At 56.9% G+C, this 115,343-nt stretch carries 91 protein-coding genes and 6 tRNA genes (1 of these 97 running past the window's edge); 72 read left to right on the top strand and 25 right to left on the bottom strand.

What is annotated here, in order from left to right; translation table 11 throughout:
* On the top strand, positions 1–738 hold the 3' portion of the coding sequence (locus tag R84865_RS05465; protein WP_435639048.1) for an aspartate aminotransferase family protein. Its footprint begins 609 nt before the window's first position; the window shows 738 of its 1,347 coding nt (coding positions 610–1,347); the start codon falls outside the window, past its left edge; it ends in the stop codon at positions 736–738.
* 613 nt (positions 739–1,351) lie between these two features.
* A complete protein-coding gene (ilvD, locus tag R84865_RS05460) occupies positions 1,352–3,202 on the top strand; it encodes a dihydroxy-acid dehydratase (protein WP_435631012.1) in 1,851 nt (616 codons plus the stop codon).
* Between the two features lie 129 nt (positions 3,203–3,331).
* Here the strand turns inward: ilvD and R84865_RS05455 are convergent, their stop codons facing one another.
* Both R84865_RS05455 and R84865_RS05450 read right to left on the bottom strand, forming a co-directional pair.
* Positions 3,332–4,306 (bottom strand): alpha/beta fold hydrolase, encoded by a 975-nt coding sequence (locus tag R84865_RS05455; RefSeq protein ID WP_435639047.1) that lies wholly within the window; start codon positions 4,304–4,306, stop codon positions 3,332–3,334.
* Positions 4,307–4,535: 229 nt separating this feature from the next.
* A complete protein-coding gene (locus R84865_RS05450; RefSeq protein ID WP_435639046.1) occupies positions 4,536–5,510 on the bottom strand; it encodes an alpha/beta fold hydrolase in 975 nt (324 codons plus the stop codon).
* A 339-nt stretch (positions 5,511–5,849) separates the two neighbouring features.
* Here R84865_RS05450 and R84865_RS05445 point away from each other — a divergent pair, with 339 nt between their 5' ends.
* The 8 genes from R84865_RS05445 (at position 5,850) to R84865_RS05410 (ending at position 19,839) form a co-directional block, all read left to right on the top strand.
* Positions 5,850–8,330: a membrane-bound PQQ-dependent dehydrogenase, glucose/quinate/shikimate family gene (locus R84865_RS05445; RefSeq protein WP_435639045.1), complete on the top strand. Its 2,481-nt coding sequence runs from the start codon at positions 5,850–5,852 to the stop codon at positions 8,328–8,330.
* A gap of 317 nt (positions 8,331–8,647) precedes the next feature.
* The gene (locus tag R84865_RS05440; RefSeq protein WP_435631008.1) at positions 8,648–9,601 is read left to right on the top strand and encodes a 3-hydroxyacyl-CoA dehydrogenase NAD-binding domain-containing protein; all 954 of its coding nucleotides are present in this window, start codon (positions 8,648–8,650) and stop codon (positions 9,599–9,601) included.
* Positions 9,602–9,759: 158 nt separating this feature from the next.
* Positions 9,760–11,289 carry a CoA transferase gene (locus R84865_RS05435; protein WP_435639044.1) on the top strand — a complete coding sequence of 510 codons (1,530 nt, stop codon included), beginning with the start codon at positions 9,760–9,762 and terminating at the stop codon, positions 11,287–11,289.
* 842 nt (positions 11,290–12,131) lie between these two features.
* Positions 12,132–13,226, top strand: coding sequence for an HlyD family secretion protein (locus R84865_RS05430; protein ID WP_435636547.1), 1,095 nt, complete (start codon positions 12,132–12,134; stop codon positions 13,224–13,226).
* A complete protein-coding gene (locus R84865_RS05425) occupies positions 13,219–15,558 on the top strand; it encodes an ABC transporter permease (protein ID WP_435631005.1) in 2,340 nt (779 codons plus the stop codon). Before R84865_RS05430 ends, R84865_RS05425 begins: the two co-directional genes overlap by 8 nt.
* Positions 15,559–15,950: 392 nt before the next feature.
* A complete protein-coding gene (aldA, locus tag R84865_RS05420; protein ID WP_435631004.1) occupies positions 15,951–17,396 on the top strand; it encodes an aldehyde dehydrogenase in 1,446 nt (481 codons plus the stop codon).
* A 111-nt stretch (positions 17,397–17,507) separates the two neighbouring features.
* Entirely contained in the window at positions 17,508–18,773 is a 1,266-nt protein-coding gene (locus R84865_RS05415) for an MFS transporter (RefSeq protein WP_435639043.1), read from the top strand.
* 247 nt (positions 18,774–19,020) lie between these two features.
* On the top strand, positions 19,021–19,839 hold the full coding sequence (locus R84865_RS05410; RefSeq protein ID WP_435639042.1) for an SDR family oxidoreductase: 819 nt from the start codon (positions 19,021–19,023) through the stop codon (positions 19,837–19,839).
* 233 nt (positions 19,840–20,072) lie between these two features.
* Here R84865_RS05410 and R84865_RS05405 read toward each other — a convergent pair whose 3' ends face one another.
* Together R84865_RS05405 and nudE are read right to left on the bottom strand one after the other, a co-directional pair.
* Positions 20,073–21,239, bottom strand: coding sequence for a M24 family metallopeptidase (locus R84865_RS05405; RefSeq protein ID WP_435636550.1), 1,167 nt, complete (start codon positions 21,237–21,239; stop codon positions 20,073–20,075).
* Positions 21,240–21,515: 276 nt separating this feature from the next.
* Positions 21,516–22,076, bottom strand: coding sequence for an ADP compounds hydrolase NudE (gene nudE / locus R84865_RS05400; protein WP_435631000.1), 561 nt, complete (start codon positions 22,074–22,076; stop codon positions 21,516–21,518).
* A 149-nt stretch (positions 22,077–22,225) separates the two neighbouring features.
* Between nudE and R84865_RS05395 the strand changes: the two genes are divergently transcribed.
* The 9 genes from R84865_RS05395 (at position 22,226) to R84865_RS05355 (ending at position 34,725) form a co-directional block, all read left to right on the top strand.
* Complete coding sequence (locus R84865_RS05395; protein WP_435639041.1) at positions 22,226–22,615, top strand: RNA-binding S4 domain-containing protein; 390 nt, start codon at positions 22,226–22,228, stop codon at positions 22,613–22,615.
* A gap of 64 nt (positions 22,616–22,679) precedes the next feature.
* Positions 22,680–23,582 (top strand): Hsp33 family molecular chaperone HslO, encoded by a 903-nt coding sequence (gene hslO / locus R84865_RS05390; RefSeq protein WP_435639040.1) that lies wholly within the window; start codon positions 22,680–22,682, stop codon positions 23,580–23,582.
* Positions 23,583–24,090: 508 nt separating this feature from the next.
* Positions 24,091–26,367 carry a class 1a ribonucleoside-diphosphate reductase subunit alpha gene (gene nrdA, locus R84865_RS05385; RefSeq protein ID WP_435639039.1) on the top strand — a complete coding sequence of 759 codons (2,277 nt, stop codon included), beginning with the start codon at positions 24,091–24,093 and terminating at the stop codon, positions 26,365–26,367.
* Positions 26,368–26,416: 49 nt separating this feature from the next.
* Positions 26,417–27,547, top strand: a complete 1,131-nt coding sequence (gene nrdB / locus R84865_RS05380; protein WP_435630996.1) for a class Ia ribonucleoside-diphosphate reductase subunit beta — start codon at positions 26,417–26,419, stop codon at positions 27,545–27,547.
* A 2-nt stretch (positions 27,548–27,549) separates the two neighbouring features.
* Positions 27,550–27,828: a class I ribonucleotide reductase maintenance protein YfaE gene (yfaE, locus tag R84865_RS05375; protein ID WP_435630995.1), complete on the top strand. Its 279-nt coding sequence runs from the start codon at positions 27,550–27,552 to the stop codon at positions 27,826–27,828.
* Between the two features lie 300 nt (positions 27,829–28,128).
* Positions 28,129–29,721, top strand: a complete 1,593-nt coding sequence (locus R84865_RS05370; protein WP_435630994.1) for a phosphoenolpyruvate carboxykinase — start codon at positions 28,129–28,131, stop codon at positions 29,719–29,721.
* A gap of 171 nt (positions 29,722–29,892) precedes the next feature.
* The gene (locus R84865_RS05365; RefSeq protein ID WP_435630993.1) at positions 29,893–32,271 is read left to right on the top strand and encodes a Tex family protein; all 2,379 of its coding nucleotides are present in this window, start codon (positions 29,893–29,895) and stop codon (positions 32,269–32,271) included.
* A gap of 226 nt (positions 32,272–32,497) precedes the next feature.
* Complete coding sequence (gshA, locus tag R84865_RS05360; protein ID WP_435639038.1) at positions 32,498–34,093, top strand: glutamate--cysteine ligase; 1,596 nt, start codon at positions 32,498–32,500, stop codon at positions 34,091–34,093.
* A 92-nt stretch (positions 34,094–34,185) separates the two neighbouring features.
* Entirely contained in the window at positions 34,186–34,725 is a 540-nt protein-coding gene (locus tag R84865_RS05355; RefSeq protein ID WP_435630991.1) for a disulfide bond formation protein B, read from the top strand.
* Positions 34,726–34,971: 246 nt separating this feature from the next.
* On the opposite strand, the gene R84865_RS05350 is transcribed toward R84865_RS05355, so the two are convergent.
* Positions 34,972–35,628 (bottom strand): histidinol-phosphatase, encoded by a 657-nt coding sequence (locus R84865_RS05350; RefSeq protein ID WP_435636555.1) that lies wholly within the window; start codon positions 35,626–35,628, stop codon positions 34,972–34,974.
* A 292-nt stretch (positions 35,629–35,920) separates the two neighbouring features.
* Here R84865_RS05350 and R84865_RS05345 point away from each other — a divergent pair, with 292 nt between their 5' ends.
* The 8 genes from R84865_RS05345 to R84865_RS05310 all read left to right on the top strand — a co-directional run bounded on the left by R84865_RS05345 (position 35,921) and on the right by R84865_RS05310 (position 43,452).
* Complete coding sequence (locus R84865_RS05345) at positions 35,921–36,430, top strand: RNA pyrophosphohydrolase (protein WP_435630989.1); 510 nt, start codon at positions 35,921–35,923, stop codon at positions 36,428–36,430.
* A gap of 168 nt (positions 36,431–36,598) precedes the next feature.
* Positions 36,599–37,432, top strand: coding sequence for a prolipoprotein diacylglyceryl transferase (lgt, locus tag R84865_RS05340; RefSeq protein ID WP_435630988.1), 834 nt, complete (start codon positions 36,599–36,601; stop codon positions 37,430–37,432).
* Entirely contained in the window at positions 37,432–38,226 is a 795-nt protein-coding gene (locus R84865_RS05335; RefSeq protein WP_435630987.1) for a thymidylate synthase, read from the top strand. Before lgt ends, R84865_RS05335 begins: the two co-directional genes overlap by 1 nt.
* Positions 38,223–38,744, top strand: coding sequence for a dihydrofolate reductase (locus R84865_RS05330; RefSeq protein WP_435639037.1), 522 nt, complete (start codon positions 38,223–38,225; stop codon positions 38,742–38,744). The genes R84865_RS05335 and R84865_RS05330 overlap by 4 nt, the downstream gene beginning before the upstream one ends.
* 131 nt (positions 38,745–38,875) lie before the next feature.
* Entirely contained in the window at positions 38,876–39,844 is a 969-nt protein-coding gene (locus R84865_RS05325) for a ProQ/FINO family protein (protein WP_435639036.1), read from the top strand.
* A 97-nt stretch (positions 39,845–39,941) separates the two neighbouring features.
* Entirely contained in the window at positions 39,942–40,160 is a 219-nt protein-coding gene (locus R84865_RS05320; RefSeq protein WP_435630984.1) for a DUF1656 domain-containing protein, read from the top strand.
* 19 nt (positions 40,161–40,179) lie between these two features.
* Positions 40,180–41,112, top strand: coding sequence for an efflux RND transporter periplasmic adaptor subunit (locus R84865_RS05315; protein WP_435630983.1), 933 nt, complete (start codon positions 40,180–40,182; stop codon positions 41,110–41,112).
* 6 nt (positions 41,113–41,118) lie between these two features.
* On the top strand, positions 41,119–43,452 hold the full coding sequence (locus R84865_RS05310) for an FUSC family protein (protein WP_435639035.1): 2,334 nt from the start codon (positions 41,119–41,121) through the stop codon (positions 43,450–43,452).
* 86 nt (positions 43,453–43,538) lie between these two features.
* On the opposite strand, the gene R84865_RS05305 is transcribed toward R84865_RS05310, so the two are convergent.
* The gene (locus R84865_RS05305) at positions 43,539–43,676 is read right to left on the bottom strand and encodes a hypothetical protein (protein ID WP_435630981.1); all 138 of its coding nucleotides are present in this window, start codon (positions 43,674–43,676) and stop codon (positions 43,539–43,541) included.
* 182 nt (positions 43,677–43,858) lie between these two features.
* Here R84865_RS05305 and R84865_RS05300 point away from each other — a divergent pair, with 182 nt between their 5' ends.
* The 3 genes from R84865_RS05300 to hemB all read left to right on the top strand — a co-directional run bounded on the left by R84865_RS05300 (position 43,859) and on the right by hemB (position 46,092).
* Positions 43,859–44,422: a hypothetical protein gene (locus tag R84865_RS05300; protein ID WP_435639034.1), complete on the top strand. Its 564-nt coding sequence runs from the start codon at positions 43,859–43,861 to the stop codon at positions 44,420–44,422.
* A gap of 281 nt (positions 44,423–44,703) precedes the next feature.
* Positions 44,704–44,973, top strand: a complete 270-nt coding sequence (locus R84865_RS05295) for a DksA/TraR family C4-type zinc finger protein (RefSeq protein WP_435630979.1) — start codon at positions 44,704–44,706, stop codon at positions 44,971–44,973.
* 144 nt (positions 44,974–45,117) lie between these two features.
* Positions 45,118–46,092 (top strand): porphobilinogen synthase, encoded by a 975-nt coding sequence (hemB, locus tag R84865_RS05290; RefSeq protein ID WP_435639033.1) that lies wholly within the window; start codon positions 45,118–45,120, stop codon positions 46,090–46,092.
* Between the two features lie 108 nt (positions 46,093–46,200).
* Here the strand turns inward: hemB and R84865_RS05285 are convergent, their stop codons facing one another.
* The gene (locus R84865_RS05285; protein WP_435639032.1) at positions 46,201–46,737 is read right to left on the bottom strand and encodes a GNAT family N-acetyltransferase; all 537 of its coding nucleotides are present in this window, start codon (positions 46,735–46,737) and stop codon (positions 46,201–46,203) included.
* 327 nt (positions 46,738–47,064) lie between these two features.
* Here R84865_RS05285 and R84865_RS05280 point away from each other — a divergent pair, with 327 nt between their 5' ends.
* Positions 47,065–48,021 (top strand): aldo/keto reductase, encoded by a 957-nt coding sequence (locus R84865_RS05280; protein WP_435639031.1) that lies wholly within the window; start codon positions 47,065–47,067, stop codon positions 48,019–48,021.
* A gap of 124 nt (positions 48,022–48,145) precedes the next feature.
* On the opposite strand, the gene R84865_RS05275 is transcribed toward R84865_RS05280, so the two are convergent.
* The 5 genes from R84865_RS05275 to mvk form a co-directional block, all read right to left on the bottom strand.
* Positions 48,146–48,565: an acyl-CoA thioesterase gene (locus tag R84865_RS05275; protein WP_435636561.1), complete on the bottom strand. Its 420-nt coding sequence runs from the start codon at positions 48,563–48,565 to the stop codon at positions 48,146–48,148.
* A 93-nt stretch (positions 48,566–48,658) separates the two neighbouring features.
* Positions 48,659–49,720 (bottom strand): type 2 isopentenyl-diphosphate Delta-isomerase, encoded by a 1,062-nt coding sequence (gene fni, locus R84865_RS05270; RefSeq protein WP_435630974.1) that lies wholly within the window; start codon positions 49,718–49,720, stop codon positions 48,659–48,661.
* Positions 49,717–50,808 carry a phosphomevalonate kinase gene (locus R84865_RS05265; protein ID WP_435639030.1) on the bottom strand — a complete coding sequence of 364 codons (1,092 nt, stop codon included), beginning with the start codon at positions 50,806–50,808 and terminating at the stop codon, positions 49,717–49,719. The genes fni and R84865_RS05265 overlap by 4 nt, the downstream gene beginning before the upstream one ends.
* 94 nt (positions 50,809–50,902) lie before the next feature.
* Positions 50,903–51,883, bottom strand: coding sequence for a diphosphomevalonate decarboxylase (mvaD, locus tag R84865_RS05260; RefSeq protein WP_435636563.1), 981 nt, complete (start codon positions 51,881–51,883; stop codon positions 50,903–50,905).
* Positions 51,883–52,881: a mevalonate kinase gene (gene mvk, locus R84865_RS05255; RefSeq protein ID WP_435639029.1), complete on the bottom strand. Its 999-nt coding sequence runs from the start codon at positions 52,879–52,881 to the stop codon at positions 51,883–51,885. Before mvk ends, mvaD begins: the two co-directional genes overlap by 1 nt.
* Before the next feature lie 420 nt (positions 52,882–53,301).
* Between mvk and trhO the strand changes: the two genes are divergently transcribed.
* The 6 genes from trhO to R84865_RS05225 all read left to right on the top strand — a co-directional run bounded on the left by trhO (position 53,302) and on the right by R84865_RS05225 (position 66,961).
* Complete coding sequence (gene trhO / locus R84865_RS05250) at positions 53,302–54,249, top strand: oxygen-dependent tRNA uridine(34) hydroxylase TrhO (protein ID WP_435639028.1); 948 nt, start codon at positions 53,302–53,304, stop codon at positions 54,247–54,249.
* Positions 54,250–54,953: 704 nt separating this feature from the next.
* Positions 54,954–56,621: a ShlB/FhaC/HecB family hemolysin secretion/activation protein gene (locus R84865_RS05245; protein WP_435639027.1), complete on the top strand. Its 1,668-nt coding sequence runs from the start codon at positions 54,954–54,956 to the stop codon at positions 56,619–56,621.
* A 247-nt stretch (positions 56,622–56,868) separates the two neighbouring features.
* The gene (locus tag R84865_RS05240; protein WP_435639026.1) at positions 56,869–62,001 is read left to right on the top strand and encodes a two-partner secretion domain-containing protein; all 5,133 of its coding nucleotides are present in this window, start codon (positions 56,869–56,871) and stop codon (positions 61,999–62,001) included.
* The gene (locus R84865_RS05235) at positions 61,998–62,285 is read left to right on the top strand and encodes a hypothetical protein (RefSeq protein ID WP_435630967.1); all 288 of its coding nucleotides are present in this window, start codon (positions 61,998–62,000) and stop codon (positions 62,283–62,285) included. Before R84865_RS05240 ends, R84865_RS05235 begins: the two co-directional genes overlap by 4 nt.
* Positions 62,286–63,179: 894 nt before the next feature.
* Complete coding sequence (gene cls / locus R84865_RS05230; protein WP_435639025.1) at positions 63,180–64,595, top strand: cardiolipin synthase; 1,416 nt, start codon at positions 63,180–63,182, stop codon at positions 64,593–64,595.
* Between the two features lie 287 nt (positions 64,596–64,882).
* Entirely contained in the window at positions 64,883–66,961 is a 2,079-nt protein-coding gene (locus R84865_RS05225; protein ID WP_435639024.1) for a prolyl oligopeptidase family serine peptidase, read from the top strand.
* A 138-nt stretch (positions 66,962–67,099) separates the two neighbouring features.
* Here the strand turns inward: R84865_RS05225 and mqo are convergent, their stop codons facing one another.
* Both mqo and R84865_RS05215 read right to left on the bottom strand, forming a co-directional pair.
* The gene (mqo, locus tag R84865_RS05220) at positions 67,100–68,602 is read right to left on the bottom strand and encodes a malate dehydrogenase (quinone) (RefSeq protein ID WP_435630964.1); all 1,503 of its coding nucleotides are present in this window, start codon (positions 68,600–68,602) and stop codon (positions 67,100–67,102) included.
* Between the two features lie 254 nt (positions 68,603–68,856).
* Positions 68,857–70,308 (bottom strand): anion permease, encoded by a 1,452-nt coding sequence (locus R84865_RS05215; RefSeq protein WP_435639023.1) that lies wholly within the window; start codon positions 70,306–70,308, stop codon positions 68,857–68,859.
* A gap of 448 nt (positions 70,309–70,756) precedes the next feature.
* Between R84865_RS05215 and nadE the strand changes: the two genes are divergently transcribed.
* Both nadE and tadA read left to right on the top strand, forming a co-directional pair.
* Positions 70,757–71,605 carry an NAD(+) synthase gene (nadE, locus tag R84865_RS05210; RefSeq protein WP_435630962.1) on the top strand — a complete coding sequence of 283 codons (849 nt, stop codon included), beginning with the start codon at positions 70,757–70,759 and terminating at the stop codon, positions 71,603–71,605.
* A gap of 16 nt (positions 71,606–71,621) precedes the next feature.
* Positions 71,622–72,086 (top strand): tRNA adenosine(34) deaminase TadA, encoded by a 465-nt coding sequence (gene tadA, locus R84865_RS05205; protein WP_435631196.1) that lies wholly within the window; start codon positions 71,622–71,624, stop codon positions 72,084–72,086.
* 196 nt (positions 72,087–72,282) lie between these two features.
* Here tadA and R84865_RS05200 read toward each other — a convergent pair whose 3' ends face one another.
* Positions 72,283–72,834, bottom strand: coding sequence for a chorismate--pyruvate lyase family protein (locus R84865_RS05200; RefSeq protein WP_435639022.1), 552 nt, complete (start codon positions 72,832–72,834; stop codon positions 72,283–72,285).
* 382 nt (positions 72,835–73,216) lie between these two features.
* Between R84865_RS05200 and purL the strand changes: the two genes are divergently transcribed.
* Positions 73,217–77,143 carry a phosphoribosylformylglycinamidine synthase gene (gene purL, locus R84865_RS05195; protein ID WP_435639021.1) on the top strand — a complete coding sequence of 1,309 codons (3,927 nt, stop codon included), beginning with the start codon at positions 73,217–73,219 and terminating at the stop codon, positions 77,141–77,143.
* Positions 77,144–77,417: 274 nt separating this feature from the next.
* On the opposite strand, the gene R84865_RS05190 is transcribed toward purL, so the two are convergent.
* Positions 77,418–77,903 (bottom strand): DUF2938 family protein, encoded by a 486-nt coding sequence (locus tag R84865_RS05190; protein WP_435630959.1) that lies wholly within the window; start codon positions 77,901–77,903, stop codon positions 77,418–77,420.
* A gap of 143 nt (positions 77,904–78,046) precedes the next feature.
* Between R84865_RS05190 and radD the strand changes: the two genes are divergently transcribed.
* The 14 genes from radD to R84865_RS05120 all read left to right on the top strand — a co-directional run bounded on the left by radD (position 78,047) and on the right by R84865_RS05120 (position 88,347).
* Positions 78,047–79,870: a DNA repair helicase RadD gene (radD, locus tag R84865_RS05185; RefSeq protein ID WP_435639020.1), complete on the top strand. Its 1,824-nt coding sequence runs from the start codon at positions 78,047–78,049 to the stop codon at positions 79,868–79,870.
* Positions 79,871–80,005: 135 nt separating this feature from the next.
* Positions 80,006–80,083, top strand: a complete 78-nt coding sequence (gene pqqA / locus R84865_RS05180; protein WP_084055412.1) for a pyrroloquinoline quinone precursor peptide PqqA — start codon at positions 80,006–80,008, stop codon at positions 80,081–80,083.
* Between the two features lie 6 nt (positions 80,084–80,089).
* A complete protein-coding gene (gene pqqB / locus R84865_RS05175) occupies positions 80,090–81,022 on the top strand; it encodes a pyrroloquinoline quinone biosynthesis protein PqqB (protein ID WP_435639019.1) in 933 nt (310 codons plus the stop codon).
* A gap of 88 nt (positions 81,023–81,110) precedes the next feature.
* The gene (pqqC, locus tag R84865_RS05170) at positions 81,111–81,854 is read left to right on the top strand and encodes a pyrroloquinoline-quinone synthase PqqC (protein WP_435630956.1); all 744 of its coding nucleotides are present in this window, start codon (positions 81,111–81,113) and stop codon (positions 81,852–81,854) included.
* Positions 81,851–82,132 carry a pyrroloquinoline quinone biosynthesis peptide chaperone PqqD gene (gene pqqD, locus R84865_RS05165; RefSeq protein WP_435630955.1) on the top strand — a complete coding sequence of 94 codons (282 nt, stop codon included), beginning with the start codon at positions 81,851–81,853 and terminating at the stop codon, positions 82,130–82,132. The genes pqqC and pqqD overlap by 4 nt, the downstream gene beginning before the upstream one ends.
* On the top strand, positions 82,132–83,268 hold the full coding sequence (gene pqqE / locus R84865_RS05160; RefSeq protein WP_435639018.1) for a pyrroloquinoline quinone biosynthesis protein PqqE: 1,137 nt from the start codon (positions 82,132–82,134) through the stop codon (positions 83,266–83,268). Before pqqD ends, pqqE begins: the two co-directional genes overlap by 1 nt.
* 185 nt (positions 83,269–83,453) lie before the next feature.
* On the top strand, positions 83,454–84,365 hold the full coding sequence (locus R84865_RS05155; RefSeq protein WP_435639017.1) for a segregation and condensation protein A: 912 nt from the start codon (positions 83,454–83,456) through the stop codon (positions 84,363–84,365).
* On the top strand, positions 84,362–85,225 hold the full coding sequence (gene scpB, locus R84865_RS05150; RefSeq protein ID WP_435636576.1) for an SMC-Scp complex subunit ScpB: 864 nt from the start codon (positions 84,362–84,364) through the stop codon (positions 85,223–85,225). Before R84865_RS05155 ends, scpB begins: the two co-directional genes overlap by 4 nt.
* The gene (gene rluB, locus R84865_RS05145; RefSeq protein WP_435636577.1) at positions 85,212–86,180 is read left to right on the top strand and encodes a 23S rRNA pseudouridine(2605) synthase RluB; all 969 of its coding nucleotides are present in this window, start codon (positions 85,212–85,214) and stop codon (positions 86,178–86,180) included. The genes scpB and rluB overlap by 14 nt, the downstream gene beginning before the upstream one ends.
* 201 nt (positions 86,181–86,381) lie before the next feature.
* On the top strand, positions 86,382–87,350 hold the full coding sequence (locus R84865_RS05140; RefSeq protein ID WP_435639016.1) for an Rpn family recombination-promoting nuclease/putative transposase: 969 nt from the start codon (positions 86,382–86,384) through the stop codon (positions 87,348–87,350).
* A 114-nt stretch (positions 87,351–87,464) separates the two neighbouring features.
* Positions 87,465–87,540 (top strand) — tRNA-Lys (locus R84865_RS05135).
* A 31-nt stretch (positions 87,541–87,571) separates the two neighbouring features.
* Positions 87,572–87,647 (top strand) — tRNA-Lys (locus R84865_RS05130).
* Positions 87,648–87,688: 41 nt separating this feature from the next.
* Positions 87,689–87,764 (top strand) — tRNA-Lys (locus R84865_RS05125).
* A 121-nt stretch (positions 87,765–87,885) separates the two neighbouring features.
* Positions 87,886–88,347, top strand: a complete 462-nt coding sequence (locus R84865_RS05120; protein WP_435639015.1) for a GNAT family N-acetyltransferase — start codon at positions 87,886–87,888, stop codon at positions 88,345–88,347.
* Positions 88,348–88,375: 28 nt separating this feature from the next.
* Here the strand turns inward: R84865_RS05120 and R84865_RS05115 are convergent, their stop codons facing one another.
* Both R84865_RS05115 and R84865_RS05110 read right to left on the bottom strand, forming a co-directional pair.
* The gene (locus R84865_RS05115; RefSeq protein ID WP_435630948.1) at positions 88,376–88,924 is read right to left on the bottom strand and encodes a BUD32 family EKC/KEOPS complex subunit; all 549 of its coding nucleotides are present in this window, start codon (positions 88,922–88,924) and stop codon (positions 88,376–88,378) included.
* Positions 88,921–90,024 (bottom strand): oxidoreductase, encoded by a 1,104-nt coding sequence (locus tag R84865_RS05110; protein WP_435639014.1) that lies wholly within the window; start codon positions 90,022–90,024, stop codon positions 88,921–88,923. The genes R84865_RS05115 and R84865_RS05110 overlap by 4 nt, the downstream gene beginning before the upstream one ends.
* 242 nt (positions 90,025–90,266) lie before the next feature.
* On the opposite strand from R84865_RS05110, the gene R84865_RS05105 reads away from it, so the two are divergent.
* A complete protein-coding gene (locus R84865_RS05105; RefSeq protein WP_435630946.1) occupies positions 90,267–90,518 on the top strand; it encodes a sulfurtransferase TusA family protein in 252 nt (83 codons plus the stop codon).
* Between the two features lie 7 nt (positions 90,519–90,525).
* On the opposite strand, the gene R84865_RS05100 is transcribed toward R84865_RS05105, so the two are convergent.
* Complete coding sequence (locus R84865_RS05100) at positions 90,526–91,017, bottom strand: peroxiredoxin (protein WP_435630945.1); 492 nt, start codon at positions 91,015–91,017, stop codon at positions 90,526–90,528.
* Between the two features lie 232 nt (positions 91,018–91,249).
* On the opposite strand from R84865_RS05100, the gene dapA reads away from it, so the two are divergent.
* The 5 genes from dapA to R84865_RS05075 all read left to right on the top strand — a co-directional run bounded on the left by dapA (position 91,250) and on the right by R84865_RS05075 (position 95,504).
* Positions 91,250–92,128, top strand: a complete 879-nt coding sequence (gene dapA / locus R84865_RS05095) for a 4-hydroxy-tetrahydrodipicolinate synthase (RefSeq protein WP_435636583.1) — start codon at positions 91,250–91,252, stop codon at positions 92,126–92,128.
* Positions 92,128–92,688: a hypothetical protein gene (locus R84865_RS05090; protein WP_435630943.1), complete on the top strand. Its 561-nt coding sequence runs from the start codon at positions 92,128–92,130 to the stop codon at positions 92,686–92,688. The genes dapA and R84865_RS05090 overlap by 1 nt, the downstream gene beginning before the upstream one ends.
* The gene (locus R84865_RS05085) at positions 92,688–93,470 is read left to right on the top strand and encodes an MBL fold metallo-hydrolase (protein ID WP_435636584.1); all 783 of its coding nucleotides are present in this window, start codon (positions 92,688–92,690) and stop codon (positions 93,468–93,470) included. Before R84865_RS05090 ends, R84865_RS05085 begins: the two co-directional genes overlap by 1 nt.
* 62 nt (positions 93,471–93,532) lie before the next feature.
* Positions 93,533–94,246 (top strand): phosphoribosylaminoimidazolesuccinocarboxamide synthase, encoded by a 714-nt coding sequence (purC, locus tag R84865_RS05080; RefSeq protein ID WP_435639013.1) that lies wholly within the window; start codon positions 93,533–93,535, stop codon positions 94,244–94,246.
* A 346-nt stretch (positions 94,247–94,592) separates the two neighbouring features.
* On the top strand, positions 94,593–95,504 hold the full coding sequence (locus tag R84865_RS05075; RefSeq protein WP_435636585.1) for a VirK/YbjX family protein: 912 nt from the start codon (positions 94,593–94,595) through the stop codon (positions 95,502–95,504).
* A 37-nt stretch (positions 95,505–95,541) separates the two neighbouring features.
* Here R84865_RS05075 and tsaA read toward each other — a convergent pair whose 3' ends face one another.
* A complete protein-coding gene (gene tsaA, locus R84865_RS05070; protein WP_435639012.1) occupies positions 95,542–96,276 on the bottom strand; it encodes a tRNA (N6-threonylcarbamoyladenosine(37)-N6)-methyltransferase TrmO in 735 nt (244 codons plus the stop codon).
* A 130-nt stretch (positions 96,277–96,406) separates the two neighbouring features.
* Between tsaA and R84865_RS05065 the strand changes: the two genes are divergently transcribed.
* On the top strand, positions 96,407–96,925 hold the full coding sequence (locus tag R84865_RS05065) for a hypothetical protein (protein WP_435630938.1): 519 nt from the start codon (positions 96,407–96,409) through the stop codon (positions 96,923–96,925).
* A 125-nt stretch (positions 96,926–97,050) separates the two neighbouring features.
* On the opposite strand, the gene ddlA is transcribed toward R84865_RS05065, so the two are convergent.
* The 3 genes from ddlA to R84865_RS05050 all read right to left on the bottom strand — a co-directional run bounded on the left by ddlA (position 97,051) and on the right by R84865_RS05050 (position 99,349).
* Positions 97,051–98,169 carry a D-alanine--D-alanine ligase gene (gene ddlA / locus R84865_RS05060; protein WP_435639011.1) on the bottom strand — a complete coding sequence of 373 codons (1,119 nt, stop codon included), beginning with the start codon at positions 98,167–98,169 and terminating at the stop codon, positions 97,051–97,053.
* A gap of 178 nt (positions 98,170–98,347) precedes the next feature.
* Positions 98,348–98,974, bottom strand: coding sequence for a glutathione S-transferase family protein (locus R84865_RS05055; RefSeq protein ID WP_435639010.1), 627 nt, complete (start codon positions 98,972–98,974; stop codon positions 98,348–98,350).
* A 216-nt stretch (positions 98,975–99,190) separates the two neighbouring features.
* Positions 99,191–99,349, bottom strand: coding sequence for a hypothetical protein (locus tag R84865_RS05050; protein WP_435639009.1), 159 nt, complete (start codon positions 99,347–99,349; stop codon positions 99,191–99,193).
* Positions 99,350–99,593: 244 nt separating this feature from the next.
* On the opposite strand from R84865_RS05050, the gene aceE reads away from it, so the two are divergent.
* From aceE to R84865_RS05025, 5 genes are all read left to right on the top strand, one after another.
* The gene (gene aceE / locus R84865_RS05045) at positions 99,594–102,269 is read left to right on the top strand and encodes a pyruvate dehydrogenase (acetyl-transferring), homodimeric type (protein WP_435639008.1); all 2,676 of its coding nucleotides are present in this window, start codon (positions 99,594–99,596) and stop codon (positions 102,267–102,269) included.
* Positions 102,270–102,355: 86 nt separating this feature from the next.
* Positions 102,356–104,449, top strand: coding sequence for a dihydrolipoyllysine-residue acetyltransferase (gene aceF, locus R84865_RS05040; protein WP_435639007.1), 2,094 nt, complete (start codon positions 102,356–102,358; stop codon positions 104,447–104,449).
* 389 nt (positions 104,450–104,838) lie between these two features.
* Entirely contained in the window at positions 104,839–105,495 is a 657-nt protein-coding gene (gene adk, locus R84865_RS05035; protein ID WP_435636589.1) for an adenylate kinase, read from the top strand.
* Positions 105,496–106,224: a tRNA (adenosine(37)-N6)-threonylcarbamoyltransferase complex dimerization subunit type 1 TsaB gene (gene tsaB / locus R84865_RS05030; protein WP_435639006.1), complete on the top strand. Its 729-nt coding sequence runs from the start codon at positions 105,496–105,498 to the stop codon at positions 106,222–106,224. It abuts the gene before it with no gap.
* 3 nt (positions 106,225–106,227) lie between these two features.
* Positions 106,228–106,920 (top strand): class I SAM-dependent methyltransferase, encoded by a 693-nt coding sequence (locus R84865_RS05025; RefSeq protein WP_435639005.1) that lies wholly within the window; start codon positions 106,228–106,230, stop codon positions 106,918–106,920.
* Here R84865_RS05025 and R84865_RS05020 read toward each other — a convergent pair.
* Entirely contained in the window at positions 106,917–107,597 is a 681-nt protein-coding gene (locus R84865_RS05020; RefSeq protein ID WP_435630930.1) for a YecA/YgfB family protein, read from the bottom strand. The two genes, R84865_RS05025 and R84865_RS05020, sit on opposite strands and share 4 nt — an antisense overlap.
* A 204-nt stretch (positions 107,598–107,801) precedes the next feature.
* Here R84865_RS05020 and R84865_RS05015 point away from each other — a divergent pair, with 204 nt between their 5' ends.
* Positions 107,802–108,413 (top strand): SprT family zinc-dependent metalloprotease, encoded by a 612-nt coding sequence (locus tag R84865_RS05015; RefSeq protein WP_435630929.1) that lies wholly within the window; start codon positions 107,802–107,804, stop codon positions 108,411–108,413.
* Between the two features lie 317 nt (positions 108,414–108,730).
* A complete protein-coding gene (locus tag R84865_RS05010; RefSeq protein WP_435630928.1) occupies positions 108,731–109,393 on the top strand; it encodes a response regulator in 663 nt (220 codons plus the stop codon).
* A 305-nt stretch (positions 109,394–109,698) separates the two neighbouring features.
* On the opposite strand, the gene R84865_RS05005 is transcribed toward R84865_RS05010, so the two are convergent.
* The gene (locus R84865_RS05005) at positions 109,699–113,661 is read right to left on the bottom strand and encodes a hybrid sensor histidine kinase/response regulator (protein WP_435639004.1); all 3,963 of its coding nucleotides are present in this window, start codon (positions 113,659–113,661) and stop codon (positions 109,699–109,701) included.
* Between the two features lie 130 nt (positions 113,662–113,791).
* Between R84865_RS05005 and ttcA the strand changes: the two genes are divergently transcribed.
* The 4 genes from ttcA to R84865_RS04985 all read left to right on the top strand — a co-directional run bounded on the left by ttcA (position 113,792) and on the right by R84865_RS04985 (position 115,310).
* On the top strand, positions 113,792–114,808 hold the full coding sequence (ttcA, locus tag R84865_RS05000) for a tRNA 2-thiocytidine(32) synthetase TtcA (RefSeq protein WP_435639003.1): 1,017 nt from the start codon (positions 113,792–113,794) through the stop codon (positions 114,806–114,808).
* A 155-nt stretch (positions 114,809–114,963) separates the two neighbouring features.
* Positions 114,964–115,039 (top strand) — tRNA-Val (locus tag R84865_RS04995).
* A gap of 66 nt (positions 115,040–115,105) precedes the next feature.
* A tRNA-Asp gene (locus R84865_RS04990) sits at positions 115,106–115,182 on the top strand.
* A gap of 51 nt (positions 115,183–115,233) precedes the next feature.
* A tRNA-Asp gene (locus tag R84865_RS04985) sits at positions 115,234–115,310 on the top strand.
* Positions 115,311–115,343: the final 33 nt, after the last annotated feature.

Here is a 115,343-nt window from a genome sequence, read left to right as displayed (position 1 = left end):
CTGCGTCGTGTGATCGAGAGCGAAGGCCCTGGCTCGATAGCCGCGCTGTTGCTGGAGAGCATTCCAGGCACCGCAGGCGTGCTGGTACCGCCGGCAGGGTACTTGAAAGGGGTGAGAGCGCTGGCCGACGAATTCGGCATCGTACTGATTCTCGACGAGGTGATGGCTGGTTTTGGCCGCACCGGGCGTTGGCTGGCACTCGATCATTTTGATGTCAAACCGGACCTGATTACCTTCGCTAAGGGCGTTAATTCGGGGTACGTGCCAGCGGGCGGTGTCATCATCGCTGACGCGCTTAGCGACTATTTCGATGAACATTTCTTTTACGGTGGTTTGACCTATTCCGGACATCCCCTTGCCATGGCGGCAATTGTTGCCACGCTGGATGTGATGGAGCGCGACGGTATCGTTGCCAACGCGGCTGCTATTGGGGAAGAAGTGCTAACGCCCGGGCTGGCGGCGCTGGCCGAACGTCACGCGGTAATAGGGGAAACGCGTGGACTAGGCGTCTTTCATGCGGTGGAACTGGTGGCTCACCGTGATACGCGTGAACCGCTGTCCAACGCCAGAATGGCCGCCTTCAAGAGTGCGCTGATCAAGCGCGGCCTGCTGCCCTTTATTGTCGAAAACCGCCTGCATGTGGTGCCGCCCTGCGTGGTTACGCGAGAAGAAGCTCAGCGGGGGCTGACGATTATCGATGAGGCGCTTTCCGAGCTCGGCGAAACCTCGGTTCGATAAGTGTCACGGGCTCGCCATAGCAAGCCTCTCGTCCACTCACGTGCCAGCGTTGCTCACCCAGCGCTGGCGTTCTTTCTGTCTGGTATGGAAAGCGGGGCAGACTGCAATAATTACTGCTGAAAGGGCCAATGGTCGGCAGCGATCGCCCACAAGGCAATGGCTCTTTGGCTTGTTTGTTCAACTATGCGCGCAAATGTGAAATAAGATGCTGTTTATTAGCCTCATAGCGAATGATTTATGGCGCTAACCTGTGCTAATGTGGCATTATGTGTTCGACCGTTTGTTGGCAGGTTAGAGAGTATTCCGCACTCGCCGTCGCCTTGTCGAAAAGACACCGAAAAGAGCGAGTCATAGCGGGCTGCACGGCGCTTATCTACTGCTAGCCCCCGTGCTGACGCTCCCGCTGAACGTTGGCAAGGTTATCCGCTTGCTTGCTGGGCGTATATTGCTGCACCACCCCCGCAGTTGTTTGCTGGCCCCATGCACTTTGTTATCAACAAAGCATTTGCAGGGCTTCCCCCGCTTGCCTATTGGCGTTGCACGCTGCCGCTATGCCAACAAGAGACCTCTAATTGAATTTCATCGCGCCAACTTTGCCTGATGAGGAAGCTTCATGCCCCAATATCGTTCCAAAACCTCTACCGGCGGCCGCAATATGGCGGGCGCTCGCGCGCTGTGGCGAGCTACCGGTATGCAGGACGGCGATTTCGATAAACCGATCATCGCCGTCGCCAATTCGTTCACCCAGTTTGTGCCGGGCCACGTTCATCTGAAGGACATGGGCCAGCTAGTGGCGCGCGAAATTGAAAAAGCGGGTGGTGTGGCCAAGGAGTTCAACACCATCGCAGTGGATGACGGCATCGCCATGGGTCACGACGGCATGCTTTATTCGCTGCCGTCGCGCGACATCATTGCTGATTCTGTCGAATACATGGTGAACGCCCACTGCGCCGATGCGCTGGTGTGTATTTCCAACTGCGACAAGATCACTCCCGGAATGCTGATGGCCGCCATGCGCCTGAATATTCCGGTAGTGTTCGTTTCCGGCGGCCCCATGGAAGCCGGCAAGGTCAAATTGATTGATCACGGGCTCGACCTGGTGGATGCCATGGTGATGGCCGCCGACGACTCGGTCAGTGACGAAGAGCTCGCCGAAGTCGAGCGCAGCGCTTGCCCCACCTGCGGCAGCTGTTCCGGCATGTTCACCGCTAACTCGATGAACTGCCTGACCGAAGCGCTGGGTTTCTCGCTGCCGGGTAACGGCACCACGCTGGCAACCCACGCCGACCGTCGGCGGTTGTTCGAAGAAGCGGGCCATACCGTTGTCGAAATCGCACGTCGCTACTACGAGCAGGGCGATGAATCGGTGCTGCCGCGCAGCATCGCGTCCAAGGCCGCATTCGAAAATGCCATGACCCTTGATATCGCGATGGGTGGCTCTACCAACACCATCCTGCACCTGTTGGCGGCGGCGCAAGAGGGCGAAGTCGATTTCGACCTCAACGACATCGATGCGCTGTCGCGCAAGGTGCCGCAGCTGTGCAAGCTGGCGCCCAATACCCAGAAATATCACATTGAGGATTGCCATCGCGCTGGCGGCATCATGGGTATTCTGGGAGAGCTCGATCGAGCCGGTGTCATCGACACCTCGCTGCCCACGATCCATAGCCCGACCATGAAGGACGCGCTGGATCGCTTCGATATCATGCGCAACCCTGCGCCCGAAATCGTCGAATTCTACAAAGCAGGTCCTGGTGGTATTCGTACCCAGCAAGCGTTCTCTCAGAGTGCGCGCTGGCCCAGCCTCGACGGTGATCGCGCGCAGGGCTGTATTCGCAGTGCCGAACACGCTTTCTCGCAGGAAGGTGGCCTGGCGATTCTATTCGGTAACATCGCGGAAAGCGGCTGCGTAGTGAAAACCGCTGGTGTCGACGATTCCAATTTGTTCTTCGAAGGCCCCGCGCATGTGGTCGAATCGCAGGATCAGGCGGTCGAGCACGTGCTGAACGGTAAGGTCAAGGAAGGCGAAGTCGTCGTGATTCGCTATGAAGGCCCCAAAGGTGGTCCCGGCATGCAGGAAATGCTGTACCCCACCTCGTACCTGAAATCGAAAGGGTTGGGCAAGAAGTGCGCGTTGATGACCGACGGTCGCTTCTCCGGCGGCACCTCCGGGCTCTCGATTGGTCACGTCTCTCCCGAGGCTGCTTCGGGCGGCGCGATCGGGCTGGTTGAAAACGGCGACATCATTCGTATCGATATTCCTGCGCGGCGTATCGATGTGGTGCTGTCAGATGAAGAACTGGCGTCACGTCGTGAGCAAATGGAAGCACGCGGCGATCAGGCGTGGAAGCCGTCGATCAAACGCGACCGACGCGTCAGTGCGGCGCTGAAGGCCTACGCCATGCTGGCGACTTCCGCCGATCGTGGTGCGGTGCGTGATCTCGACAAGCTGGAATCACGCTAACGCGCTCGCGGCCGAGAAGTGTCACCGAAGAAATAACAACGCCCTGCATCATGCAGGGCGTTGTTGTGTTGGGGCCAAGGTGTTTGCCTGATTCAGCAAGCGGCCCAGTGAGCAGATTGCCAGTGATCTTTACTGAGTCTTCTCGATGGCATCGAAAATGCCCGCAGTAATGATCTTGCCGCTTTCTCCTGACATGAAATTCAGGTGGTTGCCTGATACGTGAGTCACCTCCAACTGAGGTGTCTGATTTTCCAGCCCGTCCAGCAAAATTTCCGTTTCAATGAAGTCGCCGTCGAGCTGGAACACCTTCAGTAGCGGCACATTAATATAGTCGTACTTCGGATGCGGGAAGCGGTTGTAGATAAACCAACGGTACTTATTGATACCGTAGATGGTGTCGTGAACGTTGGTAGGTTGATCGATAACCGATAGCGGATCCTTGATCAGCGCGTCGAGCGCATCGGCCGCCGCCATTGTCACCAGATTGACAATCACGGTGGGAATACCGGTGGCGAACAGCAGCTCCGGCAGTACCGGAATCGAGATGGCGAACTGATACGAAAGCGCCGCCCACTGCTTAGCCACGGGTTCGATCAGCGAATGGTCGTTGACAGCTTCTTTGGTAAGACGAATCAGCGTACCGAAACCAACGTCCAGGCTAGGGCCGCCAATCGAGATGATCGACGCAATGCGATCGGGGTTGATGTTGGTGTATTCGCAGCCAATGAAGGGGCCCCAGGCTTCACCGAAGATATAGACTTTCTTGTCCTTGGGGGTGGTGGCATCAAGCACAGCCCCCAAATCTTCAGCGAGGGTTGGCATCGAATAGGCATCAACGCCGTGCGGATGCGAGCTAGCGCCCGAGCCACGTTGGTCGTAGCGCACCACGTGAAGCCCCATCTCGGCCAACAGACGGGAACGATTATCGAAACCGCTGCTGTCCCAAGGCCAGCCGCCAGTAATGACCACCGTAGGTGCCTCTTCTGCACTTGGGCCATACTCGAAGTAGGAAATCTTCTGCTTACCGTTTTTAGCGAAATTGTGGCGCCCGGCCAGGGTATCGTTACGCTCGATGCGTTGTTGATCAAAGTGATATTTGCTCATGGTGAACGTCTCTCTCTATTGTGTAGATTCGCTATACGCTGCATAGCGATCATCAGTATCGGTGGTATCGTGAAAAAAATTTACCGTCACTCGACGTAAATGACGCCTCCCACACGCTTGTGCTTGAAAAGTGCTGCTGAAGGAAAAAGGACGCCCTGCGTGATGCAGGGCGTCGTAAGGTATTGGCCTGATGTGGCAAACGGCCCAGTGAGAAGATTGCCAGTGATGCTTACTGAGTCTTCTCGATGGCATCGAAGATGCCTTCAACCATCTTGTCGCCGGTTTCCCCCAGCAGATAGTTCAGGTGGTTACCTGTTACGTAGCTGACTTCCAGGTTCGGCGTCTGGTTTTCCAGTCCATCCAGCAGAATTTCCGTTTCAATGAAGTCGCCATCAAGCTGGAACACCTTCAGCAGCGGCACATTGATGTAGTCGTACTTCGGGTGCGGGAAGCGGTTGTAGATAAACCAGCGGTACTTATTGATACCGTAGATGGTGTCGTGAACGTTGGTAGGTTGGTCGATGATCGACAGCGGATCCTTGATCAGCTCATCGAGCGCATCGGTGGCCGCTAGCGTAACCAGATTGACAATCACGGTGGGAATACCGGTAGCGAACAGCAATTCCGGCAGCACTGGGATCGAGATGGCAAACTGATACGAAAGCGCCGCCCACTGCTTAGCCACGGGCTCGATCAGGGAATGATCGTCCGCTGCTTCTTTGGTAAGGCGAACCAACGTACCGAAGCCAACGTCAAGACTGGGGCCACCCACCGAGATGATCGACGCAATGCGATCGGGGTTGATGTTGGTGTATTCACAGCCAATGAAGGGGCCCCAGGCTTCACCGAAGATATAGACTTTCTTGTCCTTGGGAGTGGCAGCATCAAGGACAGCACCCAGATCTTCTGCAAGGTTTGGCATCGAGTAGGCATCCACGCCATGTGGGTGCGAACTCGCGCCCGAGCCACGCTGATCGTAGCGAATCACGTGCAGGCCCAGATCAGCCAGACGCAGGGCAAAGTGCACGTGGCGGCTGCTGTTCCATGGCCAGCCACCAGTGATTACCACCGTGGGGGCCTCATCGGCGGAGGGGCCGTATTCGAAATAGGCGATCTTCTGCTGACCGTTGGTGGCAAAGTTAGGCCGTTCTTCTTGCTGACGGCTATCTTTAAGGCGTTGTGCATCTAGTGGATAAGTGCTCATGGCGTATCTCTCTCTATTATAGGATTGATGTCACTGCTATTACGTCGAATAGCGATTATTAGTATCGGTCGCATCGTGGAAAAAATTTATATCCATTCGACGTAAATGCTGATTCCCACACTCCATCGCGCTACAACCCCCACCACAGCGGCACTTATTCCAACATGATTCTTAGCATTGGCTACACTTGATGATGTAACGCTGGTCCGACATGCAGGCGTTGATAGGTAACGCTCGCAATAAGGTGCTTCTGAGTCGCGCATCTACAGGTCTTCGCGTGTGCGGCGACTAAAAAAAGCGTCAAATCATGTTGCAAGGGAATCGTAACGGTGGAAAAAAATGAAGGAACAAAAGCGTTCATGGGGGCTGAAACTGGTCGTCGCAGTTATCTGCCTGCTGTTAATACTGAAGGTCGCCGCGTTCTTATGGTGGGGAAGCGAACTAGCGGCAGAAGGTGGAAGTTACTACTACCTGATCTCCGGTGTGGTCATCCTCATTGCAGGGGTGCTGTTTGCGCTGGGGCGTAAAACAGGATCGCTGATCTATTTAGCCTGGGTGATCGCTACCCTTATCTGGGCATTCTGGGAGGTGGGCGCACACTTCTGGATGCTGTTCCCTCGTATTTTCGAACCGCTCGTCAGCGGCGTCGTCATCGCGCTGGCAACGCCTTTCCAGACCGAAGATAAACATGGCGGCCGTCGCGCTGCGTGGCGGTTATGGGGAAGTGTGGCAGTCATCTTTACAGTGGTCGCTATCATTGTCTTCGCGCAACTCTTTGTTGAGCACAAGATCAGCGATGCAAATGAGGCGTTCAAGAAGCCGCTCAACGCATCTGATCGCGTCGAAGAGGGGCAGCGTGCTGATAGCGCCGATCACATGAAAGATTGGACGGGCTATGGCGGCACGGACGATCGAAATTCGTATGTTCCCTACGATCAGATCAACATCGATAACGTAAGCAAGCTGAAGGTCGCGTGGAAGTTTCGCACCGGCGATATCGCAACGGAAGGTGCAGAAGATCAGAATACGCCGCTGCAAGTGGGTGATACGGTGTTTACCTGTTCACCGCATGACCGCGTTTTCGCGTTGGACGCCGATAGTGGAAAACAGCGTTGGACCTTCGACTCGAAGGCAGAAGCGCCGCCAATCTGGTATCGCTGCCGCTCGCTGGGCTACGCCGATCTGTCGAAAAATACCTATCAGTCACGCAATGCCGGCAGCTCATCTGCGTCGTCGGAAAGCGCCGCTCAAACGCCTTCTCACTCACAGCCGAATGCTCAAGGCGATGACTCCGCCATGTGTCGGCGCCGTATCTACATGGGCACCATGGACGCCCGCATCATTGCCTTGGACGCTGGCAACGGCAAGCGCTGCGACGCATTTGGCAACAACGGTGAAGTCGATCTCAAAGAGAACATGGGCGAAATAACCCCAGGGTTCTATATGCAAACCTCTGGTCCTACGGTGGTCGAAAATGGGCTGGTGATCATTTCTGGCTGGGTACTGGACAACCATTCTGTTGGCGAGCCGTCTGGAGTCGTTAGAGCCTACGACGCTGATACCGGTAAGCTGGTGTGGGCATGGGACCTGGGCAATCCGGATATTCATACCACCCCGCCGAAGGGGGAAACCTACACCCGTGGCACGCCGAACGTATGGGCGTTCCCCACCGTTGATGCAAGACTGGGGCTGGTTTACCTGCCGCTTGGCAATGCCACGCCAGATTATTGGGGCGGCGAGCGCAGCGAGGCGAGCGACAAGTACAATTCCTCGGTTGTGGCGGTGGATATTCACACTGGCCGTGAACGCTGGAAGTTCCAGACGGTTCACCACGACCTGTGGGACTACGACGTTCCGGTTCACCCTGTGCTTTACGATATTCCTAACGGCAAGGGCGAGCGAGTACCGGCACTGTTGCAGGCAACCAAGCGCGGTGAAATCTTCGTGCTAGATCGCCGCAACGGTAAACCGATTGGACCGGTGGAAGAGCGCAAGGTACCCACCGATCACTTGCCAGAGGGTGAGCGCGCTAGCCCCACCCAACCCTATTCGACTGGCATGCCAGCGATTCGTGACCCCGAGCTCACTGAGCGCAGCATGTGGGGTATCTCGCCGATCGATCAGCTGATGTGCCGCGTGGCCTTCCGCAAGATGCGCTATGAGGGGGATTTCACGCCGCAATCCGAGCAAGGATCGCTGATCTACCCATCCAATGCCGGCGGCATGAACTGGGGCGGAATGTCCGTCGATCACAAGAATGATTACTTGATCATCAACGACACTCGCATCGCGATGAGCAACACGCTGATTCCTCGTAAATACGTCGACAGCTCTGTTGGTGGCGACGGCCATGTAGGCCTGTCGGCGCAGCTTGGCACTCCATATGGCGCTTACATCAGCTATTTCTTCTCGGTGCTTGGGGTGCCGTGTAATGCGCCGCCCTATGGCACCATCTCTGCAATTGATTTGAAAACACGCAAGATAGTGTGGCAGAAGCCAGCGGGCACCGTCGAAGATACCGTTCCGCTGCCGCTGCACGTTCCCCTTGGCATGCCTAGTATGGGTGGGCCGTTGTCTACTGGCGGAGGTCTGGTCTTCTACAGTGGCACTCAAGACCATTACCTGCGCGCTTACAATGTAGAAACAGGCAAGGAAGTATGGAAAGCTCGCCTACCCGTGGGAGGACAGTCGACACCGATGTCCTATGTGTCGCCGAACACTCACCGGCAGTACGTGGTGGTCACTGCCAGCGGCTCGCGTGGTCAGCCTGCACGAGGTGATTATGTCATTGCCTATTCCTTGGATGATGACAACGATTAGAAACGATCGTTAACTGCCAATTAAGACGGCCCCTATTAAGGGGCCGTTTTTTATAGTTTTTAATTATTACTTAATTTACGAAATAAATAACATCGCGCGTGTGCCGGTCTTGCTATGTCCGGCGGCCAGCGCTGCCACGCGTTTTTAGCGCGTTTTTCCCTTCAGCACGGGCGTTATAAGGCACTCAATATGATGGTTTTATGACACCTGTGTCGTACTGGCAACACTGTTGTTCAAGCAATATTCATGACAGCACTACACTGAGTGGCTAGGCTAATTAGTTAGCATATTAATTAATGGCATCGAGAGGGAAGGTGATGAGCGATAATATATTAAAAGATAAACACGTGACGGTGATTGGTGGTGGGGTGATTGGTTCTTCGTGGGCATCGCTATTCCTCGCCAACGGCATGCAGGTGGTGATAAGCGACCCTGCCGATGATATCGAAAAGGTGGCGATAGGCCACATTAAGCAAAACGAACCAACGCTGATCGACATGGGCTTCCCGGCATTCAACTATGATCATCTAAGCTTCGAGGCGGATACTGAGAAGGCGGTCGCTGACAGTCATTTCATACAAGAGAACGGTCCTGAGCGTCTCGATTTCAAAGCGGGTTTGTGGAAGCGTATTGAGAAGGCTGCCCCTGAGAGTGCGCTGTTGCTCTCCTCAAGCTCGGGCATTGTGGCGACCAAGCAGTCCAAGGAGATGAGCCAGCCAGAACGTTTGATCATCGGCCATCCGTTTAACCCGCCCCATCTGTTACCTCTAGTGGAAGTGGTGCCTGGTGAAAAAACCTCCCGCGAGGTTATTGATAAAGCAATGGCGTTTTATTCCGCATTGGGCAAATCTCCGCTCGAACTTAAACGGGAAGTATCGGGTTTTGTCGCTAATCGTCTGCAAGCCGCTATTTTCAGAGAATGTGTATCGCTTGTGGCGCGTGGCGTCGTATCCGTCAAAGACCTTGATCAGGTCGTCACCCAGTCACTGGGTATTCGCTGGGCAACCGGCGGTCCTTTCCTTTCCTTCCACTTGGGCGGTGGCGACGGCGGTTTCGCCCATTTTCTTGATCAGTTGGGCCCAGGTCTTGAAGTGCGTTGGAAAGAGTTCGGGAAACACGACGTTAGCTTCGACGAAAGCACCAAAGAGACGCTGCTGAAGCAAATCGAGGAAGGCTACGGCGATCGCTCAATCAAGCAGCTCGCCGATGAGCGTGATGTCGAGGAAATTAGCATCATCAATGCGCTTAAGTCGCTGAAAGCGTCGAAATAGCCGCTGGATTACCTAAGGGCATGGAAGCTGCGCCGGTGATGGGCTGCTGTTATGACAAGCGTGGCGCGAGGCTAGGGGGGGCACTGCGCGTTTACAGCCGAAGCCCGCTATGGTGTCGCGTTTAGGTCCGATTCACTCAGAATTAAGGGGAAAGTTACATGGCTACTACCGAAGATCTTGAGAAGGCGATCAGAAGGGGCTTTGAAAATAGAATCGCCAGTGATGGCGATAATAATTTCGATTTGCACGCTGAAACGGAAAAGGTGCTCAACGCGGTGGGTGCCTCGCTGTCGGAGTTCGGTGGCAAGTTGACCTTTTATGGCAAGGATCCCGTTATTCCCAGCGTGTTTAGGTTTGCATCCTTTTCAGCAGTCGGGCTAGCGGCAAAAGCATCGCAGATTGCGGCCATCTGGAAATTGAAAACCGGTCAGTCGCAAGATATTCATGTTGACGTTCGCAAGGCGCTACGCCGTTTTGCCACCTTCTTTGAAGGCTATCTTGAGACCGTCAATGGTCAGCCTGGCGCGATGGATTCCGAGATCGAATCGGAAGTGCGCAAAGGATTCTTCAAATGTAAGGACGGTCGTTACATCTACCTCTCCTGCAACTATCCGCGCCTGCGCAACGCGGCGTTAACGCTTCTGAAATGTACCCCTGATCTCGAGAGCGTGACCGCGGCCATCGCCCAGTGGGACTCGTTTGAGCTCGAGAAGGCCGCCGCCGACGGCGCTGGCATTCCGATGTACGTACTGCGCAGTCCTGAAGAGTTTCTTGAGCTTGATGTCTTTCAGGATGTGCTGAAAAAAGCGCCGCTGATTACGGTAGAGAAGGTGGCCGATAGCGATCCGGTCCCCTTCGCGGCGGGCGGCGACGTGCTAAGCGGTATTCGTGCATTGGGGCTAGGGCATGTGATCGCGGGAGCCGGCATTGGTCGCGCGCTGGCGCTGCACGGTGCTGACGCACTGAACATCTTCAGGCCCCAGGATTACGAGCATTCGCTGTTCCACTATACCTCTTATGTGGGTTTGCGCTCCTCGGTACTCGACTTCACTGGCAATGATGAACATCGCCGCACCTTCGATCAATTGCTGGCGGGGTCCGATGTCTTCTTCTCCAACCGCCGTAATGGCTTCCTTGATAAGCACGGCCTCGATGCCAACACCCTCGGCCACAAGCACCCCGGCCTAATTCATGCAGCGGTGTACTTCACCGGTGAAGAAGGGCCCTGGTCGCAGCGCGCTGGTTTCGACGTTTCAACGGGTGCCTTCGCTGGTCCTTATTGGTCTGACAGTGTGGGTGGCAACACAGATCCCTCCAGCGAACCGCACATGACGCCAAAAATCGGCATCATCAGCGACTTTGTCGCCGCTTGGCTAGCCTCCGTAGGTATTCTTGAGGCACTCAAGCGCCGTGCGGTAGAGGGGGGTAGCTACAAGGTAACGGTATCGCTGGCGCGCACCGTCACGTGGCTGATGTCGTTAGGCATCTATGATCAGCAGTACGCTCGCGATACCGCTGACTCCGACGACGAGCACGCTTACGTTGATCCTGATCCGATTCTCGCAGAAACCGAAATGGGCTTTTACAAGGGCGTCGCCGAGCAGGTTGAGATGACGCGCACTCCGGGCTACTACAAGCATTTGCTGAAGCCGCTGCGCTCCAGCAAGCCCGAGTGGGAACATCGCTAACACGCCATCATTTATCCAGCTTGGCCTAACGCAGGGCGTCCAGTATGGGCGCCCTGTTGCTGTATGGGAACGGCGGGGGAGAGCCCCATAGATGCGCCTGCCATTATTGCCATGCACCATATAAGGGCGAATTTAGGTGATTAACTGTAATGGCACCTCTTTGGTGCATTTAAGGGTGGGTAACTCTTATTACCCATAAGCTCGACAGGCGGACCGTGTGTTAATAAATGTAACTCCTTCTCTCGGCGTGATACTTCTGTTTTATTTGCATATTTACTAAAACGTCTAAAATCCGGTATTTCTCGGGTGTTAATTTCTAATCCTTTGGTCTAACGCAGGCCGCATGGCTGGGTTTCATGGTTTCTTTAACTGCAACCGTTACCATTGCCATGGTTTCAGGATTCATATTGTCACGTGCATTCGCTGGACGATTAGGCTGTTAATTACTATGGTGTCTTAAGGCGGAAATTATGGAATACAACCGCAGTAGGTGCTTAATTGTTGGCACGTTTATTGCTCTATAGGTAGATGTTGAAGCCGATTGTCCCTCTGGTGGCGTGGGGTAATGCGCTGAAAAATGCGAAGAATGTCCCGAGCCAAGTGGCCGATGGCCATTTGTAAGGGTAGCAGGGGGTGGGCTGACAAATTTGCCTGTGCTGGAAACGGTGAACAGGCAGTCTGCGAGAAAACCTTCTGCTTCAGCAACGTTGGAGCGAAGCGTGTCAGTTTCCACCAAAACGTCGATTTGCACCTCATGAGTGCATCTTTATTAGCCGTGAGCGATGTGCGCCTCCTCTGGAAGCCGCATTTGTGACTAAAAACTTGTACAAGAACTCCAAGAGATGCCTGAATCAGACCCAAACTACACTTCACCCTCCAACGAACCGCAGTCGGGCGACGATGCTGCTGTCGAAAATCGCGACGAAGGCGATCAGAAAGGCGGCGGTAACGGCAAGAAGAAACGCATCAGGCTGCTCATTCTCATCGTATTGATTGTGGCGATCATTGCCGGACTGATCCTTGCACATAGTGCTGATAACGCACCGCTGGAAGGGATTGTCGATACTGATGAGATCAACGTCACCAGTAAGGTAACCAGTAGGGTCAGCGAACTGCTGGTGCACGAGGGCGACAGTGTCACCGAAGGTCAGATGATGGCCTTTATGACCGATCCTCAAACATCGGCTAATCAGCTTCAGGCAACGCATCAGTTGGAGCGTGCCCAGGCCGCTAAGGACCGTTCCGATAATGGACAGCGTGAAGAAGATATCCGCTCGCTGAAATCCCAGTGGTTGAGTGCCCAGTCCGATGAGCGGTTGGCCAATATTTCCGCGGATCGTGCGATAGAGCTTCATCGCCGCGGGGCGGTATCCACCCAGAATCGCGACGATGCAGTGGCAAGGCGTGACGCGGCGCGTCAGCAAACTCAATCGACCCACCAGCAGTATTTGGAAGCAGTGCGCGGTGACCGTGAAGAAGACCGTCGCATCGCAGCCTCCGACGAGGGCGTTGCCCAGGCGTCGCTTGAATCGGCTACTTCGCTGGTGAAAGAGATGAACGTGGCGGCTCCGGTTGACGGTGAGGTTGCCAAGCGTTTTGCCAACCAAGGTGAGCTGATCGGTGCCGGTACGCCGCTGTTCAGCATGATCGATCTCAACAACCTGTGGGTGACGGTGAATCTGCGCGAGGACCGTTTCAACTCGCTGAAAATGGGCGACAAGGTGACTGGACATATTCCTGCGTTGGGAGATAAGCAGGTCGAATTCAAGGTGACCTTCATTAACCCGAAAGCCAGCTTTGCTACCTGGCGCGCAACGCGGCAGGCCAGCGGTTACGATGTGCGTACGTTTGAGGTGCGGCTGCGCTCGCTCGAAGCGGTTGACGGTATGCGTCCCGGCATGACGGTCCTATATGACTGGCCGCCGCATCATGACTAAGCGTCGTTCCCTCGGCTTTGAGACGGCGCTGGGGCAGGAGGTTGACTTCCTGCGCAGTGATCGCATCACTCAGACGCTGCTGTTTGGAGTGCTGCCACTGGTCATTGTGCTAATGGCTGCGTTGTTCAGCCGTGGGGTAACGCAGGATGTCCCCGTGGCGGTGGTAGATCACGACCATTCCGCGATGAGCCGCCAGATCATCAGTAACATCAATGCCTCGCGTGATATTGCATTGCTGGCAAGCGTAACGAGCAACGAAGAAGCGCAGCATCTGATGCGTACCAATAAGGTATTTGCTTCGATCGAAATTCCGCGAGGGGCAGAAGGCGCGCTGTTTCGCGGCGATGATCGCAACGTGGCTATTCGCTACAACACCCAATGGCGCAGTGTCGGCAGTATTGCTTACCTCGGGCTCCAGAATGCGGCGGCGGATGCCATGCAGTCAGCGGTCAATTCGGCCATGCGTGGCCGCTCCGGCGCCAGCGCGCCGGCTCCCTTCACTCCGCAAATTACCGCAATAAGCAATGCGCAGAACAGCTTTGAACGTTTTCTGGTGCCTATTGCGATCTCCGTGGTGTCGTTCATTGCGCTGGGTGGTTCGGTTGTTCGGGCCTATGGACGAGTGCTCTTTACCCCTGAATCCCGAGCCTATCTGCGTAAGCTGACGACGGGGCAGTGGTTTATGGATGCCTTCGGGCGTATCACTCCCTATGCCTTGATAACGCTGATTTTGCTGCTGTGTTTCTGGGTGTGGTTTGTACAGATTCGCGGCTGGCCATTCGCAGGAAGCGCCTGGTTGTTCATCGCGGCACTGGTGGTCATGTGCTATGCCACCGGGTGTATCTCCATTATGATGCTGATCCTGACGCGCGCTACTCAGTCGGCGCTTGGGATATCTACGCTATATGCCAGTGCTGCGCTTAGCTATGGCAGCGCGACGCTATCGCTGATTCATGCGGGCTGGTGGGCGAAGTTTTGGAGCGGGCTGCAACCGTTTACGCACTACTTCAAAATTCAAATGGAACAGGTGAATCTTGGCAGTGATATTTCGGTAAGCCTGCATAACCTTGGCATCTTGTCGCTTTATATCGTGATCCCGCTGCTGCTCGGTCGGATGCTGTTTAACGCAACCTATGCCAAGCCAATTCCCGGCTACGAGTTAGGAACGGTCGGCTTCACTGGCTTCAAGGACGGGTACGGAGCAACGATCAAAGATATTTTTGCCTCCAAGAGCCTCAAGTCCACGGCGGTAAGCTCGCTGGTGCTGTTCAGCTTGTTTTATCCCGCCGCTTATTCATCGCAGGTCAACGATTTCATTCCAGTAGCGGTGGTGGATCTCGATCACTCCTCGCTGTCTCAAGAATTCATTAAAAACCTGAAATCCACTCGCGTGGTGGACGTTACTGAAGAACCGCAGCGCACCAATGAAGCCATGCAAATGCTGCGCAACCGTCAGGTATACGCTGCTATTACCATCGACACTGATTTCAAGCACGACATTGAGCGCGGTGGACAAGGCGGCGTGCTGGTGCAGATGAACGGTGGCTACATGTCGATAGCGGGCAATCTGCAAAGTACGATTGTCAGTGCCCTGACGGCTACCCGCGATGTTGATTCGCCACCGGGCCGTGCGAGCGGAGGCATTGCAGGGCTGCCGCTTTATAACCATACCAACGGGTACGAAACCTTCGTAATGCCGCTGGTGTTTGTGCTGATCTTGCAGCAAACCACGGTGTTTGGCGCTTCTATGCTGACCGCAATGAGACGTGGGCAGGGGCTCTGGTCGCTCAACTCGGCGCAGTTCTTCGGCACCCTGTGCGGCTGGACAACGGTCAGTTTTCTGGGAGCGTGTTTCGTCTTTGGCCTGGTGTACTGGTGGTTGGCATATCCTCTGCTCGGTAATCTGTTTGTGCTGGTGGGGCTAGCGCTGATGTTCTCGGTAGCAAGTTCGGCTTTGGGCATGCTGATTGGAAGCTTCCTTGATCGTATTTACCAAACGAGCATGTTACTTGGGCCGACCTCGATGTTGACGTTCTATGCAACCGGCGGCGCATACGCCACCTTCAACATTCCCGATATCATTAACGACGTGTTCATGATCTTCCCCTCTACGCTCATGACCGACGGCTTCTCGATGCTGAATTCGCAAGGCGCTACACCACACGAGATGCTGCCCATTGCCGGAAAGCTGTGCGTGTTGATGGCTGTTTTAGTGGCGTTGGCGTGGTGGCGTCTGGTGATTTGCAAGCCTAAAGGCAGCCCCGAAGGGCCGTTTGAAGTGCCCGAGGAGCAGCGCATAGAGGGAGTCAACGTACTTTCACCTGCGTCGTAGCGCTGCTGCGTTAGATAACGTTACTGATTGGTTTGCTTAACCTGCTTCCCTGTGAAGCAGGTTTTTTTGTGGTATCGGTTGAATGAACGCCGCTGCGCCCGCAGACCTTGTAGGGGTAGCAATAGCGAAGGTTATAAAAATGGTAAGGCGCCTCAGCAGGTCAGAGGCTGTTGGGAGAAAAGCATCCGAGGAATATCTTTCATAAATATGAAATGTTTTGTTTTGAACTTTCAATTTAATGAAATCGAAAATCTCCGCTATAGTACCTGTGAGTCGAATGAAGGAGGGGTTCTCGAGAGGAACGCTAACCTTCTCCCTATTCTTCCCGCTGATCAAACGAGCGGCGGGTGGTCTTAGCAACAATTCATGTTCTGCCTACGAGGAGTATGCAAATGGCTACGGAACGTTTTCAGCACTATATAAATGGCGCTTGGGTTGATCCGGTCACTAAAGAGTGGATTGACGTTACCAACCCAGCCACCGGTGAAGTGATCGGTGAAGCGGCCAAAGGTGGTAAAGAAGACCTCGAAAGCGCTGTTGATGCTGCTCGAGCGGCCTTCCCCGAGTGGAGCCACAAAAGTGCAGAAGAACGCGCTGACTATCTCTATGCACTGAACGAGCTGGTCAAACGTGATGCCGAGAAACTGGCAGCGACCATTACCTCTGAAATGGGTAAACCGCTGAAAGAAGCTCGCATCGAAGTGGGCTTTGCCCAGGGTCTGTTCCGCTTCGCCGCTGAAAACACGCGTCGCATTCAGGGTGAAATCATTCCTGGCAGCACCCCCGATGAGAAAATCCTGATCGACCGTGTGCCGCATGGCGTTATCGGTGGCATCGCCGCCTGGAACTTCCCGCTGGCACTGTGCGCAAGGAAGATCGGTCCGGCTATCGCGGCGGGCAATACCATTGTGATCAAGCCGCACGAACTGTCGCCTCTGGTGGCGCTGCGTCTTGGCAAGCTGATCGATGAAGCAGGCATCCCTGCGGGCGTAGTTAACATCGTGACTGGCGATGGCCCCGGCGTTGGTGTGCCGCTGGTCGATCACCCCGACGTACCCCTGATCACCATGACGGGCTCTACTCCGGCAGGGCGCAAAATCATGGAAGCGGCGGCTAAAAACCTCAAAGAGGTTCGCCTCGAGTTGGGTGGTAAAGCTCCGTTCCTGGTCATGGAAGATGCCGATCTTGAACGTGCCGCCGACGCAGCCGTTTCTGCTCGCTTCATGAACAACGGTCAGGTCTGCACCAGTAACGAACGTACCTACGTGCACGCTGATGTATACGACGAGTTCCTGGCGAAGGTGACCGAGAAGGTCAAAGCGCTCAAAGTGGGCGACCCCACTGATGAAAGCGTCGATGTAGGACCGAAGGTAAGCCTCGACGAGCTTGAAAAAGTGCACGCGATGGTTGAGAAAGCGGTCGAGCAGGGCGCCAAACTCGAACTGGGTGGCAAGCGCCTGACCGGTGGTGACTACGACAAGGGCTACTTCTATGCACCTACGCTTCTGACCGGTGTTGCACAGGATCAGGATCTGGTGAAAAACGAAGTGTTCGGCCCGGTCATGTCGATCATCAAAGTGAAGGACTTTGACGAAGCGCTGGCCTTCGCCAACGATAGCCAGTACGGCCTGTCGTCTTACCTCTTCACTGAAAGCCTCGACAAGATCATGCGCATGACGCGTGAACTGAACTTTGGCGAAGTGTATGTCAACCGTGGCGGCGGCGAAGCACCGCAAGGCTTCCACCATGGCTACAACCAGAGTGGTCTGGGTGGTGAAGATGGTCAGCACGGCCTCGAAGCTTACGTCGAGACCAAAACCATCTATCTCAACAGCTAATCCTGTCGAGAGGGCATCGGGCATGGCCATCCGGTCATGCCCTACCTTCTCACGCAGGACCCAACGTCGTGACGATTGCCTTTATTAGTCGTTACGCCGTTGGGCCCCGCCATGTCTCTCCCCATACTGGAAGGACTTCCCATCATGTCCCGTCGTGGCTCGTCGTCTGTTGCTCAGGCGTCTTCATCGCTGTTTGCGCTCACGCTTGTGGTTGCATTCGTGCTGTTCTCGCTCAATTTGAGGGGCGCTATTACCGCCATACCGCCGCTGGTGGGGCAGATTCATCAGGCGCTTGATATCAATCTGGTGGAAGCAGGCTTGTTCACCAGTATTCCCATCGTTTGCTTTGGGGTGCTGAGTCCGCTGGCGTCGTGGGTGATCGCGCGGCTGGGTATTTCCACCAGTATTCTGGCGATGCTCGTGGTGGTGGCGCTCGGCACGCTGCTGCGCCCCTTCACTGGTCTGACCGGCATGATGGTCGGCACCTTCGTGATCGGGGCCGCACTGGCGATGGGCAATATTTTGGGGCTGCTGATTATCGGCCGCTACTTCCCAACCCGCACCAGTCTGATGACTGGCGTATTCACTTCGTCGTTTAACGTCGGGGCGATGCTGGCCGGCGCGCTGACCGTACCGATTGCCTCTTGGGTAGGCTGGCAGTGGGCACTGGCGAGCTGGGTGTGGCTGCCGCTGATCACCCTGGCGGTGTGGCTAGTGGTGCTGCGCTGGGACAAAGCGGCTGCTAATAGCACTGCGAGCGAACCCGACGTACAGGCCGCGACCAGCGCCGAGCCGACGCCGGCCTTGTTCAGGAACACTTCGGCGTGGGTGCTGTCGATCGCGATGGCGGGGCATCTGTTCGTTTATTTCTCCCTGACGGCGTGGATCTCCAATTACATGGTCGATGTCGAAGGTGTCAGCGAGCAGACGGCTGGCGTCATTGCCGGTGTTTATCAGGCATCGTCAGTGATAGGAGCGCTGCTGTTTCCGCTGTTGGAGCGGCGTTTCGCTCTACAGAAGCTGCTGGTGGCGGTGGGGCTGCTATGGTTCGCAGTGCCGTTGCTGATGCTGGTGATTCCCAGTGCATGGGAAGTGTGGAGCGTGCTGGGCGGCACCACCAACGGGATGGCGTTTGTCACTATTCTGATGCTGGCGGTCAACCAGTCCCGCTCGCTGGATGAGCGTCGTCGGTTAACCGCGATGGTGCAGGGGATCGGCTTTGCATTCGCTTCGCTGGGACCGATTGTGCTGGGCTTTATTAAACACCAGTTCGGTAGCTGGACCTTCGCCTGCCTACTGCTGATGGCAGTGGCTTTGGTGGTGGCCGCGATGGGCCTGATTCAGTGTCGTTTCAAGCAGCGCGGTGATGCCGCGTGATGTCACCGACTCACCCGAAAACCCAGCGCAGGGCTTGAATTAACGCTTAATAGAACGCATAACCTTATAAGAAACGCCAAGAATCAAGCAGCGTGCCGCTATGCGCTGGCAGCTGCCAACACTTGGCTGCCTGCAAGAGACGGGTAGTACCTGTGCCTGTTGGATGGTTGCCATCGCGACACCCGCGTCGGGCCATCCACATACGTCGAAAGTCACTCTGTTCTCGTCATATTCGAGGAGTTTATCTATGAGTCGTTTGGAAAATCGCATCGCCATTGTTACTGGCGCAGCCACGGGTATTGGTCACGCCACTGCCAAGCTGTTCGCACAGGAAGGTGCGCACGTCATCTGTGCCGATATCAACATGGATGAACTCAACAGCACGGTTGCCGCGATCAAGGAAGCAGGCGGACAGGCTGAGGCACATGAGCTTAACGTCGCCGACGAGGAGGCTGTTAAAGGCTTCGCCGAGTCGCTGAAGAAAGAGCACGGTCGTATCGACGTGCTGTTTAACAATGCCGGCATCGATCAGGAAGGCGGTAAGCTGCACGAGTACCCCACTGAACTGTTTGATCGCATCATGAGCGTTGACCTGCGCGGCACCTTCCTGGTCAGCAAATACATCATTCCGCTGATGCTCGATAACGGTGGTTCGATCGTCAACGTGGCGTCGATGTCCGGGCTTGCTGCCGACCTCGACCGCTCTGGCTACAACGCTGCCAAAGGCGGCATCGTTAATATGACTAAAGCGATCGCCATCGATTACGGCCGCTATGGTATTCGCTCCAACGCGATCTGCCCCGGCACCATCGAAACACCGTTGGTTGATAACCTTGCCGGTAACAGCAAGGAAGAGAGCGGCAAGAACTTCCGTGACGCTCAGGTGTGGGTGACTCCCATGGGCCGTCTTGGCAAGCCGGACGAAATGGCCAAGGTAACGTTGTTCCTCGCGTCTGATGACAGCTCCTTCGTTACCGGCGAAACCATCCTCGCGGATGGCGGCCTGATGGCTTACACCTGGCCCGGCAAAATGCTGTTCCAGCCGGGTTGGAAAGTAGAGCAGTAATTCGTAAACCAACGCGCTGCCCATGTGGCAGCGCCAGGCGATCGACCATGCCCCGTACGTAATGCCTGCTAGTGCAGCGCATTGTGTACGGGGCATGGTTGTTTTTGGGATAGCGTATTTTTATCCGACGGAACCCGTGCTGGCACGATCCATTGCAGGCTGCCGGCCAATTCATGGACGAAAAAAACCACCTGCTCAGTAAAGAGCAGGTGGTCGTAAACCGCCTCGATATCTTACTTGATCGGCAAGATCAGGCTGTCCAGATCGTCGGGCGTTTCGGTCAGGTTGATGGGACCATCCTTGCCGACCACGATGGTGTCGGAATGCCTGAATCCACCGAATTTCTCGGAGTAGATGCCGGGCTCAATGGTGAAGGTCATGTTTTCCTGAAGCTCCTGCTCGCAACCTTCGGCAAGGAACGGTGATTCGTGAGCGGTAATGCCCATGCCGTGACCGGTTCTGTGCAGCAGCAAATCGCCAACGCCCTTGCTCTTGAACAGGTCGTTAACGGCGCGATCGACGTCGCTCATCAGGGTGCCGGGCTTGGCCAGCTCGTACGCCAGATTGCGGCCTTCCATCATGATGTCGAAGTATTTCTTCTCTTCGTCGGTGGCACTGCCCAGGAAGAACGTACGCTCAACCTCTGCGCCATAACCGCTCAGCTCCGAGTTGATGATCGTCAGGTGGGGGCCGCCGTTAGCCTCCATGGCGATGTTGATGGTGCTGAAGTTATGGGGATCGAAGGTGGTTCTACCGTTCTGGAAGACGGCGCCCACACGGGTGCAGAAAGGGTTGTAGGACGGATCGTCGTGCAGCAGCTGACCGATAATCGACTGCTGGGCAGCGGTAGCGGTTTCGATAACGGTTCGACCAGGCGCTGCTGCGGCCATGAATTCGTCGTGCGCCTTGGTGATCAGCTCACAGGAGTAGGCGATACGGTTGATTTCAAACGGCGATTTGATAGCACGTGCATCGTCGATAAGGTTGACCTCAACGGCTTCACCTTCGATGGCGGCGTAGATCTGATGAGGGCAGACGGACTCGATGCCCACTTTGCTGCCAGCAGGGACGGCCTGCTTGAACACATCGCTCCATTCCTTGCCTTTAGGCGCAGGGAATTCAAAGTAGGGGAGAATTTCGATATCGCCGACGGAACGTGCGTGGACGTGTTTCGCTTCGAGCAGCGGCGAGATGAACTGCAGCGGCCCTTTCGGCGTAACAACCAGGATGAACGGGCGCTCGTGCACCATGTTCTTGAAGTTGGTCAGGTAGAAAATATTGTCGGGAGAGAAGGAGACGTAGTAGTCGAGCCCCAATCGCGACATTTGGCCCCGGATTTTATCAATCCTGGCATTGATTTCGTGAGTGTCAGGATTTTTAAAGGTAGGGGTTATTTCCATGCTGGAGTGTCCTCACTATTGGGATATGGTGCTCGTCAATGGATAGTGTAGCTGACTTAAGTAGCACGCTAATTGATGCTGAACTTAAAGGGTAGACAAGAACGAGTGAAATTTCAGCAAACGATAGGTTTCATTTTATGAAACTTTCAGCTCCACCAATCTTTCCAATCAGGCAATCGAATGGTCTCGCCAATACGGCAGCGCATTGCCGTCGCCGGCGCGTGCTGATTGCGCGCTAACGCGTATTTTCGTGCCGACGTACGTAACATGGCTCGCTTAGCTTGATGCATGTCGCTGCAAGTAATCGCGTGCCATATAGAGCGCCGCGATGCTGCGCGCTTCATGGAAATCATCGCGGGCGAGTAGCTGCGGCAGCTCGCTTAGTGCCCAAGGCACTACTTCCAAGGGCTCAGGTTCGTCGCCCGGCAGTTGGGCAGGGTACAAGTCCTCGGCCACGAGCAAAGTAATCTGGTGCGACATGTAGTTGGGCGCCACGCTGACATTGGTAAGCCGCGTAATACGTCGTGCGCCAACCCCGCACTCTTCCTGAAGCTCACGGTTGGCAGCTTGTTCGAGGGTCTCCCCAGGGTCGGCCGAGCCTTTCGGCAATCCAAGCAAATAGCGTTCAAATCCAGCGGCGTATTCGCGCACCAGCAAAAAGTGCTCGCTATCTTGCATCGCCACCATCATTACTGCGCCGTTGGTATCGGTACTTTTCAGGCGCTCGAAGGTGCGCTGCGTGCCGTTACTGAATTCCAGCTCCAGCGACTCGACGCAAAATAGCCGCGAGCGGGTCAGTTCGTTGCACTCAAGGATGACAGGGGGTGTGGTAGGCATAGGACAGATACCGGCACTTAATGAAAGAAGAATACCAACGGTATCATTGTGTTTACGATAATGCGCAAATAGCGTGAGCAGGTGCGGGGAGGCCTTGGTTATCGTCGGATCATCCCCATCTCTTGGGAATCATTCGGCAAGGAGCGACCATGCAGCAGGTACGTCTCGACAAGTGGTTGTGGGCCGCGCGTTTTTTCAAAACCCGGGCGTTAGCCAAGAAGGCAATTGAAGGCGGTAAGGTGCATTACAACGGTGAACGCACCCGTACCAGCAAACAGGTTGAGGTGGGCGCATTACTGCGTGTGCCGCAAGGCTTTAACACGCTAGAGGTCGAAGTGGCGGCGCTTAGTGACCAACGTCGCGGTGCTCCCGAGGCCCAAACGCTTTATGCCGAAACCGCCGCCAGCCGCGAGCGACGTGAGCGTGAGACCCAGCTACGCCGCGATGCCGGCAAGGCGGTTCAGGCACCGCCCAAACGCCCCGACAAAAAAGCGCGTCGCGACATTCAGCGTTTTCAACGCCACGGCTTCGAAGAATAACGCCCGCGCTGCGCTGCTTATTTTTACTGGCGCGACACGCCGCCAGCGACTCAGGACATTCGACATGCAATTATCCCAACTCGACCGTTTGCAGCGGTTTATGTTCGACGACACTCGTGTGCGTGGTGAGCTCATCCAGCTGCACGATGCCTATCGTGAAGTGCTGAACCGCCACGACTATCCCGCGCCAGTGGCGCGCCTGCTGGGCGAGCTAATGGCGGCCAGTGCGCTGCTGACAGCCACCATTAAGCTGGATGGCATCATGAGCCTTGAGCTGCGCGGCGAAGGTCCCATTTCGCTGCTGATGGCGGAATCCAATCCCGGCGCTGAAGGCGTGGCTCAGCAGCTGCGCGCCATCGCTCGCTACGATCAGGAGCAGATCGAGCGTCTGCAGGAGAGCGATTTCTCAACCCTGCTGGGCAACGGCCAGTTGGTAATCACTCTCGACCCGGCGCACGGCCAGCGTTATCAGGGCATTGTGGCGCTCGATAAGGGAAGCCTGGCGGCTTGTCTCGAGGATTACTTCGAGCGCTCCGAGCAGCTTCCTACTCGGCTGTGGCTGGCGTCTGACGGCGAGCGCGCGGCCGGTCTGTTAGTGCAGCAACTGCCCGAAGACGAGCGTCAGCTCGATCAGGATGCGTGGGAGCGCATCGTCGCGCTTTCCGACACCATCAGCGATGAAGAACTGCTGCAACTGGCGCCTGAAGAAGTGCTGCATCGCTTGTTTCACGAAGAACAAGCGCGAGTGTTCGAGCCCTCTGCCATTGCCTTTGGCTGCACCTGCTCGCGTGAGCGGTTTGCCTTGGCGCTACACCGTCTTGGAGCCGACGAGCTGCGCTCTATCGTCGCGGAAGAGGGCAAGGTAGACGCGCAATGCCACTTCTGTAATACCCATTACGAATTCAGCGCCGCCGATGCCGAGAGCTTGATCGAACGCCCCGACGAATCGTCGCCAACGCTGCACTAAGTCTTCTCGGCTAACCAGCGTCGCGAGGCGCTGGCCTGCACCCCGAAGCGTGGAATGTTTTCCGCCTTCGGGGTGCTGTCGTTTGGGCGACGGCTAGACGTCGGGTTGAAAGCAGGGCGTATTTGTCTGGGTAGGTCGTGAACACAGCAAGCGCATAACGTTTCTGATGGCACCGTTGCTGACGCCGCTCATCTGATATTTACCTTAAGTAGAAGGGCGATTTTTTTACGCTCTCGCGATCACATTAGCGTTTCCCGGCGAGCCTTATTAACCACAGTTTATTTTTATAACCCTGATAAATTTAGCCGTTCAGGGCGAGTTCACCGCCAATCGCGACAGATCTAAAAAAGCGCTGTTGTCAAGCTAACGTCGAGCAACGATGGATGGCGACTATAAACAACATATGGGTATGTTTGAGTAATTTAGGTACTACATATAGTGTTTTAGGACGAAAGGCGCTTCGGTGGGGTAGCGCCTTATACATCCTGAAATTTGCTTGGCGGTGTCGATGAATCAGCCTATCTGGGTAACCAAACGCAGCGGAAAACAGCAGTCGATTGATCTTGAGAAAATTCATCGAGTGCTCGAATGGGCCGCGGAGGGCCTGGAGGATGTATCCGTATCTCAGGTAGAGCTACGTTCGCGGCTGCAGTTTTACAACGGCATTAGCACTAGCGATATCCACGACACGCTGATTACCGCTGCCGCTGATCTTATTTCCGCAAAAACGCCCGATTATCAATATCTAGCGGCCAGATTAGCGGTGTTTCACCTGCGCAAGAAAGCCTTTGGCCGTTTCGAGCCGCCGCCGTTGTATCAACATGTTCAGCGGCTGGTTGCGATGGGGCGCTATGACCGCCACCTACTCGAAGACTACAGCGAGCAAGAGTTCGCAGTGATGGATGGCTTTATCGATCACTGGCGCGACATGCGGTTTTGCTACGCCGCGGTGAAGCAGCTGGAAGGCAAGTATCTAATAAAAAATCGCGCCACCGGCGAGCTGTTTGAAAGCGCGCAGTTTCTTTATCTGCTGGTGGCGGCGTGTTTGTTCGCCGGGTATCCACGAGAAACGCGGCTTGACTATGTGCGACGCTTTTACGATGCGGTGTCCACCTTCAAGCTATCGCTACCTACGCCCATCATGGCGGGGGTACGAACGCCCACCCGGCAGTTCAGTTCGTGCGTGCTAATCGAATGCGGCGATAGCCTCGACTCCATCAACGCGACCGCCAGTGCCATCGTCAAGTACGTGTCACAGCGTGCGGGCATAGGCATAAATGCGGGGCGCATTCGGGCCCTGGGTAGCCCGATTCGCGGCGGTGAGGCCTTTCATACCGGCTGCGTTCCCTTCTACAAGCATTTTCAAAGCGCCGTGAAGTCGTGCTCGCAAGGGGGCATTCGTGGCGGTGCTGCAACGCTTTTCTACCCGCTATGGCATCTAGAGGTCGAAAGCCTGCTGGTGCTCAAGAACAATCGTGGCGTAGAAGACAACCGGGTGCGCCATATCGACTATGGCGTGCAGCTCAATCGACTGATGTATCAGCGGTTAATCGAAGGGGGCTCGATTACGCTGTTCAGCCCATCGGACGTTCCGGGGCTGTATGAGGCATTCTTCGCCGATCAGGAGCGCTTTGAGCAGTTGTACCGGCAATACGAGCAAGATACGTCTATTCGTCAGCGCTCGGTTAGTGCCATCGAGCTGTTCTCGCTGCTGATGCAGGAACGCGCATCGACGGGCCGCGTGTACATTCAGAACGTTGATCATTGCAATACGCACAGCCCCTTCGATCCTGCACAGGCACCGGTAAGGCAGTCCAATCTGTGCCTGGAAATTGCGCTGCCAACCGCGCCATTGGGGGAGCGCGACGACGAAGGCGAAATCGCGCTGTGTACGCTGTCGGCGTTCAATCTTGGTGCTATCGAAACGTTGGATGAATTGGAAGAGCTGGCGGAACTGATCGTTCGAGCGCTCGATGCACTGCTCGACTATCAGCACTATCCGGTGCCCGCAGCGCAGCGTAGTGCGCTCAATCGCCGGCCGCTGGGCGTTGGGGTGATCAACTTCGCGTATTACCTTGCCAAGCACGGTGTGCGTTATTCCGACGACAGCGCCTTGGCGCTCACCCATCGTACCTTCGAAGCGATCCAGTTTTATCTACTCAACGCCTCGCTGCGCTTGGCGCAAGAGCAGGGGGCATGCGCTTGGTTTGAGCAAACCCGCTACGCGCAGGGCCAACTGCCCATCGATCACTACAAGCAACAGTTGGACGAGCTGTGCAGCGAGCCGCTGCACCATGACTGGGAAGGGCTGCGCGCGGCGATCCAGCAGTACGGGCTGCGTCACTCGACCCTGTCGGCACTGATGCCGTCCGAAACCTCGTCGCAGATTTCCAACGCCACCAACGGCATAGAGCCGCCGCGCGGCGTGGTTAGCGTCAAGGCGTCGAAGGACGGCATCCTGCGCCAGGTGGTGCCGGAGCTGGCCCGGCTCGGCAGCCGCTACGAGTTGCTGTGGCAGATGCCTGATAACCGCGGCTATTTGCGCTTGGTGGGCATCATGCAGAAGTTTGTCGACCAAGCCATCTCGGCCAATACCAACTATGACCCCGCACGCTTCGATAGCGGCAAGGTGCCCATGAAGCAATTGCTCGGTGATCTGGTGGCCGCTTACCGACTTGGCATCAAGACGCTCTATTACCAAAACACTCGCGATGGTGCCGACGACGCGCAGGCCGCAGAGGCGGATGTCGGCAGCGACTGTGAGGGCGGCGCCTGCAAGCTGTAGTGATACCGCCGGCAACGCAATGAATGTGGCATCATCAGAGGGAATCGCAATGGCCTATACCACCTTCTCCATGCAGCATAACGATCCGCTCAAGGAACCGATGTTTTTCGGACAATCGGTCAATGTGGCGCGTTACGACCAGCAAAAGCACGTCGTCTTTGAAAAACTTATTGAGAAGCAGCTCTCTTTCTTTTGGCGACCCGAAGAAGTCGATGTTTCTCGTGACCGTATTGATTATCAGCAATTGCCTGCGCATGAGCAGCATATCTTTATTAGTAATCTGAAATATCAAACGCTGCTCGATTCGATTCAAGGACGCAGCCCTAACGTGGCACTGCTGCCGCTGGTGTCGATCCCCGAACTGGAAACCTGGATTGAGACCTGGGCGTTTTCAGAGACTATTCACTCTCGCTCGTATACGCATATTATTCGTAATATCGTTAATGACCCCTCGCTAATATTCGACGATATCGTCACAAATCAGCATATTGTCGAACGTGCCCGCGATATCTCCCGTTATTATGACGAACTAATCGAATTATCGAGCTATTACCATTTGCTGGGTGAGGGCCGCCACACTATTGGCGGACACTATAAAGAGGTGTCGCTACGGCGGTTAAAGCAGGCGCTCTACCTTTGTCTAATGAGCGTTAACGTACTCGAAGCCATTCGCTTCTATGTTAGCTTCGCGTGCTCCTTTGCCTTCGCCGAGCGGGGCCTAATGGAAGGCAATGCCAAAATCATTCGGTTGATCGCGCGCGACGAAGCGCTGCATATGTCCGGTACCCAGCACATGCTGAATCTGATGCGTTCAGGTGCCGACGATCCGGAAATGGCCGAAATTGCCCAGCAGTGCAATGAGCAGAGTCGCGAGCTGTTCTTGCTAGCGGCCCAGCAAGAGAAGCAGTGGGCCGACTATCTCTTCAAGGACGGCTCGATGATTGGCCTGAATCGGCAGATTCTGCATCACTATGTCGAATACATCACTAACGTCAGAATGCAGGCGATTGGCATGACGCCAGCGTTCGAAAAGCGCTCACACCCCATTCCGTGGGTAAATTCATGGCTGGTATCGGACAACGTGCAGGTTGCGCCACAAGAGGTCGAGGTGAGCTCTTATCTGGTAGGCCAGATTGATTCGACCATTACCGCCGATGATCTCGGCAGCTTCGAGCTATAGCCATGGCAGAGCTGATTGTATCCACCGGCAGCGCTCGGCTGGCGTGGCAGACACGTCTGGCCAGCCTGCTTGAGTTGCTTGAAAGGCACCGGCTGCCGGTCGAGTTTCAGTGTCGCTCAGGCTATTGCGGGGCGTGTCGAGTGCGGCTATTGAGTGGTCGGGTTCGCTACCATCAGCCACCTTTGGCGTGCCTGAATGACGGGGAAATTCTGCCCTGCTGCTGTGCGCCCGATAGCGACATCGCACTGGCGATCGGCGATTCATCCGAACCGCATCGGTGAACTAACGGTCAGGTGTCGGCGCAGTCGTTTTCGCCCAGGGCGAGGTGCGCCGCCGCCGTGTTTGAACGGCGTGGGAGAGTAGCAAGACGTAGTAAAATAACGATAAAAACAACGTTTTTTAATATTTTTATTAATATTGCTATTTTTTTACGCGTAGACTTTAGTAATTGAAATAATAATGTTTAAAAGTCGTTTTTTAATTGTCTTCTTTCTGTAATACTGATCCTGCAATGCGTTCTTATTGATTTATTTTCGCATTTATATCCTTTTGTATGTAGTAAACGAGGCACCCCTACCGCTATGGCCACCACGGACGATGTACTGATGCGAGCACCGGCTTCCACTCACGGTGAGCAAGGCACCGTTTATCTTAATCTTGCCCGTGCCGAGCTGGCAGAACACTCCCTTGCCCGTCACGAAACGACGCTGGCATCCACTGGGGCGGTATGCGCTGAAACCGGCAAACGGTCCGGGCGCTCACCCGCTGATCGATTTATCGTGCATAACGCCACCAGTGCCGACAGCGTTGATTGGGGCGAGGTCAACCAGCCGTTTCCTGCCGATCGCTTCGAGCAGCTGTGGGAGCGTGTTGCGCTCTATCTGGAAGTACGCGAGCAGTTTGTCAGTACCCTGCATGCCGGTGCCGATTCAGCCTTGTATGAACCGCTGCGCGTGACGGCGGAAAATGCCTGGCACGCACTCTTCGCCTCGAACATGTTCATTCGTCCTGAGGCCTATAACCCACGCCAAAAACCGGAATGGACCATTCTGAGCGCGCCCTGTTTCGAGTGCGATCCCCTGCGCGACGGCACTCACAGCGACAGCTGTACCATCATCGACCTGGAAGGGCGGCGGGTACTGCTAGCGGGTATGCGCTACGCGGGCGAGTTGAAAAAGGCGATGTTCTCGGCGCTCAACTTTTTGCTGCCGGCGGAAGACGTGCTGCCGATGCATTGCAGCGCTAACGTGGGCGACGACGGCAAAACCACGCTGTTTTTCGGTCTGTCGGGCACCGGTAAAACTACGCTGTCTGCCGACCCTGAGCGTTACCTGATTGGTGACGATGAGCACGGCTGGACGCAGGGCCGCGTGTTCAATTTCGAAGGCGGCTGCTATGCCAAAACCATTGACCTGTCCGAGCAAAACGAGCCGCTGATCTGGAATGCCATTCGCTTTGGTGCGGTGCTCGAAAACGTGGTGCTTAATGAGCAGCGCGTCGCTGACTACAGCGATACTCGGCTGTCGCAAAACGGTCGTGTCGCGTATCCGCTTTCCCATATCGAGCGTCGTGCCGACAACAGCAGTGGCCCTGAACCGAGTGCTATCGTGTTCCTGACCTGCGATATGACCGGCGTGCTGCCGCCCGTGGCACGCTTGTCGCGGGAAGCCGCGGCCTACCATTTTCTGTCTGGCTACACCGCCAAGGTAGGCTCTACCGAAGTAGGCAGTAATGCCGCGCTATCGGCCACCTTCTCAACCTGCTTTGGTGCGCCGTTCTTCCCGCGCCCGCCCAGTGTCTATGCCGACCTGTTGCGCAAGCGGATGGATAGCTTCGATACCCATGTTTATCTGGTCAATACCGGGTGGACCGGGGGTGCCTATCAGCAGGGCGGCACGCGTTTCAGCATTCCTACCACTCGCGCGGTGATTAGCGCCATCCAGCGGGGTGAGCTTGATCATGCACCGACGACTCATCTGCCTGGGCTCAATCTGGACGTGCCTCAGCACGTTGAGGGCGTTGACGCACAATGTCTGGACCCGCGTGAAGCCTGGCAAGATGCAGCCGCGTATCAAACCCATGCCGACCAACTGATCGAGCAGTTTCAGCGCAACTTTGCGCGCTTTAATGACATCGACCCCGCCATTATCGCCGCAGGGCCGCAACGGCTCTAGCGGATATCACGACACAGCGCTGCTGCACATCGGCTGCGTATAAAGTGTTCGCTTTGCCTGTATCAGCCGCGCTCGCTGATACAGGTTTTTTTGCGCGGTATCGAGTTGGTCTGGCGGCATTAAAAGTGGTCTAATCGGCGCTCCCTTGTGCAACGAATCACTGAAAGGCCCATGGATAATACGCAGTCTCCCGATCTTCCCAGTGTCATTCTCGAGAAAATCGCTCACGAATTGAGCGTTCGCCCGCAGCAGGTAAAGGCCGCTGTTGAGCTCCTCGACGAAGGTGCCACGGTGCCGTTTATTGCTCGTTATCGTAAAGAAGTCACGGGCGGGCTCGACGATTCACAACTGCGCGAACTCGATGAGCGGCTGCGCTATCTGCGTGAGCTGGAGCAGCGCCGTGCAAGCGTGTTGGAAGAAATCAATGCGCAGGGCAAGCTGGATGCCGCGCTGGAAAGCGCGATTCGCGCAGCGGATACCAAACAGCGCCTTGAAGATCTCTATCTTCCTTATCGTAAAAAACGCCGCACCAAAGCGCAGATTGCGCGCGAGGCAGGGCTCGAGCCTTTAGCGGATGCACTGCTCAACGACCCCGCACTCGACCCGACAGCTACCGCTGAGCCTTACGTTGCTGCTTCGCAGACGCTGGTAGGCGAAAACGGTGATTCACTGGCGCTGGCGGACGCCAAGGCGGCGCTTGATGGCGCCAAGCAAATTCTCATGGAACGTTTCGCCGAAGATGCAGAGCTGCTTGAGCGGCTGCGCGAGCGGCTGTGGTCGGAAGGCGAGATTCACGCCACGGTGGTGAAGGGGCAAGAGCAGCAGGGCGCCAAGTTCTCTGACTATTTCGATCACCGTGAAGCGCTTGCCAAAGCGCCTTCCCACCGTGCGCTGGCAATGTTTCGGGGCCGCAATGAAGGCGTGCTGGCGGTCGCCATTAAGCTGCCCGGCGAAGAAGAAGCTGCGCGTCATCCGGCCGAAGCCGAGATTGCGCGACGCGTTAGCATTCACGATGAAGGGCGCCCAGCGGATAAATGGCTGGCCGAGGTAGTGCGCTGGACCTGGCGAGTAAAACTCTACACCAGTCTTGAGTCAGAGCTGTTCATGCGGCTACGCGAGCGGGCCGAACAGGCCGCCATCGATGTTTTCGCGGATAACCTCAAGGATCTGCTGCTGGCCGCACCAGCGGGCGCTCGCCCGACCTTGGGGCTCGACCCGGGATTGCGCACGGGCACCAAGGTGGCGGTGGTTGACGCCACCGGTAAGCTGGTGGATACCACCACTATTTATCCGCATGCCCCGCACAATCGTTGGGACGAGTCGTTGGCGGTGCTGGCGGCGCTGTGCCAAAAGCACGCTGTCGAATTGATTGCGATTGGTAACGGTACCGCGAGTCGCGAAACCGATCGTCTGGCGCAGGCGCTGCAGCGTCAGCTGCCGCCGCTTAATGGGCGCGCCGTCACCAAGGTGGTGGTGAGCGAGGCGGGGGCGTCGGTGTACTCGGCGTCAGAATTTGCCGCGCGGGAATTTCCCGAGCTCGACGTTACCCTGCGTGGTGCCGTCTCGATTGCACGCCGCCTGCAAGACCCATTGGCGGAGCTAGTGAAAATCGAGCCAAAATCGATTGGCGTTGGGCAGTATCAGCACGACGTCTCGCAGCTACAGTTGGCACGGGCGCTCGATGCGGTGGTTGAAGACTGTGTGAACGCGGTGGGTGTCGAACTGAATATGGCCTCGCCGGCGCTGTTGGCCCGCGTCTCTGGGCTTAACGCTACGCTGGCTGAAAACATCGTCGCCAAGCGTGATGCAGCGGGGGCATTCAGCTCTCGGGAAGCGTTGAAAGAAGTCAGCCGGTTGGGACCGAAAACCTTCGAACAGTGCGCGGGCTTTTTGCGTATTTCCCAGGGTGATAACCCGCTGGATGCTTCCGCCGTGCACCCTGAAGCCTATCCAGTGGTTGAGCGCATCGCCGCTAGTGCGGGGCGCGAACAGGGCAGTCTGATCGGTGACAGCGCCTTTTTGCGCAAGCTCGACCCTCAGCAGTTTGTCGATGAGCGCTTCGGGTTACCGACCGTCACCGACATTCTGAAAGAACTCGACAAGCCCGGACGCGATCCGCGCCCTGAGTTCAAAGCGGCCGAATTCAAGGAAGGCGTCGAGAAAATTACCGACCTGCGCCCTGACATGATTCTCGAAGGCGTGATCACCAACGTGACACACTTTGGTGCCTTCGTGGATGTTGGCGTGCATCAGGATGGTTTGGTGCATATCTCTGCGCTCTCTGAACGCTTCGTCAAAGACCCGCGTGAAGTAGTCAAGGCAGGCGATGTAGTGAAGGTCAAAGTGATGGAGGTGGATGTGCCGCGACAGCGCATTGGCTTGAGTATGCGTCTCTCCGACAGTGCCGCCGAGTCGGCGCAGGGTGACGCGCCTTCCGCTAAGCCATCGCGTGCGCCGCGCCAGCGTCAATCATCACGTTCGGAACAGTCAGCCCCGATGGGGGCGCTGGGAGAGGCGTTGTTGAAGGCAAAGGCGAAAGGACGCAGTTGATCAACGCCTGCCGCCTCAGCGTGTTGGTGCGAAAGGGGCGGTGCGCAGTTCTTGATCAAAGGGCGTCAGGCTAGCCATACTCTTCCACGATTGGCGGTGCCTCCGAGCGGCAATCACGGTTGGGTGCCGTTACGGCAAGAGGAACATGATAGGATTTGGCGACACGCAGGGAGGTCGCCAGCGATCAAGGGGCGTAGGCACTCCGACCGACATAAGGTAGGTATCTGTGACAGATTATTTCGAGGGTGTAGTTTCCGCCCTAATGCGCAGCGCGAGCGAAGGCCGTCTTGGACGTATTCGCCGTGGTATCGAGAAAGAAGGCTTGCGGGTAGACGCTGAAGGACGCATCAGTCAGCAGCCGCACCAGCGCGAACTAGGGTCGAAGCTGACGCATCCGCACATTACTACCGATTATTCAGAGTCGCTGCTTGAGTACGTGACGCCGGTATTTCCGCATCCTTCCGACGCACTCGACTTCTTGGCTGACCTGCATCGGATTACCTACCGCTATATTGGCGATGAAGTAGTGTGGCCCGCCAGCATGCCAGCGCGCCTTAATGGTAATGACAGCGTGCCCATCGCTGATTTCGGCAGCTCTAATAGCGGCCGCATGAAGCACGTCTATCGGCGCGGTCTCGATGTGCGTTATGGCCGTATCATGCAGTCGATTGCCGGTATTCACTACAACGTATCGTTTCCCGATACGCTGTGGCAGGTGCTGGCTGACGCAGAAGGTCAGTCCGACGTTAATGCACGCGACTATCGCTCGGAAAAATACTTCCGCGTTATTCGTAACTTCCGCCGCCATGGCTGGCTGCTGATGTACCTGTTTGGCGCATCACCAGCCATCGATAAAAGCTTCCTCGATGGTCGCTCGGTGGAAGGGTTCGAAGCAGTAGGTAAAAGCACGCTGCTGGCAAGCGACGCCTCTTCACTGCGGATGAGCGATCTTGGCTACCAGAACAAAGTGCAGGATCAGCTTAAGGTACGTTTTGATACCCTCAACCATTACGTTGAAACGCTGCGCAGTGCCGTTAGCACGCCGTGGCCGGCGTATCAGCAAGCTGGTACTGAGGTAGACGGTGAGTGGCGTCAGCTCAGCGATACCATTCTGCAAATCGAAAACGAGTACTACAGCGATATTCGGCCCAAGCGCGTGGTGCGTCATCATCAAACGCCTACTCAGGCGCTTGAAGCCGAAGGCGTTGAGTACATCGAGGTGCGCTGTCTCGATATCAATCCGCTGCTGCCGCTGGGCATCGACGAGCAGCAAACTCGCTTCATCGACACCTTCTTGCTGTACTGCCTGCTGGACAGTGCCGACGTCATTAGCGATGAAGAAGAGCAGCGCATCGTCGAAAATCGCCGGCGCGTTGTGACCAATGGGCTCGATCCTCAGCTGACGCTGGCAAGCGTTAATGGTGAAGTGGCGCTGGCCGATGCCGCCGAGGACTTGTTCCGCGCCCTTAAGCCCGTCGCTGAAGTGCTGGATGCCAGCGAGCCAGAGTCTCCGCATGCCGATGCATTGAACGTGCTAGCGCAGCGCGTGCGTGATCCGTCGCTGACGCCGGCGGGGCAAATTGCCTATGCGCTAGCGTCGGAGCAGCGTGACTTCGTTGACTGGACGCTGGGCAAAGCGCGGCAGCATGCGGCGTGGTTTGCTGAGTCACCGATCGATCCAGCGCGCGATACCTGTCTGGAAGAGCTCGCCGAGCAATCGTGGCAACAGCAGCAGGCGCTGGAGCAAGATACTAGCGTCCCGTTTGATGAATACGTGCGGCGCTACTTCGCATGTGCCGAGAAACACGCCACGCCGCGTTAATGGTTAACGCAAGAAGGTTAGCGGTGTTGGTCTATGCACGCGGTGCTGCTCGTCGTAGAGTGTCGCGCAAATGTCATTGAGTGAGCAGTAACATGATCAAGAACGTGAATAAAGTCGTTGCACGGGGCTGGTGCCTGCTGGGTGCGCTGTTGTGCATTGCGATGATGGCAGTGGCGCTGCTGCTGCAATATGTGGGCGAGCTCGATCCTTGCCCGCTGTGTATTTTCCAGCGCGTGGCGGTGATCGCTACCTTTGTGGTGCTGCTGCCTGGCATCTTCCACAACCCCAAAAGGTGGGGCGGGGTAATTTATGGCCTGCTAGGGCTGCTCACCAGCGGTGCGGGTATTGCGTTGGCGGCACGTCATCTGTATTTGCAAAGCCTGCCGCCTGGTGCAGCGCCGTCGTGCGGCCCGGGTCTCGACTACATGCTTGAGGTGATGCCGCTGCAGAGCGTTGTGCAAGAAGTGCTCCACGGTTCTGGAGAATGTGCCGAGATTCATGGCGTTTGGCTAGGTATTACGCTGCCTGGCTGGACCATGATGGGGTTCGTGGTGCTGGCACTGATTTCGCTGCTGCTGGTTACCAGTTCGATTAGCCGTATGCGTCGCAAGCCGAGCAAACGCTTACTGTAAGCGGGCGCGCAAGCGCTTCTCGCGCATCACCAAAAACACCCCGAAGATTGGCCGTCGAGCCAGTCTTCGGGGTGTTTTGTCAAGAGCGCGAATCGGCCTGGTGGGCGTAAGCAGCAGGGCGCTAGCGTTGCACAGGGCTGATCGTTAGCGTGCGGAGCACTGCTGTCGTTGTGCCACGCCGTTGGGATGAACCCCTCAGTGTGTGCCAGAAGCCCGCTGCCGCTGCCACTGCGGCCTGGTGGGGCGTTAGCGCAGGCTGATAATTGGCCAGTCGCGTGCGCGTGCTTCAGCAGCCAACACGTCATCCGGGTCGACAGCAACAGGGCGATCCACCCGTTCAAGCAACGGAATGTCGTTGCGCGAATCACTGTAGAACCAGGCTCCGTCGCGCGTTATTTCGGGATGCTGGGTCAGCCAGTGTTCGAGCCGCGTAATCTTGCCTTCGCGAAAGCTGGGAATGCCTGCTAGTTGGCCGGTGTAGTGGCCGTCGTGTTCTTCCAGCTCGATGGCGATCAAGTCATCGACGCCTAACCGCTCGGCAATAGGGGCGGTCACAAAACGATTGGTAGCGGTAATGATCAGCAGATAATCACCGGCCTCACGGTGCTTCTTCAGCAGCGCTTCGGCCTTGGGGAGTATTATCTCCTCCACGACATCACGCATGAAGTCGCGGCGCCACTGCTCCACTTGCTCACGCGGATTATCCGCCAGCGGCTTGAGCGAAAATTCCAGATATTCATTGATATCCAGCGTGCCGGCTTGGTAGTCGGCAAGGTAGCGATCGTTGGCGGCGCGATAAGCGCGCTCTTCCACGGCGCCAATGCTAATCAGATATTCGCCCCAACGATGATCGCTATCGTCGCCAATCAGGGTGTTGTCCAAATCGAAGATTGCCAGCTGCAAGAGAGCCTCCGTAAACCAGAAACGGTGCCGAACGTAACGGCGTTACCTAACCACAGGATGGCAGCTATGCTACCAATTTGCGCAGCATTGCGCTTGGCAGCAACGGGTTGTCTGGAATTACACCTTTGGTGAAAGGTGTTGAGCCGTTCAGTTGTTGAAGCGGTTTCGCGCTTTGTGGAAGAATGGAGGCAATGGCGATAGTACTATCGCTCCTCTATTAAATTGCCGCATGGTCACGTAGCTCTCGACTTCAAGCGCGATCATGCAGGCTGATAAAACAAGGGGTATACCCGTGATTGACCCTGATGGCTTTCGTCCGAATGTTGGCATCATCATTGCCAACCCGGGCGGGCAGCTGCTCTGGGCTAGACGGGTGGGGCAAGACGCCTGGCAATTTCCCCAGGGCGGCATCAACGCTGGCGAAACACCGCAGCAGGCGCTGTTTCGTGAACTTGAGGAAGAAATAGGCCTTTGCGCGCACGATGTTGACGTCATTGCTTGCACGCGCGGCTGGTTACGCTACCGGCTGCCAAAGCGTATGATTCGCACCCACTCGCGGCCTTTGTGTATAGGGCAGAAACAAAAGTGGTTCCTGCTTCAGATGCGTTGTAATGAAAAGCGCATTTGCTTTGATTCAACGCCCAAGCCTGAGTTCGATGGCTGGCGCTGGGTTAGCTATTGGTACCCGCTGGGGCAGGTAGTGCCTTTCAAGCGCGAAGTGTATCGACGCGCGCTGCAGGAACTGGCACCGCGTCTGCATGGCGCAATGGCCCTCGGCAAAACCAGGTCGCTACTGCGTTAACGCGTGAATGCCGCACTTCGGTGCGGCATTGTTGTGTGGTGTCTATGGCAAGGTGCTCTCGCCTGGTAGCCTCGGTATCGTTAGAATGGTGCGCCTACCACTTCTTAACGCGGCGCTGCAGTCACCCCACACTGTCGGTACGCCTTCGATCTCACCTTGGAAGACACTATGCTGCACTATCCCCACTTCGATCCGGTACTGGCCTCCATCGGCCCCTTGTCGATTCACTGGTATGGCCTGATGTATCTGATTGGCTTCCTGGGCGCGTGGTGGCTGGCTCGGCTGCGCGCTGAGCGGATTGGCATCAGCAAACAGGCCGTTGGTGACATGATCTTCTACGGCGCGCTGGGCGTCGTGCTGGGGGGCCGAATTGGCTACGCAGTCTTCTACGGCTGGGAGTACCTGATGGCCGATCCGCTATGGATCTTCCGCGTGTGGGATGGCGGCATGAGCTTCCACGGCGGACTTTTGGGCGTGCTGGTGGCGATTGTACTGTTCGCCCGCAAGCACAAGCTGCACTTCATGGAGCTGTGCGATTTCATCGCGCCTATCGTGCCTGTAGGGTTGGGCACCGGTCGTATCGGTAATTTCATCAATCAGGAGCTGCCCGGCCGCATCAGCCACGTGCCATGGGCGATTGATTACCCCAAATATGGCCCCGAGCCGCGCCATCCCTCTGCCATCTATCAGTGTTTGACCGAAGGGCTGCTACTGTTTGTGGTGCTGTGGTGGGTGTCACGTAAACCGCGCCGCCGCGGCTTGCTGGCAGGTCTTTTTGTGCTGCTGTATGGCTGCTTCCGCTTCTTTACCGAGTTCTTCCGTCGTCCTGATCCGCAGCTCGGCTTTATCGCGTTTAACTGGCTGACCATGGGACAGTTGCTGTGTGTGCCAATGATACTGATCGGTATTGTGACGGTGCTTTGGTCACGTCGGCAGCCGCTTGATTTGACCGGTACTAAAGCGCCAGCGTCCTCCACCGCCGAACAGAGTGAGCACCGCTAATGAAACCCTACCTGGAACTGATGCAGCGCGTGCTTGCTGAAGGCACGCGAAAGTCTGACCGTACCGGTACCGGCACCCTTAGCGTGTTTGGTCACCAAATGCGCTTCAATCTGGCCGACGGCTTCCCCTTGATAACCACTAAAAAGCTGCATCTTCGCTCGATCATTCATGAGCTGCTGTGGTTTTTGAAAGGCGATACCAATATCGCTTATCTCAAGGAAAACGGCGTGCGTATTTGGGATGAGTGGGCCGACGAGAACGGTGACCTTGGGCCTGTGTATGGCTACCAATGGCGCAGTTGGCCCGCTCCTGATGGTCGCCATATCGATCAGATTTCGACACTGCTCGACTCGATCCAACGTACCCCGGACTCGCGCCGGCTGCTGGTGTCGGCATGGAATCCTGCGTTGGTAGATGAGATGGCGCTGCCACCTTGCCACGCGCTGTTTCAGTTCTATGTCGCCGACGGCAAGCTCTCCTGCCAGTTGTATCAGCGCAGTGCCGATATCTTTTTGGGTGTGCCCTTCAACATTGCCAGCTACGCGCTGCTTACGCATATGATCGCGCAGGTGTGTAATCTTGAGGTGGGCGATTTTGTGCACACGCTGGGCGATGCTCATCTCTATCTCAATCATCTCGATCAGGCGCGTGAGCAGCTGTCCCGCACACCGCGACCATTGCCCAAGTTGAAGCTCAATCCAGAGATCACTAGTCTGTTTGATTTCCGCTTCGACGATATTGCCATCGAAGGGTATGATCCTCATCCGCATATCAAGGCTGAGGTTGCGGTATGATTTCGCGCAGCGATATCTCGATTGCCATCATCGTGGCGCGGTCGAGTAATGGCGTGATCGGTGCTGAAGGTAAGATGCCGTGGCACCTTCCCGAGGACCTGCGTTTCTTCAAGGACAAGACCAGTCATAAGCCTGTGATCATGGGCCGGACCACCTTCGAGTCAATCGGGCGTCCGCTGCCCAATCGCACCAATATCGTGATTACGCGCAATACCTCTTATCGTGCCGAGGGAGTCAAAGTGGCTCACTCACTGGAAAGTGCCCTGGAAGTTGCTCGCGAGCAGGCGCAGTTGGATGGTGTTGACGAGGTGATGATCATTGGCGGCGGCGAGATTTACGCTCAGGCGCTGCCGCTGGCGGACCGCCTGTATGTCACGCAGATAGACATCACGCTGCAAGGCGATGCGTTCTTCGCTTCCATCGACGAGCAGCAATGGCAGTTAAGCGAGGAGGTTGAGGGTGAGCCTGGTCCAGGCCAACCTCACTATCGGTTTCTGTACTATCAGCGCGTGCCGTGATAGTTGTCGTTTGGTGTATTTGCTCTATTATTGCTTTGTGGCGTTAGGCACTGGGCGTTATGGCAGCCATCAGTGCGGACATTACCCATGAGTATTCAATAACAGTCAAGCAGTATGGGGGAACGGTCCAAGTGAGTGACCGGCTAACAGCGCTGATCGAATCGCTCGATCAGAAATCGGAAGCAACCCTTCGTGAGTTGGAGCGCGTTCAAAAACAGCTACGGCTGCTTGAAGGTGAGAACAACGCGTTGAAAGCACAGCTTGAACAGCAGCAAACCGCGTCGCCGGTGGTTGCTCAAGAGGTTAGCGTTGCAGGCGCTGCTGCGCCTGCATCTGATCCCGAGCTCTGCGCCAGCGCCGAAGCGGACGACTCGACACCTGTGCCATCGACACCCAACGCAAGCGATGTGGGGGCACTCGCCGAGCATGGGGCGCTAGTCACCGATCACCCTGATGCTTCCAGTCAGGCAGGTAGCGATGTTCCAGCTCCTGCTGCAGATGCACGCCCCGATAGAGCCGGCAGTGAGCGGTCGTCGTCGCCGGCAGGTGCCGCTGGCATCATCGCAGACGCCGACGCCCCCTCGAAGGCCGATGCCCAGCACGTCGATGTGGCTGTAGACGCAGGCACCTCAGATGGCGATGCCGCCGCTGCCGATCAGTCCACGCATACTGCGGCGGCCGAACATCAGCCTGCAGCGGAGCATCAGCCAGCCGCCGAGCAGTCAGTGCCTTCCCCACAGGCGCTGCTTAAACGCTGGTACGCCCAGTATCCCCACGCCTTCTTTACCGCACACACCAAGCCGCTCAAGATCGGTATCCATGAAGATCTGATCGCTCGCGAACCGTGGCCCGCCAAGTTGATCAGGCGGGCACTTGCCAACTATGTCAATTTGCCACGCTACCTGAAGTCGGTGCGTGTTGGTGCGCAGCGCGTCGATCTCGATGGTCAGCCGGCTGGCGATATCGTCGAACAGGATGTGCAGCACGCTAAAGAACAGCTCGATGCGCTTCAGCAGCGACGCCGCGAGCGCGAAGAGAAGCTGAGCGCCGAGCGCATGTCGCGTAAGTTGGCACAGCTTAATACGCGCCTGGGGCACTGAACCATAATCCAAGCTGTGATAAGATTCGCAGCCTAACGAGTGTGCGGCCACGGCCATCGGCTTTACGCGTCAGCACCAGGCGAGCAGGGGGATCATTATGTTTATGCGCGAAATCAACTGGGGCGGGGTATATTTTGGCCCCATGCTGTTTTTCGTGTTGCTTAGTCTGGTGTTGGCCGTGGTGTTGCGTCTGGTTATTTTCAAATCGCCGCTAGGGCGGTTGGTGTTACAGGAAGCCTGGTTTGATGTGGCGTTGTTTTGCTGCTTGCTGGCGGGCGTGACTTGGTTGGCCGGATCATTCTCGGCAATCTCTTGATAATCTTGGTGACAGGTTAATGCGGACACTTATCCGACTTTTGTTCACGCTTTGCATGTTGGTGCTGGTAATCGCGGCAGGTGTGTGGGTATGGAATTACTACAGCTATACACCGTGGACTCGAGATGGACGGGTGCGCGCTGATGTCACCACCATTGCGCCTGATGTTTCCGGCTGGATCGACACGCTTAACGTGCACGACAACCAGCACGTCAACAAAGGCGACGTCATTTTTCGTATTGACCGCGTTCGCTACCAGGCCGCCCTTGATCAGGCCTCGGCGGCTGCTCAGCAAGCCAACGTGCGCTGGCAGCAAGCGCTCGAGGAATACCAGCGCCGCCAACGTCTTTCCAGCCAGTCGATCTCGCGTGAAGACCTGCAGAACGCCAGGCTGTCCGCCGCTGCGTCCGAAGCCGCTTATCGGGCATCTCAGGCACAAGTGGAAACCGCTAAAATCAATCTGGCGCGTACCGAGTATCGCGCTCCCGCCTCTGGTCATATCGTTAACCTGAGCCTGCGGCAGGGCGACTACGTGACCCAGGGCACGCCGCAAATGTCGCTGGTGCGTGATCACTCCTATTACATCACTGGCTATTTCGAAGAGACTAAAATCGACAAGATTCAGCCGGGCGAAAAAGCCGAAGTATGGTTGATGAGCCATTCGAAAGGCCTCGAAGGACACGTAGTCAGCATTGGTCGCGGTATCTCCAACAGTGATACGTCGAAGGGTAACGATCAGCTTCCGACTGTATCCCCCACCTTTACCTGGGTAAGGCTGGCGCAGCGCATTCCGGTCGATATTCATCTTGATCACGTGCCTGATGGCGTCGTGCTGAGCTCGGGCATGACGGCAACCGTGCGCGTTTATAATCGCAAGGACCGCGATCGCGACGAGCAAGCTGATGCTGAAGGATTACAGACCGAGTCGACCAGTTCGCCAAGCGCCGAGTAACAGCGCATGTCCTCTCTGACCGCGCGACTTAAAGAGTTCACGCTCCCCCCTAAATTGGCGGTGTTCCTGACACCGTCAACTTCTGCTGTACAGTTTGCTGTCAAAGCCGTGGTGGCGATGGCGCTAGCGCTGTACATAGCCATTTATCTCGACTTCGACCGGCCCTACTGGACGCTTATTTCTGCGGTGTTCTTGCAGATTCGCCCGCAGGGTGGGCAGGTCATCGAGAAAGGCATGTTCCAGATTGTCGGCACAGTGCTGGGCGGCGTACTCGGCCTGATTATGCTGGGCCTATACATCCAGACGCCTCCTTTGGCACTAGCGACAATGGCGATGGTGGTGTTCGTGTTCTCGACCCTGTCGTCGATGACGCACAACTTCAACGTTACCTATTTCTGCGCTATGTCCGCAGTCACCATGAACCTGATCGTGGTGATATCACTGTCAGGGGACGTGACGAGTAACCATATCTTCGAAATAGCGGTTCAGCGCGTCAGCGAAATATGTATTGGCGCGCTGTGTGCCACTGTCTCGAGTATGCTGTTGTGGCCGCAGCACGTTGAGCGAGAGATCACCACGCACGCACGCGGCGTTATTGCCAAAGCGCTCGATTCGATGGTGCTGCACCTGATTGTTGAAGATAAGCGCCGCGAGCGTCACGGCTCATTGCTGGCGGCCATTGGGGCAGTGGAGCTACTCGAGGCCGACGCTAATCCAGTGGTGTACGAAGGCCCGACGGGGCTTGGTAGGGCGCGTGCGGCACATATGCTGGCGCAGAAAACGCTTAGCCTTATCGCGGAAATGCAGGTCATTGGTCACCTGGTACGTGAGCATCCCGACTGGATCAATCCCTCGTTGCAGCATGTCTTCGATAGGCTGCGTGAAACCGTCAAGCAAGCAAGCGAAGAGAAGGACCTCGCGGCCAGCCGTAAGCTTTTCTCCGACCTCAGGAAAGAAGTTGGCAATATCGCCGACAGTGAAATGAAAACGCCCTTGCAGCATCGTGCTCTGCAAGGGGTGAAGGAGGTGCTGCAGCACCTCGTGGTGATGCACGACGCCTGCCGAGGGGTCGCCAACCATCGCAGTGTCAACCTGCGTGCTCGCCCCATTTCGCGTACCTATGATGTGCTCTCATCCATTACGATTGGGCTGCGCTCGTCGCTGATGTTCGCCTGCGGCGCAACGCTGTGGATCGCAACCGGTTGGGATGTTGCGTTTCTGACCATGGTGCTGCCTATAGTCTTCAGCATCATGTTCGCGCAATCGCCTATCAAGGCGGTGCTGCGCGCGGTAACCGTGGGCAATCTGGTCGCGATTCCCGTCTCGCTGATCGTTAATGGGTTGATTTTGCCGGTAGCGCCAGGGTTTTATGAGCTGCTGGTGCTGTGTTTCATTTTACCGATGGGCCTGGCGGTACTCGGCTTCTCAAGCAGGCCTACCATTGGTTACGCACTGGGCTTTTGCCTGACCTACATCATCATGACGCTGCCCGGCAACTACATGGCCTTCGATCTGGTGGGGTCGTTAGAGCGCGGTCTGTCGATATTCATTGGCGTGCTGACTCTTTATACGCTGTTCAGGCTGGTGCCAGCGCCTGGCCCGCTGATCATGCGTAAGCGCCTGATTAGCGCTACTGCTGCCGACTTGGCGTCGTTGGGGCTACGCAGTGAGGACGACAGCGAGTCATGGCTGAATGGTCGCTTGATCGTCAGGATTCAGCGCCTGGCATCGATCGAAAACACCGAATCACAGCACAGTCTGATTGAGCAGGGCCTGCTCGGATTGAATCTGGGGCACGCCATCATCAAACAGGCGCATCGCTTTACGCTCGACGGTGATGATCCGCGGTTGCGCGCCGCCATGCGGCAGTGGCAGGAGGCGCTGTCCGAAGCCTATCTGGCCAGCGCATGGGGCGACAACAACGACCAGCGCTTTGTCGCAGTCAGTCGTGAAATGTTCGATATGATGGAACATTCGCGGCATTTCGATGAGACCAAGCTCAAGCGTTTTCAGGGGCTTTGCTACCGCATCATGCTGACGCTACGTCGCAATGCAGGGGTGAGCGAAGACCAGCTGGGTCAGCTGCCCGCCACGCTGTTCCCGGGACTCGCCAAGCGAGCGGCGGCTGAAGAGGACGAAGCGTCCAGTCAGCAAGACGTGAATGATCCCCCCATCGCCGCTGATGACGATCAAACGGGTCAGCCGACTGACAATCAGGCGTCTAGCGATGAAGGCGATGGCGGGGCTACCGGGCAAGACGATGCCGAAGATGGTAGTAGCGATGGTACGGATGGGGACGACGATGATAGCGAGGATCCACCGCCGAATAACGATCGCTAATCTGCTGGTTGCTTACGCGGAGTAGGAAGAAGTGGGTGCCTGGAGATGGTGGTTATCTCAGGCACCCACATTGTTTGGTGGGTCGCTCAGATAATGCGTTTACGCCCGCGTCGCTTTTCCAGCGCTTGCAGCAGCGGATTATCGTGGCCGCGATGCGCAACGTTAATCAGCTCGGCTTCGGATAACCATTTTCTAGCGGTTGTTTGAGTCGCAGAACGGTACATAATGGTGCTCCTTGAGAGTGGGGCGTTGTTAACGCGCTGTTACCCAACCAATGGTAATATGGAGCTATTGCAAAACCGTGACTGAATTGAACGCATGTTGATGGATCGTCCGTTATCATAAATTCAGATGTGCGCTTGAGCGCTCAAGTGTACCGACAGCCTTGACTCACGCGGAGTAGGTAATGAACAAACCGAGCCTGTGGTTTTCTATACTGCTCGCGCTGCCCTTCAGCGGTGCGCTAGCGGCTGAACAGGCCGCGGCCGATGGTCATGAGCAACAGGCGGAGCACTCATCCAGCAGCGCTGCCGAAGCCAAACAAGAGGCTGCTAAGACCAGTGACGATAGCAGCGCCGCAGAGGCCAGTAAGACCAACAGCGAAAGTGCTGCTTCCGACGACAGCGGTAGCGCTAGCCAGCAGGATCATAAACAGGAAGCGCCAAGCGATCCCCAGCTATCGCCCACCGAGTACGTTAATGCACTCCTTCCTTCGTTAACGGTGGCGCGTGATTTGGGCCGTAATTGTCATGTCGCACTGGAAAAAAACAGCGACGATAAAAAAGTCTGCAATCAGTTCGATCGGGGGCTGAAAAATCTGGCGGCCAAGCAGAAAGATATCGAGTCGAAGACTCCACGCCCTAGCGATACCTCCAGCGTCGATCCGCAGCTGATGAAGCGTTTCAACGCAATGCAGGATGATTTGCGCAGTGAAACCGAGTATTTACGCGCTTACCGTGCCACTCAATAGCGGCGTCGGCCGTATCCTCTCGTAAGCACGCGCGCCAAATAGAAACGCCCGCTGCCGCCATGAGCATTGTTCATGGCAGCAGCGGGCTTTTTTATGCACGGGAACGATTGGACGGCTACCGAATAGTGCCCTTTGGCACGGTGTTGAAATGGCAAACGCTACTGCGGTAAAAATCGCCATTACGTCCCCTGAAGCAGTTATATGGGGTTGATTTGTCGTTAACTGCCCCCATCATGTCATTCAGTGAATGTCAGAACGGCTCTTTTTAGGAGGAGGCAACCATGGCAGTCGGATGGGCAAGAGATGGTGCTGTTCAAGACCAGATCGACAGCACCGTAGAAGATGGCGTAAACGAAGCACGCCGCCGCTTGCAGCAGGCTGGCCCTAGCCTTGCTGAATGCGAGGAGTGCGGTGAGGCAATCCCCGAAGCGCGGCGAGAAGCGATCCCAGGCGTTAGGCTATGCGTTGCGTGTCAGGCCGAGCAGGATAAAACGCAGGCCCACGCAGCGGGCTACAACAGACGCGGCAGTAAGGACAGCCAACTGCGCTAACGCTGCCGTCGCCGCCATCAGCGCGGTCTTTTCGCTAGAGCGCGCCATGCGCACTGCCTTCCTCGCGTGTTAATATTAGCGCAATCCATTTAAGTCTCAGGGCAGACAAGCCACCGGTGTCGTGCTGCCCTTCAGGAGGTTGTCATGTCGGCAGTTTTCCCCGAGGTGCGCATGCGCCGATTGCGCCGTACCCCGCAACTGCGCGCTTCTCTACGCGAAACCCAGCTTTCCGCCGAGCAGTTGGTCTATCCCATCTTCGTTGAGGAAGGCATCGACGAGCCGAAGCCCATCGAGGGCATGCCGGGACAGTTCCGCGTGCCCGAAAAACAGCTTGTGCAGGAAGTTGAGCGGCTTGCCAAGCTGGGGCTTACGGCGATCATGCCGTTCGGCATCTCTCACCATAAGGATGAGGTGGGCGGCGACGCGTTGAAGGAAGATGGGCTGGTGGCTCGCATGACCGGCATCATCAAGAAGGCGGTGCCAGAGCTGACGGTGATTCCCGATATCTGCTTTTGTGAATACACCTCGCACGGCCATTGTGGGGTGATTCACGATGGTCAGGTCGATAACGATGTCACCATCGAAAATCTGGGCCGTCAGTCGGTGCTTGCCGCGCGCGCAGGTGCCGACATCATTGCGCCTTCTGCGGCGCAGGACGGCCAAATTGCCGCCATTCGCAAGGCGCTCGATGGCGCTGGCTTCAATGAAACGCCGATCATGGCTTACTCGACCAAATTCGCCTCATCGCTGTACGGTCCCTTCCGTGAAGCAGCAGGCAGCGAGCTCAAAGGCGATCGCAAGCAGTATCAGATGGACCCCATGAATCGCCGAGAAGCGCTGCGCGAGTCGCTGCTCGATGCGGAAGAGGGCGCCGATATGCTGATGGTCAAGCCAGCGCTGGCCTACCTTGACGTGCTGGCTGACATTCGTCGTGAGAGCCTGCTGCCGCTAGCGGCATATCAGGTGAGTGGTGAGTACGCGATGATTCGCTTTGCCGCTCAGCAGGGCGTGATTGACGAGGAAGCCGTGGTGCGTGAAACCTTGGGCGCTATTCGTCGCGCCGGGGCCGATATCATTCTTAGCTATTTCGCCCCTTATCTGCTTGAGCGCGGGCTTTGATAGCCTCGCAAGCCTGAAGCAAGCGACCGCCGCAGTGATGCGGCGGTTTGCGTTGGCTGCCATGGCCAAGTGTCAGCCTTCCCGTGCGGCTAATGCTGGCGAAGGGGATTATTCCCCTTTGCCTCGCGCCAGCCACTCTTCGCGCAATATTCCCATGATCATGGTATCCCAGCGCTCGCTGCCTACCTGGGCAGAAGAGCGTCGCGTACCCTCATAGACAAATCCCAGCCGTTGGTAGGTTCGAATGGCGGCGGTATTGAAGGGATACACGTTCAGCTCGACGCGCTGCATGTCATCCCGCGCGAACGCGTTATCCAATGCCAGCTTTAGCATATCGCCTGCCAGCCCCGCGCCGCGTGCTTCAGGCGCGATCACCACCTTGCCAACACGACCCACCCGATTTAGCCAATCGCAGGCAATCTGCACGTGTCCCACTATGCCCAGCGCGGAATGGTGCGCCATCCAGCAACGTCTTCCCGGTCGCGCGCCAAGGCTATCATCGAGATGATGGCGAAGCTCGTGTTCCGTTAGCGGGAAGGGCTCGCTTGGGCCGCCCCATTGCGCAACGCTGTGGCGATCCGCTAACCAGCGAATTAATAGCGCGAAGTGAGCTTCGCTAAACGGCACCAGAGTAAGCGTTGCCATAACGATGTCCTGACAATGGGCGAGAGAATGAACATAGCGGGCCAGTGACGACGGAATCATCAACGCTGGCTGTCTCTCTGAATGGTAGCGCGCTATCGGTATCAGAGCGATATTTGCGGGCCGTGGTCGTCGCCTGAGACGTAATGCCATGCTGGTCGCTGCCAAGGCTTCTCAAGCAGCAGCGGTGGGGCTCTGCGCTAGGCGAATGGGGGCACGTCAGCGTTGGCGCTGATGCGTGTCAACGTTTAGAGTGTGGGACAGTTTTCGAATGTTGCTGGTCGCTGCGTCCAGCAATGCAATAGGGTGACACTGCTTCCAAGGAGCACAATGATGGAACGTCGAGCGCTGGGTAATACTGGCTTACAGGTAGCACCGCTGGTATTCGGTGGTAACGTGTTTGGTTGGACAGCGGATGAAAAAACGTCATTTTCGCTGCTGGATGCGTGGTTGGACGCTGGCTTCAATACGGTGGATACCGCTGACTGCTATTCGATTTGGGCAGACGGCAACGCAGCGGGTACGTCGGAATCGGTGATTGGTCGATGGTTCAAGGCGAACCCTGGCAAGCGCGATCAAACCGTGCTGATTACCAAGGTGGGCGCTGACCTGGGCGATGGCAAGAAAGGCTTGTCCAAGCGCTGGATCAGTGAAGCAGTAGAGGACTCGCTGCGCCGCCTGCAAACCGACTATATCGATCTGTATCTGTCGCACTGGCCCGATCCCGACACCGGTTACGATGAAACGCTCGAGGCCTATCAGGCGCTGCTCAAAGCAGGCAAGATCCGCGCAGTCGGTGCTTCTAACCTCGATGCCGCTCAGCTGCAGGAATCGCTCGATGTGGCGAAGCGCGAGCAGCTGCCGCGTTATGACGTGCTGCAGCCGGAATACAATCTGTATGATCGTTCCGCGTTCGAAGGACCGCTTAGCGAGCTGTGCAGCAGTGAAAACATCGGTGTGATCACTTATTTCAGTCTCGCCTCTGGCTTCCTGTCTGGTAAATATCAGTCGAAACAGGATATCGCGGGCACGCAGCGCGAGCAGTTCCTCGGTAAATATTTCGATCAGCGCGGCTTGAATATCCTCGACGCACTGCGTCAGGTTGCCGAGAAAACCCAGCACAGCGCTGCCGAAGTGGCGCTCGCATGGCTGATCTCGCGCCCCGCGGTGACTGCGCCTATTGCCAGCGCCACCAGCCTGAAGCAGCTTGAGAGCCTGGCCAAGGCCGCGCAATTGACGCTGTCGAGCGACGATATCGCGCTGCTCGATCAGGCCAGCGCCGAGTAAGCCATTGGCGTTGCCAGTATGGACTGGTAGCTAACGGCAACAGCAAGAAGCCCCGGCGTGATGACACGCCGGGGCTTCTTTACGAATGGACTATAGTGCAGCTATCGCCGCGACGCCCAAACGGCTAAATGCGCTGGTAGTGTTGATACCAGTCGTTGAGTTTTTCCAGTAGCTCGCCCTCAAACGGCAGTGAGCGCTCTTTCGTCAGATCGATGCACACATAGACAATGTCAGCGCTAGCCAACTCGGTGTCACCGCGATAGATGCTCTGGTGAAGGATGCCGCTTCTTTTACCTTCGACAATCGGCTCGAAGGTGCTGCGTACCTCGATACGGTCGCTCATATAGGCGGCCGCTTTGAACGAGATGTTGATATTAACCACTACAAAACCGTACTTGTTTTCGGTCATCCATGCCAGGCCGCCGGTATCCTCGAACATTTCCCAGCGCGCGTCTTCCATGTAGGTCAGGTACATGGCGTTGTTAACGTGCTGGTAAATATCGATATGGTTACCGCGCACCTTAAAGTGGCAGATATGAGACATCGTTCTCTCCTCGACAGCGCCGGATCTGGCGATACTCATCAAGGTATCGTCTTGTAGTGTATTTTGGCGCAGTGGTTACTTGGCCGCCTTGCGCTATCCGCGCGAGCGACGTGCATACCCTGCGGGATTCAAGCCGCGCAGTTCACAGTATTCACGCAAGCGCCCGCGCACCAGCAGATCAGTATGCTGAAGGCTGGCAACGTCGGCGGCGCCTATCATGGTCATCAGCGTACGCAGTTGCTGCTTCCATTCTTCAAGCATGGCAACCAACGCCTCTGGGCCGTGATTCACTAAAGTATGCAGTACCTGCCCCGAAACGCCCACGGCTTTCGCGCCCAGCGCCAGCGCTTTGAGCACGTCCAGCGGGGTTCTAACGCCGCCGGAAGCGAGCAGCTGTGCACCGCTCAACACCGGGGCTGCTTCGATCAACGAGGCGGCGGCAGATTGCCCCCAGCCCTTGATGTAATCCAGCTCGGCGGCAGGACGGCGCAGGTTCTCAATGGCGATAAAATCGGTGCCGCCACGGCCGCTAACATCAATCAGCGTGATGCCGCGTTCCTGCAGCAGCCGAACGGTGGTATCGCTCATGCCGAAGCCGACTTCCTTGGCAATTACTGGCACGTTCACACGCTCACGAATGGCCGCAAGATTGTCGAGCCAGTCGCGAAAATGGCGATCACCTTCAGGCATTACCAGCTCTTGCGGTGCGTTGATATGCACCTGAAGGGCGTTGGCATCCAGCATCTCTACCGCTTGTTCGGCCAGTTCGGGCGGGGTCCCGACGCCGACGTTGCCCATCACAAAGCCATGTGGGTTGTGTTCACGTAGGGTGCTGAAGGTATCCCGTAGCGCGGGGTTCTTCAGCGCAGCACTTTGCGATCCGGTCGCAATGGCGAGCCCGGTAGCCTCAGCCACTTCGCCGAGTTGGCGGTTAAGCTCGCCGGTTTTCTGGCTGCCGCCGGTCATGCCATTGATGTAGAAGGGCAGTGGCCACTCGCTGCTACCAACCGATGTACTCAGGTCTACCTGATCGCAATCGAGGCGGGGCAGGGAATGGTGCACGAAATCCAGATCATCGAATTCGTTGTGGCGGCTCTCCTTGAACAGCGCCTCCGCATGGGCAACGTGGTCATCCTTGCGCTGCGACTGGCTCATGCGGCGTGCCTCTTCTCGTTATGCACCTTCAGCGAGAGGGGAAGAATGCCATTGCGCGTCCAGGCATCGAGCAACGCCGACACATCATTGTCGGCATTGAAGATGGCAATGCCGCAGTCGCCGCCGCCCGCTCCCGAGGTTTTGGCCGCGCCGCCATAGTGCTCTGCTTCGGCACATAAGAGATCAAGCTCTGGCGTCTCGATACGGGTGTCGGCGCTTTTTCCCAATGAGTGCAGCAGACGACGATACACGCGAATTTCAGCCTGAATGCATTTGGTATCGCCTGCTTCGAAAGCGGCCACCATTGCCTTCATGCAGCGTTTGGCATTGCTGAGGAAGTCGTCGTAATGCGTGGCGCTGTCGCTTTTACGCGCCTGTACCATCGCGACCAGTGCCGGCGTTGAGGCCGGTGCGCCCGTCCAGCCGATCACCAGATGCAGATCGCTGGGGGCGCTTAGGCGGCGCACGTCGAGATGTGGCCAGTCGCGGCTTAGCATATCGGTAACGGTGTGAGTCGCGCGCTCGCGGCGTGCCCACTCACGATCGAAACAGGTATAGGCAATCCAGCCACCGTAGGCGCTAGCGGCCAGATCGCCGCAAGAGCCGTTGGGCTGAATATCGACCTGGGCCAGCGCGGCCAGCTTGAACAGCATCAGCGGCGAGAGCGCTAGTGCGTAGAAACGTGCCAGTGCCTTGATGGTCGCGACAGTCACGGCACCGCTCGAGCCAAGCCCGTACTTGCGCCCCGAAGAGTCGTCCAACTGGCTGTCGATGTCGAGATGGTAAAAGGCCAGTTCGCGGCCTTGCTCGCGAGCGTACTGTTCGGTAACAGCAATAGCGGAAAGTACGTAATCGAAGGGGTTTTCTTCGCGCTCGAGCACCAGCTTGTGATCACCGCTGCGCCGCCAGCGCACCGGTAAGCGGCCATACTGGCTGGAGGTGAGTGAGCCGACTTCTTCGGAGGCGGTCAGACGAACGCGCAGAAAACGATCAACGGCAACCAGAATGGCCGTATTACCCGGCTCGATCACCGCGTATTCTCCCGCGATGTAGAGCTTGCCGGGGGCTTGTTCCTCAATAACTGACACTTACGCCTCTCCGTTACCTGAATCGATATCAACCTGGGCGGTTGTGTGAAATGGCCGTCACGGCTAGCGGCCATGCTGCGCCTTTATTGGGCGTTCAGCAATTCTCGACGACGATACCGGGACCCGGGCGCGCAGTCAGCAACGCCTGCTCGCCTACTGTAGCCGCCAAAGCGCGCTTAAGCACGGCGAGTTCAGAGGTCCGAGTGATAATCTTAACATTGGGGCCAGCATCCATCGTAAAGTAGCACTGGTGCCCTTGGGCACGCAGCTCGCGTACGGTTTGCATCGCTTGCAGGCTACCGCTTTCCCAATAGCAGAAGGGCGGTTCTGCTGCCAGCATGCTGGCATGCATGCGCATTGCGCTCATCTCTGCCAACTCGCCCATGCGCGTGAAATCGCCCTCGACCACCGCCTGCTTCATTTCGCCAAGACGCTGCTCGGCGTCGTCCACCCACGCTGGGTAGTATGGTGAAGTCTCTACGGTACGGCGCATGCCTTCGCGGCTTGAGACCGGCTTGTGCGCTGCGTTAATCACTACTACCAGCATTGCGATGTCGTCGTGTAGCGGTGATTGCAGCGGATACGCGTAAGAGCTTTGATCGTCGTGACCGGCCTGCCATAGCGCAAAGCCACCGAAGATTGAGCGGCTAGCGGAACCTGACCCCTTACGCGCCAGTATCGACAGTTCGCGTTCGCTGAGCTCAAGCCCGAGCGCCTGCGAGGCCGCCGCCGCTAGCGCGGCAAATGCCGAGGCCGAGGAGGCCAGCCCCGCGCCAGTGGGCACCTCGTTATAAGAGCGCACTTCGGCGCGCCAATCGACGCCTTTCAATTCACGCACGCGATCAAGGAAGCGACTCACTTTGGCGGCAGCGCTGGCATCCAACGGCTGGTCGTTAAGCACCACCGTATCGATACCGCGCTCTTCAACGAAACGTACCTCAGTGGTGGTATGAAAGGCATCCAGGGTGAGCGACAAGCTGCCATTCATAGGCAGAATCAGGTCGTTGTCACGTTTGCCCCAGTATTTGCTCAGGGCGATGTTAGTGTGAGCCTTGGCTCGCGCGTGATGAGCCATTAAGACAATACCTCACCGTCGTTATGGGAAGTGGCGCCATCGTTGTGCGCATCGAAGGTATGAATCCAGGCGCGTTTGGCGCCGTCGCGGCGCAACCCCTCGGCAACTCGCTGAGCGCTGCCAACACTGTCACACAGCGCTAGCATGCAGCCACCTGCACCGCCGCCGGTCATCTTGGCACCCACGGCACCGTGGCGATGGGCGCTTTCGACAAGATGATCGAGTTCGACGCTGCTGACGCCTAAACGCACCAGGGCAGCATGTGCCTGATCGAAAATGGTGCCCAACTCAGTGAGTTGATTGTCGCGCAGGCAGTGCTGTGCGTCATCGGTAAGCGAAGCCAATAACTCAAGATCAGGGTCTACGTCGGCCGGGGCGTATGCGTGGCGTGCTCTTAACGCCGCCACCGTTTGCCGCGTTCCTCCGCGAATCCCCGTGTCGGCAATAACCACTGCACCGGACAGTGCAATATCAAGGGTGGCGAAGGTGCCCTGATGGAAGTACACCGGCGCACGCGCTGATGTCGCCACAGCATCAAGACCGCTAGGACTGCCGTGAGCGATGCGCTCGGCTACCTGCACCAGCTCAAAAAGCTGATCGGCGCTGGCCTCACGACGGTGGTAATCGAATAGCGCGCGAATGATGGCACCGGCCGATGCGGCGCTCGACCCCATACCGCGCTCGACGGGGACATCGCTGTCCAAAGTAATCGAGAGCCCTTCACTGGATTCGTTTAGTGCCTCAAGCGTGGCTTTGAGTGCGCCGCGGATGCCGGCCAGCTGGTCGGGCATTGCGGCCAGTGGGCCATCGTAAACTTCGCTGGTAAACCAGGGTTCGCGCGCTTGACGGTGAACACGAGCGCGCATGGTGACGCCCAGCAGCGGAATGGCGATGGCCGGGTGACCAAACACCACCGAATGTTCGCCAATCAAAATGAATTTTCCGCAGGCGGTGCCACTGCCAGAGCGGAAGGAGTCAGGCTGCTGCTCGCGTTCCATTATCGCTGTTCCAGATAGGTCGCTTAGCCTTATGGCAAACGGCACGGCACAGAGCGCTAGCGGTGCTCGATCCGTTTGCAATAAAGCCAATGCGGTGAAATCAAAGTGGCGATCAATCAACAGTTACCCGCGCCTTCGCCAACAGCGCGTGGGTCATCATTCAAGCGGGTAGTGCCGCGTAATGCGAGCCTTACCGCGGCGCATAGGGTACACGAAAACAGGGGGATTTCGCACCCACAATAGCGTTTCAGGGGCAGGGCACAGGGGGCGGTTGTGCTTAACAACCGTGCGGCATACTACCGCGCAGCGGGGATCGCATCGTCGTTGGCTAGCTTGCTATACTATGCGCGCCCGCCATGGCGGGTACGGTTATTACTCACGGTCCGCCCTTTACGCGGGCGACCACTGTGGAGATTCATCATGTCATCTGTTGCCCTCGAGCAGCCGAGCGACGGCATTGTCGTTGCCGCGTTATACAAATTTGTCACCCTCGCTGATTACCAGCAGCTACGCGAGCCGCTGCGTTCCTTCATGCTCGATCACGATATCAAGGGCACGCTACTGCTGGCCGCTGAAGGTATTAACGGCACCGTGTCAGGCACTCGTGAAGCCATCGATGCGCTGCTCGAGTGGTTCGCGCAAGACGAGCGTTTTGCGGGGCTGGAATACAAGGAATCGCTTGCCAGCGAACATCCTTTCTATCGCACCAAGGTCAAGTTGAAGAAAGAAATCGTGACCATGGGCGTGCCGGGCGTCGATCCCAATCAGAAGGTGGGTACCTATCTGGAGCCGGAAGAGTGGAACCGCCTGCTCGACGATCCTGAAGTGGTGCTGATTGATACGCGCAACGACTACGAGGTGGATATTGGTACTTTTGAAGGCGCGGTTGATCCGAAAACCAAAACCTTCCGCGAATTTCCTGGCTATGTGCGAGGCCACTACGACCCCGAGAAGGTCAAGAAGGTCGCCATGTTCTGCACCGGCGGTATCCGCTGTGAGAAAGCCTCCAGCTTCATGCTGAACGAAGGATTCGAAGAGGTCTATCACCTGAAAGGCGGTATCCTGAATTACCTCAAAGAGATTCCTGAAGAGCAGAGCAAGTGGCGCGGTGAATGCTTCGTGTTCGATAACCGGGTGACCGTCAAGCATGACCTGAGCGAAGGCGAGTTCGACCAATGCCATGCATGCCGCCATCCCGTTTCCCACGAAGACCGCGAATCAGAGCATTATGTGCCTGGCATTAGCTGTCCACACTGCTGGAACACGCTGAGCGAGAAAACGCGTCAGCGTGCTTCAGAGCGCCAGAAACAGATCGAACTGGCCAAGCAGCGCCACCAGCCGCATCCCATTGGGCACACGCAGCGCTAACATTGCACGCAGCCGCCTTTATCTCTTAACAGCGAGAGGCGGCTTAGTGTGATCTTCCGTGCTGCTGACTCTTTTCTGAAATGCGTGTGCTGTTGATTGGCATGCGCCAGCTTTCATGAAAACTCTTCCAAGATTCCTTTCTGGTAGACGGCCTGCTCGTTCTTGGCGGTGCAAGCTGGCCTCCTTCGAGCACTCTATTTCCCCGACAGAAGCCTATATACATTACGAACAGCCAGATCGTATCGCGATAGGCGCAAACGCTCACCTATATGGTGGGCTTTTTTGTGTCCGGAATAGGTAGATAGGGTGGTCTCTATTTGTTATCAGTAATGATTGAAGAAATAATTAATAAGTACAGTTTGAATAAAGTAAGTTTGCGAACGATTATCTTGCTTATTAAATGGTAAAAATAAAATATTTAGCTAGGAAAAATAGCGAAACCAGTAATATTATTATCTCCGATTAGTTTTCCCTAAGTGTAAATGCTTCTTAATGCGCCGCTGCGTAGTGGCGGTAGCGTGGTTGTTAGCGCTCTCGAGGGAGAAGGTGACGAGTAGGGCGCGCCCAAGCGTATAGCAATCACCATCTGCAACGCCCAACGGTATTGGTGAACAAACAATCACACTATTTTAATCGTCATCGGTCGTCTCTTTTGGGCGTCTCGCCATCGCCATTATCCGCCGTTCTTACTTCTGGTTCATGCAATGCTGTTGAAATTACTTCTGGTACTGCTTTTAGGCAGTGCGCTCAGTTCGGCTGCTTATGCGCAGTCAGCGACCTCTTCTGCCACTCAAACACTGATTCAGCAGCGCCAGCGTGAGGCATTGGATGCGGCCGAGCAGCAGCGACGATCGTTGCAGTCATCGACAGATATCACACCCCACAACGATGCCGTTCCCGACGATCACTATGCGCCTTGCGTGCGCATTTCAACCTTCCATTGGCAGGATCAGGCACGCATAGCGTCACCTTCGTTTAAGAAGCGATGGCAGCAGCAGTATCAGCACCAATGTTTGAGTGTTGCGCAACTGCAACATGCCGCCGACGAAGCGTCCAATCAGCTGATCGCACAAGGGCTGATTACATCGCGCGTGGTGCTGCCGCCTCAGCAAGTGGGGAATAACACGCTATTACTCAGGGTAGAGCCGGGACGTATCGAAGCGATCACCCTTGATGGTCAGCACGCTGCCGGTCTTGCGATGATTTATCCGGGCGCGGTCGGTGGTGTGCTTAATCTGCGTACCTTGGAACAGGGGCTCGATCAGATTAATCGCTTACCCACCCAGCAGGTCACCATTGATATCGAACCAGGCTCCCGCCCCGGGTATTCCGTTGTCGCGCTGAAACATCGCAATCAAACCGTACCGCTTTCGATAAATGCCAGCGTCGATAACAGCGGTCAAAAAAGCATCGGCGAGCGGCAGGGCAGTATCGGGCTTACTCTCGACTCCCCGCTGGGGCTGTTCGACCAGTGGAGCGTTAACGCGGGGCATGATCTTGAGCTGCGTTCAGGCACGCGTAACCAGTATGGCGCGTTCAGCATGTCGCTTCCCCTCGGTGCCTGGACATTCGGTTTGAATGCCAGTTGGGTAGATTCGCGTCAAACGCTATCGGGCGAGGGGGCCTCCTGGCCTTATCGTGAAATGAACCGCCAGCAGCAGTTAACGGCAGATCGCTTGCTTTATCGTGATGGTCAGCAGAAATTAAGCCTGGGTGGATCACTGCAGCGCATTGCCAAGGACAGCTCGTTGGCCCATCAGCAGCTCGCGGTAAGCAGCCCTCGGTTGACCATGGTCTCGGTGAGAGTCAACTACGCGACAACGCTAGCGGGCGGATACTTCACTGTTGCGCCATCGCTCACTCAAGGCATAAGTGGTCTGGGGGCGCATGCGCCCGCTGCCGAGGGAATGCCTACCCATCGTCCAACGCTTTGGAATCTTGCCAGTAGTTATTTTTACCCTCTTACCAGCGATCTCTCGTACATCACTTATTTAAGCCTTCAAACGACGGCGGATGATTTATACAGCAGCCAACAGCTTTCAGCGGGCGGCGAGTATTCGGTGCGCGGATTTAAAAACCAGTATTTCACCGGGAATAGAGGCGGGTACTGGCGCCATCAACTGGATTGGAGCCTCTCTGAGCTGCCCGCTGGACTCGGTCAGCCGGTTATTTCCTGGGCGCTGGATGGCGGTTGGATCGACCGCCAGCACGACCAGTTTGCCGGCGGCGGCATGCTCGGCAGTGCGCTGTCGTTGGCGCTGCAAGGCAGGCATATAAGTCAATCGTTCACGTTGGGAACGCCCGTCCTTCATTCAGCGGATATTTCCCCTGATCGATGGATTACCTACTGGCGAATTTCCGCGAGCTTGTAAGCGCTGTTCTGCGTCCGTAAGGCTTGGCAACAGCTTACCGTTCTCACTCTCTTTATTGATTACGACCGCAGCCGCTCGGCGTTGAGTGTGCTGCGGTCGATGTGTTGCGCGCCATTCTTTTAAGGCTGGCGCTGTACGCGAGCTGTTCTCTGTACCGGCTCGGTATCAAAAGTAGTTAAAACATCCCTTAAAAAATTAAAACCACTCCTCTCACCAATGATCGGCATCATGCACGGGAACCACTGAAATGGCGTATCAGCCACGCTTGCGTCGGGCCACGGCGCTTATCCTGCTATCCACCTTTTTATTCCAATCGATTGAAAGTGCCTGGGCAAGCGGTGTTACTGCGGCCAATGGGAAAACGACGGTTATTCATCAGAATGGCAGCACGGTCGTTAATATAGCGGCCCCTAACAAAAGTGGTATTTCGCATAACCAATACAAGAACTTCAACGTCGATAAGTCCGGGGTAACGCTTAATAACCAAACCAAGGACGGTTGGGGGGCGCTTTCCGGCGACATCAAGGGCAACCCGAATTTAAAGGGCAAACCGGCAGGGCTGATCATTAATGAGGTGACAAGCAAATCGCGCAGTGAGCTGAAAGGCACTCTGGATGTCGCGGGAAACAAGGCAGCGGTGATGATTGCCAACCCCAACGGGATTAGCTGCGATGGCTGCCAATTCACCAATATGCAGGGCATCACGCTTACTACCGGTAAGCCGACGCTGGATAAAGACGGCGCTCTGGCCGCGCTAGATGTGAATGGCGGCAAGATTGTTGTTGGTACTAACGGATTGCAAGGCACTTTCAAAGCCAATAGCGGAAGTGCGCTGAATTACGTCGAGATTATCGGTCATGTGGCCGAACTGCGGGGCAGGGTAGAAGCCAATCAGTTGAAGGTTACCCTCGGCCGTAATCGCATCGATTATGGCAACGGAGCGGTCTCAACCAAAGGTGCCCCCAACAGCGAATACAAGCCTCCCTCTGTTGCTTTAGACAGCAAGGGCATAGGGGGGATGTATGCCAATAGCATCAGGCTGATAGCCACAGAGAAAGGGGTAGGCATTAATAGCCGCGAGCTGGAAAGCCGGCGCGGCCATATCACCATCGAAAGCGCCGGTGAATTGAAAGGCGCCAGCATTAAGGCGAAACAGGATCTGAATGTCCGTGCTCCCTATGTGGAGGGAGCGCGTAGCGGCAGCTACCAAGCGGGGCGTGATATCACCGTTGTTACGCCATCCTTTGCCAATGCGGGTAGCTGGAAGGCAGGCAATGACTTCAGGCTGCTCGCCAACAAGGTTGATAACCACGAGGACGGCGCGCTGCTGCAGGCAAACCGCAATCTCACCATCCAGAAAAATGCCGTTGGACATAAGAGTGCCGAGGTCAAGAACCGCTCGGGCACTATCAAAACCAATGCCGGTGATCTGGTTATTCGCGCTGATACGTTGACTAATAAACGAAGCTGGTATCACACCAAAACTGTCGATGTGAAGCCCGATTCGCAGAGCGTTAGCGTCAATGACAAATCCCTCTCTGACCACGGAATTAACAAGTGGTTTGGCCACGTGGATTTGTACAACGATGGAAACTTCAACGTTTCCCGTAAGTACGATCGAGTTACCGACGCTGCTGCGCCAGGCGTTATTTCTTCCGGCGGAAATCTGTACGCAAATACCGCAGACATCACAAACGATAAAAGCCGCATAAGTGCGGCAAAGAATGTTTATTTAGCAGGGCAACGTTATACGGGAGTGTCTGGTCAGTTAGCTGAAACAAATGGATACAAGCTGCTGACGCAAGGCAAGAACGGTCAATGGTCGGTGAGAAACTACTCCATTGCCAAGATAACCGGTACTGATCCGGCAACCGTTACCGCGGGTGAAGACCTGGTACTGGATTTCAGTCGCAACGTTACGCTGCGTGAGCGTAACCTGCCCGACGCGAAGGAAATTCACTATAACCATCCTACCGAATCGCTTAAAGCAAAAAATATTCTGATTAATAGTGGGTACATCGATATTACGACCGGCGTAAACGCTAGCCAAACGCTTAAATTACTTTCATCAGGCAAAGTGTACATGAAGGGCGCTTACCTCGATGTAGGTAAGGACCTTTGGCTCAGTAGTAACGACAGTATCGCTTTAAAGCAATCTGATCTGCTCGCCAATAATATCGATCTCATTAGCAGAAACGACACTATTAGTATTGAAGGCTGGAATAATCTTTTCAGTGATGCTCGTGAGTCCACCTTGCCGCTTATCTATGCCAAGGATGCGTTATCAGTTCAGGCTGGTAAAAATATTCATGTAAATGACATAGGAACAACGCATTCGGGGGAATTGCTCCTGAGCGCTGGCGGCTCTATAAATGTCTCGTCTTCCAATGATTATTTGGGCAAGCGTCCCGAATCGCAAAATAGAAATTTATCATTAAAACAGACCTCTTTTGACCGCCGTCTTCAGGATGCGAACAGCTTCTTCACAGATCGCGATATCACTCTGCTCGCCGGTCAAAATATAAACATCACCAAAGCGAGGATGAATGCAGACCAAGGCAAGATAAACCTGAGCGCGGGACAGGACATTACGTTGCCTGTTCTCTCGTTGGATCCTGCCTTTAATAAGTTTTTTGCCACCTCTCGTGCGCCTGAACTAATCAGTACTCTCAATAGCAAAAATGGCGTAACGCTTCTTGCCGGCCGGGATTTATTGCTTCCCGCAACTAAAATATCCAGCAATAAAGATATTAACCTAATGGCTGGGCGCGATATTAACCTCGGCGCTCATGTTTATAGGATTGTCGATGGCAAAAACTTTGACGACAAGATAGTTTTTGCTGATCTTCATTCAGGCGCGGGTTCCATTTCGCTGGCAGCAGATCGTGCTATCGACCTCTACGGAAGTGAGTTACGTGCCAACCGAGATATGCACATATCCAGCGGCGGCGATACATCACTGCGTAGCGTGCCGCTGTACTTTTACCACCTCGTTCATCATGGGCACACCGAGGGGAAAACGCAAAAACCCTCTTTCCTGTGGTCCCGAAATAATGTTGATATTTTATCACTAAAAAGCCTTTTGTTTCAGGCCAGTAGCATAAGAGGAAAATACGGTAACTTAGATGCTGCTGCCAAAGGTGGGTTCCTATTTGCATCAGCGGAAGAGGAAACCAGCCATTACGAAACGAAAAAACGGAAGAAAAAAGGGGGGCTCAGCGGCGTTTTTGGTGGTCATAAAACAGAGAAACATAGTCATGACGATGTTCATCATCGGGTCGCTCATTTCACTGCCCAAAACGATATCAATCTTCTTAGCCGAGACGACAGCACCTACGAGGCAAGCAAGATTAGCGCGGGCAAGAACGCCGCATTAACCAGTGAGCAAGGGAAAGTAAACTTCAAGGCGGTTAAAGACAGCACATTCGACCAAACTATTTCGAAGTCTTCTGGCTTCTATATAAAGAGCACCGATAAAGGGTTCAAAGAGGATGTGTGGCGGCTTCCTGTTATTTATACAGGCGGTGCGCTTACCGTAGACGCCGCTAAGGGAGTTACTGCCGATATCAAGCGTCGGGAAGGGCAGTCCCTCGATGACGCTGTTAACACCCTGGCAAAGACCTCTGGCCTGGGGTGGTTGAAAGACATCAATAAGCGCAAGGACGTGCAATGGAACACCGTACAAGACGCTTATTCCAACTGGCACCACACGCATAAATCGCTCAACCCAACCGTTGGGGCTGTTATTGCCATCGCCGTTGCTGCCGCAACATCGGGCGCTGGTATCGGTGCCTTTGGCGCAACCACGGCCTCGGGTGTTGCTCTTGAGGGAGCGGCGACAGCGGGGATGGCCGCGTTAACTTCCCAGGCTGCTGTCGCCGTGGTTAACAACCAAGGCAATCTCAGCAAAGCCTTCAAGGAGCTCGGTAGTAGCCATTCGGTGAAATCCATTATCGCCTCGATGGCAATCAACGGCTCTCTTTCTGGCCTCGACGCGGTCGCTTTCGGCAAAGCACCGACGCCCAACTCCGGCATTTTGCCACGCTTAAACGACGGCCAATGGAATGCAGTAGCAGGCCGTGTCGCCGCACAAACCATGTTCGAAGCGAGCGTCAATCAGGCCATTTACGGCGGTAGTTTCAAGGACCAACTGGTCGATGCCCTGCTAGCCAACAGCGCCTCCCAGATTCAAGCGCAAGGCGCCAAAATCATCGGCGATAACGGCGACGTTCTCGGCGCGCCAGGTAAAGCGGTTTCGCATGCGGTGTTATCCGGCATGACCGCTGAAATAGGCAAGGGTAACAAGAGAGGTGCAATAGCCGGCAGTCTCGCCGCAGAGTTGGCTGCGATCACTCTTGGCGATAATACGATTGAAGCGAAGGACTGGGCCGAGCAATCAGAACGCCAGGCTCAGTTAGTGCGAGCATTGGGTGGTGTGGCTGGGGCCGTATTTACCGAGGATCCAAGTGGAGCCTACAGCGGCGCCACCGGTGGCGAGAATACCTTCCGCTATAACTATCTCACTCATCATCAGATAGAACTGCAAGAAAAGGAACTCGCCAACGCTAGTTCCATGTGGGACCGGCAAATTATAAGAATGAAATGGGGCCTACAGGACGGTAAGCAGGACGGCGCCTTGGCTGCAGGATTTATCGCAGGCATTCCCGCGAACATGGCGGATATGGGGATGTCCATTCTGGATACGGCAGCAAACCCGCTTCAGCTGTTCGGAAATCTGACCGAACTGGTCAAAAATAATGCCTGGGGTGAATTGGCAGACAACGTTAAGCAAGACTATATAAACCGAATAAATAGCATAAAAGAAAATTATGAAAAAGCCGGCGTAAGCGGCGCCTATACCTCGGGGTTAGAGACCGGAAAAATAGCCACAGATATAGCTCTTATATTTTTGCCGCTAGGCGGAGTAGCGAGATACGGTGTTAAAGGTGTCGAGCTAATTTCGAGTATAAAAAAAACGCCGACCATGCAACAAAAAATTGTCGAATCGGTCGGTGTAATCGACAGTAGTAAATTTAGCTACGTCGATGATCTTCCCTTCAACCCGTATGGGTCTCTAGGCGCAGCCAAACCCTGGTCAATTAAAGCCCGACTAAAATATGCTCAGTTACCTACAGTGGGAAAAATTAGATTTGTTCCTGAAGAGAAATACCATCCCAGTAGTCCGTTATTGAGGGGAAAAAACAATGGATATTTCGATAGGTTTGGTAATGAATGGACTAAAGGTCCCAGCAGAACAGCTGGTCAAGCGTTTGAATGGGACGTACAGTTGTCTCCTAGAGGACAGTCCATGTTAGGCCATCTATCTAGGGATGGTAAGCATATTAACGTATCTTTAGATGGGAGGATTACCCATAAATGAGTGTTGATCGAATAGATTTTTACAGTGAAGTCATGGTCAGGGACTGTGCTAAGAGTCCCGAACTAAGAAATAAAAAGGCTATTGTGATGGGCATAAGCGAGGAAGATGGTATTGTATATGGATACGGTATCAGCGTCGAAGGAATGTTCAATATTTATCGTGTAGGCAGAGATGAGATAGAACCTACTGGTAAAAAATACAAAAGGGAGGACTTCTACAACGGCTCTAGTATAGGTGTGACTCCTGACGGCGAATTAACACGAGTAAATATTAAGAAAGATTGAACTTCGGTTTCGCTAAGGCTCTTGCTATTTTCAGCAAGAGCTTTTTTACAGCATCTATTATTGATTCAACTTCTGTAACTTTTCGCGCTGTTTGCTGGGCTCATGACTTGTGCTCATACAGTGTGTTGCAAAGAGGATGATCATTTTTGGGTAAATAGTCTTTGGCTGTCGCTGTTACTTCTCACAAAAATTGGAATTTTAAGAGAAGAACGCTGCAACACTAGCGCTAAAGTGATTAACCAGACCTCACGGTCGGGAATTGTAGCGCGTCTTAAAGTTCATAGGCTTGGCCGATAGCGTCTGAAGTTAATCCGTGCTGGGCGGGCCCTAGTAAAGCTCAAGACTGGTAGTCGTGGTGAAGATGCGCTCTCTAATGCCAGAGGTAATCCGCTAGCTATTCACGCACAAAGCCAGATTTTCTTAGGCACTCCTCCCCAAACTTGTAAACACCTCACGCCAACGCCTGCCAACGCCTCTAAAGGTGAGAGAGCAATAGCCGCCCTCAATACCCCCAAAGTACGCGTATGTTGTGATGGCCGATGGCGTAGGAATAGGGCGGTGATGTCGGAAAAAGCAGTGGACCGCCAAGGTGGACGGTGCGAGAGGAGCGTTAGACATTCAGGTTGTCGATGTGCGGTTGGCGAGCAGTGGGTAAAGTTTTACTTATTAAGCGGTGTTTTGTTGCTAGGCTTTAGCTGCTAAGGCAAGGTTTAGGCTGTTATCGTCGGCTATCGCGGCAGAATGGCTCCTTTCGGTGCGGTTGTCGGGGCGGTGCAGGGTTGGTATGTCCTGTTGTGGGCGAGTCGCGGTCTATCTCCCGTGCCCTGCCATAAGCCCCGAGTCAGCCAGGCCGGCACACCAACACACTGTTAATCAAGGTGAACATCCCCTCTCATGAGCACTGTTTCGACCCTCGGTATTATTGTCTTTCTGTTCCATCTGGGTGGCATTCTTGCGGCTATCGACGCGATATGGCGCTCGCGAACGCCGCAGGGTGCTATCGCATGGGCGGTGCTGTTGGTGGTCTTCCCGTACTTCGCGCTGATTCCGTATTTTATTTTTGGCAGCAATCGTTTTGAGTCATTCGTTAAGGCGCGTCGTGATGAGCGTAACGAAGTCAACACGCGTATTGGTGACGTGCCATGGCGCCGTTCGGTGGCGGAGCAGGGCGATCAGGGCTTGCCTGCCGCGGCGAAACTGACACAAATGCCGATGCTGGAAGGCAACGACGTTCGCCTTCTGGTCAACGGCGAGGCAACCTTCGAGGCCATCTTCGACGCCATTGACCATGCGAAGTCACAGATTGTGGTGGAGTTTTTCACCATTGCCGAGGATGAGCTCGGTCAGGAGATGCTCGATAAATTGCTGGCGCGCGCGGCCGACGGCGTCGATGTCATGCTGCTGTGTGATGGGATAGGTAGCCACGGCTTGAAGCGCTCCACGCTGGAACGCTTGCGGCAGGGTGGCATTAAAGCGCACAAGTTCGTGACGTCTTCGGGGATTGGCTATAACCGTTTTCAGGTGAATTTCCGCAATCACCGTAAACTGGTCATCGTGGACAGTGAGCGCGCCTTTGTTGGCGGGCACAACGTCAGTAATCTTTATATCAGCAAGGAGCCACCGCTGGCGCCTTGGCGCGATACGCATATCGAGTTGCGTGGCCCCATCATCAACTGCTTGCAATATTCCTTCGCCGAAGATTGGTATTGGACGACAAAACAGTTGCCCGAGCTGGGCATGGCAGCCACCGAGCCGGTTGGCGATAAGAAGTGTCAAGCGCTGCCCACGGGCCCTGCCGATGGTAACGATACCTGCGTTATGGAATTGCTCGAGCTGATTGGTAAGGCAACCAAGCGAGTGTGGATTAGTACGCCGTATCTGGTGCCGGATGACGCGGTGTTTGCGGCATTGCAACTGGCGGTTAATCGCGGCGTTGATGTGCGCATTCTGGTGCCAGGGCAAGCGGATCACATTACCGTTTACCTGGCGAGTTGCCTGTTTATGCGGCGCGCCTTCCAAAGCGGCATGCGCATCTATAACTACCGTCAGGGATTTGTGCATCAGAAGGTATGGCTGGTTGACGACGAGTATGCGGTGGTCGGCAGTGCCAATCTCGATAACCGTTCGCTGCGGCTTAACTTTGAATTGATGGTCGCCACCTTCGATGCTGCATTCGCTAGCGAAATCGAACAAATGCTGTTGCACGACTTCAGCGAGTCGCGCGAGTTGGACCAGCAGGCGCTCGATCAGGTGCCCATCTGGCGTCAAATAGGAGGGCGGCTGGCCAATCTGGTAGCGCCGATTCTGTAGCGGCAGCGTGCTGTGTAAGAGAAGGTTTGCTTCTCGATGGCTACCGGCGTCGCGTTTTGCGGCGCCGGTAGTTTTCGATTCCCCCAGTGAAGACCGCCGCTTGCAATCCCATCGCCGTCGTGGCTAATAGAAGCAGTGCGCCCGCCGTAAAGTCGGGCGCTGCGCGGATTATTAGCGTTAAAAAAACAACAGCTGCTGCACGTCTTTATCGCTTTTTCCTGAAGAGGCCAATAACAATGAAGGTTAGCGTGTTGTGCACTGCCTTATGCTTTCTAGGAGTTTCCTGCATGTCTGATGCCAGTTCTCACCCCAATGTTGCCAGCACTTCTGCAGAAGGCGATCAATGGCAATGGTTGGAAGATATTCATGGCGAGAAGCCGCTCGATTGGGTCAAGCAGCAAAACCGTAAAACGCTGGCTCGCTTTGGCTCAGGCGAAGCGTATCAGCGTACACGTGATCGCGTGCTGGAAGTACTCGATTCCGATGCGCGTATTCCGGCGGTGGGGAAGCGCGGGGAGTACTTCTACAACTTCTGGCGCGACAAAGACCATCCGCGCGGTCTGTGGCGCCGTACCACGCTCGATGAGTACCGCAAGGAGCAGCCGCGCTGGGAGGTATTGCTCGACGTCGATGCACTGGGCCAGCAGGAAGGCAAACGCTGGGTGTGGCACGGTGCTGGCTGTCTGGCACCTGACTACCAGCGCTGTCTGATTAACCTGTCGCCTGATGGCGGTGATGCCAGCGCGGTGCGCGAGTTTGATCTGGCCAGCAAGACGTTCGTGGAGGGAGGCTTCGAGCTGCCCGCAGCGAAAAGCAATGTCAATTGGCGTGATCGCGATCATCTCTATGTCGCCACCGATTTTGGCGCTGGCTCGATGACTACCTCCGGGTATCCACGTATCGTCAAGCTATGGCAGCGTGGTACACCGCTTTCCAGCGCTAAGGTTGTCTTCGAGGGTGAGCCCCAGGACCTGACGGTGATGGGCGGGCACGATTTTACCAAAGGTTTCGAGCGCGATTTCTTTCATCGCCAGCGCTCTTTCTTCGAGGGCGAGACCTTTTGGCGCACGCCAGAAGGAGAACTTCAGAAAATCGAGATTCCTGCCGATGCCGACGCCTCGCCGTATCGTGAGTGGCTGCTAATCTCGTTGCGCAGTGATTGGCAAGTAGCAGGGCAACACTATCCTGCAGGTTCGCTGCTGGCCGCTAAGTTCGACGATTTCATGGCCGGAAAGCGTGATCTAGTCAAGGTGTTTACCCCAACCGCCACGCGCTCACTGGCGGGCTATTCCACCACTCGGCACCATTTGCTGCTCAACGAAATGGACAACGTGGCCGGTCGGGTAGAAGTAGTGACTCCCGGCCAGGGGGAGTGGCAGCGTCGCCCGCTGGGGGATGATATCGCGCTCAGCAGTATCAGTGCAGGCGGTGTCGATGACGAAGAAAACGACGACTACTGGCTGTCGGTAGAAGGCTTCTTGAAGCCCGCCACTCTTTACTATGGCTCGCTCGATAGCAGCGCAGCCCCTGACAAGCTGAAGCAGGCACCGGCCTTCTTCGATGCTTCGCGCTATCAGGTGCAGCAGCACTTTGCTACCTCCCGCGATGGCACCCGCATCCCTTACTTCGAGATTGCTGCCAAGGATATTCAACTGGACGGTCGCAATCCCACACTGCTGTACGGGTACGGCGGTTTCGAAGTCTCATTGACGCCGGATTACAGCGGCAGTATTGGCCGCTCGTGGCTGGAGCGTGGTGGCGTTTACGTGATTGCCAATATTCGCGGCGGCGGTGAATACGGCCCGGGCTGGCATCAGGCGGCGCTTAAGCAGCATCGTATGCGTGCCTATGAAGATTTCGCGGCGGTTGCCAGCGACCTGACCAAGCGCGGCGTTACTTCAGCGCAGCATTTGGGCGCGGAAGGCGGCAGCAACGGCGGTCTGCTGGCGGGCAATATGCTAACGCACTATCCGCAGCTGTTCGGTGCCATTGTCAGTGAGGTGCCGCTGCTCGACATGAAGCGCTATACCCATCTGTCGGCGGGGGCATCGTGGATCGGCGAATATGGCGATCCCGATCAGCCTGATCAGTGGCAGTTCATCCGCACCTTCTCGCCTTATCACAACATCGACGCCAACACGCACTATCCGCCGGTGCTGTTCTACACTGCCACCAGCGATGATCGCGTGGGGCCGGTACAGGCGCGCAAGATGGCCGCCAAGATGCAGGACATGGGCATCCAGCAGGTGTGGTTCTACGAGAACACCGAAGGTGGCCACGGTGCTTCCGTGGATAATCGCCAAAGTGCTGAGCGCATCGCCATGACCACGCAGTTCTTGTGGGACAACCTGACCGCTAGCGAGTAGCGAGCGCAATAGCCGCCGCGAGCAAAGGGCGGTGCACCGACACGCTAGTGGCAATAAAAAAGCCCCGCCGTTGATGAACACTCAACGGCGGGGCTTTTGTGTGGTGCGTTTGGCAGCGGCGCAACTACCGAAGCGGTATTACTCGCCGGGCGCTGTCAGTTTCAGCACTGAGTGCGAATGAGTGCGCACCTTGTTGAGCAATTCGCCATCGGTGGCCAGGGCAGCGGCACGAGCGCTGAAGATCGTGTTGAGCTTCTGCTGCCAAGCTTCGCTTGAGAACTTGTCGCTAAAGCAGCGTTCCAGCAGTCCCAGCATGATCGATACCGCGGTGGACGCGCCGGGAGAAGCCCCCAGCAGAGCAGCAATACTGTTGTCTTTAGCGGCAACTACTTCCGTACCGAACTGCAGCGTGCCGCCTTTCTCGGCATCTTTCTTGATTACCTGCACGCGCTGACCAGCAACCTGTAGCCGCCAGTCATCGTCCTTGGCGTCAGGGTAGAAATCACGCAGTTCTTCGACGCGCTGTTTCTGCGATAGCAGCACCTGCTGCACCAGGTATTTCACCAGCGGGAAGTTATCCTTGGCGACCGACAGCATCGGTTTGATGTTGTTGAAACGCACGCTTTCGGGCAAATCGAGCAGCGAGCCGGTTTTCAGGAACTTGGTAGTGAAGCCGGCGAAGGGGCCAAACAGCAGCGATGTCTTACCATCGACGACGCGGGTGTCGAGGTGGGGGACCGACATCGGCGGCGCACCCACGGATGCCTTGCTGTACACCTTGGCGGTGTGCTGTTCGACAATCTCGGGTTTGTCGCAGCGCAGCCACTGGCCGCTCACCGGGAAGCCGGCATAGCCGTTGGCTTCCGGAATACCGCTTTTCTGCAGCAAACCCAGTGCAGCGCCGCCCGCACCTACGAACACGAAGCCAGCACGCACGGTGCGTTTTTCTGCACCGTTGTTAACGCTGATATCAACGTACCAGTGGCCGTTGGCATCCTGCACCAGCCCGGTTACTTTCTGCTGGTAGGCAACCTTGACCGCTTGCTCTTTCTCAAGATGGCCGATCAGGTCTCGCGACAGCGCGCCATAGTCGACATCGGCCCCCTGACGCATGCGCGTGGCGGCCAGCGACTGAGTACCGGTGCGTCCTGCAAACAGCAGCGGTGCCCACTGTTTGATTTCATCGTGATCTTCGGTGAAGGTCATATCAGCGAAGCAGGGGTGCGCGCTCATGGCCTCATAGCGCTGCTTCAGGAAAGCGACGTCGTCATCACCGCGCACAAAGCTGATATGAGGCACCGGATGAATGAAGTTTTCCGGTGCATCGAGCGCGCCTTGCTCAATCAGATAGCTCCAGAACTGCTTCGATTCTTCGAACTGGGTATTAATGTTGACGGCTTTGTCGATATTCACCGAGCCGTCGGCCGCGCGCGGTGTATAGTTCAGCTCGCACATGGCCGCATGGCCGGTGCCTGCGTTATTCCACGCGTTGGAGCTCTCCTGCGCAGCGCCATCGAGCTGTTCCACTATTTCGATCGAGAGGCCCGGCTCAAGATGATGCAAAAGCGTCGCCAGCGTTGTGCTCATTACCCCAGCGCCTATTAGCAGTACATCAACCTGCTCAGTGTTCTCGTCACTCATTTACGCTCTCCCGAATGCCTTGTGTTATTTCATTATGTGCTATTACTACGCGAAAATGCGCGGCTAATGTTGGGAATGCCTGGAAGGCTGCAGTGGGGCGAGCTGCCCCTGAGCAGTTGCCTTCGCAGAGCACTCTCGTTGCCCTTAGTGTCACATAATGTTGTATTAATTTCTCTGTGCTCTCGATCACTGGGGATGGGCCGGGATCCTTCGCAATAGTGTGGTTGCTCGGCCCGCCCATCAGTCATCCTGTGTTACAGCACCAACTCCATCCACGGTAGCCCTATGGCCAGCAACAGAATCAGGAACAGTGCGCCGAAGATGGTGCCCAATCGCCAGTAGTCGGCGGCAGGCAGAAAGCCACTGCCGAAATAGATCGGGCTGGGGCCGGTGCCATAAGGGGTGATGATGCCCATCAAGCCCAGTGACGCTACCAACATCATGCTTAACAGCTGCATGTCGATGCCCGGTACTGCGTGACCAATGGCCAGCGCGGCGGGTAGTAGGGCAGTGGTATGCGCAGTGGTGCTGGCAAACAGATAGTGAAGCAGATAAAACGCCACCACGATCACGATAATGGCCGTTAGCGGGCTGGAACCGTGTAACAGGCTGCCCCCTTCGCGCCCCAGCCAATGGATGAAGCCCACCTGCGATAGCCCCGACGCCAATGCTACCAGTGTGGCAAACCAGAAGAAGGTATTCCAGGCGGCCTTGTTACCGGTAATGTCCGACCACTCAAGCACGCCGGTAATCAGCATCACCGCAATCACCAACAGCGCTGCCATGGCGGGGCTTACATACGCGGTGCCGAAAATCCACAGCACCAGCGCAATGCACACCAGTACCAGTAGCAGGATTTCGTTGCGCGATAAGCTACCCAACTCCTTCAGTTGGTCCGCGGCCCATTTAGGGACTTCATCGTTGTGCTTGATACCCGGCGGATAGAGCCAATAGCTAAGCAGTGGTGTCGCGACCAGCAGCAATATGCCCAGCGGCGCCGCAGCGATAAACCAGGTGCCCCATGAGATATGCAGTCCGATTGCATCGTGTACCAGCGCGACCGACAGGATGTTGGGCGCTAGTGCCGACATGAACATGGTGCTGGTAACACAGGTGGTGGTAATGGCTACCCACATCAGATAAGAGCCAATCAAGCGCGAGCTCTTGTCGTTGGGCTTCGAGCCGTAAAGCGCCGGCAGGTTTGAAATAATCGGATACACCGTGCCGCCACTGCGTGCCGTATTCGAGGGCGTAAAGGGAGCTAGCACCAGATCGGCAAGGGCGACCGCATAGCCCAGCAGCAGCGTACGGCGTCCAAGGCTTTTAACCAGCAGCAGGGCCATTCGTTGGCCCAGGTGCGTCTTCTCATACGCGGTAGCGAACATGAAGGCACCGAAGATCAGCCAGACCGTCGCGTTTTTAAATCCCGACACCGCCCAGCTAAAGCTTTCGTCGGGCACATTGAAGTGATCGGAAGCAAGCTGTTCAGGGCTGAACAAGGTCCAGCGGCTGGTCAAGCTAATGATGACGATGGCTACGAGCCCCACGGCGCCGCCCGGGATAGGCTCGAGAATCAGTCCGGCAATTACACCAACGAAGATGGCGAAGAAGTGCCATGCCTGGGGGGAAAGTCCTTGGGGAGCATCAAAGAGCAGTAGTACGACAGTGCAAAGCACTGGAATCAACATGTTAAGCCAACGGCGCATGCCATTCTCCTGCAAGTGGAAGGGAAGCGGTAGAAGTACAACGCGCGCAGCTGGCGTGGAGATGATCGTCAGAATTTGGACGCTTTAATGGACGCTCGATAGCCCGATCGTGGTGTGCAGGGGAGGAACGGAACTGGCAGTGACGGGGCAGTAAGCAGTCAGACATGACAAGTGGCCGTTTGATTGAGACGGTTGCAGCGGAACGCGTCAATTATCCTTAAGGATTAATTATAGTATGTCACAAGAGTGGACGTTGAGTGAGTGCTAATTCCGTTTCCACATTCATTGCATTGACTATAAGTATCATTAGCGCCCCCCTCATTATCGATTGAGCGCCGGCAACGACGGCTAGCGTTAACTGGCGCATGTCACCCTATAGGCAGGCGGCGATGCATCAGATACTCTTGGTAGGTGTCCCATTTCAGCCACTTTCACGAGTCCGCGACCAATGACCACCTTGCGCAACGCCATCATAAAAGAACTATGCGTGAATCCAGCCATTGACCCCGAGCAGGAAATTGCCGAACGCGTCAGCTTTATTCAGCGCTATTTGCGCCGCACTGGCACCAAAGGGTTGGTGCTGGGCATTAGCGGTGGACAGGATTCGGCGCTGGCCGGCAGACTCTGCCAGTTAGCGGTGGAAGGCCTACGCCAGCAGGGCAGTGAGGTCAGTTTTTACGCGGTACGGCTGCCCTATGGCGAGCAGGCCGACGAAGACGATGCACAGGTCGCGCTGGATTTCATCGCGCCCGATCATCGCTTGGTTGTGAATATCAAGGAAGCGGCCGATGCCAGCGCGGCGGCGGCAGCTAAAGCACTGGCTCCGCTCGAGGGCGCGCCCGATCGACTGCGTGATTTCGTGCGCGGCAACATCAAGGCGCGTGAGCGCATGGTGGCGCAGTATGCGCTAGCCGGGCAGCTAGGCTGTCTGGTGGTCGGCACCGATCACGCCGCCGAGGCGGTATCCGGCTTTTTCACCAAATATGGCGATGGCGGTGTGGATATCACACCGCTTACCGGCCTCAGTAAACGTCAGGGAGCAGCGCTGCTGAAAGCGCTCAATGCGCCCGACAGCATCACCTTCAAGGTGCCCACTGCCGATCTCGAGGACGATCGTCCTGCGCTGCCCGACGAAGACGCGCTTGGCGTGCGTTACGCTGATATCGACGACTATCTCGAAGGTCAGGCGGTCAGCGACAAGGTGGCCGAGCGCATTGAGCAGTTGTTCATGGCAACACGCCATAAACGCACCGTGCCGGTAACACCGCAGGACCAATGGTGGCAGCAGGGTGAGTGATCAGCCCGATCCAGCGTTGCGCAGTGACGAATTTTACATGCATCGAGCGCTGGATCAGGCGCGGCTAGCGTTTGACGCGGGAGAAGTGCCGGTTGGGGCAGTGGTGGTGTCGGCCGAGGGGGCGATCATTGGTGCCGGTTATAACGCACCGATTGGCTGTCACGACCCCAGTGCCCACGCCGAAGTTCAGGCAATTCGCGCAGCGGCAGCGCAGTTGGGCAACTACCGTCTGCTCGACTGTACGCTGTTTGTTACGCTGGAACCCTGCATGATGTGTTTGGGTGCCATTATGCAGGCGCGCGTGGCGCGATTGGTGTACGCCGCCGCGGAGCCAAAGTCGGGAATGATCGAATCTCGGGCCAACCTTGCCGCCCAACCATGGCACTTCCACCAGCCACTCATTCAAGGCGGCGTATTAGCGTCGGCCTCTGCGCAGCTTCTCAAACGCTTTTTCAGCGAACGTCGAAGCGCCTCTCGCTAGTAGTGGTGTATTGCCTTGTGCGTCGAGCTGCTCGCCGCGTACAGCGATTGAAGCAGGCGGTCGCCGTACGTTCGGCGCACCGCTGTGCTGCCGATCGTGAGGCAAGCCAAGGTGTGATTTTCTGCGAATGCGCAGATGGCGGCCCTTTGGCGATTAAGCGGCCGAGAAGACGGCGCTGCTGCTACCACGGAAATTGCTATTCTGCGGGCGACCAACGCGGTGGCAGCCACTGCGGCGAGCCTTTGCCGTGGCGTTCTAGAAATGCTGGCAAGAAGCGTTCACTGATCAGCAGCGGGTGATGGCGGCGATAGAACACCGAGCGTCGCGCGGGGCCTGCTAGCTGCTCAGCGGCGTGGCCGGTGTTACGCGTTGAGAAGCTAAACGGCGTACGTCGGATGGCGCCATTGTGATAGAGAATATCGCCAAGCGGGCGCTGTCCCTGATGTCGCAGCCCTCGCCACGGGCCGCGCAAACCGGCTGCGGTGGTCACGCTCCTTGCCGCGACACTGGGAATACCGTCAATACTCATCACTATTTCGCGTACCCAGCCGCGGCTGTTGGCCGGTAGTTTCAGCACCTCGGTTTCGTCATGGCTCAATCGACACCAGCCTTCCAGAGTAACCTCTAGCGCAAAAGTGCCGCAGCGGCGTAGCGCTTGCGTTAGTGAGCCGGGAAGCGTCAACCATTGGCGCTGTGCGGTGGGTTGATCGAGGCAGTGGCGCTGCCAGCGGCACACAATAGCGTTCATAACATCACTCAAATTTCAGGAAGTGCCCGATTGTAGCGGTCTGGCGCACTGACTTCATCCAAACCGATGGTTCTCTCAACGTTACTTAAGGCCGTCTGAATGGGGGCGCTGGCGCTCCATCGTGGTTTATCACGCCTCGGTGAATGGTCATTCATCAGTCGCTATCAACCCGCTGTTAGTACGCTTGCCAGCGGCGCTGTAGAGCTCGGTTAGCCAGGCGCTGCGCCAGTCCACGGCGTTTTCGTTGCTTTTAGCGTGTAATTGCCATCGTCTGATCGCTCACTTTCCAGTATCATGTGCGCTCCTTCCTGGGCGGTGGGCCGAGCGCAATCGATGTGCCCATGCCTGACTTCTACTGCCAATGCAAAGAGGCCGCGTTGTCATGCTCGAACTGCGAGGTGCTGAAGCACTTTCTGAGTTCCGTCACGCCAAACTGATCGACCAACTGCGTCAATCGGTTCCCATCGTCGAATCGCTTACTGCCGATTTTGTCTACTTCATCGACACGCCTGATGCGCTGGATGCCCAGACGCAGCAACGCCTTGGCGAACTGCTCGACGCGCGTGAGCACGCCCGTGCGCGGGATGGGGCGCTTTATCTGGTGGTGCCGCGTTTAGGTACGCTGTCGCCGTGGTCAACCAAGGCCACCGATATCGTGCGCAACTGCGGCCTTGAGGGGGTGGCGCGTGTTGAGCGCGGCATTGCGTACCATTTGGTCACCTCTGCAATGCCGTCAGCAGAGCAGAGCCAGCGCATCGTTGAGCTGTTGCACGACCGCATGACTCAAACCGTACTCTTCGATGAAGCCGATGCCGTCCAGCTATTCGCTCAGCATCAGCCGCGTCCACTCAGCGAGGTCGATGTGATCGGGCAGGGGCAGCCGGCGCTGCAGGAAGCCAATGGTCGTCTTGGGCTAGCGCTCGCCGACGATGAAATCGACTATCTGGTCGCGGCCTTCACCCGTCTTGGCCGCAACCCCAGCGACGTCGAGCTGATGATGTTCGCGCAGGCCAACTCTGAGCACTGCCGACACAAGATTTTCAATGCTGACTGGACGATTGACGGTGAAGCCCAGCCGCGCTCGCTGTTCGGCATGATCCGCAACACCCACCAGCAGTCACCCGAGGGCGTGCTGTCGGCCTACAGCGACAACTCGGCGATTATCGAGGGCACCACCGCAGGGCGCTTCTTCCCCGATCCGCAGCACCATGTGTACGGCGCAACGCGTGAGCCGATCAATATTTTGATGAAGGTGGAAACCCACAATCATCCCACCGCCATCGCGCCGCATCCTGGTGCGGCAACGGGCGCAGGCGGTGAAATTCGCGACGAAGGCGCGACCGGTGTGGGGGGCAAACCGAAGGCGGGGCTGACAGGCTTCAGCGTGTCCAATTTGCGCATTCCCGGCTATCTACAGCCGTGGGAAGAAACCGACTACGGCCGTCCTGAACGCATCAAGAGCGCGCTCGATATCATGATCGAGGGCCCGATCGGCGGTGCCGCGTTCAATAATGAATTTGGTCGCCCCAATCTGGCGGGCTATTTCCGTACCCTTGAAATCGACGCGCCAACCGTCAATGGCAGCGAGCGCCGCGGCTATCACAAGCCCATCATGCTGGCGGGCGGCTACGGCAATATCCGCAGTGAGCACGTTGAGAAAGGCGACATTCCCGTCGGAGCCAAGCTGATCGTGCTGGGCGGTCCCGCCATGCTGATCGGCCTCGGCGGCGGGGCGGCCTCATCGGTGGCCTCCGGGGGCTCCGATGCGGCGCTCGATTTCGCCTCGGTACAGCGTGACAACCCTGAAATGGAGCGGCGTGCGCAGGAAGTGATCGATCGCTGCTGGGCATTGGGCGAGCAGAACCCTATCTGCTTCATTCATGACGTTGGTGCGGGCGGGCTTTCGAATGCGCTGCCGGAGCTGGTCAAGGATGGTGAGCGCGGTGGCTTGTTCGATCTGGCGGCGGTGCCCAGTGACGAGCCTGGCATGAGCCCGCTGGAGCTGTGGTGTAACGAATCGCAGGAACGCTACGTGCTGGCAATTGCACCTCACGATGTTGAGCGATTCGACGCCATTTGCCGGCGCGAACGCGCCCCTTATGCGGTGGTGGGCGAAGCGCTCGAAGCCCATACCCTGACCGTCAACGATGGGCGCATCGAGACCGGCGCCGCGCCAAGTGAGCGCGAATCAACGCCGATCGATCTGCCGATGGACGTGCTGTTTGGCAAGCCGCCAAAAATGTCGCGTCGCTACGATGAGCAAACCGTTGCCCATGCGTCGCTGCGCTTCGATGGTGTTGAACTGCGCGAGGCATTCGAGCGCGTGCTACAGCTGCCCGCAGTCGCTTCCAAAGGCTTCCTGATTACTATCGGCGACCGCTCGATTACCGGCATGGTGGCGCGTGACCAGATGGTTGGCCCATGGCAGACACCGGTCGCTGATTGTGCCGTTACCACGGCTAGCTATGACACCCTCGCTGGTGAGGCGATGGCCATTGGCGAACGTACCCCCTCGGCGATGATCAATGCGGCGGCTTCTGCGCGTATGGCGGTTGCTGAGGTGGTGACCAACATGGCCGCAGCGCGGGTAGAGGCGTTGTCGGATATACGTCTTTCTGCCAACTGGATGAGCGCGGCTGATCACGCTGGTGAGAACCAGGCGCTGTTCGAAGCGGTGAAAGCGGTGGGCATGGAGCTGTGTCCGGCGCTGGGCATGGCCATTCCGGTCGGCAAGGATTCGATGTCGATGCGCACCCAGTGGCGCACCGACGAAGGCGAACAGAAGGCGGTGACAGCACCGCTTTCCCTGATCGTGACCGGCTTCGCGCCGGTCGCCAATGCCATGCAAACGCTTACGCCCGAACTACAGCGCGGTGAGCCGAGTACGCTGCTGCTGATCGATCTGGGGCGTGGTCAGCACCGCCTCGGCGCGTCGGCGCTGGCGCAGGTGTTCGATCAGGTAGGCGATCAGTGCCCGGACCTCGAATCGGCCCAGGATCTGGCGGCGTTCTTCAGCGTTATTCAAACGCTCAACGCGGAAGGCAAGCTGCTGGCGTATCACGATCGCAGTGATGGCGGTCTGGCGGTAACGCTCGCAGAGATGGCCTTCACTAGCCATCTGGGCCTGAATATTCACCTGGACGATGTGGTCGACGCTAAAGAAGATGCTCTGGCGGCATTGTTCAACGAAGAAGCAGGCGCGGTCATTCAGGTGCGTGATGCGGATATTCATGCCGTACACCAGCGCTTTGCCGAGGCGGGGCTGGGCGATGCGGTCAAAGACGTGGCGCGCCCGCGTAGCGATGATCGCTTGATTGTGTCCCACCGCAGCAGCCAACTGCTCGACATTCCTCGGGTCACGGCGCAGCGGCTATGGGCGGACACCAGCCACCGCATTCAGGCGCTACGCGATAATCCCGAGTGTGCCGAGCAGGAGTTTGATGCGCTGCTCGATACCCAGGATCCGGGCCTGCACGCCGAGCTCTCGTTCGATGTGAACGAGGATGTTGCCGCGCCTTACCTGAACCTTGATACTCGCCCGCGCGTTGCGATTCTGCGTGAGCAGGGCGTTAACGGTCAGCTCGAAATGGCCGCCGCCTTCGATCGCGCAGGCTTCGAAGCCGTCGATGTGCACATGTCCGATCTGCTGGAAGGTCGTACCGCACTCGATTCGTTCAAAGGGCTTGCCGCCTGCGGAGGCTTCTCCTACGGCGACGTGCTGGGCGCGGGCGGTGGCTGGGCCAAGTCGGTGCTGTATCACGGCGCGGTGCGCGATCAGTTTGCGGCGTTTTTTGAGCGTACCGACACCTTCTCGCTGGGCGTATGTAACGGCTGCCAGATGCTGTCGCAGCTAGCTGAGCTGATTCCCGGCGCCGACAACTGGCCGCGCTTTGTACGCAATCGCTCCGAGCAGTTCGAAGGGCGTGTGTCGATGGTCGCTGTCGAGAAGAGCAATGCGGTAATGCTGGCCGGAATGGAAGGCTCGCGAATGCCGATTGCGGTAGCGCATGGGGAAGGGCTGGCGCGCTTCGAGAGCGATGCGGTCATGCGCGACGTGCACACCAGAGGGCAGGTCGCACTGCGTTACGTGGACAACTACGGTATCGCCACGACGCAGTATCCGGCCAACCCCAACGGCTCACCGGCAGGCATTACCGGACTGACGTCCCTCGATGGCCGCGTGCTGATTATGATGCCGCACCCTGAGCGCGTATTCCGTGCGGTCACCAACTCGTGGCGTCCGGCGGAGTGGAACGACGATGGCGCATGGCTGCGGATGTTCCGCAACGCACGGGTATTTGTCGACTAACGGCGATATTCCGTAACGTCGTGAAGAGCGGTGCAGCGAGCACCGTATCTTCCCGCGAAACACCCGATCGGTTGAATCAAAACGGCCGAGCGGGTGTTTTTTTATGCCTGACGAAAAGCAGCCGAGCTAGGACGGTCAAAGCTCGGCGTTCGGTATCCGCAGAGGCTCAGCCAACCGCCTTCCGCCATGCGATGGCTCACTGCACACGCATCAGCGGCCGTGCTAGCTAAGGCGATGAATAGGAGCGGGCGTGCGTTTTGCCACGCTTGGGGTGTTAGGCGGCAAACAGCTGTGCGCCGATATAAAGCCCGATGGTAAAGACCGCGTGGCCTGCCAACATCAGCCCGATTGCTTTGGTCTGATTGGGTGTTTTCGATGCCAATAGCCCGCCGCCAAGTGCCGGGACCAGGATTAGCAGGCCGCACAGAGTGCTCAAGGTAAACCCAACCCAAATGATCGGTGTCCAGTAGGGGGCTGTAATGAAGTGAGCGCCGCCAATAAGCACCATCAGCAGCGCATACACCACTCCGACGACATAGTGAAACAGCCAGCCCACTGCTTTGTCCTGTTGGCTAACCGCAGGCGCGGCATCGCCGAGATGGAAGAATTTGCCTTGGGGCAATCCCTGCACCCACTGACCGACCACGCCCCAATTGCTGCCCCCCAAGCCTGCGGCCTTGCTAAGCAAAAGCGTCCACGCATCAAGGAGTAACGTGGCGATACAGCCAACGACAAGGCTATAGGCAAGTACGGTCAACATAGTGGCTCCCAAGCGTTGTTCTAAAAGGCGTTTCTCCACCTGACGAGAGGTGAAGGCAGCGTTTCGATCATCAATGAAATCACCGACATTACACCACAGTGTGGGCTACCATGGGGCGTTGATTCCCAATTGATAACAGCGGTGTGTTTTCTTCAGTGCCCAAGCTTCGTCCCTATCAACAGCAGGCGGTGGAACGTGTGATCGCCTATTTCCGCCATTCCGACGAGCCTGCCGTGGTGGTACTGCCCACCGGTAGCGGTAAGTCGTTGGTGATTGCCGAACTAGCACGCTTGGCGCGTGGCCGCGTGCTGGTGCTGGCGCACGTGCGCGAACTCGTCGAGCAAAATCATGCTAAATACGAAGCCTATGGGCTCGAGGCGGACATCTTCAGTGCCGGGCTGAAGCGCAAGCAAAGCAGTCGCCAGGTGGTGTTTGCATCAGTGCAGTCAGTGGTGAATTCGCTGTCTTCCTTTGCTGACGGCTCCTTCACGCTATTGGTCATCGACGAATGCCATCGTGTCGACGTGGCGACAGCCTCCACTCCGCGCAAAAAACGCGGTGCCAGCAGCTATCAGAAGGTGATTGATACCCTGCGCACCGCCAATCCTCGGCTTAAAGTGCTGGGGCTGACGGCGACGCCGTTCCGATTGGGCAAAGGCTTTATCTATCACCGCCATTACCATGGAATGGTGCGCGGTGATGAGCAGGCGTTTTTCCGTGAATGTGTTTACGAAATGCCGCTGCGCTGGATGGTGCGCAATGGTTACCTGAGCGAACCCAAACGCATTGATGCAGCGATTGCCGGTTACGATTTCTCTCACTTGGTGGCCGATCACAATGGCATGTTCAGCGAGCAGCAGTTGGCAGAGCGAACTCAGGGCAATCGTGCGACGCCCGCTATTGTCGGAGAAATCATCGAGCGTGCGCAGCAGCGCGTCGGCGTGATGATCTTTGCCGCGACCGTACAGCACGCTGAGGAAGTCACAGCGTTATTGCCTGCCCAGCAAGCTGCGCTGATTACCGGCAATACCGAGTCAGCAGAGCGCCAGCGCTTGATCGAGGCGTTCAAGGCGCAGCAGCTAAAGTATCTGGTTAACGTGGCGGTGCTCACCACCGGCTTCGATGCACCGCACGTCGATATGATTGCGATTCTGCGTCCTACCGAGTCGGTGGGGCTCTATCAGCAGATTGTCGGGCGTGGGCTGCGTCTGGCGCCGAACAAACAAGAATGTGTGATTTTGGATTACGCTGGTAATCCGTGGGACATCTACGCCCCTGAAGTGGGGCAGCCACGTCCGGCAGCCGATACCGAGCCGGTGCAGGTCGAATGCCCGGAATGTGGCTTTGCCAACCTGTTTTGGGGGCGCAAGGATGGGGAACTGGTGATCGAGCACTTTGGGCGTCGCTGTCAGGGACTGATCGAGGACGACAATGGTCACACCCAACAGTGCGACTTTCGCTTCCGTTTTAAAAGCTGCCCGCACTGCGATGCCGCGAATGATATCGCTGCACGCCGCTGTGGCAGCTGTGACGCGACCTTGATCGATATTGACGATCACCTGAAGCAGGTCCTGAAACTGCGCGGCGCGAAAATTATCAAGGTGGCAGCGATGCGTCTCACGCGAGCGCTCAATGGTCGTGGCCTCGAGCGATTGAAGGTGGAGTATCTCGATGAGCAGGGCGAAGGGCTGAGCGAGTGGTTTGCGCTCGAAACCGCCGCGCAGCGGACGGCGTTTTACCGTGTCTTCCTGGATCTTCACATCGCCGCGCCCGCACTCCGCTGGCAGCCTGAATCACTCGATGAGGTACTGGCGGCCCCGCAGCGACTGCGCGCCCCCGACATCGTTGTGGCGCGTAAAACCGGACGTCACTGGAATATAGCCGAGAAAATCTTCGATTATCAGCTGCGCGGCGGGCGTACCCGCTTGGCACAGGCTGCTGCTGAGACGCGTGTTATCAGCGAATAGCGGGGGCTCGAGATTGTTTATGGCAGGGAACGTCTATCTATAGGCTGTTTCTATCTTGAATGCCGTGTTGTACGTGGAAAAAAATGGTTATAGTGGGAGGGTAAGGTCAATCCGTCTCACTGAAGGAGTTATCCAATGGCTTGGACTGCGCCCAAAATTGAAGAAGTATGTGTTGCCATGGAAATCAACGATTACCTGCCGGCTGAATTCTAAGTCACGATGGTAAACGTTATCAGGGCGGAAGGGGCTACCTCTTCCGCCCTTCAATTATTGGTGCTAGGTGCTGGCGCTGGTGGTGGTTCTCCACAGTGGAATTGCGGTTGCACGGTATGTCAGCAGGTACGAGAGGGCAGCGTTGCGCCACGCACCCAGGCGTCGGTCGCGGTGTCGATAGATGGCCGGCGCTGGTCGCTGATCGACTGCGCGCCCGAGATATTGGCCCAGCTTCAGAACGTGCCCGAGCTGGCCCCCAAGCAGCTTCGCCATTCGCCTATCGAAGCGGTGCTGCTCACCGGTGGTGATATCGATCATATCGCTGGGCTGCTCAGCTTGCGCGAGGGTACTCCGTACGAGCTGTTAGCCACCGGCGAACTTCACCAGACGCTGGCTGCCAACACGGTTTTCGATGTGCTACGCCCTGAGGTGGTGCGTCGTACTCGCGTCGAGAACGGCTCGCCGTTCACGCTGCCGGGCGGGCTGCAGGCAACTACGTTTGCAGTGCCGGGCAAGGCTGCGCTGTACCACCCCAACGAAGCTGAAAACATCGGCGCCGAGGGTGAAACCACGATTGGGGTAGAGCTGCGCCACGCTGGCAAGCGGATTTACTACATTCCTGGCTGTGCCCATGTCTCTGATGCACTAGCGGCGCGCATTCGCGGGGCTGATCTGGTGTTGTTCGACGGTACGCTGTGGCGCGACGACGAACTGATCGCGGCGGGGCTTAGTCACAAGAGCGGCGCGCGTATGGGACACCTGTCGATGTCGGGGCCGGAGGGCTCGATGGCGGCGCTGTCCAAGCTTGATATCAGGCGTCGTATCTATATTCACATTAATAACAGCAACCCGGCGCTGCTCGATCACAGCCCTGAGCGGCGAGCGTTGGAAGAAGCCGGCTGGGAAGTTGGCTTCGACGGTATGCGCGTTACGTTGTAGCGCGTAGGCTGCGTTACAGGAGCGGAAGCGAAGAGCGCTGTCTTTTTATTGCTGCCGCTCAGGCGGTCCGAAGAGCGAGGCAAGTAGCATGTCGCAACAACAAGCAATGACGCCAGATGAGCTGGAGCAAGCACTGCGCAAGATTGGCGAAGAGTGCTATCACCATCGGCATCCCTTCCAGCTTAGGCTGCAAAACGGCGAGCTTAATAAAGCGCAGGTGCAGGCGTGGGCGCTTAATCGCTATTACTATCAGGCCATGATTCCGATCAAGGATGCGAGCTTCATGGCGCGCTGCCATGATCCGGCAATTCGCCGCGAATGGCGCCAGCGCATCATTGATCACGATGGCGATTCTCCCGAAGATGGTGGCATTCGCCGCTGGCTCGCGTTGACCGATGGTCTTGGCCTTGATCGCGCGATGGTCGAATCGACCCGCAAGCTGCTGCCGCAAACGCGCCACGCCGTGGACGCCTATGTGCACTATGTGGCGGAGCGGTCGCTGCTCGAAGCCGTGGCGTCGTCCTTGACCGAACTGTTCTCGCCAATGGTGATTCCAATTCGCATGCAGGGCATGCTGGCCCATTACGATTTCATTTCACGCGACACCCTGGCGTATTTCGAGCCACGTCTAACGCAGGCTCCGCGTGATGCTGACTTTGCGTTGCGCTATGTCAAACAGCACGCGCTAACCGTCGAGCAGCAGCAGCAAGTGCTCGATGCGCTGCGTTTCAAGTGTGGCGTATTGTGGGCACTGCTTGATGCGTTGGATTACGCCTATGTGGTGCCGGGCAATTTACCGCCGGGCGCGTTCGACCCGGAGTTGGATGTATGAGCGATCAATCGCCGTCACGCGTACCAGCGCTCTCTCGCGGAGTGCGCATGCGCGAAGATAAAACGCGCGGAGGCTGGGTACTGCTGGCCCCTGAGCGCGTCTTCAAGCTTGATGATATTGGCCGCGCTGTTCTCACCTATACCGACGGCGTGCGTAGCGAAGCGGAAATTATCGATCTGCTGGCAGCCAAGTACAGCGCCGACAGAACGCAAATCGCCAGCGACGTTGCGCAGTTTTTTGATGGGTTGAGCCAGCGCAGGGTACTTGAGTTTCACTAATGGCAATGCAAACTGACGCTAAACGTGCCTTCGCCGAGGCAGGCAACCCCGTGCCCATCGGCATGCTGTGCGAACTGACTCATCGCTGTCCGCTGCAGTGTCCCTACTGCTCCAACCCGATCGAACTCGAGCGCAAGAACGAAGAACTCGACACCGAGACGTGGGCGCGGGTGCTGCATGAAGCGGCTGAGTTGGGCGTGCTGCAGGTGCATCTTTCCGGTGGCGAGCCCGCTGCGCGGCGCGATCTCGAACAGATCGTGTTAGCGTGCTATGACGCCGGACTTTATTCGAACCTGATTACCGCAGGTGTGAATATCAGCCGTGAACGCTTGGCGGCGCTGGTCGATGCGGGCCTCGACCACGTTCAGCTCTCGTTTCAAGGCGCCACAGAACATACCACCGCGCTGGTATCGCATATGCCTAGCGCGCACTCGCGCAAGCTGGCTTTCGCGCATGAAGTCGCAGAATTCGGGCTGCCGCTTACTATTAATGCGGTAATTCACCGCGCCAACATCGAACAAATCGACGACTTCATAGAGCTGGCCGTCAAGCTGGGCGCGCGCCGCATCGAGATAGCTCATGCCCAGTATTACGGCTGGGCGTTGGCTAACCGTTCAGCGCTAATGCCAAGCCGCGAGCAGACCATGCGCGCGGTCGATAAGGTGGAACGGGCGCGGGAGAAATATCACGGCCGTTTGGTGATCGATTCGGTGGTACCCGACTACCATGCACGCTACCCGAAAGCGTGCATGCAAGGGTGGGGTAGGCAAACCCTGAACGTCACGCCTGCCGGCAAGGTGCTTCCGTGCCACGCCGCGGAAACGATACCCGGGCTCGAATTCTGGAATGTGGCCGACCACAGTCTGGTGGATATCTGGAAAACCTCGCCGGCCTTCACCGCCTATCGCGGTACGTCGTGGATGCCAGAGCGCTGCCACAGTTGTGATCGCCGCGAAATCGATTGGGGCGGCTGTCGCTGTCAGGCGCTGGCGCTTACCGGCGATGCTGCTGAAACCGATCCGGTGTGTGTGCACTCGCCATGGCACGATGAGGTCAAGCAGATTGCCGAGGAAGAGAGCATCCAATTGATCGATCTAAAGCCGCAAGCGTTTCGCTATCGCCGTCCCGGCGGTTAGCAAGCGGTCGGCGCTCGCTAATCGCTTGTTAGGCAACGCTACACAGCCACGCGAATAAGTTGGTGGCGTCTGCTGCGGTTGCTACACTGAGCGCCATGACGAGTCGTGCTCGGGATAGCGTATTCCGCGAGCGTGGCCTGCGCCGCCGCCGGTGTTTTTTTCATCCACTGAGTATTCCCCGCCGAATGAGCCTTGAAGCGCCCACCCAGGCCAATCCCATCGATCCCGAAAGCCTGTTTGTTGCTCGGGTAGAGGGGCAAGAGGTCAAGGAGCTGCCGCAGGATCTTTATATCCCGCCGGAAGCGCTGCGCGTGTTTCTCGAAACCTTCGAAGGCCCGCTCGATTTGCTGCTGTATCTTATTCGGCGGCAAAACCTCGATATCATGGCGGTTAACGTCGCAGCGGTAACCCATCAATACATCGAATACGTCGATATGATGGAAACCAGCGGTATCGATCTGGCGGCGGAGTATCTACTAATGGCAGCGATGCTGGCAGAGATAAAATCGCGCAGCCTGCTACCGCGCCAGCCGCGTGAGGGCGACGATGAAGAAGAAGAGGATCCGACGGCGGTGCTGCTTGAGAGGCTGCGCGCCTACGAGCAGTTGAAGAGTAGTGCCGAAACGCTGGATACGTTACCGCGCTTTGGGCGCGACTGGTTTTCGCCCACTCCCGAGCTGCCGCCTATCGAGGAGCGTTTGGTCTATCCCGAGGTATCTCTGGACGAACTGCTCTCGGCGCTGGGGCGGCTGCTTTCAAAGGTAGAGCTCAAGAAGAGCCATCAGATTGAACGCGAAACGCTCTCCACGCGTGAGCGCATGAGTATGGTGATGGCGCGCCTTAATGCTGAGCATTTCGTTCCTTTCGAGGAGTTGTTCAGCCTTGATGAAGGCAAGCCGGGCGTGGTGGTTACCTTCATGGCGCTGCTGGAGCTCGCCAAAGAGCAAATGATTGATATCGTTCAGAACGAAGCGCTGTCGCCAATCCATGTGCGAGCGCGTCAACAGCAGCAGGAATCCGCCTTCGATGATGACTGGACGGAAAGTGATGAAGCAGGCGAAGATGCCTTCGGCGATGAACGGGGGACGGAGCAGTGAGTGACCCGACAGCGTCGCTGGATCGCATTGTTGAAGGGGCACTACTGGCGAGTTCGTCTCCCTTATCGCTTGATCAGCTCGAGCAGCTGTTCGATGAGCACGAGCGTCCAGCGCGTGGCGAGCTGCGTGCGGCGCTAGCGCAGCTGGAACGCCGCCTCGATGGCTCGGCAATGGCGCTGCTCGAGAGCGCCTCGGGCTTCCGGTTAGCCATCGACCACAGCCTGTCCCGCTGGGTATCCCGGCTGTGGGAGGAGCGGCCACAGCGCTATTCGCGCGCGTTACTAGAAACGCTGGCATTGATCGCTTATCGCCAGCCAGTCACCCGCAGCGATATCGAGGAAATACGCGGCGTGTCGATTAGTGCCACCATCATGCGTACCTTGATGGAGCGCAGCTGGATTCGCGTAGTGGGGCATCGCGATGTGCCCGGACGGCCGGCAGTGTATGCCACGACTCGTAGCTTCCTTGACGATCTGGGGCTAGGCACGCTGGAAGAACTACCGCCGATGGCTGAATTGGCAGAGCGCTTCGGTGAAGAAACGCCGCAAGAGCAGGAAGACGCCGAAGCCAACGCTGCACAGCAGGCGACCCAGGCACTGCTGCAGTCATCTGAAGACGACGACGCAGACGCACAGGATGACGACAGTGATCCGTTAAACGAGCCGCTACCGCAAATTGCCACGCTCGATTTCGGCCACTTGAACGAGCGGCTCGATGAGCGGCTTAAGCAACGAGTCGGCGATGGTGCTGACACCCACAACATTGATGACGCTGATGACGATCAGGCCACGCCCTCCGGCGATCCCGATAGTCGCAGCGATCAACCCACTCACGACGAGAGGTCGTTTGACAATGAGTAATAACGCTGCTGACAGCGAAAAGCTGCAGAAAGTATTGGCGCGCGCAGGCTATGGATCGCGCCGCGAAATGGAAACGGTGATCGCGGAAGGGCGAGTCAGCGTTAATGGCAAGGTGGCCACCTTGGGTGACCGCATCGATGCCGATGCCCAGGTAACGCTGGACGGCCGCCCGGTGACGCTGCGCAGCAATGATGAAACGCCGCGTCGAGTTATCATGTACAACAAGCCAGAAGGGGAGCTGTGCACGCGCAAGGACCCTGAAGGCCGCCGCACTGTGTTTGATCGCTTGCCTCGTCTTAAGGGCGAGCGTTGGATCGCGATTGGCCGTCTGGATATCAATACCAGCGGCTTGTTGCTGTTTACCACCGATGGTGAATTGGCAAATCGGCTGATGCATCCCTCCACCCAGATTGAACGCGAGTACGCCGTGCGCGTGATGGGAGAGCCTTCCATGGACAACATTCGTGCCATGGTCGAAGGGGTGATGCTCGATGATGGTCCTGCGCGTTTTACTGATGTACAGCAGTTTGGTGGCGAAGGCATCAACACCTGGTTTCACGTAGTGATTCTGGAAGGGCGGAATCGTGAGGTGCGCCGGCTGTGGGAGTCGCAGGAGCTTACCGTGAGTCGCCTCAAGCGAGTGCGCTACGGCAATATCTTCCTTGATAAGCGTGCTCGCGCGGGTGAGTGGACAGAGCTGAGCCAGGAAGAAATTGATGATCTGGCGCAGCTGGCAGGGCTGCCGCTACGGAGCGCACCTGAGCTGACGCCAGAGGAGAAAAATCGCTGGAATCGCGATAAGAACAAGCGTCGTCCTGTCCGTGGGCTGCGCGAACCGAGCACTCGCTCGCGTTCCGAGGATAAGCGCGAAGCGCGTCGCTATGGCAAAGACGGCCAAGAGACCCAAGGCAAGCAGGAACGTTCCCGCAAGCCGCGCTCGCCACGTCAGAAATAGTAGCTTTTGCAACGCGCGGTGGGGCTTATTGAGCTACACCGTTTCCCATCCATGCTGGCGCGATTCGGATAACCGGGTCGCGCCTGCGTTGCGTTGGGCGTTAGCGAGCTTCTTCCTCATCAAGCAGATGGCGTTTTAAGCAGGTGTAGTTTCTTGGCCGACAGCCGATAACCAGTGACCTTTGTTACTCTGGTAAACGCTATGCACCGTTGTCACGATGGCAGCTATAAGCTGTTATTTAGCCATCCCCGGCCCGTTATTGATCTCCTGCAAGGCTTTGTTGTCGAGCAGTGGGTAAAACAGCTGAGATTCGATACGTTAGAGCGGGTATCCAATAGTTTTGTGTCTGATAGTTTGAGCACGCGCGAGTGCGACATCGTGTGGCGGTTGCGCGCCAGCGATGATCAGTGGACCTATCTGTATGTGATGCTTGAGTTTCAAAGCACGGTCGATCACTGGATGGCGCTGCGAGTGATGACATATGTGGGACTGCTGTATCAAGAACTGATCAAGCAGCGCACCATCATCAAGCTCAGCAGTGGTTCAGCCAAGGCACTTCCCGTCATTATTCCGATTGTGCTTTACTCCGGTAATAAACCATGGAACGCGGCACGCGATATCGCTGATCTGATTGCGCCCTTAAGCAACGGTTTGGCGGCGTATACGCCTTCGCTGCGCTATCTGCTGCTTGAACAGAACGTGCTGGCAAATCAGCCTCAGCGGGCAAACAATTTGGCCAGCGCTATTTTCCGCCTCGAGCATCCTCAGTCGGCGGCTGAAATTGCCGAGATTATTGGCGGGCTCGCAGAGGAGCTCGATGGAGAAAGCCAACGTAGCCTGCGGCGGGCGTTTGAGGTGTGGATCAACCGAGTGGTGCTTCCGCGCTATTTGCCGGCCCCTGCGTCGGAAATGACTGAATCGCTGTATTCATTAGAGGAATTGAACGTTATGGCTGCTACCCGTGAAGAGTTTCGCTGGCCCGTTGAATATTACCAAGAGGGCATCCGAGACGGTGTGCAGAAGGGGCTTGAGCAGGGCCGTCGGCAGAGCCAAATCGAATGCGCTGAGCAATTGATCAGACAAACGGCAATGCACGACAGCATGATCGCTGGTGTGTCTGGGTTGGCTGCTCAGGAAGTTGCGCTGCTGCGCGCAAAGATCGCGCATTGACACCGCGCTATCAGGATGTGGTGAGTATCGTTAAAAGACTGAAATGAAACATTCTTATCGCGTTGAGCTTGCATAAAAAAAGGCGGCGAAGTATAGTACCGGCCCGTTGAGCAAGGGTCGTTAGCTCAGTTGGTAGAGCAGTTGGCTTTTAACCAATTGGTCGTAGGTTCGAATCCTACACGACCCACCATTTGCAAGAATGCGCTCACAGGCACCGTCAGGGGTCGTTAGCTCAGTTGGTAGAGCAGTTGGCTTTTAACCAATTGGTCGTAGGTTCGAATCCTACACGACCCACCACGTTCCGTGGCCCCTCGGTGTATCAGGCAAGTTGCCTCTGAGGGTCGTTAGCTCAGTTGGTAGAGCAGTTGGCTTTTAACCAATTGGTCGTAGGTTCGAATCCTACACGACCCACCAGTTTCGAAACCCGGCAGTTATCGTCACGATAGCTGCCGGGTTTTTCTTTGTATGGCATATTGGAATCGTTGGCTTGCATCACTTCCTCGTGCACACCCATAACATCAATAGGCACACCGCTATGCATATTCAACGCGATGATCTAACCCATCCTGCTGTTATTGCACTCATTGAGCACCACCTCAACCAAATGGCTGAGCACTCGCCACCGGAAAGCAAACATGCCCTAGCGGTTGAGCGTTTACGGCAGCCAGAGATCACCTTCTGGTCGTTATGGAGTGATGAGGGTGAGTTAATGGGATGCTGCGGGATGAAAGCACTGGATGAGCAGCATGGAGAGATAAAGTCGATGAAAACAGCGCCCGACTTTCTGCGCCAAGGCGTTGCCAGCGCGCTAATGACACACCTGGTCGAGGAGGCGAGGCGTCGTGGCTATCGCCGCATCAGCCTCGAAACAGGCACGCCGGCATACTTTCTTGCTGCCCACCATTTTTATCAACGCCATGGATTTGAGGACTGTGAGCCCTTCGCGAATTACCAGCCCGACCCCTTCAGTCGTTTCATGACGCTGCCGCTTGCGTAACCTTCCTGATGACGGCCGTGCGTCGTTGTTAGGGCGCGTTGCTAACGCCCAGCGCTGCCACGACACGATCGTAAAGGTATTGCTCGGGCACGGGGCCGTTTAGCGAGCGCTTGAGTTTGTCGAGGAAATCACTGCCTGAGTAGTTAACTAATCGCGGCAGCTTGTAGGCGTCCAGATCAATGGCCACCAGTTCGCCATCTTTGACCAGGAAGTTTTTGGTATGCAGGCCGCGACAGTACACGTGGTTGCGGTAGAGCGTAACGATCAAATCAACGTACTTTTGCTGCAACTGCGGGTTGTCGGGCAGTAGCTCACGTAGCCTGGGGCCCTCTACATCGCGCATTTCCAGGTAATAAGGCTTGGCCACCAACACTTCTGGCACCTGAATGCCCAACTGCTTCAGGCGCTTCGCTACCTTCACGAAATTTATACCGGGGGCGGGGCGAATGCCGGTGATATAGCGAAAGCGGTCAAACGCCTTGGGGCTAAAGGTCTTGATGAATACCTTGCGTGCGCGGTCATAGTGCACGTCAGAGTATTTGCCGCTTTGAATGAATTCGAGTTGCTGTTTACTCACCTGACTGTGTGACTCCATGCCTGCCGTTCATCGTCGTTTAGCGTAAGCGGCAAACGTTTGCCGCTCGCTGCAGCTTGCTGCGCCGTTTCAAGTAGTACCATTAATGCAGTCGCCTGTGCGGGAGTGACTGGGTTCTCTACCTTGCCTGCAATGGCATCCCGGATCTCGGCATAATAGCGCGCTTGCGTCCCGCATGGTGGTGCAATGGCAATAGGGTCACCTTCCTGCTGATAGTGAAGCAATGGATCGTTATCGACCCCAAAGTGCTCATCAAGCGGTGATACGCCCGCCCTCAGTTGGCTTTCCTGCCCATCAGCGTGCTGCTTGAGCAGGCTGCCGGCCACGCCATGGGCCATGAAACGCGGGGTAGGTGCAGCGCTCAGCATACTCGCATGCAGCGTTACCGTTAGTGCGAGCTGATGTGCCGTAGCGGGATAATGCAGGATCACCTGCGCCCAGTCATTCACCTGTGCTGCGGGACGGCTAGTGGTAATCGTTGCCGATACCTCGGTAGGCGGTCCGAACAGGAGCAATGCCTGATCGGCAAGGTGGGGGCCAAGATCGAACCACAGTCCTGATCCGGGCAATGCCTGCTCGCGCCAGCGATCACGCACTTGCGGGCGAAAGCGGTCGATGCGTGACTCGAATTCTACCAATGGCCCAATCAGATTATCTTCGAGCGCGCGGCGCATCGCGAGGAAGTCGCTATCCCAGCGCCGGTTCTGGAACACGGATAGCAGCCGATTGTGCTGTTTGGCGATGGTAGCCAGCGTGCGGGCCTCAGTGCTATCCAGGGTGAAGGGCTTGTCGACCACCACGTGCTTGCCTGCTTCCAGCGCCGCTTTCGCCAGCGCAAAGTGGCTGTCGTTGGGCGAGGCAATTACCACCAGATCGATACCGTCAGAGGTGGCGGCCTCAAGCGGCGAGCCGACGACCTGTGGCTTGGCATCGAACGGCGCTAGCGCCTCCTTGACCTTGTCAGGATCACGTGACGACACCACCTTCAGCTCAAGGCCAGCGGTGGTCGTCAGATAGGGAGCGTGGAAGGTGCTACCTACGAAACCGAATCCGATCAACGCTACCGACAACGGCGCTGCCATCTGGGCCTCCCTGAATACAGAAGTGGAAAGCGCCCAGTGTATCAATGTTGTCGGAATCGTGCGTTAAGGGCGAAGGGCGGCTCGACGCTCCAGAGCCCGAGCGTTATGTCGGCTAGCGCTGCTATATCAATAGCGGCGTTCGCAGAGGCGTCGTGAGGTGCGATACTGAAACACACACGATATTCGAGCAGCACTGGAGTGGTGCTGCTCAGCTCATCAGAGACAAGGAAAGGGAAGAACAGATGGCATCCGAAGATCAATCGTCTTCAGGCGCGGATAAAGTAGTCGATGCCCGCGGTCTAGCGTGTCCATTGCCGCTATTGAAGGCCAAACAAGCATTGGCTGGCATGGCAGTGGGGCAGCGCCTTGAGCTGTGGGCGAGCGACCCAGGGTCGTGGGCGGATATCGCTAGCTTTGTGGCGCTGTCCGCCCATCAATTGGTGCTGAAAGAGCAAGTCAACGACGACTATCACTACATACTGGTACGCGGCTAGCGCTTCTTTACGATTGGTCGGCAAGCTGCTGAGCGGCCGCCAGCACTTCTTCGGCGTGTCCCTTGACCTTCACCTTGCGCCACTCCTGCGCGAGTTTACCTTCGCTATCGATCAGGAAGGTGCTGCGCTCAATGCCGAGATGCTCTTTTCCGTAGAGCTTTTTCAGCTTGATAACATCAAAAGCCTTGCACAGCGTTTCGTCCGGATCGCTGATGAGCTCGAAGGGAAACTGCTGCTTGGCCTTGAAGTTTTGGTGGCGCTTAAGCGTATCCCGCGATACGCCAAGGATCACCGTATTGGCGGCGCTGAATTGGTCGTGTAGCGCGGCAAAGTCGAGCCCCTCGGTGGTGCAGCCCGGGGTGGAGTCCTTGGGGTAAAAGTAGATGACCAGCTGTTTTCCGCTGAAATCCGAGAGCCTTACACTAGCAGGATCTGCCGAATCTCCGTGGGTAGCGGTGGCAGTGAAATCATCAATAGGGTGATGCAGGCTGACGCTCATGGTCGGTTTCCTCGCAGGTCAAGTTAAGAAGGGAACTACAGCAGCGGATCGTTTTACCCATAAAGGCTGCTGTACAGGCAACGCGCTCAACAGTACCATTTACCCTCAATACTAGTCAGCGCTCGGCATGCTTTCTGCACTTGAGAAAAGCCGACCTTTCAAGGACGCCATTGCAAGCGGGCCTGCGCCGCACTATCGTTACCCAGCCGCGAAATAGGGAGTAGCTTTTTACATGATCACGGGCAGCATTGTTGCGCTGGCGACGCCGATGAACGACGTCGGCGAGATAGAGTGGGATGCACTGCGGCGATTGGTTGATTTCCATGTCGAGCAAGGTACCGAAGGAATTGTGGCTGCTGGTACGACCGGCGAGCCTTCTACCATGTCCTTTGATGAGCACGTCGAGGTGCTTCGCGTTATCGTCGATCAAGTGAACGGGCGAATCCCTGTTATTGCCGGTACCGGCGCCAATGCTACCTGGGAAGCGGTCAAGCTATCGCAGTGTGCGCAGGAAGTGGGCGCCGACTACTGCCTATCCGTCGCGCCTTATTACAATCGCCCCACCCAGGAAGGCATGTACCAGCACTTCAAGGCCGTGGCAGAAGTAGGGCTCCCGACCATTCTTTACAACGTGCCCAAGCGCACCGGCGTTGATATCGACAACGATACGGTGTTTCGTTTGGCCGAACTCGACAACATTGTCGGTCTGAAAGAGGCGACGGGCGATATGTCCCGCGCCGCAGTGCTGGTCGAGCACTTCAAAGGCAGCGATTTCGGGCTCTACTCAGGCGATGACCCCACCGCATGTGATTTCATGGTGGCGGGTGGTCAAGGCGTCATCTCTGTTTCCGCCAACGTTATTCCGCGCCTGATGCATGAGATGTGCGCCGCTGCGCTGCAGGGCAACCCTGAACGCGCGCGCGACATCGATGCGCAAATGGCGCCCGTTAATGATTCGATGGGAGTCGAGCCTAATCCTATTCCGGTGAAATGGGCGCTCAACTATATGGGCCTGGCAGGCAAAGGCATTCGCCTTCCCCTGACCTGGCTTTCCGAGCAACACCACGCGGTGGTTGCAGAGTCCCTCGCCCTGGCCAAAGTGGTGAACTAATGCTGAAGTCGTTTGTTAATCGCGGTCTATATGCCGCCCCCGCACTCGCGCTGCTGCTAAGCGGCTGTGGTTTCGGTGGCGGTCATTACACCGACCGTAATTTCGAGTATTACCATGCCGACATGACGGCTCCGCTGGAGCTGCCAGCGACGCGCGACAACACCCAGTATCAGGATATGATGCCGGTGCCTAATGCTGCGCAAGCCTTTGTCGCGCCGAAAGGCAAGTTCCAGGTGCCGCGCCCCGATACCCCCGGAGGTGAGCAGCCCGCTGCAGGCGGTGCCGTGCGTGACCAGGAAGCCAATGGTCAGCGCTGGCTCATCGTGCCGGGCACGCCTTCCCAAGTATGGCCGCGGTTGGTTGATTTCGCGCAAGACTCGAGTGATGTGAAAGCGCTGACCCCCGCGCAGGGGCAGATCGAGACCAACGATTTCACTATCGCGGTGCGTCAGGGGCAGCGTCCCGGTACTACCGAGGTGTACTGCCTGACTAAAAATACCACCAACCAGCAGTGTGTTACTGACCTTCAGAGCACGCTGTCATCCAGTTCTGATCAGTAGTGCGATTTGCGTCGTTAGGCAGTGGCAGCAAAGGCAACGCTACGCTTGTCCAGAGCGATGAAGCTCTGGTGCTCATCGATTGTGGGTTCGGCATGCGTGATGCGCTGGCGCGGATGGAGCGGCTGGGAATAATGCCCTCCGATATCGACGCGTTAGTGATGACCCACGAACACGGTGATCACCTGCGCGGCGTCAAATCGCTGGCCAAGCGCCTGAAAATGCCGGTCTATCTGACGGCGGGTACCTGGATAGCCAGTCGTCTTGAGGGCCTGGAAGGTATCCACCTGATAACGCCGGAGCAGCGCTTCGACATCAAGGATTTGGCGATAGACCCTGTCACCGTGCCTCACGATGCGCGTGAACCAGTGCAATATGTGTTTGAAAGCGGCGGTAGCCGACTGGGAGTGCTAACCGATATCGGCCACGTGACCGAGCATGTATTTCGCCGTTTTGCCGGTTGTGATGCGCTTATGCTTGAACTCAACCACGACCGCATGATGCTGGCAGAGGGCCCTTATCCGCCTTCGCTCAAGCGTCGGGTTGGCGGCCGTTGGGGGCATCTTTCCAACTGCCAGGCGATTGAACTGCTCAAGCAGTGGGGCACCGATAACTTGCAGCAGGTCGTTGCCGCGCACCTGTCAGAAAAAAACAATCTTCCTGAACGTGCCTACGAGGCTTTATCGCCGCTGTTCGAACACGACAAGCGCCGTTTCAGGGTGGCTGATCAATCGCTCGGCGTAGAGTGGCAAACGCTCGAGCGCACGATGGCGGCCGCACTCTAGCGCGCCATCGCGACTATTACTTACCGCGCTTTTGTAGCAGAAGCGTTCCCGGAGAAGGTGTAATGGAAAAACGCGACGAATTATATGCAGGCAAGGCGAAGTCCATCTTCGCCACCGACGATCCTGATCTGCTGATCATGCATTTCCGTGATGACACCAGTGCTTTTGATGGCGAAAAGCTTGAGCAGCTTGAGCGCAAAGGTCTGGTAAACAACAAATTCAATGCGTTTATCATGTCCAGACTGCGCGATGCTGGCGTGCCGGTGCACTTTGAGCGTCTGCTGGGCGATCAGGAATCGTTGGTAAAACGCCTCGACATGATTCCGGTGGAGTGCGTCGTGCGTAACTTCGCTGCGGGCGGGCTGGTGCGGCGCTTAGGGGTAGAGGAAGGGCGCGAACTGTCACCTGCTACCTATGAGCTGTTTTTGAAAAACGATGCGCTGCATGATCCGCTGATCAACGAATCGGTTTCGATCACGCTAGGATATGCTACCGAGCAGCAGTTGGAAGAAGCGAAGGCGCTATCGTTCAAGGTTAACGAGGTGCTCACGGCCATCTTCCGCGACGCAGGTATTTTGCTGGTCGACTATAAGCTCGAGTTCGGCGTTCACAATGGCCAACTGATGCTGGGCGACGAATTCTCGCCCGACGGTGCTCGCCTGTGGGATGCTGAAACACGCGAAAAGCTCGATAAGGACCGTTTCCGCAAAGGACTTGGCGGCGTTATTGAAGCCTACGAAGAAGTAGGGCGTCGCATCGGCGTTACCTTCGACTAACGCCTTTACCAGACGTGTCGAGAGGCCCGAATCAGCGTGCTGCTGGTTTGGGCCTCGCTGTTTTTATCAGGCCGTGAACGCTAGCCCTAAAATGCCGTTGCAGACGCGCTGCGCTGCTCGACTAGCTCGGCATATGCCCCTTCACCTCACTACTCCCACCGCTTTGCTGTAAGCAGTCAGTCGCACTTGCGCCTGCAGCTTCTCGTCGCTGCCAACCTGTCAATCTTAATGAAAATTGAATTCCTTCGGCGTCAACGCTAGGAAATGGCGTAATATTGTTTTCGAACAGTGTTTTGTAATGTGCAAATACGAAGGACGCAATTTTAGTTGTCGCAGGTTACCGTCAATGTCCAAACAATCTGTCTTTAAAAAGAAGCGGCGCCAGCTGAAGTTGGCGATGCGTCGTTTTCTACTCGGCGACGCCTATCGTGCATGGCAGCGCGAGCTGGCAAATCTCCCACCGGTTGTCGAATCGGAGAAATTCGATCGTGAGCTGAGAGATCGGCCGCTTTATCTCTATATCCATAGGAAGTGGAGCAAACGCTCACGCCTGGCGCTAGTGCGTGACCACTACGAGTGGTATGCGAAAGCAGAGAAAACACAAGTGCTGCGCCAGCAGTTACAAGAGCAGCGGCGCATTGTCGTCAACCGTATCGAGCTCAAGGATGGCGGTTACTACACCACCACGTTGGCACCCTCTTATTTTCCGCAAGAGGGTGAGCTGGCGATGTCTCTTAATGATGCAGAAGGGCGCCGTCTGTGCATGGTCAGTTTCAGCGTGCATCGCAGTGAAGGTGTCTTGGCACTGACGATTGGTGGTTTGCAAGGGGCTGATCCCGCGCTGGGCAAGGATGCCATCAAAACGGCTGCACGCCAGATGTACGGCTTTCGCCCCAAGAACTTCGTCATGTCGATGATTTACGCACTGGCTGACGTCTACGATATCGCACAGCTGCTTGCTATCGATAACGCATCGCATATCAAGCATAAGCGTATCAAGTCGAGCTATGACGAGCTATGGCAGGAGTTGGGCGGGGTGGCCCACTCAGACGGTTTCTACCAACTGCCCCGACATGAGTGGGTGAAAGATGTCGCCGATGTGAAAAGCAAGCATCGCAGCGAGTACCGGCGCCGTTTGGGAGTGCGTGAAGCAGCGATCAGCGAGCTTCAGAATGCTCTGCTGGGGCGCTCTGACAGCGCGTCGGAAGCGGGCGTCGCGACATTCGCAAGCGAGCGACAGGAGTTTCATCCGCAGTGAATGTGGCGCTGCCCAAGCGGCTGCGCTAGCGCGGGTTTTACTCAGCAATACGCGTGATATCAAGCACTTCGAACACCGGAGTGCTTGTTTCGTTTTGCCCGTTCGTCAACGCTGTGGCACTGAAGCCAATATCGTACTCGCCTAAACGCACTGCATAGCGGCGCTCGCTCTCAGCCGAGTGATACGCCGGGCGCGGGTCCTGCCCCAATACCTCGGTAATCAGCATTTCCAGGGTGATGGGGTCAGGCTGTAGTGCCAGCGTATGTTGGGCTTCAGCAGAGAAGATCACCTCACACTGGGCGGGGGGAGCGGGGGCGAACCCCGCGCGCGCCTCGGGAACGCTCTCGGCCCAGGGCAGATACGGCTTGATATCAACGACGGGCGTGCCGTTGACCAGGTCGTGGCCGCGAATGAGTAGCCGTACACCTTGATCGATTTTTACATCGAGCAGTTCCACCAGCGACAGCCCTAATCGATTGGGCCGAAACGTCGAGCGTGAGGCGAATACGCCTATCTTGCGGTTGCCTCCCAAGCGCGGCGGGCGTACTAGCGGCCGCCACTGGGGCGCATTCAAATGGAAGACAAAGGTAATCCACAGGTGGCTGAAGTGTTCCAGCCCGCGCACTGCATCGGGATCGGCGAATTCCTCCAACAGCGTCAGCTGCGCCTGCGCAGAGGGTGCAAGCCCCGGTTGACGGGGCACGCCGAACTTATCGGGATAACAGCCGTCAATAGTGGCAATCGGGGTAAGGCTGAAAGAGGTGCTGCGCATCGCAAGGCAAACCGTGTCGGGAAAGAGCAGGTAGTGTATCAGGCGCGCGAGCAGTGCGGCGATGGCGTAAGCAAGCGGGAAAAGGTAGGCTTGGCCCTTTGATGTTGGTGGAAAACGGAATGCATTTTTTATGGTTGATCTAAACGCGCAGCCTGCTCGCGACAGGGCAAAGGCTCATCGTCACGGCGATCAGTTTTTCAGCGAGCGGCGCGGTAACCTGTGGCTGCTGGCAATCGGTTTGACGGTGCTGCTGGCGGGAATGGTCGTGGTACTGCTCACCACCTATCGCCAGCACGCGTTGTGGTCGGGGTTGCCAGTGGTTATCGCGATGGGCGTTTGGGCGCTGCTGCTGGTGTTTCATATTCATCGTCGCCGCCGCTGTTCGCCTGCGCTGCGCCTTGAAGCCGAGCAACTGCGCTACATTGGCGGCAATCCGCTGGCGCCCAGCCTTCAATCGCTGCGCTATGCAGATATCGAAGGCATCGTATCGAAATCCGTTTCATCAACGCTGCGCTTGCGGCTGAATAACGGCAAATATCGTTCGATTCCGGTGGGCATGCTGTCGCGTGAAGAACGTAATCGTTTTCTTGAAGCGGTGCGTGAGCGCCTGCCTACCGTTTCACGAAAATCGTCCGGTGCCAGCGCGTAACAATGTCAGGAAGGTAATTCCCCGTTTGCGCGGCGAGGCAAAAACGAATGCTTCAATCCAACGACAGCGGGCCGGCATATTGCTGGCCCGCTGTCGTTAAGGGAGTAAACCGGGCAGCGCGAGCCCTATTCGTTAGTAAGCGATACGTTGTGCTGGATGGTCGCATTATCCTGATGCCGCTCGATGGCTAGCTCTACCAGGCGCGTGAGCAGCTGATCGTAAGGCAGTCCCGAGGCTTCCCACAGCTTGGGATACATGCTGATGCGGGTGAAGCCGGGCAGGGTGTTAACCTCATTGATCATTAGATTGCCGTCTTCAGTGACGAAGAAGTCGACCCTCGCCAGCCCCTGGCATTCGAGCACCTGAAACGCGTCCACGGCAGTTTGCCGTACCTGCTCGGCGATATCGGCGTTCAGTTCGGCAGGGATCGATAGACCAGCGCCGCTGGCGCTAATGTACTTGGTGGCGTACGAGTAAAACTCATCGTGCAGAACGATTTCGCCGCAGACGCTTGCCTTCGGCAGCTCACGACCATCGCTATTGCCAAGGACGGCACACTCGATTTCACGACCATCGATGGCTTTCTCGACCAGCACCTTGTGGTCGTAGATAAAGGCGTCGTCGAGGGCGGCGGCAAGTTCGTCCGCTTGCTTGACCTTAGTAACGCCGACCGATGAGCCTTGGCTGGCAGGTTTTACGAACAGCGGCAGACCAAGCTCGTCGATAATGGCCTGGGAATCAAGGCGACGGCGGGACTGACGAGTCACGGTGACTGACGGCGCGACCGGTATACCGGCGTCGCGCAGCAGGCGCTTGGCGATGTCCTTGTCCATGCACACCGCTGAACCGAGTACATCACTGCCTACGTAAGGAATATCGAGAATATTCAGCAGCCCCTGCAGCGAGCCATCTTCGCCATTGCCACCGTGCACCACCGGCAATGCCACATCGATACCAGCCAATGCGGTATCACCTACACGCCATTGGCCATCGCTACAGGCAGGGGCAAGCGTAAGCGCCTTGGATGACGGTGCCAGCGCAATGCGCTCGGGATCGTCGGCATGCTGAAGGAAGCTGTCGTCGCGCTCGGCAACCAGCCATTGGCCTTGTTTGGTGATCCCGACCGGGACGATCTCGAAGCGCGATGTGTCGAGCGCTGCCGCAATGTTTTTTGCTGACTGCAGGGAGACTTCGTGTTCAGTCGAGTTACCGCCGAAAATCAGCGCAATACGTAGTTTTTTCATGGTGTCGCTTGGCGTTAGTGTTCGTTGCTCGAAGTCTACACGGCCCAACCTTTGCTCCCAACCTTTTGTTGGCAATAAGGCACGATCGACCGTCCAGTTTTCGGCAGCCTCTGCTAATGCCGCAGCGCCACGGAATGTACTGCCAGTGCTGTTGTTATCGCGGCGTGAACGAATATTCTCACGTGAGCGGCACGGCCACCCATTGTTTGAACGCGGGGCGCAGCTTCAAGCGCCGATGCCACGCCTCAATGGCAGGTAGTGCCGGATGCTCAATGTGCGATAGGGCATACCAGGTGTCGATGACGACGCCGAGTGGAATGTCGCCAACACCGAACGATGGGCCGCTGAACCATTGGGTGGTCGCGAGGCCGTGCTCCGCGACCTGAATGGCATCGGCGAACTGTGCTGCCGCTGCGGTGATTTTCGCTGAATCGCGCTCGCCTTCGGAAGTGCGCACTAGTTGTGTGATCAACACCGTGAGCGGGGCCGCTAGAGACGTGCTGCACCAGTCCATCCAGCGATCGGCGCTGGCTCGATCTTCAAGCGTTGGCGGCAGCAGGGTCGAGTGGTCGCCATAGCGTGCCACCAGGTAACGCACAATCGCGTTGGACTCCCACAGTACGAAGCCATCGTCCTCAATACACGGCACCAGTCCGTTGGGGTTCTTGGCGCGATACTCATCACCATCAACAACGCCAAATGAGCCGCCGGCGTTAATTTGGTCAAACGGAATTTCCAACTCGTCAGCGCACCACAGCACCTTTTTTACATTGCTGGAGTTTTTCCTGCCCCAAATGGTCAGCATAGCGCTTCTCCTTGTTGGATGAGCGGGTCGCCGATACGGCGTGCTCTCGTATTATGTCGTTGCTTATCACCATATTAGCTGCTTACGACGAATGTATGTCATTTGTGTCGCGGCGTTCTCCGCTGCTCTCCGACAAGCAGAAGTCATCGTTAGGCGGCATAAACGCCGTCACCAAGGGAGAATTCGCTAATACCAAAGTTCAATGTAGCGGCAAAGTTAGGCTAAAGGATTTATGGAAGTCATTTCCTTATAGTGGAAACCAACGCGCGAAAAAGGCTCGTTGGCGGAGTAAATGGCCTGGTAGGCAAGCCCGTCAGCAGCATTTCTCAATGCTTTAAAAGTCACCAAAAGAATCAAAATGGAAACGTTGTCCATTGCGTTTCAGTGAACTGCCTACGGCGATTTGATAAGAGGCTAGTCAATTGGCAGCGCAGCATGATTACGGTATCTTTCCCCCACATTGTGACGTGGGCGCTGTAAGCCCAGACCGACCCAGGCGCCGCTACCCGTGGCTGCCGCGCAGGGAAGCCAATAATCAGCAGGTAAAATTCCCGGGCGCGTTCGCTCAATGCTATCAGCGTATGAGTAACTGGACCCTGTTTTCCATTCGGAGAAGCCCATGAAGTTCGAGGCAACAGAAGACATCGATCCCATCGAAACCCAGGAATGGCTTGATTCGCTGGTATCGGTGATGGACCGCGAGGGCGACGACCGTGCGCGCTATCTGCTGAGCCGGCTGGCCGACCGCTTGCGCCGTGATGGCATGCAGCCACCGGTTTCGCCGACCACGCCCCATCGCAACACCATTCCGGTTCATCGTGAAGCCAAGATGCCGGGCGATGTTTTCATTCAGCGCAAACTGCGCTCGGCAATCCGTTGGAACAGCATCGCCCAGGTACTGCGTAGTAACGACAAGCACAAGGGCCTGGGCGGCCACCTCGCCAGTTTCATGTCGAGCTGCACGCTCTATGAAGTGGGCTTCAACCATTTCTTCCGCGGCGGTGACGGTGAACAAAAGGCCGACATGATTTACTTCCAGGGGCACATCGCGCCTGGCATCTACGCGCGTTCCTATCTGGAAGGGCGCCTGACCGAAGAACAGCTGGATAACTTCCGTCAGGAAGTGGATGGCAACGGTCTTTCTTCTTATCCCCACCCTTACCTGATGCCGGATTACTGGCAGTTTCCCACCGTATCGATGGGGCTCGGCCCGATCACCGCGATCTATCAGGCGCGCATGATGAAGTACCTCGATCACCGCGGCATCGAGCCTGCAGGTGACCGCAAGGTATGGGCATTCCTTGGCGATGGTGAGTGCGATGAAGTCGAAACACTGGGCGCCATTCATGTCGCGCGTCGTGAAGGTCTCGATAACCTGATCTTCGTGATCAACTGTAACCTGCAGCGTCTTGATGGCCCGGTACGCGGTAACGGTCGCATCATCGACGAGCTGGAAGGCATGTTCCGCGGCGCCGACTGGAACGTTATCAAGGTCGTGTGGGGTGGGCTGTGGGATCGCCTGTTTGCGCTTGACAAGCAAGGCTTCCTACAGCGCACCATGGATACTACCGTTGACGGCGAGTATCAGAGTTACAAAGCGCAGGACGGTGCGTACGTGCGCGAAAAGTTCTTCGGCAAGCACGAAGAAACGCTCAAGATGATCGAAGACATGTCCGACGAAGACGTGTTCAAGCTCAATCGCGGTGGTCACGATCCTCAGAAGGTTTACGCGGCGTACCACGAGGCGTTCCATAACGCCAATGGTCGTCCTACCGTGATTTTGGCGCACACCATTAAAGGTTACGGTATGGGCGCTGGACATGGTGAGGCTGAAATGGGCGCGCACCAGACCAAATCGATGAACGTCGATGCGCTGAAAGGTTTCCGTGATCGCTTTGATATCCCCGTCACCGACGAGCAGATCGAACAGCAGATGCCTTACTACAAGCCATCTGATGACTCGCCGGAAATGCGCTACCTGCACGAGCGTCGTCAGGCGCTGCACGGTTATTTGCCGAAGCGCGACACCACTCACGATGCGCTTGAGATTCCCGAACTCGACAGCAAGATATTTGCCAGTCAGATCAAAGGCTCCGGTGATCGCGAGCTGTCCTCGACAATGGCGTTCGTGCGTATTCTCAGCGGCCTGATCAAGGACAAGACCCTCGGCCCACGCGTTGTGCCGATCGTACCGGATGAGTCGCGTACCTTCGGCATGGAAGGCCTGTTCCGCCAGGTGGGTATCTACGCCAGCGAAGGCCAGAAGTATGAGCCGCAGGATCACGGTCAGATCATGTTCTACCGTGAAGACAAGACCGGTCAGATTTTGCAGGAAGGTATCAACGAAGCCGGTGCGATGGCCTCGTGGATGGCGGCTGCAACCGCCTATGCCAACTATGGCAATGCGCTGCTGCCGTTTTACATCTACTACTCGATGTTCGGCTTCCAGCGTATCGGCGATCTGGCCTGGGCGGCCGGCGATATGCAGGCGCGCGGCTTCCTGCTTGGCGGTACCGCAGGGCGCACCACGCTGAACGGTGAAGGACTGCAGCACCAGGACGGTCACAGCCATATTCTGGCGAGCACCATTCCCAACTGCCGCTCCTATGATCCGACCTATGCGCACGAAGTAGCGGTCATCGTACGCGATGGTCTGAAGCGGATGGTGCAAGACAACGAAAACTGCTTCTATTACCTGTCGCTAATGAACGAAAACTACGTTCAGCCTGAGCTTCCGGAAGGCAGCGAGGAAGGCATCATTCGCGGCATGTATCTGCTCAAGGAAGCAAGCGGCAGTGGCCCGCGCGTGCAGTTGCTGGGCTCTGGCACCATTCTGCGCGAAGTTGAAGCAGCGGCTGATCTGTTGCGCGACGACTTTGGGGTAAGCGCCGATATCTGGAGTGTTACCAGCTTTAACGAACTGCGTCGCGAAGCGCTGGAGATTGATCGCCAGGCGTTCCTGAATATCGATCAAACGCCCGCCAAACCATGGGTCACTCAGTGCCTTGAAGGGCGGGAAGGGCCAATTGTTGCCAGCACTGACTACATGAAGCTGTTTGCCGATTCGGTTCGCGCCTGGGTGCCGGGTGATTACCATGTGCTTGGCACCGATGGTTTCGGTCGCTCCGATACCCGCGAGCAACTGCGTCACTTCTTCGAAGTGGATCGTTACTTTGTCACGGTAGTGGCGCTGAAAGCGCTTGCCGATCAAGGCAAGGTCGAACGTGAAAGCGTCAAACAGGCCATCGAAAAATACGGAATCGACGTCAGCAAACCCAATCCTCAGTACGTATAAGGTGCTGGGCATCGCCGACGGCTCGCTGGTGAGTGCGGGTGTCGGCCGATTGATTATGGCGTGATGCTGATGAGAGGAGCGCGAACTTGAGCAGCGAAATCATCAAGGTACCCGACATCGGGTCCGACGAGGCGGTCGAAATTATCGAAGTCTCGGTAGAAGCAGGTGATGAGGTGTCGGCAGAAGACACCATCATTACGCTGGAGTCCGACAAGGCGTCGATGGATATTCCGGTGCCGAAGGGCGGTAAGGTCAAACGAGTGCTGGTGGCCGAGGGTGACAAGGTGTCTACCGGTGACGACATCCTTGAGCTCGAAACCGAGGCAGATGGCGACGCTGCCGATGCGCAGCAAGATGATGCGCCAGCGGCCGCCGCTGAAGCGCAACCCGATACCGTAGCAGAGCCGGAAGCCGCACAGCCTGAGGCCAGCCAACCGTCTCAGACGGGCAGTGGCAGCAGCGAAATCGAGATCAAGCTGCCCGATATTGGCGAAGACGCCGTTGAAATCATCGAAGTGGCCGTCAAAGCCGGTGATCAGGTAGAAGCAGAAGATACTCTGATTACGCTGGAATCCGATAAGGCATCGATGGACATCCCTAGTCCCGACAGCGGTGAGGTTGTCGAGCTGACCGTGGCCGAAGGCGACAAGGTGTCCACCGGCGATGTGATTGGACGCCTCAAGGTAGCAGGTGGCCAGGCAGCGGCTGATGCAGCACCGCAGCAAAGCGCTGCCGCGTCGCAAGCAGCGGCAGAAACATCGGCCGATAATGCCGAGCCTGCTGAAGCCAAGCCGGCGAGTCAGCCTGCCGAGCAACCCTCCGGCGAGCCGCAGCGCAAAGAGCTGCGGGTACCGGACATCGGTAGCGACGGTGCTGTGCCGGTCATCGAAGTGGCGGTCTCGGTAGGTGATGACATTGCCGCTGAGGACACGCTGCTAACGCTCGAGTCCGACAAAGCGTCAATGGACGTGCCAAGCCCCTACGCTGGCAAAGTGGTGGAAGTTAGCATCAGCGAAGGCGACGAGCTGAAGCAGGGCGATCTGATCGGCTATGTTGAAGTTGCAGGTGCTGCAGCGCCGGCGGCAGAGGAAGCGCCCAAGGCGCAGGAATCCTCCGCAGTCGAACAGGCCGAGCCGTCGTCGCAAGCGGCTCCAGTAGCACCGTCCGCGCCGCAGTCGCCGCAGGCAGCCGTACGCGAAGGCCACGAGCCCAGCACCGAAGCGCTTAGCGAAGAGCAGCGTAATCAGCGTCCCAGCGTACACGCCGGCCCTGCCGCACGGTTGATGGCGCGTGAGCTTGGCGTCGAGCTGACCGACGTAACGCCCTCTGGGCCGCGTGGTCGCGTGCTGAAAGAAGATATCCAGCAGCACGTCAAGCAGGTGATGAGCCAAAAAGGCAGCGCGGCTGCTCAGCCAGCGGCCGCAGCGCCAGCCGCTTCCGGTGCCGGTATTCCGCCGATTCCTGCGGTGGATTTCAGCGCTTTCGGTGAAGTGGAAGAGAAACCGATGGGGCGTCTGCTCAAGGCTGGCGCCACCAATCTGCATCGCAGCTGGCTGAACGTGCCGCACGTCACGCAGTTCGACGAAGCGGATATCACCGAACTTGAAGAGTTCCGCAAGAGCGTCAAGGAGGAAGCGTTCCGTGAAGGGGCTAAGCTGACGCCGGTGCCTTTCATGATCAAGGCCGTGGCGCACGCGCTGCACAAGTTCCCGCAGTTCAACGTGTCGTTGCACCCTGATGGTGACAAGATCATCTGGAAAAAGTATGTCCACATCGGTATCGCGGTGGATACGCCCGACGGGCTGATGGTGCCAGTGCTGCGCGATGCCGATAAGAAAAGCATCATTCAGATTGCGCTCGAGTTTGCTGATCTCGCCAAGCGGGCTCAGCAGAAGAAACTCAAGCGCGAAGAGATGCAGGGTGGCTGCTTCACCATCTCGAGCCTTGGCTCGATTGGCGGCACGGCGTTCACGCCGATCGTCAATGCGCCTGAGGTGGCTATTCTTGGGCTGTCGCGCTCTGAGCTGAAGCCGAAGTGGGATGGCAAGGAGTTCAAGCCGCGCTTGATGCTGCCGCTTAGCCTTTCCTACGATCACCGTGCGGTGAACGGTGCCGATGCGGCGCGCTTTACCGCCTATCTGGCCAAGGTGCTGGCGGATATCCGCCGCTTGACGCTGTAGGTTATACAGTGTGGCCTCTATCCCGCTCAAGCGGGGTAGGGGTCGCGTTGTTTCGCTGCACGTTGTATAGTTTTCGCCCTGCCATATATCCAATGGTGGGCGGTAGCTATCCGAATATCGAGAAGGCGCCCTAGCGGCGTCTTCGCTGATAATATCGCTCTGGTGACGTCTCAGCGCCGCCGCCAAACGTTTCGGCCCCTCTCGGGCCGCTTTTCGTTACATCAAGGCAATCGCGAGCTTCGCTTGTCAGCCGTGTGATCGAGGCGGTGCCACAACAGCGTCTGCTTGTTGTCAGGCGTCGCTGCCATGCCAGCGCGCTAACACGTTACCAGGCATTTGTTCGGCCAACCTCGCGCCGAACTTCATTTGATCTATCAAGGACCGCATCCATGCGTTTGATTCTGTTGGGCGCCCCCGGCGCAGGTAAGGGTACTCAAGCGACCTTTATCTGCGAGCGCTTTGCCATTCCCCAGATTTCTACCGGTGACATGCTGCGTGCCGCCATCAAGGAAGGCTCCGAGCTGGGCCGTCAGGTCGAGCAGGTAATGAACGAGGGCAAGCTGGTGTCCGACGAATTGATCGTGGCACTGGTCGAGGAGCGCATTGCTCAGCCCGACGCCGCCAACGGTTTCTTGCTTGATGGCTTTCCGCGCACTATCCCGCAGGCCGATGCGCTCAAGGATGCTGGAGTGAAAATCGACCACGTCGTCGAGATTTCCGTTCCTGATGAAGAGATTATTGGTCGCCTGTCGGGCCGCCGCGTGCACCCCGGTTCCGGCCGTATCTATCACACCGAGCACAATCCTCCCGCCACTCAAGGGCAGGACGATGTGACCGGTGAAGCGCTGATCCAGCGCGAGGACGACAAGCCCGAGACCGTACGTAAGCGCCTCGACAACTACCATCGCCAAACTGAGCCGCTGGTGGGTTACTACCGCGATTGGGCCGCTGCCGAACCGCAGCAGGCACCGCAGTACACCAGTATCAATGGCGTTGGTAAGCTCGACGAGATTCGTGCCGAGCTAATCAAGGCGCTTGAGGCCTGAATGAACATGCGCCCACTGCGAGTGTTGGCGCTGGATGCGTCATCCAGTGCCTGTTCGGTAGCGTTATGGCAGGGGCAGCCAGGCAGCGCAGGAACGCTCTCGGGGCTTTACGAAGTGGCGCCGCGCCAACACATGCGCAAGCTGCTGCCGATGGTCGATACGGTGCTGTCACAAGCAGGTATTGCGCTCGCTGATGTCGACGCCTTGGCGTACGGCGTGGGGCCCGGGTCATTCACCGGGCTGCGTATTGCCGCCGGTACTGCACAAGGGCTGGCGTTTGGTGCCGACAAGCCGATGATCGGCATTTCTACCCTGGCAGCGTTAGCGCTGCAGGCCTGTCGTGAAGGCGAAGGCGGGCAGGTATGCGCCGCTCTCGACGCGCGTATGGACGAAATTTACGTGGGCTGCTTTGCAGTCGAGCGTAATGAAGGTATTCCGCAGGTGACCGCGCTGGATCAGGAGCAAGTCATCGCACCGCAGCAGCTGACGCTGCCCGCTGGCACGTTGCGGGCCATCGGGGCTGGCTTCGGTTACCTCGAACGAATGCCCGAGCAAACTCGCCAGCAGTTGGTGCTGCACACTAGCGATGCTGAGCCCGACGCGCGTGAGATAGCGCAGTTGGCCGCACTCGAGCTGGTCGCCCAGCGCCTACATTCGCCAGCAGACGTTCAACCGGTCTATCTGCGTAACAATGTTGCCCATCGCTCAACGCGCGGGCCGTTGGATTAGACGATGAGCGGAACGCCTCTGTTCACACTCGAACACCGGCCCGAGGGGCTGGTGCTATGCTGCGATCCGCCCACCTTCGGTCATCCCCTGCATGTTGATTTTGTTGGCGGGAAGGCGGGGCATCGGCGCCGTTTTGGCGGTGGACGAGGCCAACTGATCGCGCGTGCCTGTGGCTTCAAGGCCGGCGTCACGCCTAGCGTTATCGACGCGACCGCAGGGCTGGGGCGCGATGCCTTCGTACTGGCATCTCTTGGTGCCAGGGTAGTGATGATCGAGCGTGTGCCAGAAATTGCAGCGCTGCTTGAGGATGGGCTGGTGCGTGCCATGGCGCACCCGGACGTACGCGAAATTGCCGCTAGAATGAGTCTGCAACACGGCGATGCCAGCGCTCGGTTGGCACAGCTGGTAGCGGATAGCGGCGTTGCTCCTCAGGTAGTGCATCTCGATCCGATGTTTCCCCATCGCGAAAAAAGCGCGCTGGTGAAGAAGGAGATGCGGCTATTCCGCGAATTGGCCGGCAGCGACGATGACGCGCCGCGCTTGCTTGAGGCAGCCTTGGAGGTGGCGACTCACCGCGTGGTGGTCAAGCGGCCCAAGGGCGCGCCCCCAATTCAGGGCCCGGCCCCTCAGCACACCGTCGAAGAGAAAAACAGCCGCTACGATCTTTATGTGCATCGATCGCTGCGCAGTGATTAGCGTTTCTTCTTTTTGCCGCGCTGGCGGCCGTTGCCGCCCGTAGAAGAGCGTGCCGAAGGCGCGCTCTTTTTCTCTTTGGGCGCACGAAACAGCAAAAACAGATCCAGGCACAGCTCGGCCAGTTGATTGGAAAGCTCAGTGGCACGACGCGGTGACGCCGCCAGTTCGGCAAGGTCGGGATCTTCTTCTTCGAACAGTCCTGACAGCGCCATAAATGGTAGCAGCAGCTGAGCGGCTTGCTCTTCATCGTTGCCGAACCAGGCTTCTTCGTTCAAGAACACCGCTTCCATGAAGCCTGCGCACCACTCGCCCGCTGGTGCATCGAGAGGATGGCCTTCGATTTCCGGATCGAAAGGCAGCTCAGGCAGTAAACCGCGTTCAAAGGCCTGAGCGGCGTTGCGTTGCAGCGTTTCGCAAAGTCCGAGAATATGCTGACGTTGCGCTTCGTCGCTGAAGGCAGGCTCGCCGTTAAACAGCACGGACACCCAGACCGCGGCATCGGTGGGCTCCGGCGCAATCGCCAGCGCAACCAGAAAGCCGTGTGCTTCGAAGATGCCCAGCGCTTCAGCGTCCACCTGATCTGAGTCAAGAAACTCGTCGAGCTGATCGAGCGATTCATCGTCCAAGAGCGGAATCTCGCGTGCGTCGTCTGTTTCCTGCAGAGGGGGAGGCGTCATTGCGTTGGTCCTGTGAGTCATTAAAGTGGGCGCAGAGGTAGTGGTCGGCGCGTGGAGCGAGGCGCGCCCAACTGGCTAAAAGTACCTGAGAAAGTAGGGCGCGGGTGCCGGTACGCTTGTCAGTTCGACGTCGCCGCTCGTAGACACTGCCCGATTTTTCGGTGCGAGCAGGTGCACTCCATTATTAACGGTATTCTATCAAGCATGACCCCAACTCTGGACCCTGAAGATGCGTTAGCGCCGCTTTTTTCTTCTGCCGATGATAGCGCGCTGGCTGAACTGAGCGCTGCTGAGCTGATGGCGCAAGTGGAGCGCCAGGTGAGCCGCTGTCTGACACACGCCCGTCGCTGGTTCCCCCAACTGCCTGCGCCGCAGGTGTGGGGTGATTTGCGCGGCAAAAGTGCGGGGCAAGCACATTTTGGCCGCGGCGGTGTACGTTTCAACAAGGTACTGCTGGGCGAGCAGCCGCGTATTTTTATCAACGAAGTAGTGCCTCACGAAATGGCTCATTGGGTCGTGCACTACGGTATCTCGTCGCGCGTTGCACCACATGGTAATGAATGGAAAACGCTGATGGTGGCGATGTTTGGGCTGCCGCCGGCGGTCACCCATCGTTTCGATACCAGTGCGGCAAGTCCTGCTCCCTATCTTTATGGCTGTGGATGCCGCGACCAGCACGGCCAATCGCGCGTTCACGGCTTTAGCCTGCGTCGTCACAACAGCGTAGCGAAAGGACGACGCTACTTCTGCAAAGGTTGCCGCCAGCCGCTCTATTTCATGGGTAAAGCGGGCGTTGAAGACAACACCCGCAGCTGATTAAGGTCTGCTTGTCTGCATTAACGTAGAGTTAGGTGTGGTGAGTTGCCTCTGCGCGTAAAGTTGAATGGCTTACTGCGACAAAAGGTGTAGTGTAGCCGCTATACGAAAGTGTCAGTGACAATGTCGCGTGATAGGCTATGGCGCCGCTGGTTGGCGTTTTTCGAGCGTTTTGTGCGGGCGTGCTGGCACCCTAAAATTTTCGTTACTTTTCAATAATGGCGGTGGCGGCACATCAGGGGAGTGCTGCCAATCGGTCGATTTAATCAGCAGCGCGTATCGCAAAGCTGCCGTCGCAGGATGTTGGGAGATACCTTATGGCTCTGGCTCAAAAGTTTATTGTTGCCGATGATCATCCGCTGTTTCGTGCTGCGCTCACCCAGGCGCTCGCCAATGTAGTAGACAAGACCGATATCGTTGAAGCCGACACCATGGAGGCGACGACGGAAGCTGTTCATCAGCACTCCGATGCCGACCTCATTCTGCTCGATTTGCATATGCCTGGTGCTCACGGTTTCTCCGGTTTGATTCAACTGCGTGGTCAGGTGCCTGATATCCCCGTCGTGGTGGTGTCCGGTAGCGAAGAGCCCCATGTAGTGCGTCGTGCCATCGATTACGGTGCCTCCGGCTTCATTCCCAAGTCAGCATCGCTGAACGTGATTGGTGATGCCATCCGTGCGGTGCTTGATGGCGAAGTATGGCTGCCCGAGCATATTGCCGATGCGCTGGGTGAATCCAACGAGGAAGAGTCGCGTTTTGCCGAAGCAATTGCTTCGCTGACGCCGCAGCAGTTTCGCGTACTTAACATGCTGAACGAGGGCCTTTTGAACAAACAGATCGCCTACGATCTGAATGTCTCAGAAGCCACCATCAAGGCTCACGTCACCGCCATTCTGCGTAAGCTCGGTGTTCATTCGCGCACCCAGGCGGTCATCGCTGCGCAGCGCCTTGAGCTGGAACCCCCGAAGGTTGAGGGGTAAGCCCCAGGCATGGTTGCGACCCCGACCGGTGCTTTCTCTCTCTATTAGAACCGCAACCGAATGAAGCAGAAGGGCGTTGCGATAGGCCGCCCTAAAAAACAGCGGACGCTGTAGTTGCCCTGATAGTGGCAATCGCAGCGTCCGCTGTTGCGTTTATCGAAAGCCGCTCATCATCGGCCGTTGATTGCCGGGCAGCCATCACAGCCGTTTGCTGCCCGCGAGCAGTGCGCGTTGGCAGGCTCAGGCGGCTGGCGAAGTCGATCTCCTATGCAGGAAGCCGCCGCCAGCAATAACGTTGCCCAGTGCTAGCCTAACCGGCTGTTGCTGCGCTGCGCTTGCAGCAGTCGCGTCAGTAGCGCTCTCAGTGCTGCCGGTTTCACTGGCTTGTTGAGCAGGTGGTATCCCGCGCGTTTGACCAAATCAGCCACTTCCTCAGTGCGATCAGCGGTAATCACGATGCCGGGCACATCGCCTTCCATACGTTCATCAAGTGCATCGAGCGCCATCAGCCCGGTAACTTCGTTATCCAAATGATAGTCGGCCAGAATGGCGTCGGGCGCTTCGTGCAAGTGGCGCAGCACCGATTTGGCGCCGCCGATGGTGGTGGCGGTGTGCACTTCGCACTCCCAGCCTTCCAGAATCGCACGCATGCCTTCCAAGGTCAGGGTTTCGTTATCGATGCAGATAACCCTGGCACCTTTCAGCTTGTTGGCGGCAGTGGGTCGTTTGGCCTCTGCTGTTGTCTGGCTCTGTACCACGCCTTTCAGCCACGGCACGCGCAGCGAGAACACGGTGCCGCGATCCACTTCAGAGTGCAGATTGAGCGAGTGCTCAAGCACCTTCGCCATACGATCCGCAATCGAAAGACCAAGCCCCAACCCTTTCTCGCTTTCGCGGTGGCGCGATTGCTGATCGAGGCGGCGGAATTCCTGGAATATTTCTGACTGTTTCGATTCAGGAATGCCGGGACCGGTGTCCCACACCTCGATCGCGATCTCATCGCCATGACGCCGACAGCCAAGCAACACGCGGCCCTGCTGGGTGTAGCGCAGCGCGTTTGAGATAAAGTTCTGGATGATGCGCTGCAGCATTTGCGGGTCGGAATCGACCATGGCGTGCGACATTACCACGTGAAACTCCAGCCCACGCTCGCCTGCCATCACGTCGAACTGCGACTGCAGCGGGGTGATTACCTGGCTAAGGCTAAACTGACGGCGTTTCGGCGTCAGCGCTCCTGCGTCGAGTTTGGAGATATCGAGCAGCGTACTAAGCAGTTCCTCAGCGGATTGCAGCGAAGAATCAATATGGTTCAGCGTATTCAGGTGAGCGCTTTCGCTTAAGCGCTGGGTGAGCGCCGAGGTAAACAGGCGGGCAGCATTCAGCGGCTGTAGCAAGTCGTGGCTGGCGGCGGCCAAAAAGCGTGTCTTCGAGGCGTTGGCGCTTTCGGCAATCTGCATCGCCTGACGCAGCGCCTGCTCAGCCTGGGCGCGTACTTCGTTCTCGTTGCGCAGCGCTTCGTTGACCGAAGAGAGCTCACGAGTACGCTCGCGCACGCGCTCTTCCAAATGCTCGTTGGTTTCCTTCAGCGCCATCTCGGCCAGGCGCCGGTCGGTGATATCCTGATAGAGCGCGAAGAAGCCCAGCACCCGTGAGCCAATCCCGAAGTGGGGCGTATAGGTCACCAGCATGTAGCGCATGCTGCCTTCGCGATCATCCATCGACAGCTCGAAGGTCACCCGTTCGCCTGCCAGCGCTCGGCGCATCCAAGGCGCGCGTGACTTCCACTCACGCGCCGGCATGATGTCATTGGCGCGCTTGCCGATCACCTCGGTGCGGTCGATGTGCATTACCGTTTCGTAGGCGCGATTGGTAAACAGATAGCGGCATTCAGGATCGAAATAAGCGATTAGCGCAGGCACGTTGTCGGTATAGATACGAATGTTGCTTTCGGAGCGGATCAGCGCCTCTTCAGTGCGTTTCTGCTGGGTAATATCCTGATAGGTATACACAAAGCCACCGCTCGACATGGGGTAGCCCAGAATGTCGAGCACCGTGCCGTCCTTGCGATAGCGCTGGTAGTGGTGAGGCTTGCCCGAGCGCAGATTTTCCATTAATTGGGCAACGTGCTCTTCAGGATCGCCGGGGCCATATTCGCCGCGCTGAGCGTTGTAGCGGAACACCTTCTCGAAGGGGGTGCCCACGCGAATCAGATTGTCGGGGAAGCTGAAAAGCTGTAAATAGCGGCGATTCCATACCACCAGCCGCTGCGTGTGATCGACCACGCTGATGCCCTGATGCAGGTTCTCCAGCGTTGACTGCAGCAGCGAACGGTTGAAGTCGAGCACTTGCGAGGCTTCATCGACAATCGACACGACATCAGAAAGCTCGATGCCGCGATGCGAGAGCGCCGAGTTGACCAGAATGCGCGCAGAGGATGCGCCCACCGCTGAGGCCAGTAGCCGCTCGCTGAACTGAATGGCATCAATCGAGGCGTGCGTGCCCGGTAACAGCGGGCTGCCCTGACGCGTCGCGTAGTCGTCGAAGGCGCGCTCGACCTGATCGCTGTTGAGAAACCGCCGGCACAGCGCTTTAAGGTCATCGATGGTGGCGGTGCCGGCCCAGGGGCGATTGAAGTTCGGCTGTACGCTAGCGCTTTCGACAAACAGCGATGCCTGAATGCGCTCTACAACGCCCGGGCGGCTGATCTGGGAGAAGAAGATATAGCAGAACAGGTTGACCGCGGTGGAGAGCATCACGCCCTGGGTGAAGGGCGCTGAAATACTAATGCCGAAGGGGTGAATCGGGCTAAGCCAAGCGATCCCGAAGGGCCCATCGGTCAGCAGGGCGGGTGGCAGCACGTGGGCGTGGACCAGCAAAGGTAGCAGCAGTGTATAGGCCCAAATCGCCAGCCCTGCGGTCATGCCAATGCTAACCCCAAGGCGGGTGGCATTTTTCCAGTACAGCCCACCCAGTAGCGCCGGCGTTAGCTGCGCAAGTCCAGCCAGCGACAGCCAGCCAAGATCGGCCAGCGAACTGCTGGCGCCCATGATGCTGTAAACACCATAGGCGGCGGCCATCACCAGTACGATAATCAAGCGTCGTGTGCGCAATAACCAGGTGGTATAGCCGCGTCCTGAACGCTCGAAATGCCCCAGCTTCAGCAGCAGTGGGATGATGACTTCGTTGGAAATCATGATCGACAGCGTGACGCTGGCCATTACCACCATGCCGCTACCCGCTGCAAAGCCGCCAATGAAGGTAAGCAGCCCCAGCCAATGGCTATCCATCGCAACGGGGAGCATCAGCAAATAGGTGTCAGGGTCGATGCTGGTATCGCCGAATAGCGACAGACAGATATGCGCCAGCGGCAGCAGGCACAGCATTGCCACTACCATGTAAGCAGGAAACAGCCAGCGCGCGCGCCGCGCATCGTCTTCATGGGTGTGCTCAACCACTGTGACGTGAAATTGGCGCGGCACACAAAACACCGCAGCCATTGCCAATAGCACCTGCACCCAGCTGCCGCGGCTGTCGTGATGGCTAACGGCATCGTGCGCCGGTGTTGTCGGTGGCAGTGTGCTGGGGTCGACCGGCGCGCCGAGCAGATGGCTTCCGTGCCATGCTAGCCACGCCACGGTGCCGCCCAGAACCAATAGCACCAGCAGCTTGAAGATCGACTCAAAGGCAATCGCCTGAATAATGCCTTCATGGTGCTCGGTGGCATTGGTGTGGCGAGTGCCGAATAAAATGGCGAACAGCGCCAGCAGCGGCGCAAGATAAATGGCGGTGTCGTATTTAAGTGAGAAGTCGAGCGCGCCATTGGCGTTGGTGAAGATATCGACACTCAGCGAAATGGCTTTTATCTGCAGCGCAATGTAGGGAAGGGTGGTAATTAGCGCGGCCAGTCCGGTGAAGGCGGCCAGTGCCTGTGACTTGCCGTATCGGGAGGCGATGAAGTCGGCCAGTGAGGTCACATTTTGCAGCTTGGCCACGCGAATCATCTTGTTGAGCACTGGCCAAAACAGCAGCGCTACCAGCAGCGGGCCAATAAAGATGGGGAACATCCCGTAGGAGGAATGCGCCGCATCACCGACGGCACCGAACACCGTCCACGAAGTGCAGTACACGGCCAGCGTCAGGCTATAGACAATCGGCCTTCTACGCGCCGCGCCGCTTACCGTAGCGCGATGGTCGCCGCGCCAGGCAATCACGAATAGCAGCGCGATATAGCAAAATGCGATAACGCTTAATAGCCAGCCCTGAAACATGCTCTTCCCCTTGCCAACAGGCGTCGTGCCGCGCGCATTGCTGCTTGCGTGTGACGCCCGGTTTCACCCTTTATTGGCGCCAATGGTATCATTGGCGCCATTTCCTGATCTCGCTATTCAGAGAGTTTCCATGTCTACCAACGCTTTCGCGCAGGCCGCGCAGCTCGGCTATGCCGCAGACACTGCTGAGTCTTCCAGCGATACCGTCGATGTTAACGAGAGCAGCGCCGCCACTGAGGCAGCGTCGCTACGCACCCCCGATTTCGGCAGCGATGCCGCGGCGCCAAAGCGCCAGCGCGAATTCAACAAGCTGCAAAAACGTCTGCGACGCCTGGTGGGCAATGCGATTGTCGATTACGGCATGATCGAGGCGGGCGACCGCGTGATGGTGTGCCTTTCAGGCGGTAAGGATTCGTACACCATGCTGGAGATTCTGCGCAATCTTCAGCTTAGCGCGCCAGTCAACTTTGAGCTGATAGCGGTCAATCTCGACCAGAAACAGCCCGGTTTTCCCGAACATGTGCTGCCTGAGTACCTGAGCAAAACCGGTTTGCGCTTCCATATTATCGAGCGTGACACCTATTCCATCGTGATGGATAAGGTGCCGGAAGGTAAAACCACCTGCGGCCTGTGTTCGCGACTCCGACGCGGCACGCTGTATGGCTTTGCCGAAGAGATTGGCGCGACCAAGATTGCGCTGGGCCATCACCGCGACGATATTCTCGAAACGCTGTTTCTCAACATGTTCTTTGGTGGCTCGCTCAAAGCGATGCCACCCAAGCTTTTGTCGGACGACGGCCGCCACATCGTGATTCGCCCGCTGGCCTATGTGCCGGAGTCGGCGATTATCGACTATGCCAACGCCATGGAGTTTCCGATCATCCCCTGCAATCTGTGCGGCAGCCAGGAAAATCTGCAGCGCCAGAACGTCAAGGAGATGCTCAACGAGTGGCAGCGCGCTCATCCGGGCCGTATCGAGTCGATGTTCAAAGCGGTGACTAACGTCGCGCCTTCGCAGTTGGCTGATCGTTCCCTGTTCGACTTCAACGGGCTGGAAGCTGAACGCGAGCGGCGCTTGCGTGACCGTATCGACGTCGCGCCGCTGAGCGACGGTAATGAACTGCTGGAATGGAAGGTCGTGCGCTGATTTGAGCGGTGGTGGCAGCGAGCGGTGGGGCGCTGACGTCGAATCCATGAACGTTAATGGAGCAAGAACTGCCAGCGCCTGAGCTATCTCTACCAAATGAAGAAAAGCGTTTGACTTTCATGGGGGTATAGGTAGAATGCGCAGCCACACAGCACGGGTGGTTAGCTCAGTTGGTAGAGCACCTGCCTTACAAGCAGGGGGTCACAGGTTCGAATCCTGTACCACCCACCACTGTTAAAGCAGCACTCCTTGGAATGACGCTTTATAGAGGGTTGTGGTATCACGCGCAGTGCATGCGGACCGGTAGTTCAGCTGGTTAGAATGCCGGCCTGTCACGCCGGAGGTCGCGAGTTCGAGTCTCGTCCGGTCCGCCATTCTGCAAGTGATAAGTGCAGTAGAAGTAGCAAAGAAGCGTTGTCTGATTCGGACCGGTAGTTCAGCTGGTTAGAATGCCGGCCTGTCACGCCGGAGGTCGCGAGTTCGAGTCTCGTCCGGTCCGCCATACAGCCTTTCTTGTCGTATGCTGGCACATTAG

The organism is Carnimonas bestiolae, from assembly GCF_051251145.1.
In the GTDB taxonomy this organism is placed as follows: domain Bacteria; phylum Pseudomonadota; class Gammaproteobacteria; order Pseudomonadales; family Halomonadaceae; genus Carnimonas; species Carnimonas bestiolae.
The sequence above is the reverse complement of the archived record's forward strand: the minus strand, read 5'-3'. Positions and strand labels throughout refer to the sequence as shown.

Excerpts from the sequence above, each read along its gene's own strand:
- ilvD (WP_435631012.1), top strand. The coding sequence starts at position 1,352 with ATGCCCCAATATCGTTCCAAAACCTCTACCGGCGGCCGCAATATGGCG.
- R84865_RS05455 (WP_435639047.1), bottom strand. The coding sequence starts at position 4,306 with ATGAGCAAATATCACTTTGATCAACAACGCATCGAGCGTAACGATACC.
- R84865_RS05450 (WP_435639046.1), bottom strand. The coding sequence starts at position 5,510 with ATGAGCACTTATCCACTAGATGCACAACGCCTTAAAGATAGCCGTCAG.
- R84865_RS05445 (WP_435639045.1), top strand. The coding sequence starts at position 5,850 with ATGAAGGAACAAAAGCGTTCATGGGGGCTGAAACTGGTCGTCGCAGTT.
- R84865_RS05440 (WP_435631008.1), top strand. The coding sequence starts at position 8,648 with ATGAGCGATAATATATTAAAAGATAAACACGTGACGGTGATTGGTGGT.
- R84865_RS05435 (WP_435639044.1), top strand. The coding sequence starts at position 9,760 with ATGGCTACTACCGAAGATCTTGAGAAGGCGATCAGAAGGGGCTTTGAA.
- R84865_RS05430 (WP_435636547.1), top strand. The coding sequence starts at position 12,132 with ATGCCTGAATCAGACCCAAACTACACTTCACCCTCCAACGAACCGCAG.
- R84865_RS05425 (WP_435631005.1), top strand. The coding sequence starts at position 13,219 with ATGACTAAGCGTCGTTCCCTCGGCTTTGAGACGGCGCTGGGGCAGGAG.
- aldA (WP_435631004.1), top strand. The coding sequence starts at position 15,951 with ATGGCTACGGAACGTTTTCAGCACTATATAAATGGCGCTTGGGTTGAT.
- R84865_RS05415 (WP_435639043.1), top strand. The coding sequence starts at position 17,508 with ATGTCTCTCCCCATACTGGAAGGACTTCCCATCATGTCCCGTCGTGGC.
- R84865_RS05410 (WP_435639042.1), top strand. The coding sequence starts at position 19,021 with ATGAGTCGTTTGGAAAATCGCATCGCCATTGTTACTGGCGCAGCCACG.
- R84865_RS05405 (WP_435636550.1), bottom strand. The coding sequence starts at position 21,239 with ATGGAAATAACCCCTACCTTTAAAAATCCTGACACTCACGAAATCAAT.
- nudE (WP_435631000.1), bottom strand. The coding sequence starts at position 22,076 with ATGCCTACCACACCCCCTGTCATCCTTGAGTGCAACGAACTGACCCGC.
- R84865_RS05395 (WP_435639041.1), top strand. The coding sequence starts at position 22,226 with ATGCAGCAGGTACGTCTCGACAAGTGGTTGTGGGCCGCGCGTTTTTTC.
- hslO (WP_435639040.1), top strand. The coding sequence starts at position 22,680 with ATGCAATTATCCCAACTCGACCGTTTGCAGCGGTTTATGTTCGACGAC.
- nrdA (WP_435639039.1), top strand. The coding sequence starts at position 24,091 with ATGAATCAGCCTATCTGGGTAACCAAACGCAGCGGAAAACAGCAGTCG.
- nrdB (WP_435630996.1), top strand. The coding sequence starts at position 26,417 with ATGGCCTATACCACCTTCTCCATGCAGCATAACGATCCGCTCAAGGAA.
- yfaE (WP_435630995.1), top strand. The coding sequence starts at position 27,550 with ATGGCAGAGCTGATTGTATCCACCGGCAGCGCTCGGCTGGCGTGGCAG.
- R84865_RS05370 (WP_435630994.1), top strand. The coding sequence starts at position 28,129 with ATGGCCACCACGGACGATGTACTGATGCGAGCACCGGCTTCCACTCAC.
- R84865_RS05365 (WP_435630993.1), top strand. The coding sequence starts at position 29,893 with ATGGATAATACGCAGTCTCCCGATCTTCCCAGTGTCATTCTCGAGAAA.
- R84865_RS05355 (WP_435630991.1), top strand. The coding sequence starts at position 34,186 with ATGATCAAGAACGTGAATAAAGTCGTTGCACGGGGCTGGTGCCTGCTG.
- lgt (WP_435630988.1), top strand. The coding sequence starts at position 36,599 with ATGCTGCACTATCCCCACTTCGATCCGGTACTGGCCTCCATCGGCCCC.
- R84865_RS05335 (WP_435630987.1), top strand. The coding sequence starts at position 37,432 with ATGAAACCCTACCTGGAACTGATGCAGCGCGTGCTTGCTGAAGGCACG.
- R84865_RS05330 (WP_435639037.1), top strand. The coding sequence starts at position 38,223 with ATGATTTCGCGCAGCGATATCTCGATTGCCATCATCGTGGCGCGGTCG.
- R84865_RS05320 (WP_435630984.1), top strand. The coding sequence starts at position 39,942 with ATGTTTATGCGCGAAATCAACTGGGGCGGGGTATATTTTGGCCCCATG.
- R84865_RS05315 (WP_435630983.1), top strand. The coding sequence starts at position 40,180 with ATGCGGACACTTATCCGACTTTTGTTCACGCTTTGCATGTTGGTGCTG.
- R84865_RS05310 (WP_435639035.1), top strand. The coding sequence starts at position 41,119 with ATGTCCTCTCTGACCGCGCGACTTAAAGAGTTCACGCTCCCCCCTAAA.
- R84865_RS05305 (WP_435630981.1), bottom strand. The coding sequence starts at position 43,676 with ATGTACCGTTCTGCGACTCAAACAACCGCTAGAAAATGGTTATCCGAA.
- R84865_RS05300 (WP_435639034.1), top strand. The coding sequence starts at position 43,859 with ATGAACAAACCGAGCCTGTGGTTTTCTATACTGCTCGCGCTGCCCTTC.
- R84865_RS05295 (WP_435630979.1), top strand. The coding sequence starts at position 44,704 with ATGGCAGTCGGATGGGCAAGAGATGGTGCTGTTCAAGACCAGATCGAC.
- hemB (WP_435639033.1), top strand. The coding sequence starts at position 45,118 with ATGTCGGCAGTTTTCCCCGAGGTGCGCATGCGCCGATTGCGCCGTACC.
- R84865_RS05285 (WP_435639032.1), bottom strand. The coding sequence starts at position 46,737 with ATGGCAACGCTTACTCTGGTGCCGTTTAGCGAAGCTCACTTCGCGCTA.
- R84865_RS05280 (WP_435639031.1), top strand. The coding sequence starts at position 47,065 with ATGATGGAACGTCGAGCGCTGGGTAATACTGGCTTACAGGTAGCACCG.
- R84865_RS05275 (WP_435636561.1), bottom strand. The coding sequence starts at position 48,565 with ATGTCTCATATCTGCCACTTTAAGGTGCGCGGTAACCATATCGATATT.
- fni (WP_435630974.1), bottom strand. The coding sequence starts at position 49,720 with ATGAGCCAGTCGCAGCGCAAGGATGACCACGTTGCCCATGCGGAGGCG.
- mvaD (WP_435636563.1), bottom strand. The coding sequence starts at position 51,883 with ATGGCTCATCACGCGCGAGCCAAGGCTCACACTAACATCGCCCTGAGC.
- mvk (WP_435639029.1), bottom strand. The coding sequence starts at position 52,881 with ATGGAACGCGAGCAGCAGCCTGACTCCTTCCGCTCTGGCAGTGGCACC.
- trhO (WP_435639028.1), top strand. The coding sequence starts at position 53,302 with ATGTCATCTGTTGCCCTCGAGCAGCCGAGCGACGGCATTGTCGTTGCC.
- R84865_RS05245 (WP_435639027.1), top strand. The coding sequence starts at position 54,954 with ATGCTGTTGAAATTACTTCTGGTACTGCTTTTAGGCAGTGCGCTCAGT.
- R84865_RS05240 (WP_435639026.1), top strand. The coding sequence starts at position 56,869 with ATGGCGTATCAGCCACGCTTGCGTCGGGCCACGGCGCTTATCCTGCTA.
- R84865_RS05235 (WP_435630967.1), top strand. The coding sequence starts at position 61,998 with ATGAGTGTTGATCGAATAGATTTTTACAGTGAAGTCATGGTCAGGGAC.
- cls (WP_435639025.1), top strand. The coding sequence starts at position 63,180 with ATGAGCACTGTTTCGACCCTCGGTATTATTGTCTTTCTGTTCCATCTG.
- R84865_RS05225 (WP_435639024.1), top strand. The coding sequence starts at position 64,883 with ATGTCTGATGCCAGTTCTCACCCCAATGTTGCCAGCACTTCTGCAGAA.
- mqo (WP_435630964.1), bottom strand. The coding sequence starts at position 68,602 with ATGAGTGACGAGAACACTGAGCAGGTTGATGTACTGCTAATAGGCGCT.
- R84865_RS05215 (WP_435639023.1), bottom strand. The coding sequence starts at position 70,308 with ATGCGCCGTTGGCTTAACATGTTGATTCCAGTGCTTTGCACTGTCGTA.
- nadE (WP_435630962.1), top strand. The coding sequence starts at position 70,757 with ATGACCACCTTGCGCAACGCCATCATAAAAGAACTATGCGTGAATCCA.
- R84865_RS05200 (WP_435639022.1), bottom strand. The coding sequence starts at position 72,834 with ATGAACGCTATTGTGTGCCGCTGGCAGCGCCACTGCCTCGATCAACCC.
- purL (WP_435639021.1), top strand. The coding sequence starts at position 73,217 with ATGCTCGAACTGCGAGGTGCTGAAGCACTTTCTGAGTTCCGTCACGCC.
- R84865_RS05190 (WP_435630959.1), bottom strand. The coding sequence starts at position 77,903 with ATGTTGACCGTACTTGCCTATAGCCTTGTCGTTGGCTGTATCGCCACG.
- pqqA (WP_084055412.1), top strand. The coding sequence starts at position 80,006 with ATGGCTTGGACTGCGCCCAAAATTGAAGAAGTATGTGTTGCCATGGAA.
- pqqB (WP_435639019.1), top strand. The coding sequence starts at position 80,090 with ATGGTAAACGTTATCAGGGCGGAAGGGGCTACCTCTTCCGCCCTTCAA.
- pqqC (WP_435630956.1), top strand. The coding sequence starts at position 81,111 with ATGTCGCAACAACAAGCAATGACGCCAGATGAGCTGGAGCAAGCACTG.
- pqqD (WP_435630955.1), top strand. The coding sequence starts at position 81,851 with ATGAGCGATCAATCGCCGTCACGCGTACCAGCGCTCTCTCGCGGAGTG.
- pqqE (WP_435639018.1), top strand. The coding sequence starts at position 82,132 with ATGGCAATGCAAACTGACGCTAAACGTGCCTTCGCCGAGGCAGGCAAC.
- R84865_RS05155 (WP_435639017.1), top strand. The coding sequence starts at position 83,454 with ATGAGCCTTGAAGCGCCCACCCAGGCCAATCCCATCGATCCCGAAAGC.
- R84865_RS05140 (WP_435639016.1), top strand. The coding sequence starts at position 86,382 with ATGCACCGTTGTCACGATGGCAGCTATAAGCTGTTATTTAGCCATCCC.
- R84865_RS05120 (WP_435639015.1), top strand. The coding sequence starts at position 87,886 with ATGCATATTCAACGCGATGATCTAACCCATCCTGCTGTTATTGCACTC.
- R84865_RS05110 (WP_435639014.1), bottom strand. The coding sequence starts at position 90,024 with ATGGCAGCGCCGTTGTCGGTAGCGTTGATCGGATTCGGTTTCGTAGGT.
- R84865_RS05105 (WP_435630946.1), top strand. The coding sequence starts at position 90,267 with ATGGCATCCGAAGATCAATCGTCTTCAGGCGCGGATAAAGTAGTCGAT.
- R84865_RS05100 (WP_435630945.1), bottom strand. The coding sequence starts at position 91,017 with ATGAGCGTCAGCCTGCATCACCCTATTGATGATTTCACTGCCACCGCT.
- dapA (WP_435636583.1), top strand. The coding sequence starts at position 91,250 with ATGATCACGGGCAGCATTGTTGCGCTGGCGACGCCGATGAACGACGTC.
- R84865_RS05090 (WP_435630943.1), top strand. The coding sequence starts at position 92,128 with ATGCTGAAGTCGTTTGTTAATCGCGGTCTATATGCCGCCCCCGCACTC.
- purC (WP_435639013.1), top strand. The coding sequence starts at position 93,533 with ATGGAAAAACGCGACGAATTATATGCAGGCAAGGCGAAGTCCATCTTC.
- R84865_RS05075 (WP_435636585.1), top strand. The coding sequence starts at position 94,593 with ATGTCCAAACAATCTGTCTTTAAAAAGAAGCGGCGCCAGCTGAAGTTG.
- tsaA (WP_435639012.1), bottom strand. The coding sequence starts at position 96,276 with ATGCGCAGCACCTCTTTCAGCCTTACCCCGATTGCCACTATTGACGGC.
- R84865_RS05065 (WP_435630938.1), top strand. The coding sequence starts at position 96,407 with ATGGTTGATCTAAACGCGCAGCCTGCTCGCGACAGGGCAAAGGCTCAT.
- ddlA (WP_435639011.1), bottom strand. The coding sequence starts at position 98,169 with ATGAAAAAACTACGTATTGCGCTGATTTTCGGCGGTAACTCGACTGAA.
- R84865_RS05055 (WP_435639010.1), bottom strand. The coding sequence starts at position 98,974 with ATGCTGACCATTTGGGGCAGGAAAAACTCCAGCAATGTAAAAAAGGTG.
- R84865_RS05050 (WP_435639009.1), bottom strand. The coding sequence starts at position 99,349 with ATGGACAACGTTTCCATTTTGATTCTTTTGGTGACTTTTAAAGCATTG.
- aceE (WP_435639008.1), top strand. The coding sequence starts at position 99,594 with ATGAAGTTCGAGGCAACAGAAGACATCGATCCCATCGAAACCCAGGAA.
- adk (WP_435636589.1), top strand. The coding sequence starts at position 104,839 with ATGCGTTTGATTCTGTTGGGCGCCCCCGGCGCAGGTAAGGGTACTCAA.
- tsaB (WP_435639006.1), top strand. The coding sequence starts at position 105,496 with ATGAACATGCGCCCACTGCGAGTGTTGGCGCTGGATGCGTCATCCAGT.
- R84865_RS05025 (WP_435639005.1), top strand. The coding sequence starts at position 106,228 with ATGAGCGGAACGCCTCTGTTCACACTCGAACACCGGCCCGAGGGGCTG.
- R84865_RS05020 (WP_435630930.1), bottom strand. The coding sequence starts at position 107,597 with ATGACGCCTCCCCCTCTGCAGGAAACAGACGACGCACGCGAGATTCCG.
- R84865_RS05015 (WP_435630929.1), top strand. The coding sequence starts at position 107,802 with ATGACCCCAACTCTGGACCCTGAAGATGCGTTAGCGCCGCTTTTTTCT.
- R84865_RS05010 (WP_435630928.1), top strand. The coding sequence starts at position 108,731 with ATGGCTCTGGCTCAAAAGTTTATTGTTGCCGATGATCATCCGCTGTTT.
- R84865_RS05005 (WP_435639004.1), bottom strand. The coding sequence starts at position 113,661 with ATGTTTCAGGGCTGGCTATTAAGCGTTATCGCATTTTGCTATATCGCG.
- ttcA (WP_435639003.1), top strand. The coding sequence starts at position 113,792 with ATGTCTACCAACGCTTTCGCGCAGGCCGCGCAGCTCGGCTATGCCGCA.